Raw genomic sequence first — 115,343 nt, 5'->3', positions numbered from 1 at the left:
ATGCCTGTCATCGTGTTATTCAGGCTTCTGGGCTGGTGGGCATTCGAGGGGTTGTGGTTCACGCATTAACGGACAATGCTAAACGGTTCTATGAGCACATTGGTTTCGTCCCTTCACCACTTGACTCTATGATGTTGATGATAACGCTTGCCGATCTACAATTCGCATTGGGTATTCACCCGAACTGACCAAGCTTGGGATCCCGAGTTTTTATCAAAGCCCTCATATCATTGAATGTAAGAGGGCTTTGAACATGTTAATTATTAGTTTAGATTGGCTTGTGATAAATATTTTTGCATTTCATCTGCAGGAACCATACCACCACCCGTTGCCCATACCAGATGTGTTGCGTTAGCTAGTTTCGTTGGTGTGAGTGCTTTTGATTGCAAATAATCGGTGTTTTGCGTGACATGCACGCAGCCAGTCATACCCGCCAAGGCCGACGGTTCTAATTTAATAGACTCTGTCTGGTTGAGTAAGCCTAACAGGTTATACATTTCGCTATCTTCGATGGTGTAATAACCATCAATTAACCGCTCCATTGCGCGTCCTACAAAGCCTGATGCACGACCAACCGCAAGGCCGTCTGCGGCGGTGATATTATCGATACCAATTTCTTGAACAGAGACTCCATCATGCAGGCCAGTATGTACTCCTAGCAGCATACAAGGTGAGTGGGTTGGTTCAGCGAATAAGCAGTGGACGGCATCCCCAAAGGCGAGTTTTAACCCGAAAGCGACACCACCGGGGCCACCCCCGACACCGCAGGGTAAATAGACAAACAGCGGGTGGTCGTTATCTACGGTAACACCTTGGTCTGCAAATTGTTTTTTCAAGCGCAAGCCTGCCACGGCATAACCTAAAAATAAGGTGGTAGAGTTTTCATCATCAATAAAAAAGCAGTTCGGGTCTTTTTCGGCTTCTTTACGGCCTTGTTCGACGGCAATGCTGTAATCTTGCTCGTATTCCACCACATTCACGCCATGTGAACGCAATTTATCTTTTTTCCACTGTCTGGCATCAGCGGACATATGCACACTGACACTAAAACCGAGTTTAGCGCTCATAATGCCGATAGACATGCCCAGGTTGCCGGTTGAGCCTACCGCGATGCGGTATTGGCTAAAGAATTGACGAAATTGTTCAGAAAATAAAATTTCGTAATTATCGTCTGTTGATAAAATACCGGCTGCTAAGGCGAGTTTTTCCGCATGGGTGAGGACTTCATAGATGCCGCCCCGAGCTTTGATTGACCCTGAAATTGGCAGGTGGCTATCTTTTTTAAGTAATATTTTCCCAGTAATTGGCGTTTGGTAGCGAGCTGCAAGAGCGGCTTGCATCTGTGGAATAGTGACCACTTCGGATTCTATGATCCCTTGTGTGGCTTGGGTTTCAGGAAAGGCTTTCATCAAATAAGGCGCAAAGCGGTTTAATCGCGCTTCTGCGTCTTGCACATCTTCAATGGTTAGCCCGACATAAGGCAAACCCGCTTGTGTTGTCGTGACATTTGGGTTGAACCACGCAATTGGCTTTAAATCGATTAAGTCCTGAACTAAAGGGTAGTCAGCAATTAACTTATCAACATTTATCTGAGTCATAATTACTCTCTTTTAAATCACAAATGAAAGTGCAAAAGTCCCTGCCAGCGCGACGAAAGACGCAATCAACGTGGCGACACTATAAAAACGGAATGTTTCGGCTAAAGTGGCATTACAGTACTGTTTAACTAACCAGAACAACGAGTCAGTGACGATAGTGCAGCCAATTGCGCCGGAGCCAATGGCTAATGTCATGATTTCTGGGCTAATGTGTGGGTACATTGGCATTAATGGAGCCACAATCGCGGTTGCGCCCATCATCGCAACGGTGGCAGAACCGACAGCGGCATGAAGAATAATGGCGACTAGCCAGGCCAGCAAGATGGGGTGCATATCAATGCCCGATAACACCATCGCTAAGGAGTCGCTCAGTCCACTGCCTTTTAAGATGCCGTTAAATGCCCCTCCTGCCCCGATAATCAATAAGATATTAGCAATTGAGCTAAAACTCTCTTCGGTTTTGCTGAGTAATACGCTCATACCCATATTACGTCGAATACCTAACATGTAATAAGCGACAAAAGCAGCAATAAACATAGCGGTTATTGGGTTACCAATAAACTGTAATAAGGTAAATAACTGGCTGTCTTTGCTCATGTTCAAGTCAGCGGCTGTCTTGATTAACATGAGAGCAATTGGCAGTAACACCGTGAATAGTGTGGCACCTAAAGAAGGTAAGTCTTTTTCTTCACGTACTTCAAGGTCAGAGAAGGCTTCCGGCACAGTTTTAAATGGTAAGCGGTCACCTAAGAATTTGAGGAACAGTGGCCCACCGACTAATGAGGCGACTAAGCCTACCGCTAACCCTGCGACAATCACCGTACCAATGTCAGCCCCCAATTCATTTGTGACAAATAGGGCAGCAGGGTGTGGCGGTACGATGCAATGGACGGCCATCAGAGCGGTGCATAATGGGATAGCCAGTTTTAATAACGAGGTATTGGTTCTTTTGGCAATGGAAAATGCGAGTGGGATCAGTAACACCACACCAACCTCAACAAACAGCGTAATACCGCAGATTAACCCAATTAGCACCATGGTAACGTCAGGCGTCAACCAGCGGCTTTTTTGTAAAGTGACCCCGATGCGTTCAGCGGCACCTGAAATTTCCATCATTTTGCCGAGTATGGTACCCAACCCAATAATGGCTGCTAAAAAACCAAGCGTACCGCCAATGCCATTTTCGATGGCGCTGACCATCTCTAATGGGTTCATTTGCATGGAGATACCGACAAAGAAGCTGGCGAGTAAAAGTGCTAAAAAGGGATGAAACTTAAATTTAATAATTGAAACGATGATTAGTAAAATACTGATAACTAAAGTACCAATCATCCACATTGTAGAGTCCATATCCTACCCCTGATCATCTTGTTGTTGTTCTTCTATTGGATAATAAATATTCAAAGGTGACAAACGATGAAACATATGGTTTAGATGAGCTAAATTAACTCAAGGGTGTGATATTAGTCATATAAAATGGAGATTAGTGCATTTGAGTCACCCTAATTCATCTTAAAATGGGTATTGTAGAGATCATTGGGGGTCATTGTTTTTATCGGAGGCGTTGTGTCAGCACATTTCAATCAATTTGAGCAATCTGGATTTATTCAGTGGAATAAACGGTTATCAAGTTATCAGCTATCGCGTCTACATACCTTTGAAGCGGCGGCACGGCACTGCTCTTTTGCATTGGCGGCACAGGAACTGGCGTTAACGCCTAGTGCAGTTAGCCACCGAATTAACACGTTAGAAGGGGAATTGGGGTTTAAATTATTTGAACGTTTTCATCGGCGCATTGAATTGACGGTTGATGGTGAGCGGATTTACTGGGCTCTACGCAAAAATTTGGATGATATTAACCAAGAAATCATTGATATCAAGAACCAAGAAATCTCGGGTGAACTTACGGTATATTCGCGACCATCCATCGCTCAGTGCTGGTTAATTCCCAAAATTGCGGATTTTGCTCATCAATACCCCTCGATTCAATTGAATCTATTAACAGGGAACGATGACGTTAATTTTCGAGGTTATGGTATTGATGTTGCTATTTATTATGATGATATCACTCGGCCAAACTTATATTGTGAAGATTTAATGTCAGAATCAATTGTCCCAGTTTGTAGCCCACAATATGCAGAACAGCATGATTTACTTAATAATATGCACCAATTGAAAAATTGTACTTTATTGCATGATAGGCAAGCATGGAGTAGTAACTCTGACTATGATGAATGGAAGGCGTGGAGTGAGTATTACCAATTAACGTTGTTTCCTCATCGCCGAAACTTATGTTTTGATCGTTCTGATCTAGCGATTGTTGCCGCCATGAACCATGCAGGTGTAGCCATGGGGCGTAAACAATTGGTTGAAAAACGTCTTAAGCGGCAAGAGCTAGTAATGCCATTTGGCGATATTTCGCTGAAGTGTGAACAACGCCACTATTTTGCGATGCTTAATGATAAACGTAATCCGAAGGCAGATATTTTTATTCAATGGTTAAAACAGCAAGTTAACGCAATATCACAAGTAAAATGACGCTTACTCGAGTAAGATAACCACTTGGTGATGTTTTTAGAGAATGGAAAAACCGCAAGCTATGGCCCCGAAAACGCAAAAAGTTGCCACGATCAAAGATGTCGCTGCCAAAGCTCAGGCAGGGAAAACCAGTATCTCACGTTATTTGAATGGTGAATTCCATTTGCTTTCAGATAATTTGCGTCAACGTATTGAAAGTGCCATCCGTGAATTAAACTATCGCCCCAACCAAATGGCACGTAGCTTGAAACATGGGCGGACAGGCTTGATTGGCTTGATTATTGCCGATATCGGTAACCCATTCTCTGTTGAAGTCCTAAAAGGGGTGGAAGCCGAGTCAATCAAACAAGGTTTTATGACAGTGGTTTGCAATGCCAATAATAGCATTGAGCGTGAATGCCAATTTATTCAGCTACTAAAAGGTTACCGCGTGGATGGGCTTATTATAAATTCAGCGGGTGTTAATGAGCAATTCATTGATGTGTTGAAAGAAACCACGCTTCCTTTTGTCTTATTAGATAGAAAAATCGATAACTTTCCCAGTGATATGGTTGGGTTAGATAACCCTGCTTCTGCGCAAATGGCCTTTAATCATCTGATTGAACAAGGGTTCGAAGCGATTTGCTTCGTGACTGAGCCGATTGTGTATAACAGCGCACGTCAGGAGCGTTTACAGACATTCCAAGCGTTATCGCAGAGCCATCAACATATTCAAAGCGAATTTCATGAAGTGACCTTGCCTGACCCGGCAAAATTAGAAGCCATCGTTGCTGATTTTTGTACGGCACATCGTGGTATGCGCAAAGTGATTGTCGCCGCCAATGGCGTGCTGACCTTGCAGTTGGCATATGTCATGAATAAGCAAGGGCTACGTTGGGGGACAGATATTGGTTTTTTAAGTTTCGATAACCTCGAATGGGCTGCATTAGCTGGGCAAGGGGTGACTTCGGTGTCACAACCGACAGCGGAAATGGGGCACAAGGCGGTGGAGTGCTTGCTAGAAAAACTGGAAGACCCAGATAAACCCCCAGTGCAATACTTATTTAATGGGGAACTACTGATCCGTAAATCAACGACATTGTAGTTTTTAACGGCTCTTAAAATTTGGTTACCATTTACCAATTTAGCTTAAGGTTTATTACATGTATACTGGTGTGTAGACTAAATTATAACCATTTTGAGAGCATAGGGAACATATGAAAAAGATAGGGATATTATTGCTAGCTAGCCTTGTTTTAGCGGGTTGTAGCACCAGAAGTCAGGTCAAAGAGTATACCTGCCAAGTAGACCAAAGTTATAATCACATCACATTAGAACGTAACGGCAAATTTACCTTTCCAACAGGGGCAAGTAAGGTACAAGTCTTTTTCAATAATGGTCAGGTCAATATTGTTGATTTTGTTGGCTATGAGTATATGAGTTATCCGCTAGTGAAAAGTACAGAGCAGCGACGTGTTGAGAAAATAAAAGACTTTAACATCGTGATAAATAAAGGTGATTATTATTCTGATGTTAATGGCATGTTGGAAATTTACTCACCAACTCAAAAAACAGTGGGGTTATATTATTTAGCGCCATCGACCAGTAAACTGAATTCTATCCAATTTCTGACGGAGTGTGAACGAAGCAGTGTTGCTCGCCCGGGACGCGCTCATGAGCATTGATGGGTAAATAGGCAAAGAACCCTAACAAATTAGGGTTCTTTAGGTTCTGAGTTATTTTGCTATTTCAGGGTTAACACAGTTTTGGCTTAGGTCACCCTTTAAAGCCGCTATTAGGTTATCAACGGCACATTCGACCATAGCATAACGGGTTTCATGGGTGGCGGAACCGATATGCGGCAGAGCAACCACATTTGGCAGCGTGAGTAGCTTAGAGTTGCTTGGAAGCGGCTCCACCTCAAACACATCTAAACCCGCTCCACGAATTATGCCCATTTCTAATGCATCGGTCAGCGCGGCCTCATCAATAATTCGACCTCTTGAACCGTTGATCAAAAACGCACTGGGTTTCATTTTTTCCAACTCATTTTTGCCGATCAATTTTTCGGTTGAAGGTAATAATGGCAGCACGACACAGACAAAATCAGATTCCGCGAGTAATGAATCGAGGTCACAACGACGTGCCTTAAGTTGGGTTTCTGCATCGGAGTGGATATGGTTATTGTAATAGAGAACTGGCATTCCGAAGCCTAAGTGAGCACGTTTAGCGACAGCATAGCCAATACGCCCCATTCCGAGTATACCAATCGTTTTACCATGCACATTGCTGCCGTATGCATTTTCACCAATACTTTGGGTCCATTGGCCGTTTTTGACCATCTCAGCCATTTCGATAATGCGGCGCGCACTGCAAAGCACTAATGTAAAAATGGTATCCGCGGTGGTTTCGGTTAATACATTGGGGGTATGCATCAATGCAATCTTTCTGGCATTCATGGCGTCAATATCAAATTGGTCGACACCAACCGAAATGGTCGACGCGGCTTTCAAATTTGGTGCATTGGCAATGTCATCTGCTGTGATAGGGTAACTAGCACCAATAATGCCGTCAGCACTCGTCAAAGCTTGTTTAAAGCAAGCGAGATTCTCAGGGGTAATGCTATCAAATGCAGTGACATTAAAGTGCTGCTGTAGCCGCTCAAGTTGATCTGCGGGAATGGATTTATATAAAACAATATTCTTTTTCATGGTGTCCCTTTTAAGCATGCTCTGTGATGACGGCATCACTCTTTTGCTCTTGGTTTGGTTTAACAATCAGGGTAAAGAAAACCGAAGCTAACAATGCGATCCCCATAAACATATACGAGGCACTTGGGCTACCTGTCGCCCCATTTAAGTAACCCACAAACCATGAACCAAAGAATGAACCTAATGCGCCCATACTATTGATTAATGCCATTGCACCACCAGCAACGTTCTTTGGCAACATTTCAGGAATGATAGCGAAGAAGGGCCCGTATGGGGCGTACATTGCAGCACCTGCAATCACTAATAAGGTATAAGAGAACCAGAAATTCGTGCTACCGAGTAAGTATGAACCGAGGAAACACACCGCACCGAGCAAAAGCATTGGCCAGACAAATAATTTGCGGTTATGCATTCGGTCAGATGCCCATGAAACTAAGATCATAGCCATCGTTGCTGCAAGGTATGGGACTGCGGAAAGCCAACCTGTTTCTACCATCCCGAGGTTGGATGCGCCACGAATAATGGATGGCAACCACAGCACAAAGCCATACACCCCAATGCTCCAACAGAAATATTGAGCGCAGAGTAAAATCACATTACGAGACTTGAAGGCTTCACGGTAATTACGAACAGGTTTGATGTTTTTCTGTTCGTCACTCAGGATCTTATCTAATGTCTCTTTTTCTGATTGGCTTAACCAATTGACTTGGTTTGGCTTATCTCGTGCTGTTCTCCACCAGAAAAAGGCCCATAAAATCGCAGGCACTCCTTCAATGATAAACATTTCACGCCAACCGAAGGCTTGAATGAGATAACCAGATAGCACGGACATCCACAGTACCGTAACGGGGTTGCCTAGAATTAAAAAAGTATTGGCGCGAGAGCGCTCTGATTGGGTAAACCAGTTACTGATATAGATAAGCATCGCAGGCATGACCGCGGCTTCGACGACCCCTAGGCTAAAACGAATAATCACTAGCATTGGGATATTGCTCACCATGCCAGTTAAACTAGCGAATAAGCCCCATAGGAAGATACAAGCAAAAATGAGTTTACGGACACTGCGCTTTTCTGCATAAATAGCCCCCGGTATTTGGAAAAAGAAATAGCCAAGGAAAAATAATGAGCCGAGTAGGGACGACATCCCTTTGGTAATCCCTAAGTCCGCGTTGATCCCTGCGGCAGCGGCAAAACTGTAGTTGGCTCTGTCTAAGTAGGCAAGGCTATAGGTGATAAACACGATTGGCATGATGCGCCACCAACGTGACGCTGCTGGAGTATTCATTGTCATAATCGATTTCCTTTTAACATACCGCTTTAGTGGTGGCTGCAGACAGTAATGCCATTTCATACTGCAGTTGTGCCTGAGTTGGTAAACCTTCACTGTCGCCAATAACTTGAATGGCTCTTGCTCCAACAAAATTACCTCTTGCAACAGCTTGTGGTAATGTCAAACCTTCAAGTAAGGCGCTAATAACGCCAACGGCGAAACCATCACCAGCTCCGACGGTATCAATGACGTGTTTCACATGAACGGCAGGTGCTATGCCCTGTTGGTTATTTGCCGTTTTATAATATGCTCCGTGTTCCCCGGTTTTAATCACAACCACTTCGACACCTTGAGCGAGATAAAAATCAGCAATAGACTCGGGTTGGTCGAAGCCCGTCAGGATTTTGCCTTCTTTTAAGCCGGGTAAGACCCAATTAGCTTGGAACGCGAGTTGGTTGAGCTGTTCGACCATTTCCTGTTCACTTTTCCATAGGGATGGGCGCAAATTGGGGTCAAATGACAGTGTTTTACCTACATTTCGCATCCATTTTGCTGCATACAGTGAAAGTTGATAGCTGGTGGGCGAAAGTGCGGCTGCCACGCCACTTAAATGTAAATGACGGGCAGACAGAAAATACGCTTCATTAAAGTCAGTGAGATCTAAATGGCTGGCTGCTGATCCTTTACGGAAATACTCCACGATGGGATCGGTTCCATTTTCGGCTTTAGATTTAAGTTGGAAGCCCGTTGGGTAACGAGAGTCCACTGTAACGCATTGAGTATCCAGTTGTTCTTTATCCAAAGTGGCTTGAATGAAACGCCCAAAGGAGTCATCGCCAAGTCGGCTTATCCAGCCACTTCTTAACCCTAGGCGAGACAGGCCGATGGCGACATTCAGCTCAGCACCGGCTGCGCGACGGACGAAACTTTCAACTTCGTGCAACTCCCCTGTTTGTGTTGCCACAAACATCATCATGGCTTCACCAAGAGTGATGACATCTAATTGATTTCTCATGATGTTAAATCTCCTTCAACAGAGAAACATAGTATTCAGTGACTGCGCGTAAATCGTGGTCTTCGAGTGGAAACTCGATACCACAAGGAACGTCATTCGGTAGCGCGTTTAGCACTTCTTTCCATGTGCCATCGCTGTCATCAAGTGCTACTGCAACGCATTTATTGCCACGTAATTGGCAGGCTTTAACGTGAATGTAAGCGACTTGGGGGGCAAAAATATGTGCGGCTTTTAACGGATCTTCTTGATGCCAATACCAATTCGCCATATCAAATGCCATTTTTATAGGTAGATTTTGGTGTTTTACATCAGCAAAAAAACGTTCAAGAGGCGCAATGTGACCGCCAACCTCGGTTTGGTCATTCTCGATCACTAACTGTGTGGTGTATTGATTGAGAAGGTTAATGACTTCGGATAAATCATAATTTTCTGGTAATTCACCGAGTGATAGTTTTAAAAAGCGAGCATTAAGTTGTTTGGCATCTTCAAAATAGCCTTGCAGTTTAGTGATTGCGATAGAGGTATGCTGTTGGAATAGCGTGTCTGGCACGGAATAAACCGCAGTGAGCTGTCTTGATTGCAGTCCTTTGGCAATATCAAAAAAATTATCGCTTGGTAGCAATAGTTCTTGACGGATCTCAGCACCATCCGCGTGGCTGCTTTGAATAATATCGAATAAAGCTTGTTGGCCCCCTAATTGTTTTACGGTTTGTGCACCGTAGGCGGCAGTAACAATGATAATGTCTTTGCTCATGACTTTCCTCTGTCTGATTAAAGGGTATTTAGCCCATTTGTCATTGCGAATGACTTATTATGGAACCGGTTCCATTGTGCTTTCTAGTGATGAAAGAGCAAAATCAGAGCTATATCACTAACCAAATGGCGATAAATGTTTAATTAACGATCACTGTCACAACTTTTGATGTAATGGGTGTAATAAAAAGTTCAGATAGGTTTTTCACAGAGTATGTGATTTTGTCAAAGCATCATTTTTGATAGTTTTGCTCAGGGGACGTTTTGGGCTTTAACGGGCTAAAAGAAAGGGCGCTAATTCATTTCTTACTGCAATCAAGAACGATAATTTATTAGTCTAGAAAAAGTAAGGCAGAACTGAGTTATAAGTTCTGCCTTTATTATTTTTATTCAATAAGTTATTGGCTCAATGCATCGGCAACTGCTTTAAAACGAGCAAATTTGTCACGTAGCTGTTGATGGCTAATTGCATTCGGTTGATAAGTGGTGATTTTTGGGGTACTTGCCGCAATAGCGACATCAAAACCTGAATAATAACCTGTTCCGACTGCGGCACAAAGTGCAGCGGCTTGGCAACCTGATTGCTGCACGTTGACGACATCTAACGGCAAGTTACTGGCATCACAGAACATTTGCATCCACAGTGGTGATTGTGTTGGGCCACCCGTGAAACGAATAGATTCGGTTGTATTATCAAGGCCAACAATACGGTCTTGATGCAACAAATGTGAGAATACAATCCCTTGATAGATAGCATAAACAATATCAGCATCTGTATGGTGTGAGCTCAAACCGAGTAGGCCACCGTGCAAATTACTGTGGTAGTTAGAACCGTACAGCCAAGGGAAAAACAGAATATCATTTTGCCGTGTTGCCCCTTCAGCCACGCAGTGATTCAGTACGTCATAATCTTGCAAACGCTGATTGAAGAAGTGCCGAGTAAACCATGCGAGGTTACTGGCTGAGGTCGGGCTGCCTTCATGGACAAAATAGGTGCCTGGGATGCAGTATTTACTCCAAACGTATGGGTAATCAGAAGGCACAATTTCATCAAAGACACGCGTTGAAATAGTCCAAGTGCCTGCTACCGCACTGAGTTTATCTTTTTGGCTCACCCCAGATGCTAACGCTGCGCCGACTACATCAAAGAAGCCACCAAATACAGGGGTTCCTTCCACCAGTCCAGATTCTGCGGCAGCTTTGTGGGTTACGGTACCCGCTAATTGGGCCGAGTTAATCACGGGAGCTAGTTTGTCATTTGCCTCATCAATACCAAACAGTTGGCATAGTTTAGGGTCATAACTCGACTGGATTTGGTTAAATAATTGGCTGCCAGAAATATTGGTTTCTTCGCAGGCAATTTGGTCGGTTAAGCGATAGCGAATATAGTCATGAACCATCAAAACATGCTGAGTATCGCGATAATTATCAGGCTCGTGTTGTTTTAGCCAACGCAGTAGTGCCACGGGATGAGAAGCCCATAATTGCTGCAAACTCAATGGGTAAGCTTTATCCGCAGTACCGTTTTGGTGCCATTCATCAACAATGGATTGAGCGCGTGAATCAGATGACACAATCCCATTTCTAACTGGCTTTCCTTGGCTATTGAGCAAATAAAGCCCTTTACCGTGGGAAGAGAAACTGACACCGGAAATTTGGGCGGCACTGAGCTGGCTATTTTGAATCGCTTTGCGGATCACGCTGCAAGTCGCTTCCCATAACATTTCCATGTTGCGTTCACTAAAACCCGCCTGTGGACTTTCAGTGGGAAAAGAGTGCTCAGCAACCGTAATTTCTTGGCCTTCTGCGGTATAGATACCCGCTTTGATGACGGTACCACCAAGGTCAACACCCATAAAAAATGCATTCATTATCGGCTCCTTTAGGCGTTATACCAGCCAGCTTGTTGCATTTTGTCTTCCATCCAATGACGGGCTTTGATAATTTCAATCAGTGGCTCATCGGCTTTTTCTGTCCACATTTCAATCAGGAAGGAACCGCGGTAATTTAAACGTTTTAATAATTTGAATAAATTAACAAAATCTACGCAGCCTTCACCGAAAGGGACATCACGAAATTGGCCTTTACAGGTTTCAGTCACCGCATATGTATCTTTTAAGTGAATGGCTGCGACGTGTTCAATTCCTTGGGTGAATTCTTTTTCGACATCATTACCCCATGCCGTTAAGTTACCGACATCAGGATACACCTTGAACCAAGGTGAGCGAATTTTATCGGAAAGTGTTTGCCATTTGCTAATGGAATTCATAAATGGCGTATCCATGATTTCCACTGCGCACATCACTTGAGAAGCGGCCGCAATTTCGCTGACCCACTGCATGCCTTTTTCGAAATTGGCAATCGTCTCGGCATCTTGCTCTTCATAGTAAACGTCATATCCTGCGAGCTGAATAGTGCGAATGCCTAAGTCTTGAGCGAGCTTAATGGCTTTTTCCATTAAGGAGTAGGCCATCATACGAGTGGCTTCATCATGGCTACCAAAAGGAAAGCGGCGGTGACCAGATAAACACATACTTGGAATGCGAATACCTGTTTCTTGTATCGCTTTCACAACTTCCAGACGCTCTGCGGTGCTCCAGTCTAATCGAGCCAGACGTTCGTCAGTTTCATCTACTGACATTTCCACAAAATCATAACCCGCAGATTTTGCGATGACTAATTTTTCTAACCAACTGCTGTTTTTCGGTAATGCTTTTTCATAAATACCAATTGGATGCTTACGCATGGTTTTCCCCTTGAAAAATTAACTTTGTGTCGATGCTTTATTAAGGCGTTGGTTACGGTTCATCGCACGTTTAGCACTCCATTTTTCTTTGAAGAACTTGAATGCTAATGCCAAGATGAGCGTGATCCCCCAAACTGCGAGGTTAAAGTGCAGGCTTACACCTAGCAGACTTAAACCTGTCGCAATGACCTGTAAAACCAATAAGGCACAGAACACTCGGCTAACCTTACCAACTCCCCCAAATGGGTTAGTTCCACCTAATACGATGGCAAGAATGGTGAGCAGTAAATAGGAATCCCCGTAGCCCATACGTGCAGAGTTAAAGCGAGCCATCATGATGAGCCCAGCTAATACACATAACAGGCTAGAAATGGTGTATATCGCAATCATGACACGGTCGGTACGAATACCGCTGAACCACGTTGCATTGATATTACTGCCACTCATATAGATATTTTTACCTAAGCGCGTACAGCCTAGAAACAGCGCTAAGAGAATTGCGGTAACAATGAAGATAATCATCGCAATTGGCACCCCAAGCACAGTATCGGAACCAATGGCACGAACAATGGGTGGCATGCCACTCAGTGCGGCTCCTTTGGTGAGGTAAACACCAATGCCGCTGATAATCGTCATTGTACCGAGGGTCACTAAGATCGGGTGGGCCCCGATATGGGAAATCATCAGCCCTGTTAAGCTACCGATAATGACCGCAATCACGGTTGCGCCGATTAATGCGAAGACCAACCACATTAGCTGTGTGCCAGTACTGGCATCCACTGGGAGGTAATTGATAAACACCCAAGCCATAAAGAGCCCCGTTAAGTTAGCAGTGCTAATAATGGCAAGGTTTAACCCGCCACTTAACATAGGAACAAACATGGCAAAGGTGAGTAAGCCCAACTCAGGTAACTGAAACGTGATGCTTAAAAAGGTATTTTGGGTAAAAAAGTGCCCTGGCATGGCGATACTAAACGCAGCGATAGCCAAAACAAAGATTGAAAGCAGTCCGATAACAGAGCCATCAATTTTAAAAAAAAGATTTTTTTTCATGGTGATATTCCTGTTAAACAAAACCTACGTCCGTCTCTTTACGTTTTTTGTAGTGGGTAATACAAATCGCAATGAGAATAACCAGCCCGATGACGATATTGACGAAGTAGTTTGAAACACCAATCAGGTTAAGGCCGTTTTTCAAGATACCAATCAGGAAAACGCCCATGAGTGTGCCTATCACTGAGCCTCGCCCACCGGATAAACTGGCGCCACCCAGTACAGCCGCGGCAAGCACATCTAGCTCTCCGCCCACAAGGGCACTCGGTACCACTTCACTCATTCGGTAGGTTTGCAACATACCGCCAATCGCTGCCATCGCGCCAAGGTAGCCGTAAGCAAATAGGTAAATCACTGAAACACGGATACCAATACGAGACGCAGATTCTTGGCTGCCACCAACGGCATATAGCTGACGGCCGATGTGCGTTTTATTCATTAAAATCCACGTTAAGAAGGCAATGCCAAGCATCACAATTAACGGCAAGCCAACTTGGTAATATTCACCATCCACTTCAAAAGGCAGGATAGTCAGAGGGTCTACCCACCAATCAGGTAAGTCATAAATACTGTGTCCGTTGGTTAGCCACATCAGCATTCCGAACAGCAGTGATTGCATACTGATGGTGATGATAATTGACACAACATTCAGCGAATAAATTAAGATAGCGTTGATTAAGCCAAAAGCGATACCGATGATAATCGCCAATGTGATACTGACGGCAGGGCTTGCAATAAAACCTTGCAATAGCCAAGTGGCGATCACGTATTGCACTACGGAAGCCACTGCGGCAAACGAAATATCAATGCCCCCAGTGACGAGAACCACAAATAAACCTAAGGCGAAAATACCTGTAACGGCGTAGCTTTCACTGAGGTCGAGTAAATTTTGAATAGTTAGAAATTGCGGGCTCATCAATGTGAAGAACACCACCATGATAAGAATGACCCAAGTCAGCCAGCCTTCGACAGATTGTGGTCGTAATTTTTGCCAGTTAGCCATTGATGATTTCCTCCAATTGTTGCTCATTGATGGAATCTGTCTCAATTTCTTTGACGATAGAGCCTTGTTTCATATGTAAAATTCGGTCGCAATTGTAATACGCTTCGGAGGCTTCATCGGTAATTAATAGAATAGAGATACCGACACCTGACAAACGGTGAATGAGTTTGTAAATACTGTCTTTTGCGCCAATATCGACGCCAACGGTCGGTGAGTCTAAAATGAGTACTTTAGGACGTGTTAAAATCCATTTAGCAAGTACCACTTTTTGTTGGTTACCGCCTGAAAGTGTTGAAAGGGCATTATTGGGGTCAGTGACTTTAATATCTAAGTCGGCTATCCACTCTTGCACAATTTCTTGGCACTGTTTTTCATCAATTAAATGTAAAGGCGTTTTGAGGCGATCGAGAATCGAAATCACCATATTGTCTGCGATGGATTGCTGTAAAATTGCCCCTAAAGTCAGGCGGTCTTCGGAGACATAACCAATGCCGCGCTTAATGGCGTCGGTGTTGTTTTTTAACTTAACAGGTTTGCCTTCGATGAGTAATTCACCACTATCTGGGTGGGTAATGCCAAACAACGATAGCGCTAATTCAGTGCGGCCTGAGCCAAGTAAACCACATAAGCCTAATACTTCGCCGCGTTTTAGATTTAAGTTGATATCACGATATTGCCCAGCTCGGCTGAGGTTTTTTAGCTCTAGTACCGTGCGTCGGTCTTCCGCGTTATTAGGTGGCTTACGTTCATGGACAATATCTAAGCCAGTCATTAACTCAGTAATTTTGCGGGTAGTTAAGCCTTCAGCAGGCCATGTGCCAATTTTTTGACCATCGCGGATCACGGTGATGCGGTCAGAGATCTCTTTGACTTCTTCTAGTCGATGACTCACAAAAACAACGGTAATTCCCTTATCTTTTAGGTAATTAACCGTTGAGAGTAGTTGGTTGACTTCTGTACGGGTCAATGAAGCCGTTGGTTCATCCATAATCACCAGACGTGCATCGGCGACTAGGGCGCGGCAGATAGCAACCTGTTGACGTTGAGCAATGGGTAAAAATTGCACAGGTGTGTCTGGGTCAATGGTGAAAGCCAGTTCATTGAGGATTTCTAAGGCTTTCTCGCGCAGTTGTTTTTTGCGAAACCAGCCAAAATAGCCTTTGAGGTTTAGCTCAAAGGCGATATTTTCAGCAACGGTTAAATTTGGAAATAGTGACAAATCTTGGTAGATAACTTGTACGCCTAATTCACGCGCTTTATCGGGCGTCAATCGGTGATAACTTTTCCCATCAATTTCAATTTTACTACCGTCATCAGGGGCATAGACACCACTGATAGTTTTAATTAATGTGCTTTTCCCACACCCATTGGTGCCCGCTAAACAGTGCACTTCACCTTTGTTGAGCGTCAAATCGATATTGCGTAATGCACGGTGACCACCGAAGCTTTTGGAAAGGTCGCGCAAGGTAATGAGTGGATCGGATTTATCAGCTTTTGAGGTGTTTGTCATAAGTACAATTCCTACTGCAAATAAATTGGTGTTGGCTTGTTCGTGATGAGCGCGAGCCGCTACGCTAGTGCAGGCGGCTCGAACTCAAAGAACATAAAATTTAATATATTGATAAATATTGTATTTTTGTTTTAAACATTATTTTGATAATGTGAAATTACAGACCGACTTCAACCAATTTTTTCGTATTTTCAATATTCAAATTAACAGGGTTATCACTTAAAATCGTGTTACCACTGACTTTGATTTCACCCATATCACCAATAGACACGCCATCTTTAATTTCTTCACCATTCATCATGGCTGTTGCGACTTGTACAAATACTTGTCCTGCGACTTTTGGATTAGAAATATAGCCGCCATCAATTGCACCTTTTTCCAGTAACTTGATGCCTTGACCTGGTGTGAACGTCCCGAATACACAGGTTTCGTCATTTTTACGGCGTTTATCAATGGCTCGTCCTGCACCGATAGGGCCTTGTGAACCAAATGACATGATGCCTTTTAAGTCTTTATGCTTAGATAACAAGTCATTAGCTGTACGCATTGAGTCATCAACGGATTCGGCAACACCAAAGCGGTCATCGACCATTTGCATTTTCGGGTAGTTCGCTTTTTGGTAAGCAATTGCCGCGTCGGCCCATTCATTCACTAATGGTACTGTCAGGCTTCCCACAAACATGGCGTATTTGCCTTCTTCACCCATACAGGCCGCCATATCTCTCATATGGTTAGCACCCATGCTTTGGGTATCAAGTAATTCAAAGTCCCAATCTGCATTTTTTTGATTTGGTGATTCGTGGGTAATAACTTTAATTCCAGCGTCTTGGGCGCGTTTTAATACAGGCTCAAGCACTTTAGCGTCGTTAGGGACAACGCCAATGACATCCACTTTTTTCGCGATTAAATCTTCGATAGCACGAACTTGTTCCGCTGGGTCAGCCGTTGTTGGGCCAACTTGGAAGGCATTTACACCGAGTTTTTTGCCTTCTTCAGTAATACCTTGTTCCATAACATTAAACCAAGGAATACCACCGACTTTAACGACGACACCCATGGTAAAGGGCTTTTGTGCTTTTTGTGATTCTGCCATCGCGACATTTGAAAATAGTGCAACGCTCATTAAACAAGGTAAAACTAGCTTCTTCATGTTCATAGTTGTATTCCTTAGTGTAGATGGATACTAAATCAAGAAACTCTATTATTTAGAAATAATGAATTTCTCATATTTAGGTATGCCTATAATTAAGTGCAAAGGAATTATGAGTAAATAACATCCCTGCACTTATTTAATACAGAAAATAAAATAGAACTTATTTTTTTACTTACATCACAGTTACATGATTTTTATTTTTATAAACTATTTATCGCACTCGATAATTCTAAGGTTAGAGAATTGTTTTTGAAAATCATTATCATTTAGTTTGTTTGTGATTAATACGTCGATATCATCAAATGTACAAACCTGACTAAATGCATATTTTCCTAATTTACTATTATCCGCGAGCAAAACTTTATTTTCAGAAACCTGTAACATAATATTTTTTAATTTTGAGTTTATTTCACTGCCATCACGAATACCATTTTCGATATTAAATCCTTGGCATGAAAGAAATAAGGTTTTTATCTGAAAGCTACGAATAATACTTTCTGCAATTGGGCCATGAAAATCATCATGACGTTCTGAATATTCCCCACCAATACCAATGACGCGTACTCGGTCACGGCAGGCCAACGCTTGGATTATCTTGACCGAGTTTGTCACTACCGTAATGTCGATATCAGGTATTTGCCGCGCGAGAAACCAGCAAGTACTGCTGTTATCTAACATAATACAGTCACCAGGCTGAATTAATTTTAGTGCAGCCTTCGAAATCTTCATCTTGGCATCAGGGTGCTCTTCGGTTCTTTTGCGAAAAGACTCTGCACCATCAACCATTTGACTGAGTTTGACCGAAGAAGGCATCACATTCACCATCGGCATTTCTTCTTGGTCGATGGCAACTGCTCCCCCAAAACTACGGATGATCCTATTTTCACGTTCAAGAGCCGTTAAATCACGACGGATAGTTTCTTGAGAAACGAGACATAATTGAGCTAAATCACGCACTAGCGCCGAGCCATTCTGCGAAACATGAGAACAAATTAATTTATGGCGTTCGGCTTGTAACATATTTAACTCCTATTCTTTCCACGATATTTATTCTGCCCGTATTGCTTTTTTTTTGTCGTGATTGGATTCAAGTTATCTCTTTTTGAAAAAAACAAAGCCGATTAAAGTGATTGCGATCGGTATTTTGTGAATTTAAATCCACTTAGTTACACAATAACTAGACTTGCATCACTATATTTGCGGTATCTTTTTACTTTTATGGTATTAAACAAAAAGTATTGGGCTAATTCGGTCAATTAACCACATCCTATTTATGTGTTTTCTTGACTGTCTATGCCCGAATGCGTCCGAGTTGGTCTGTTTTGTTGCGAGTTTGTAAAGTGAGGTGCTTTTTAAATGGCCTAAATCTGTTTACCTTAATAGGTAGATATAGGTTATCAACACACAGAAAACATCATGATAATAAATTTTTGTTGTTGATATTAAAGCATATTTTATAAAGCTAGGGAGTTGTTATGTTAGAAAAATTGAAACAACAAGTCTTTGAAGCAAACCTTGCCTTACCCAAACATAACCTAGTGACCTTTACTTGGGGGAATGTGAGTGGTATTGACCGCGAAGCAGGGTTAATGGTGATAAAACCTTCTGGCGTTGACTATGAAACCATGAAAGCAGAAGACATGGTGGTGGTCTCGTTGGAAAGCGGAAAAGTGGTAGAAGGGAAATATCGGCCTTCTTCGGATACCGACACGCATTTGGCGCTGTACCAAGCATTCCCTGAAATTGGCGGTATTGTCCATACTCACTCTCGCCATGCGACTATTTGGGCTCAAGCAGGCCTGCCATTGAGTGCCTTAGGGACAACCCATGCCGATTATTTCTATGGTGAAATCCCTTGTACCCGTAAAATGACAGCAAGTGAAATTGAAGGCGATTATGAAAGAGAAACGGGTCATGTGATTATTGAAACCTTCAAGGAAAAAGGCCTGTCAGCAAAAGATATTCCAGCCGTATTAGTGAATAGCCATGGGCCATTTGCTTGGGGAACAAGCCCCGATAATGCAGTGCATAACGCCGTAGTGTTAGAAGAAATTGCCTATATGAATTTATTTACCCGTCAATTAAGTTCACAAATAGGTTCCATGCAACAAGTATTATTAGATAAACACTATTTACGTAAGCACGGTAAAAATGCGTATTACGGGCAAAAATAAAGCGGTTAAAAAATTAATTAAATAGAATTGGCAAACGAGAGCAACTATTGATTTTATGATCAATAACGGATTCCTTCGTTTATAAAATAGCCACAATGAATATGCTATGTGGCTATTTTACTGTTTTTTAAATACAGCCATCACTCAGGTTTATTTAGTTAAACCTGTGGTTGTTTTTTGATTAATTAAATGTTTTTAAACTAAGTATATTTCTCTAAGCTGATTAATATCATTATCTGTGAATTTAAGTTCATCTTTAATATACCTTTCAACAGAGCCAGATATTTCTTCCATTGTATTAAAGACTTCTAAAATAAATGATTCTTGAGTATCAATTAGAGAAAGTAAATAATCCAGTACATTTTGGTCTTGGGTTATTTTGCGATATCCCGCCATTTTAATTTCGTTACGTTCAAGGCGATTAAAATGAGTAAGCATATAGTCGTCAACGATGGCTTTTTTTGGAACACCTAGCATAGCAAGTACAAGTAGTGCACCATAACCCGTTCGGTCTTTTCCTCCTCGGCAATGCTGAATATTTGGGGCATTGTGGCTATCGAGTAAAACTTCGATCATTTGTTTGAAGGCAGCTTTTGACTTATCACTTACTACAAATTGGCGATATTGCTCCAATATTTGCAACCCATCGCCGTTAATCATCTCTTTAGGAATATGTTGGATAACACTTTCGATTAATGCTTTGTCTTCATTATCCGGTGATGCGGCAAATTGTGCTGCTAATTCAGCTGTTTGAGCCGTAGCATCGAGATGATACGTTTTCTTTTCACCAACATAGCAATTAGGAGATTTGTTAATTTCATTTTGAGTACGGTAATCGATGATACTGTTTATCCCTAAATGGGAGATGTAATTTACTGCTTGTTCACTAAGATTAAACAGATGGTTAGAACGATATAGCATTCCCCATTTCACCTGTTTTCCGTCTGTTGTGGTATAACCTCCAAAGTCACGGAAGTTATTTAACCCCTCAATAGGCAATGTTCTTTCAGCGAATAATTTACATCCATTGGCATTTTGTAAAATAAAATAGATACGCTGTTTCGCCTTTAATGGGTCTTGAACTGTAATTGTATTCTCTATTTTATCCGTAATGAAATTCTCAGGACAAACCTGAGTATCAGGTTTGTCCGTCCAATATAATGCCAGAGGGGAGGATGGAACTTCACTAAATTTTATTTCGAGTGTTGATTCACTCACTCTATTGATTTCGATTTCCATATATTTCCCTTTATCATCCTAAAATTCCGAATACAGAACAAACAACACCTAAAACCATAATGGCGACAATTAATGCAACGGTATGTTTCCCTTGAAATTTACGAACAAGGAAGAAAATACCAAGCGCAAAGAGAAGAGTGAGTAAGTTAGGTATTACCTTGTCAAACATCTCTTGTACTTTGATAGATTGCTCACCAACGGCAATGGTTAGCGGTGTGGAAAGTTTGACGGTCGTGGCAATTAAAGAGCCGAGGACCATGACCCCGACAACGTTCGCCATATTAGTAATTCGCTGAATAATATTTGATTTTTTCGATTGTTCGATTAAATCAACGCCTTTGTTATAGCCATAATGAATAAAGAAATATTTGGTACCGATATTGACGATATTAAACAAAATAAACATTAATATTGGGCCAATAATATTACCTTGCAGTGCAAATGCAGCTCCGATGCTGCCGCAAATAGGCAGCCACGTAAATTTTAATAAGCTATCACCGAGACCTGCAAATGGCCCCATCAAACCAGCTTTTACAGAAACAACAGCCTCTTTTTCTTCTTCTGTTGTTTTTTCTTCTAATGCTGCAGTCACACCAAGAATTAATGCGCCTGCGTTAATTTGTGTATTAAAGAATTCAAAATGGCGTTGCATGGCTTTAATACGCGTTTCTTGGTCAGCTTTTTCATAAAGCTTATCGAGAACGGGTACCATACAATGTGCAAAACCAATAGTTTGCAGTTTTTCGTAGTTGTATGAGAATGACATGGTTTGAATTCGCCAAAACATACCATTGAGTTCTTTTTTCGTGAGTTTCTTATTTTCAGAGGGGGTTATTTCACTCATAAGTCATATTCCTCTTCTTCATTTTTATGGGCGGCTGGTGTAGCTTTTTCATCTGGTGTTTGGCGCAAACTGCTGGCGAATGCCATGTCATAAAGCACAGCAAATGCCAGAGCGATAAATGTAATTGGGATAATTGGCAGTTTTAAATAGGTTGTAAGCATGAAGCCGAGCAGAAAGAAAAACCACATTCTGCCTTTCAGCAGCATTAATAACAGAATACAGATACCGACCGCAGGGATCAGCTTAGATGCAACCCCCATACCTGTTAAAATACTTTCAGGCACAGCATTTAATATGCTATTGACTAAGTCACTACCAAAATAAACGGCAATAAAGCAGGGAATGGCGCGAATAAAAAACCACAGTGGTGTCGAGAAATAATGGACTTTGGTTAGGCCGCTGTAGTTTCCATCAAGAATGGATTTACTTGCCCAAACATTTAAGAAACTGGCAAAAGAGCGCCAGATAATCAGTAATTGCTGACATAAAATAGAGACAGGTACGGCAAGGGCGATACCTGCTGCAATTCCACCATTGGAAGCAATACCGAGAGCAACTCCAATGATAGAACCGGCGATGATATCGGGTGCGGAATAAGCCCCAACGTTACCAATCCCCATCCACATCAATTCTAAGGTGGCGCTAATGGCGAGTCCTTGAACCATATCACCCATGATAATACCGGCCACAGTACCGGTGAGCAGTGGGCGTCTTAGCATTTGCGGACCGACATCATCCAATGAGCAAATACCGGCCCAAATCGCAATTAAAATGGCCTCTACCAACATAATAGGCTCCTCACTTATTAAGTGAAAATAAGCATGACTAAATGAATTAATTGAGTAATGTTTTCAATTCAACAATGGGGTCTTTAGGAACCATTTGAATTTCAACGGCAACGTTATTGTTGATCAGTGACCTAAAGGCGTGTTCTTCTTCTGGTGTGACGGCAACTGCACGGGATAAATTACGACGGCCTTCTTGCATACGCATTCCACCAACATTCAATTTTTCCAGTTTTAAGCCACTTTCGACGAGTTTGTTTACATCAATGCTGTTAGTAAACAGCAACATGGTGCGACGTTTAATTTCTGCTTTTTTTAAGACCTCAATGAATTTATCGACACCAAAAACGACGACTTTGAGATCTGGTGGAGCCGCCATAGTCAGAACTGATTGTTGAACGGTGTCATTGGCAACTTTGTCATTAACGATAATCACCTGCTCAATATCAAAGTTTTTAACCCAAGTGGTAATAACTTGGCCGTGAATAAGTCTGTCATCAATCCGAGCAACATTAATTGGCATGGGGTTCTCCTAAAGTTCGCTATCGTTTTGTGTTAATGGTTTAAGTTGTTCACCGACATTGATGCAACTGCCAGGGAATACATCATTAATGATTTGATGAAGTTCATGCAAAGGGAGGTCTCGGTTACTGAGTATTTCGAGAAAAGTAGGCACATTGATCCCGCAGTACAGCACAACATCATTTTGGGTAATAACGAGCTCGCTGGCTAGGTTGCAAGGAGATCCACCTAATAAATCCACTAAAATTAAAACGCCATCACCTTTATTAACATTTTGATATGTTTCAAATAAATGCTTTTTTACCTCATTAATATTGCTTTCTCTTTGAATCGAAATCACGCTGATATCTTCTTGATCGCCAATTAGCATTTCTGCACATTCCAATAACCCTTGTGCAAAAGGCCCATGGCTGGCCAGAATGATAGGTATCTGAGAGCTCATTTTTTCCCCTTATCTTTCTTCTTTTAGTAATAAAATTACTTTTATATATTTATTTTAAAGTAACAATATCACAAAAAAGAGGAATGAAAAGGGGCGCCTATTAGAAAGGATCATTTTTGTGAGCAAGATCGAAGTGGCTACTTAGAGCCACGTAGAAGATACTAAGAAGAAAAAAGGACTAGTTATTGCTATTTAAGCGAGAAAAGCGCTCTGCACGAGTGCTAATTTGTTTTTGAATTCTTTCATCATACTGTTTAATAAATAGATTAGTAATCAGCATATTAATTACAGTCAGTTGTGAAATTTTTGAACGAATAGGAATGAGCCTTGAAACATGTTCAGTGGAAATAGTGTGCAAGATAGTTTCTGCTAGCGATGACACCGAACTTTGTCCCATTTTAGTGATAGCAATGGTTGGAACATGTAATTCACGCGCAAGGGTAAGTAGCTTGATGCACTCGTGGTTTTCACCGGAATGAGAAATGACAATGACAAGATCGTTTTGATCTAACGTATTCACAATACTGAATTGGATGCTGTAATCAAGGTGGCAATTGACATCTTTTTTTATTTTAATTAGTTGATATTCAAATTCTTTTGCAACTAATCCGCTACTTCCTGCACCATAAATGACAATTTTTTTACTCTTACTAATTAATTCATTTGCTTGCGTAAAGGCATTTAAATTAACCAAAGCACACGTTTCTTCTATGGATGATTTTTCAATCAGTCCTACTTTGTGATTAACGGTTTCCATTGAGTCATTAAGATCAATATCTTCTTGCAGCAGGGTGCCGTAAGACTTGTGATTAATCGATGAAATTAAATCAATTTTTAGGTCGCTAAAACCTTGGTAGCCCAATTTATGACATAGGCGCAAAATAGTGGTGGTACTGACCTTATTTTCTTGGGCGAGGGATTGAATGCTAATACTTTGCATGTTTTTCTTATTAGCAATAATGTACTCAGCAACTTGTTTTTCTTTGGTGGAAAGGCTGTCTCTGGCCTCTCTAAGTTTTAGGTCTATCATTATTTACCCTGCTAATAAATTAAAATTCGCCATCACGAAACGGATCCTACCATATCTTAAAAATAGGGAAATGGTGACTTTTCTTTATTGGGGGTGTGTCACGATAAATGGGGTTATGGCTCAGGCGAGAAAGTAAGGTTAGTAAGAAAAGACTAACAAATATAAATAGTTAGCTATATCCCTATTGCTTAATAGTTACCTAAGCAATAGGGGACAGTTTGTTTTTAAAGTGTGACGCCCATTTTAAAAATCGCTAATTCACGGAAATCATTGATTTCATTTTTAGTGTGCTCACCATTAACGGTTTTGACAACAAGCTGAATGAAGTCATCTAATAATTGATCCATGGATTTTCCTGTTAATAAGGCGCCTGCATTAAAATCAATCCAATGGGGTTTTTTGGCAGCTAACTCATTATTGGTCGCAATTTTCATGGTGGGAACAAATCCGCCATAGGGCGTACCTCGACCTGTCGTAAATAATACCATGTGGCAGCCAGCTGCGCCTAAGGCACTGGTGGCAATGGCATCATTACCCGGTGCGCTTAACAAATTGAACCCTGGGGTTGTTAGGCGCTCTCCATATTTTAAAACATCCATTACTTGGCTAGTACCCGCCTTTTGTGTGCAGCCGAGGGATTTTTCTTCAAGTGTCGAAATTCCTCCTGCTTTATTGCCTGGAGATGGGTTTTCATAAATTGGCTGGTCATGAGCAATAAAATACTGTTTGAAGTCATTGATCATATTGACCGTTTTCTCAAACGTCAGCTCATCATGGCAGTGGTTCATTAGAATTTGTTCAGCACCAAACATTTCAGGCACTTCGGTTAACACCGTCGTTCCGTTATGGCTGACTAAAAAATCAGAAAAACAGCCTAACAATGGGTTAGCTGTGATCCCTGAAAGGCCATCAGAGCCACCACATTCAAGACCAAATTTTACTTCGCTTAGCTTACCCGCCTCGCGTTTGTCTTGCTGTACAAATTGATAAAGTGCATTAAGGTGCTCGACACCGGCTTCAATTTCATCATCTAATTGTTGGCAGACCATAAATTTGACGCGTTCATCATTATAGTCACCTAGTGTTTCTTTAAAAGCGGCGACTTGATTGTTTTCACAGCCTAAACCGATGACGAGTACGCCACCTGCGTTAGGGTGCTTAACCATATCTTGTAAAATAGTACGGGTTGTTAAATGGTCATCACCGAGCTGGGAACAGCCTAAAGTATGGTTATAAAGATAAACACCATCAATATCAGAAGCGCCATTATGTTGTTTATTAAAGCGTTCGATCATTTTTCTCGCCAGCGCATTAACACAGCCAACCGTTGGGATCACCCAAATTTCATTACGGATAGCCACATCACCGTTTGTTCGGCGATAGATTTGCACGTCTGGATCCGGCAGTGTAGCGGTAATTGTGTTGTGCTCAGGGTGGTACTCATATTCATTTAAAGCACTTAAATTGGTAGCGGTATTATGAGTATGAACATGTTCTCCAGCTGTTATGGTAGTCGTTGCATGACCGATGGGAGCGCCATATTTAACAATATTTTTGCCGGTTTCAATCGGGTTCAGGGCGATTTTATGCCCTCGGTCAACATCTTGTTTTAATGTCACTGATTGCTCTGCAACAGTAATGGTTTCCCCTGCTTGCCGGTTAACTAAAGTAATGGCGACATTGTCATTGGGATGTATTTTAATTATATCTTTTATCATATTGCGTTCCCTGAACTGGAAATCGGATTAAGCGTGATCAGCCACAAAAAGTATGAATGATCTTTTGTTGTCTAAATTTCATTCATTATACGATCTGGTTTATAACTTTAAAAGATGTTATACCAATTTATTGCGATTTATTTATTAGTGAAGTTCTATTTCACCCATCGTCGAAAAATTTCGTTATACTGTGAGGCATTAGTGGCCAACGAGTCGGGTGGTTATGTGAAAGGAGAAAATAATGAGCTCACAAGAGAGTGAACCGCGCCTATACCAACAAGTTGCGGCTCTGGTCAAAGAACGTATCGAAAATGACGAATACCCAGTTGGCACTAAATTACCTGCGGAACGGTTACTTGCTGACGAAATGAAGGTGAGCCGTACGGTGATCCGCGAAGCCATCATTATGTTAGAAGTGGAAGGCTATGTGGATGTACGCAAAGGATCTGGCATACATGTCATCAATAATCGGTCTAATAACTCAGTCAATACAGAAACCGGATTAGAATTTAGTCGCTGTGGGCCATTTGAACTCTTACAAGCAAGGCAACTGATTGAAAGCCATATCGCCGAGTTTGCCGCGACCCAAGCCACTAAAGAAGATATTTTAAAACTAGTTGATATTCAAAAGCATGCTCGCAAAGAGGATCGTTTTCGTGACTCAACATGGGATCTTGCCTTTCACATGCAAATTGCCGCGTCGACCCATAACAGTGCGATGGTGGTGATCGTTGAGCAAATGTGGAGCCAACGCTTACGTAACCCATACTGGCTCAAACTTCATGAGCACATTGATAACCGTTCGATTGAGAGCTGGTGTGATGAGCACGACCAAATTTTGCAGGCACTAGCGCGTCGAGACCCAAAAGGGGCGCGGCAAGCCATGTGGCAACATTTGGAAAATACCAAAAAAATGTTATTCAACGCGACTAGTGATGACTTCGAGTTCACCATGGACCGCTACTTCTTTGCCGATAGCCCAACGATGGATGATAACAGCTAGTTATTCCTCATCATCTTCAGATATCTGCTTCAGCGCGGGGAGGTTAACTAAAATAATTTTCCCGTATTTTGCATCAATCCAGCCTAGTTTTTCCCATGCGACTAAACGCTTATTGATAGTTTGCCGTGTGGTATTAATGATGGTCGCCAAGTCATCTTGTGTTAGGTATAGGCTCAATTGAATTCCCTTTTCATGGGGCTCCCCATAGCCTTCTGCTAAGCTCAACAAGCGTTTGGCGAGTCGGGCTGAAACGGACAATAAGGCACTGTCATTGATAATGGTAAAGGCATTACGGATCACTTTACAGAGCAAAATATTCAGAAATTGGTAAAAAACGGGGTGTTTTTCCAAGATCATGGTTAAGTCTTTCGGTGATATCGTCAGTAAAATGGTTGGGCTAATCGCTTTGGCATCATGGGTGCGCGCTGATTTATCTAGCATGGCAATTTCGCCAAACCAATTGCCTGGTGAAAGATAGCGAAATACACATTCACGGCCATCTGAGGAAATTGAACTTACTTTTACTGAACCTTGGAGCACCGCATATAGACCACGGGCAGGGTCACCTTGGTAGTGAACCATTTCACCATCTGGATAAAAACGCAATGTGGCGCATGTCATTAAGATGGAAATCAAATAATCAGGTAAGTTACTAAACCAACTATTTGTTTTTAATATTTCAAGAATATTTTCATGCGTTAGAACTAATTGGCTGTTTTGTACCGCAATGTTCATCTGAATGCTCCCTGCATGATTAACTAACTTTATCATGACATTTGGTAGGGTTATGTTCAATCATGAACCGCTGTAATATTCGAGTAAACCTCATAAATAAGAAATAGGGTAATAGAAAACTCGAGCCATTGATGCGGCTCGGGAGGGATTTAAAAGATAATTAATTAATCTTCAAATCGTTTTTCAATACCTAATCTTTTTAATGTCAAAATCAACAGACCCCCAATAAAGGCGACTAACGCGATAAAATAGAGCCCTGCACGGGCAGACTCAAAGGTAGCCTCAGCCCAAACTCGTAAGTTTGGTGCCACAAAACCACCTAAGTTACCCACTGAGTTAATCAACGCAATACCCGATGCAGCTGCGGTGCCGCCTAAGTATGCCGATGGGAAGCTCCAATACAGCGGTTGCATGGCTAAGTGGCCAGCCGCTGCCACACACAGGGCAATAATCGCAATGACTGGAATGCTATCGAATAAACCAGAAACCGCAATGCCCGCAGCCCCTAACATAAAGGTAATAGCGGCCACTTTACGACGTTCTTTGAGACGTTCTGAAATACGTGGAACATAGTAAACGGCAATTGCAGCGCACAGTGGTGGAATGGCGGTAACAAAGCCTACAAGTATGCCGACTTTACTGCCCAACAACGTACCGATTTGGGTTGGTAAGAAGAAATAAATCCCATAGCCACATACTTGAACGGTAAACCAAATCAGACACAGGTAGAGAACGCGCATATCTAATAGCGCACTCAGGGCGCCTTTCGGGCTATGGCCTGCTTTGGCATCTTCTTCCAAGGCTAATTTAGCGGAAAGTGCACTTTTTTCCTCAGCTGTCAGCCACTTGGCTTTTTCAGGGCGGTCATCAAGGTAAAAGAATACCCAAATCCCGACGATAGACGCTAATAAGCCTTCTACGACAAACATTAACTGCCAGCCGTATAAACCGAAGGCAAATGAAGTTCCTTCTAACGACAATAATGAGCCGGATAATGGGCCGCCAATGATAAACGCCAGTGGTGCACCAAATAAGAAGTAGCCTGTCACCCGTGCACGGATATTTTGTGGGAACCAGAAGGTTAAATACAGAATAACCCCCGGGAAGAAGCCGGCTTCACTGACACCAAGTAAGAAACGTAGCACAATAAAGGTGGTTTCATCATGGGCAAACATCATGGCGGCAGAGACTAGCCCCCACGTGACCATAATGCGCGATAGCCATACCCGAGCACCAATGCGGTACAACAGAATATTACTTGGCACTTCAAACAGTGCATAGCCGATAAAAAAGATCCCTGCACCAAATGCGTATGCAGCGTCACTTAATCCAGTTGTTAATTGAAACTCTTGTTTTGCAAAACCAATATTTGAACGGTCTAAATAAGCCAATATGAACATTAATACCACCATAGGTATTATTTTTCGTATTGCTTTGCTGGTAGCCGATGATAAATGATCCGTATTGGTGGACATGGTTCACCCCAGTTTTTTGTAAGATAGTAATGTTATCTATTCATTTTTATTATGTGTTTAGCCCGCCGCTGAATAACCAGCAGAGTAGAGTATAGAGCTAATATACTCGTCATACTTCAAGTTGCGGTGTTGTTGACTGCAGCATGAATTATTTAGAGTGTAAATAAGTAATTTAAAATGAATAATTCTTGTTATTAATTTCCCTTTTTCATGTTGTTAGAAATGAAATATTGAAAAAGGGAATGATCATTATTTCACGTTAAATTTAGCTAATGCTTCAGGTTTTAACGTTGTACCTGCCCCAGGCGCGGTTGGTGTGGTATAAACACCATCAATGACTTCGACTGGGTCAACAAAGCAATCCAGTGTCCATGGAATAAATTCCAGTAAAGAACAAGCTGGATGTGCCATTACCAGATGCAATTGTGCTTGCATCATATCGCCATGGTGTGGTGTCACGGGTAAATTAAAGGCCATACCTAAGTCAGCAATTTCCCATACCGCCGTTAAACCGCCACAGCGTGTTGTATCAGGCTGTAAATAATCAACGGCACCCGCCAAGACAAATTCTTTGAATGAATCATTGTGATAAAGTAATTCACCTAATGCGATAGGTGTGTCCATATAAGCGGCAAGCTGTTTATGGCTGGCGACATCATCATGCCATAATGGTTCTTCAAACCACTTAATATTAAAATCATTTAAACGGTGGCCATATTGCTTGGCAATACTGATATCCCATTTACCGTTTGCATCGACCATTAGGTCGATATCGTCGCCAATTGCGTTGCGAACTGCTTCAATACGCTGAAGATCTTCGCGTGGGTCGGGTTTGCCAATCTTCATTTTTATTGCTTTGAAACCTTCTTCGAAGATCATTTTTTTACAATCATCGACTAAGTCTTCTTGGCTACGCACCAACCAACCGCAGTCAGTGTTATAGGCGTTAACTTTATTGTGTTTTGAACCGCCAAACAGTTGCCATAGTGGCTGCTCTGCGGCTTTAGCTTTAAGGTCCCAAAGGGCGATATCGATGGCAGAAATCGCCATTTGCATCAAACCACCACGACCTACCCAGATATTGGTTGAGCTGCGAGTGAGTTTTCGATGTAAATAGCGCACTTCTGTTGGGTCTTCGCCGAGTAACATTGGGCCGAAAACATCTTCCATAATAGTGGTTATTAAACGGTCAGTGGTGATGTCGGCATGTGTCCCTGTATGGCCATAACCGACTAATCCACATTCTGTTTTGATCATGACACCCGGCATCCCCCAATGGGTAATGCTGTGAGTTGAGTCACCAATTAGGTCATTAGTGACAGGTACGTGCATGATAAAAGTACTAATTTCTTTTATTTTCATTGTTGTTCCCAGGTGTTGTAAGGTGGTTGAATGCCAATCTAGCAGCGGGAAATGGATTAAACTGTCAAATGATTTACAGATTGTGCCTGTATGGTGCTTTTTACTGATAAATATGAGCTAGATCTCTTTATTCTGTGTGATAGGTTAGGTCATATTTTTAAAATTGGTATAACAGCTTAGTGGGCGAAAATAATGGGTGGCGGGGAATAATAAAATTTCTATCAGGGTATGGGGTTCAATCTAGAGTCGGTTTAGAATAATTACGGAAACCCAGCGTTATAGTGGATAAAACATGTCTAGACGATTTCTTTTATTGCTTTGTATTTTATTTACGAATTATCTTCCCCAATCTATGGCTTCTGAGACCGTCAACAACACTGACGATTGGCAGTTGGCAGACATCCCACCAAAGCTAGTGCAAACGAAACAGCCTGAAATTATTTTTGCGATGATTGCTGGAGAAATGCGCGCTGTCGCAGAACTTAACGCAGAACACGGTTTTTACGCTTATTCTCCCTCAGGGGATTATTGCGCGATGCAGTTTGGCAATGACTACGCATTTGTAAAAACAATATCGTTTTCTAACCAAAAACCGCGTTATGTCCCTGAAGTGGATAGGCTAAATGACTTACAAAATCCTATTTATGATTATTTGGTCACACACCAAAAAACAGCGGTATATAACTCAACTCAGGGTAATCGTAAGCAAATTGCCTCTTTATGGGAAAACCTGCGCTACCCTGTGTTAGCTCGGATGATTAAAACGGATAAAGCAGGAGAAAAGAGTGCTTGGCTAACCATCCGTATAGGGGATAGGCTGGGTTATGTGCGTTTAGATGATGTCGCATTAGATAAAGGCATTCCAATTTTAACTTATCACCATATTCTCAAAGATAGTGAAAATAAGTATTTCCGTGAAACATCCACGACGACATCGGTAGAAGCATTTCGAGAACAAATGAATTGTTTAAAACAGGCGGGTTACCAAACACTTTCGCTTGCCGATGTGGAAGATTATCTGAATAAATCCGCTAACCTACCTGGTAAAGCCGTCGTGCTGACATTTGATGATGGTTTAAAATCAGTTTATCGCTACGCATTACCGATTTTAAGGCATAACCGCCAGCAGGCGACGTTGTTTATTATTTCTTCACGCATCAAAACACAGCCACAAAAATGGTCAGCGCATGACTTGCAATTTATGAATAAGCAAGAAATCAAAGATAGTCGAGACGTTTTTAATATCCAATCTCATACTCACTTTTTACATCGTTTAGATAACCATAATTCACCCATTTTATTTAGCCGGAAAGAACATACGATCATGTTGGATTTTAAACGGTCGATAAGAATTTTAAGTCGTTTCGAACCTGAGCAGCGTTACCTTGCATATCCATTTGGTGGTTATAACCAATCAGCGATGGGTGCGGCTAAAGATGCGGGGCTACACCTTGCCGTCACGACCATTCAAGGAAAAGTCAAATTGGGGGATAACCCTTTTGCGCTCAAACGTTTGTATGCTTTTCGGACTGACCCATTAGAGAAATTTGCTCAGATGGTGGGTAATAGTGAAAAAAGCGTGATAAATCAAAATATTATTATCGATAGATAATCAATGTAGTGAACTAAGCACTGGGTTGTTTGGCTCAGTGCTCATCCGCTTTCTTGCCCGTTCCCATCTCTTTTAAAAACTGCTGTTGGTAAACAAACAATTCTTTTGCGCTAATACAATGATAATCCATCGAAAACTGTTTGGCGGTTTGCTCAATAATCTTAGCAAGGGCAGGGTAATGGCGGTGGTTCCAATTGGGAAATAAATGGTGTGTAAGATGTAAGTTTAACCCGCCTAACCAATAGGTTAGCCAACGAGGTGTGGTTTGCCAATCATAAGTGGTTGAAAACGTGTGAGTATAAAAACCATGTGGCATATTGCCTTCTTTGGGAGGCGTATAAAAAGTTGCTTTCGCCCAATGGGTGCCAAGTATCAATACAACAAATATGAGAGAGGCAAACATTTGGCTAAATAAGTAAGTGAGTAGCAAGGTCCCTAAACTGATATCAGTAATAACAAACGCAGGTATGACTATTGCAACAATCAAATGCAGTAACTTAGCCAATAAAAATGCCCCAATACCACGACGGCCTTGATGGCGCATATGAGGGGCGACGCGCGTCAAATGAAATCTGTCCATCCAATCAAAGAACCAAATCAGCGCAGGGAAAGTCATTGCGGCAATTAATGGCCAATACAGATGCTGAGCTCGCATAAACGGGTACCAGCGCTGATAAGGGGTTTGGCGTAAGACGAAATTTTCTTCGATATCTAAATCATAATGACGAATATTGGTGTGCGCATGGTGAAAAATAATATGCCTGACACGCCAACATTCAGGGTCTAAACCCAACGGAATAGTGACCCAAAAATTGAGCCAATAATTGGCTTTGGCCTGTTTAAAAATTGCATTATGGGAAGCATCGTGAACTAAATTAATCGCCAATAACAATGCGAAGCAAATAAATAGAGGGTAAAAAATAAAAAACGCCCAAGACACATTAACACATAACGCTATGCCGTAGCTGCCTAAGCAGCACAAGATTAAAACCAGACTTTTTAAATAAAAACGTGTGTCAGCGAAACGGTGATCAGCCCGCTGTTGTAAATAGTGTTTGGCCGCCATGTTCAATGCTTTTTGGAACGCTTGGTCATGGCGATGTTGGTAGCCTAACGGCCTTAGCGGCTCAGAAGACATCACTCACCTGTATGGGTTTTCGGCCTATACCGATTAACATTAATAAACTATGCAACCACAGAGCACTGGTAAAAATAACCCAAAATGGGGTTGTCCATTGCCAAATAAATAAAATGCAAATTAATAGCAAGCAAGCGATGAAAAACCAGCTCAACAGGCCAATTTTACGGCCATCTGAAATACCGGATAGTGCCACGGTACCTAAGGCTAATAAGATAAATAAAATTACTTGTTGTTGAGTCGTCCCTTGGTAACCATAGCCATAAATATAGACATAACCAATCACTAGGCTAAATAGGAGGAGCGTTCCCATTACTAATGCGATTTGGTTTACACGAAATAATGGCGTGGGTTTTGCCTTGGGTTGACTGCGGCGTTTAATGATACGCCAAAAAGGTAAATTACTATCAATAAACGGGTTTTCAGATGCGGGAGCCCCTTTGATACCAAAATGGTGCTCAGTTTCAGGCAATTTTGAAAATGTACCAAACAGTTTGTCCCAAAAAATAAAACTGCCACCAAAATTACGGTTGGAATAATGCCCTTCCTTGACATGATGAACTCGGTGGTGTTGTGGCGTTACCATGAATTTCTCTAACCAACCCAAACGAGGGATCAGCGCACTGTGGTTAAAAAACTGAATGGTATAGTGCAATATTGAAACGGTGATAAACACCTCTAAGGGGATCCCCATTAGCGCCAGTAACATAAAGAATGGGATTGATGTCAGTGATGAGTACCAAGAATTACGCACACCTAATGATAGATTGTAGTGTTCCCCTTGGTGATGTACCACATGAACGGCCCATAAAACACGGTAGGTATGGTGCAAACGGTGTAGCCAGTAAAAACCAAAGTCCCAAGCCAAAATCGCAAACACCCACACCAGTGCGGTTGGCCAGTTTTCAACGAGGTTGAATGAGTAGTGGGTCACGACAAAGCCGTAACAGAAAATCTCTAACCCTCTGAATAACCATAACATGATATGGCCGGAATTGAGGTTGAATACCAATTCTTGCCAGCTAACGGTGCCTTTTTGTGTTTTAGCGATCACTAAACCTTCTGCGACTACGACCGCTAACATGAAAACAATCGGAAAGGTTAATTCATTCATTAGTGTTTCTCTTTAAGACAAACTTCGCAGTGTGAACAATCACTAATGCTCCACAAGCGGTGAGTGCGCCAGTGACAACATCAATAAATAAATGGCGTTTTAACACCAATACAGAGACACAAATAGCAATGGCCCAAATCACGGCGAGAACCGTGCGAAATTTTTGTTGTGTTGACCATAATGCATTCAGTACGACGAGAGTCAATGAGATATGTAGAGAAGGGAGTAAATTTTGTGGGCTATCAATATCAATCAATGCAGACAAAACCCGCCCAGATAAGGTTGAAAAGTCGTAATCGTGGTACAGCATGGTCGTGGGATACCACAGATAGACCGCCCCAGAAACCAGCGCACAGAGCTGCATGGCATACATGAGTGAGCGAGCCTTTCTTAGAGGGCTGAGAAAATACCCAAGTGGGATAAACAGGAAAAATGAGAGATAAAGCCAGATGGCGTCGGGTGAAAATGGCACGGCATTATCAATCTCACTGGGGGACAAAATATGAGCCTGCCCCGTTACTTGCCCGGTATACTGATAAACAATACCAACGGTTCCCCAGCCGAGCAGGCAATAAATAAGGCGAGTGAATAATTCTTTGCTACTCATTTCGCTTCCTTACGGGTTATGCGTCGCTTTTTAACCGAGAGTGTTTGCATAATAGCAGCTGATGATAATTGCCAATCTAATTGAGTAATATCAACGTGTTGGTTTGCAAAATAGCTTACCAGTTGTTGTTGGCAATGGGACAGCTCCGTAGGGGAACATTCAGCCTGTAAATATAATGAGTTTCCTTGCTGTGTTAAGCGGAAATCGGCAGTAACAGGTAAGTGATTCACAATAACCCTTGCACAGGGATCGGCGAAAATCGTCACAATTTTGCCGTTATAGCCCGGAAGTTGCAGCAAATCATCACTGCGGCCCTCAATGCGTTCAATCGCCATTTCAGGAGAGCCACAGGGGCAGGCATTTTTTTTCACCACTAACACATCATCCAGTTGATAGCGAACAATAGGCTGTGTTTTACGGGTGAAATCCGTGATAATCGGCGAAAAACGGTCATTATCAAGCCAATTAGGCTCAATATGCACAAACGCTTCATTTAAGTGCAAAGTACCATGGGAACAAGTACAGCCTAAAAACCCTTCCGTTGCTTGGTAGACTTCCCCGACATTGGGGAAATACTCCTGTAATTTTTGTTTGTCATGAGGCTCTAATACCTCAGCGACAGAAATCACTTTTTGTGTATTTAATTGAATTTTCTGTTGGCTGATGGCATCAGCAATCGCGCATAACACTTGGGCTGGCGCAACGATGATGGAAGGTTGATATTGTTCAAGCGCAGCGAGTTGTAGGTCAAAATCTGCAAAAAGGTCATAAAAACGTAGTGAAATCCAACGGTTATTGACACTTTCATACAGGTTATTATTGGCACGTAAAAACAGTGCAACGCGTTCACCACTAAACAAGCCTTTAGGTAACATTTTAGCTAACATACTGCCAGACCAGACATTTTGTTCTTCTGGGCTAACAACGAACAGACCTCGACGGCCTGAAGTTCCAGAGGATAACCCGACACTGTAGCGCCCCACTTTAGGGGCAAAATCCCGAGATTGCTCACTTTTTTGTGCACATTCTAGAAGTTTTTGACTAGAAAGCCCGGCGGTATTCATTTCATCAAAATTATCCATCATGATTTGCTTATTCATAATGGGGAAATCATGTAACTCTTGATGAATATAAGGCTGAAAATAGGGGCTTTTGGTTAATACATTGCGCTTGAATTGTGCCAAATGCCGTTGTTGATGGGCTTCTAGTTCATCCCGAGTTTTAAATTTTAAACGACGTGCGCGCCAGTAATGCCAGAGCATCGAGAGGATCACAATAAATCCCCTTCATGGCACAGTTGGATAACCACATTGCGTTTATCAATCTCATGCAATTTATTTAGTGTTTCATAATAAGCTTGCTTATCATCCATGATGATATTGGCAATTGCCATAGGGCCGCGTAATTCACGATAATTAGTCGGAGACCAAGCCGCATCGCCTGCGAGCAATATCCAGCCTGAGTTAGTTAGTACACACAAACCAATATGCCCTGCAGCATGCCCAGGGAGAGGGACAATGAGTAACGTTTTCTGCTGATTGACGGCATAGCCTTCGCCTAAAACATGCAATTCATTGGGTAACGCGACCTTGGGGAAACCTTCATAAAATACAGTACGTTGTTCGAAGTCGTCAGGTAATAGGCCACTGACAAAGGCATTTTTCAATGCAGCAAATCCAGTTAAAGGGCGAGTTTTAGCCCAACCATCCCCTGAACAAATAATGGGTATGATGGGGAAGTCACGTAGCCCTGCGATATGGTCACCATGAAAATGGGACAAAATCACGCCATTGATATCATTAGGTTTTAGGCCATCACTAGCCAATTGATTGACAAGGGCGTCTTTGCTTTCGAAATACACAGGGGTAACTGTTCGGTATAGCCGCATAATGCCATGGCGCGTATGATCATAAAAATGGGTGGCATAACCGGTATCAAACAGCCAACGTTGGTGCTCATCTTCAATCAGCCATGCTCTTGCTGGGAATTTACAGGATTTAAAACTAGCACCTTTCAAAGCTACACAGCCTGGATGTGTGCAATAACCCACCTCATATTGATGAATAGTTAGCATGGGTTCTCCTGTTGTTTCAGCCATTTTGCAGTTAAATGAACGCCTTGTTGCATGCTATATAAAGGATAGTAACCCAGCTCTTGTTGGGCTTTTTGGTTATCTAATGTCATGGTGAAATAGGCAGCGCCAAGGCTATAGCGTGTCAGTAATGGCTCTTTTCCCGTTAAATAGCCAATGGTCTCTAATAGACAGGCAATAGCATACAGTAAAGAGTAAGGGGCTGAACGAATTTCACAATCTAAGTTAAGTTCACTAAATAGCTGATTTAATGTTTGTTTAAGTGCTTGTGGCTGCTGGTTCGTAATATTATAAATGGCGCCATTGGGGAGTGTTTCTTTGAACGTCGCCAACTGCATGCTGTGAACCACATTTCCCACATAGGTGAGGTCAAAATGGTTATTTCCCCCATTAGGTAAGACCAACTTTCCTTTTCGTGATTTTATTTGCGCAAGCAAGCGCGGTAGCAAAACGCGATCATGAGGGCCAAATAAGCCTCGAGGGCGCAAAATAGTGTAACGCGTTGTTGGAAACTGCCTAACACACTGTTCTATCATAGTCTCGGCTAAATATTTTGTTCTAGCGTATTGGTTAGCGAAATGTTTATTAACCGTAGACTCAGGAATATTTTGCTGGTGGGTGAAATTAAAATAGATGGCAGGGGTGGAAATATGGATAAAGCGTGAAACTTTGGCTTCCCCCGCAGCGGTAGCCAATATTTGAGTTGCATGAACGTTTGTTTTCTCAAAATCTTGGCGTTTTCCCCAAGGCGAGGAAAGGGCAGCGCAATGCCAAATTGCATCACAGCCCACCATGAGTATTTTTGCTTCTTGAACGGTAAGTTCAGATAATTCACAGGCAATAAATGTTGCACCTAATTGGCTTAACTGTTCCCCTGCCTGGAGGTTTCGGCCACAAGCGACGACATCAATGCCTCTTTGAAGTAAGTACTCGCTAGCATTACGTCCCAGGCCACTTGTTGCGCCTGTTACCAAGATCTTCATGGCACCAACACCATGGCACATAACGCTAAACCGGCGGCAGTACCAATCAGCATCGCACTTTGTTTTTCATAGAAACGGCCTGTGATAATCGCTTCGTGCAGTGCTGAAGGAATCGATGCCGCGACTTGGTTCCCGCGGTGACGGTAAATATCAATCAGTTGGTCAGTCGTCACGCCTACACGTTGGCGCATATGTTCTAAAGAAAGGTGACTGGCTTGGTGTGGAATAACGGTACCAATTTGTTTGAGCTGTAAACCCGATTCACTGAAAACCTGTTGCATAAAATCTTCAATCAAAGAAGACGCGAGGCGAAACAGTTTTTTCCCTTGCATATGAAAAAGAAAATCATCGTCAGTCATACCTGAGCGCGGGTTGCATCTTGTGCCACCTGCGCGAATTTCGCAAAAATCGATCCCTGCAGTATAGGTGGTATGGGTGTAAGAAATAATTCCGCTATTTCCATCTCCTTTCTCCACAACAACACAAGCTGCGCCATCACCAAAAATCAGCGATGATTCTTTATCTTGCCAGTCAATACCGCGCGAGGCGATATCTGCAGAAACAATTGCGATGCGTTGGTAAGCACTGGTGGCTAATAACCCAGCCGCGACCTGAAGTGCAGTGATGAAGCTGATGCAACTGGAGTTGACATCAAAGCAGGCAATACCTTGGTTTAAATTCGATTGCTCAAGGATATGCGCAGCTGAACACGGTAGCGCTTGCACTGGGATAGCTGAAGCATTAATCAACATATCAATACTGGCTGGTGCGATATGGTTCGTATGTAAAGCATTTTGAATCGCTAGTGCGGCTAATACTGCTTGTGAATCGGTATGAGTTGCATGGAAGCGGTATTCGATACCTGAATGTTTTTCGACAAACCCTTTTGGTTTATTTAATTTTTCATCCAACATGGATGAGTAAATTTTATGCTCAGGAAGTGCAACTCCAGAAGCAATGATTTTTAGGGGGGTTATTGACTGGTTACCAGACATATCAATATGTGCCTATCTTGCGATGATAATGACAATAAATATCAGAGTTCAAATATTTAATATATAGGAATTACGGAGTTATTCTGATTCTCTTTCTCTTAAGAATATTTCATAAACTTCATCAATTAATTCATTGATGGTTTTTTGCCATGATTTAGGCAATGAAGCCTGCCATATCACATCAATACACCATTGGGCTTGTTCACAATGTTGAGCGAGTGTCATTTGAGCTTAAAGTTTCACTTAAGGCATGAAAAAGCCTCATCTGGTAACTTTGGCACATGCCAATAACCAGTAATACATATCTCAGGCAACACCACTATTTTCACGTCTTGTTGCTCGACTTGGGTAATAAAGTTATGAATGCGGCCTAGGTTATAGGTCTTATCATTAGGGCGATGTTGAAACTGAACTGTTGCAGCGTGGAGTAGGGGTTATATTGCATTCTTTTTATCTCCTTAGGTTAAGGAGATAAAAATATGTCGTTCGAACAAAAAATAATGAGTTATTTTTGTATTTTATTATTATAAGTTGTTGAATATAATGTTTAACTAACTCGTTACAGGTGTTTTTTTCGGGTAAGTTAACTTAAAAAGATGATTCATAGTTACATTATGCGAAAAAAATCTTTAATTTAGCTTTAATATTCTTATATTATCAACTTTGCTTAAAGGTACTTGGGTGATTTTATCTTAATAAGTGTCTTTATTTAGTGAATTAGCCATGTAAGTAACCTTTATTCTTAGCATTAAAGGCAAGAAACTAACTTAAGCTATGAGCGCAAAATGTAATAATGATAGGTGTCTTTCTTGTCATTTTGACTATTTATTGGGGAAATTGCGAAGTGAAATGCTTGTATTACTCATTTTGTAATGCCCCAGGCTAATATTATTATGTTTTATTTTTGTTATTTTCCATTTTAACTCTATAAAATTGCAATATACATTTGTGATTTGTTACAATTTGAAATAAATGTAACTTGTTGTTATTTAAAGGTTATTTATGTCATAAATTGTTTTATTTTACTCTAAATATGTGTTAATGAAGGCTATCGACATTTTTTTACTTTAATTATGAGTAACTTGCTCTATTCATGATTAAATAGTAGTAATTTAAAGGGTATTTCAGTTTTTTATATTCTAAACCCTTAATGTGAGTAAGTTAAAATTGCTATTAATCTAATCATAATAAATGATAAAAATAAAAAAACCATTATCAGTTGTTTTTTTGAAGTAAACATTAAAAATGTAAAAATTAAATTAATTTATAAAAATAAATACATAAAAATACTTATTAATCAATGAATACCATATTAAATCAACAGTAAATGCCTTTATTTTATTGGAAATTAAATTTACGGCATATTTCCCGATGTTACCATTGGTGATGGTTATTATTTTTTTTGATTTAAAATCAACATCTTGAGATGGTGTAATTCGTTTTATAAAAAATAGTAACTAATATGAACAATGTGATTTTTATCTTATAAGATAATCAAAGCTTAAATAATGAAATATTGATAGGTTTCAATGGCTTTAATTTATTATATTGATCGTTATAAACAGTTTTACTTTTATATATTGAAAACTATAATTAACTCAAATTTCGTGTTTTAATTGGTTCTTGCTATTTTGATTTGGATATATAAGCGGTGTATAATCAGTGCAGTTTATTATGTTAAAGATTTTGATCTGTAATATAATTTAGCCATTTAATATTTTAGGTTATTTTAGGTTATTTTGGGCTATTGTTAATGATAAATGTAAATCGGATAGTAGGCAGAGAGATTAGAAAAAGAAGAAAGCACTTAGGGCTTTCAGGTATTGAATTAGCGAATCTTGTTGGCGTTAGTCAGCAGAAAATTTCCCGCTATGAAAGAGGCGAGTGCAATATTAATATTGAGAATTTGCACGTGCTTGCTAATGCGTTAGAAACTGAAATGATTTGTTTTTTTATCGATGATGTTTTTATCAATAAAGAAAATAGTTAATTTAAAAAAATAAGAATAATCTGGTTACAAGATTAAATTAATAAAGTTATATGTTTTTAAATTAATTAATAATTTAAATTAATAAAGGTGTAGTGTTTTTACTTTTATCTAGTAAAAACCTAGATCTTGTATTTTATTTATCATTACACTCTCAGTAAATAAATATCAACTTAATAATTTATTGATTATTAGGTGATTGGTACATCTGTCGTCTTTTTATAGGAAAATATAAATGAAATTAACTAAAATTGCATTAGCTACAATTATCGCTTCTTCATTTGGTATTGCACACGCAGCACCTGTAGATCAAGGAAGTGGCATCATCAACTTTACTGGTAAAGTGATTAATGCACCTTGCTCAATCCCTGGTGATGGTACAATCAACGTTGACCTTGGCCAAGTTGCAAATAAAGTATTGGAAACTGGTAACAAATATAGCCAAAGCGTTCAATACAATATCCAGTTAGAAAACTGTGATTTAGGTGAAGTTAAAGATGCTAGTGATGTAGTTGTCTTCCCTGCGGTTAGCAAAGTTAAAGTAACGTTCACTGGTACTCCAGATACCACAGCAAAAGAATTACTGGCAAATACTGGTACTTCTAAAGGTGTTGGTGTTCGTTTAATCAACGCAGATGGCGCAACAATGAAAGTTGGTGATACCAGCGTTGAGTTGCCATTAGCGGATGGTCCAAATAAATTAGTATTCAGTGCTCGTGTTGAAGCAAATGGTAGCAAAGTTGAAACTGGTAGCATTATTTCTCAAGCAACTTACGCTTTAAACTACCTGTAATTTTTTATTTTAAATAACAGGCATATATTTGCCTGTTATTTTCCTTTTTTTATTTTTTGACAGGGAACATCATGTCTCTATTGCCTCAGTTTAAAATAAATAAAATATTATTTTCAATTGCTTTGGCGTTTTCCGTTTCGGGAATAGCGAATGCAGTGGAATTTAATATGAATATTATTGATGCTAAGGACAGAGATAATATTGATTTGAGTCAGTTTTCTAATCCCGATTTTATTCCTGCTGGTGAATATTTAACAGATATTACATTGAATGGTAGAAAGTTATCTGGGCAGTATTTAATTAAATTCATTGAAGAGAGTAAAGATACTTCAACACTCTGTATTACACCAGAGATGGTAAATATTTTTGCATTAAAAAAGAAGGTAAAGGAAGAACTTCTGCAAAATAATAATGGCCAGTGTGTTGAACTATCTAAAAATTTAGATATTACCTATCGCTTTGATAAAGCGAATCAGAATATCTTATTTTCTATTCCTCAAGCTTGGCTTGAATATGATGACCCGTATTGGGTTCCACCTTCCCAATGGGAAAATGGGATTGCGGGCGCATTTCTCGACTATAACCTGTTTGTCAATTACTCAGCGCCTAAAAATAACAGTGAAACATTCAGTGGTAGTAGTAACGGTACCGCTGGCGTTAACTTAGGAGCTTGGCGTTTTCGTGCTGACTATCAATATCAATATAATCGTTCTCAAGGTAAAACGAATGAGCGGTTTGATTGGACTCAGTTATACGCTTTTCGTGCTTTACCTCAAATGGGTGCAAAGGTTTTACTTGGTGAGTCTTATTTGAAGACTGACTTATTTGATAGTTTTCGCTTTATAGGGGCGTCTATTTTTAGTGATAACCGGATGCTTCCACCTTCATTACGCGGTTATGCACCTCAGGTTACCGGTATTGCGAAAACGAATGCGATGGTGATTATTTCACAGAATGGGCGTGTGATTAAGCAAGTTAAAGTCGCTCCAGGGCCATTTAATGTTCAAGATATCACTGAAGCGGTACAAGGTACTTTAGATGTAACCATTGAGGAAGAAGATGGTTCAAAAACCACTTATCAAGTGACAGCGGCATCGTTGCCATTTTTAACGCGTCAGGGGCAGCTACTTTATAAATTTACCATGGGGCAATCCGACCCATTTGGTCGCTCACAGAAAATTGATCCTAAGTTTATTGTAGGAGAAGTTTCCTATGGTTTATTTGGTGATACATCCATCTTTGGTGGGTTAATTGCAACGGTAGATAATAACAATTATCAAGCGATGAACTTGGGGATAGGGCAAAACATGAATATGTTTGGTGCTATCTCTGTTGATATCACTCGCACCCATGCAAATTTAGATAATTTTGGATCTTATTCAGGTAATAGCTATCGTTTAAATTATTCTAAACGTTTTGAATCTACCAATTCACAGATAACATTCGCAGGCTATAAATTTTCTGAAAAAGAATTCTTAACGATGCCTCAATACATTGATGCAGCTAACGGCGTGCTTGATTTTAGACGTGACAAAAACGTCTATACCGCGTCTTTTAATCAATACATTAGCCCACTGGATTTAACTGTCTATTTTAATGCTTCTCATCGCCAATTTTGGAATAGTGAATCAACAACAAACTTTGGGATGAGTTTTAGTAAGTTATTTAGTATTGGGCAAATTAAAAATATTTCCGGCACATTATCACTCAATAAAATTAAATATGAAGAGACGGATGATAATCAAATTTATCTATCTTTCTCCGTGCCACTCGAAAATGGCGCTTCAGTGAGTTATGACGCTCAGTATGCAGACAATGACCATAGCTTTGGTCAATCTGTGGGTTATTACAGTGCAAACGAGAATAACAACTATTGGAGTATGCGTGTTGGTGGTGATCAGCACAAACTTGGACGCGCAGAACCAAATATCAGTGGTAGTTATCAATATTCATCACCTTATGGCGTATTAAATGTTAATGCGACTGAAAATGTGAACTCATATCGTGCTGTCGGTGGTAGTTGGTATGGTTCCATGACAGCAACGAAATACGGTGCGGCCATGCACCGCAACGGGACTAACAACGAGCCTCGTGTGATGATTGATAGTGACAATGTTGCAGGGATTTCGATTGATAATGGCGAATCAGTCACAAACCGATTTGGGATTGGTGTAGCGACAAGCTTAAATAGTTTTTCTAATTCAGATGTTTACATTGATATGAATACACTACCTGATGATGTAGATGTCAATGACAACATTATTGGTAAAACCCTGACTGAGGGGTCAATTGGTTATCAGAGAATAAAAGCGAATCAAGGAAAACGTATTTTAGCAATTATCCGTTTGAATAATGGAAATTATCCACCGCTTGGTACCAGTGTGATTGAGTCAAGCACAGGAAGAGAAGTCGGAATTATTGCTGATAGCGGCGTTGCGTATTTAACGGGTGTGGATCCAGAAGAAAGCTACATAGTGAAATGGGCTGCGGGCGCAAACCAATGTAGTTTGAATTTACCTAATATTGCCGAAAAAAATCAGGGTAAAGTCCTGATCCCTTGCCAATAAAGGAATGATGTATGAGTAAAAAGTATGTAGTAGCTTTAGGATTTTCATTAGTTTTTGTCGGCATGCAAGTTGCGTCTGCTGCGATCAATATTGACCGTACACGAATTATTTTTCCAGGCAAAGATAAATCAATAAGTCTGGTTATTAATAATCAAAGTAAAACAATGCCTTATTTAGCTCAATCTTGGATGGAAGATGAAAAAGGGAATAAGGTTTCTGAACCTTTTACGGTTTTACCACCGATGCAACGTGTTGAGCCTAATGCTAAAAACCAAATAAAAATTATTAAAACGGAGGGAATTGACGCTCTTCCACAAGATAGAGAATCTCTGTTCTATTTAAATGTGCGCGAAATTCCCCCTGTTGCAGATAAAGAAAATGTTGTTCAGATTGCGATTCAAAGCCGTCTAAAAATGTTTTATCGGCCACCTCAAATCGAAAATAATAGCGACAAAGTATGGGCTAAAGAGCTGAAATATACGCATACAGGTGGACAATTATTAATTGAAAACCCAACTAAATATTACGTGACACTGGGTTACCTTAGTAACAACAACCAGAAAAATTTCCCTGGTTTTGAAAGTGTGATGATTGCTCCGCTTTCTAAGGAAAGTGTCTCCGTGCCGACAAGCGGTTTTAATCAGTTATATACCGGCTATATGGATGATTACGGTGGGATGAAAATGTTGACTTACCAATGCGCTGCGTCGACCTGCCAGCTGTCAAAAGAGAGCCAATAGGATTTTAGATATGAGAAATTGCTACTTTTCAATATGTCTTTTCATGCTATCTCTATGTGGAAGCCAAAGCTATGCAGATAGTAGCATGATGAGAGGTGATCTTAATTTTACAGGTAATGTAGTGGCATTGCCTTGTAAAATTTCATTTTACTCTATAGATCAAAATATTGAATTAGGCCCAATATCTCTGAATTATTTTAATGAAATTGGGGATAGAAGCCCTAAGCATGAAATCAAATTAAAATTTGATGACTGCATTTTCCCAAAACGCGATCGCGATGATAGGGATCCAGTTGTCAGGATCATGTTTATTTCAGAGCCAACTGCAAGTACAGACCGCAATTTATTTGGTGGTAAAACCATTCTAAATGGCTACGGCATTCGCTTAATGGATAAAGATAGCAATATTGTTCCTAATGGCGAATATCGTAGTTATCCAATCTATTTTGATGATAACCAGCAAATTACGATTTATTCCATGCTAGAGAGTTATCTACCCAGAAATGAATTAACAGTGGGTAATATTAAAACGCAAATTACCTTAAATATTACTTACCTATAAGGTGTATAAATCATGATACACAGGTTTATTCAAAAATATGGTTTTTATATTGTATTTCTATTCGTTTTTATTAGCCCAAAAACCTTTGCATTAGATTGTGTGGAAGCCGGAACCGGAGTGGTTATTAAACCTGCAGTACCTGTTGGCCAATTAGCTATTCCGGCAGATACACCAGACGGAACAATTATTTGGCAATCTGACCCACTGACAGTCACCGTTTTTTGCGACAACGTGCTTGGAAATATGGTTGACGTTGTTCATATGTATTTTAACCCAACATCTCAAAAGTTAGGTACTGGCTTACTACTCGGTGCGAACTATCAAGGCCAACAGCTTGAGAGAGATAAACAAAAAGTGAGTTTAGGTACAAAACCAATCAGTGGCAACGAAAACGTGACAGTGACGGTGACATTTACACTGTATATCAAAGTGACAGGGACTGTACCGCCATCAGGTAACTATGAGGGTGATAATCAATTTACAGTTTTCCAATTTGATGGGAGCGGTGGGATCAATACGACACCAGGGGCGAAAAACTTACGCTACTCGATATCTGGATTACGGGGGATCCGTTTCTTAAAGTGCGGCGCAGATATTAAAGTTTTCCCTGAGTCACAGCAAATTGATTTTGGCCAGCTAATGATTACAGACTTGAATCAAGGGAAAGAGTTTAAAAAGGATTTTCAAGTCCAAGCGGTGAAAAGAGGTTGTCTTGATAATTTCTCTATGAATATCAATTTTGAAACGACTGATCCACTGAATGGTGAATATGCGATTGATTTAAAAAATGGCACCAACTTAATAATTATGGACGATAAAAGTAATAATATAAAATTCAATTACTTCCAGTTTTTTGGTAGCCTACCGCAAGGAAGTACTTCAGTAACCCGTGATTACAGTGCAACAATTAAAAAGGCGGGGACGGTGAAAACGGGTGGATTTAACGCCTCAACCATTGTTCGAATTAACTATTATTGATATCAGTAATATATCGATGTGAGTGATAGTTAAAATGATAGTATAAAATGATAATAAAAGAGTGGGCTTTTGGCCCACTCTTTTATTATATAACTGTGTGATTATATAACTGTGCGATTATGTAACTGTATGATTGTGTAACAGCATGGCTATGCTACATCGTCATACCGGCTAACGAAAGTTAGCGCACTCCTTTGCGCTAGGGTGGCTAACTCTATTTAACACATTTGCCGCAAGTTTCATTTTGCACTTGCTCAAAGAAGTTATTTCCTTTGTCATCAACCAAAATGAACGCAGGTAACCCTTCAACTTCCATTTTCCAAATTGCTTCCATTCCAAGTTCTGGATATTCAAGGCAATTTAGGCTTTTCACATATTCTTGAGCAAGTATTGCTGCGGACCCACCAATACTGCCTAAATAGAACCCACCATGCTTTTTACAGGCATCCGTCACCAATTGAGTTCGGTTACCTTTCGCCAACATTAGCATGCTGCCACCGTGGGACTGGAATAGATCGACATAAGGATCCATCCGATTACCGGTTGTTGGGCCCAAAGAACCGGAAACCATATCTTCAGGTTTCTTCGCTGGGCCTGCGTAATACACCATGTGATCTTTAAAGTATTGAGGCAGTTCTTCGCCGCTATCTAAACGCTCTTTCAATTTCGTATGCGCAATATCCCGAGCAATAATAAGTGGCCCACTGAGGGAAACACGTGTTGATACAGGGTGTTTACTCAGCTCAGCCAAAATGTCTTTCATTGGGCGGTTGAGGTCAATATGTACTACTTTTCCTTCAGCTTGATTACGCATAGACTCAGGAATGTATTGGGCTGGGTTGTGCTCCATTTTTTCAAGCCATAAACCGCTTTTGGTTATTTTGGCTTTAATGTTTCTATCAGCAGAGCAAGAAATAGCTAAGCCGATTGGGCAAGAGGCACCGTGGCGAGGTAAACGAACAACACGAACATCGTGAGCAAAATATTTACCACCAAATTGTGCGCCAAAACCAAGATGACGTGAAGCTTCTAATAACTCATTTTCTAGCTCTATATCACGGAAGGCACGGCCATACTCATTACCTGTGGTTGGCAGATTATCGTAGTATTTTGCAGAGGCAAGTTTGGCGGTTTTCAGGGTTGTTTCTGCAGAAGTACCACCGATAACAAAGGCAATATGATAAGGCGGGCAAGCTGTTGTGCCTAGATTCCGCATTTTTTCAATTAAGAAATTTTTTAACTTAGCTGGAGTTAATGTTGCTTTTGTTTCTTGGTAAAGTACTGATTTATTTGCTGAACCGCCGCCTTTGTTAACAAACAGGAAATGATATTCATCGCCAGTGGTCGCAAAAATGTCAAACTGAGCAGGTAGGTTTGTGCCAGTATTGACTTCATTAAACATATCTAGCGGGGCATTTTGAGAAAAACGTAGGTTTTCGTGTTGGAAGACGTTATAAATCCCTCGAGAGAGGTACTCTTCGTCGTCGCAGTCTGTCCAAACTTGTTGACCTTTTTTCCCAACAACCGCGACAGTGCCCGTATCTTGGCAGTTTGGTAATATACCTTTTGCCGAAATTTCAGCATTGCGAAGTAACTGCAATGCAACATATCTGTCGTTTTCGCTGGCTTCTGGGTCATGTAAGATAGCAGCGACTTGTTTCTGGTGCGCGGCTCTTAAAAAAAACTGAGATTCATAAATTGCGTGTTCGGCAAGGAGGGTTAATGCTTCAGGTTCAACTTTTAAAATTTGCTTTCCCGCAAATTGTTCTACAGAAACATATTTATCAGAGACTTGGAAATACTCGGTTTTATCCTCAGATAATGGATAAGGTTCTTGGTAAAAAAACTCTTTATTAGCCATTTTGCTCACTCACATATTAATTTCAGTGGAATTTCCAAAAATAGTCACCCGCAGGCTTATGTTTATTCTTTAATTGGTTTAACGCGAAAGATACAAAGTAAAATTTATAGGTGCAATAATGAAACAAAAATCACAAAATAAATCACTAAAAGTTACAGTTTAGCTTGGGATTATACTAATTTGATTATTATATTCAAAGGGATGCAGGGGATAATATGATGTTGGTTAAATTTATTGAGATAAAAGATAAGGATTAATGAAAATTAGATTTAAATCACATAATAATATTATTAACTGCAACTTTAATTATTTGTTATAGATGTTACCGGTTATTTGATTTTTTCATGTGTAATCACGATATATACCTATTGAATATAATTACCATCATAACTTGATAATTTTGTTATACGGTTTTTATTGTATTTTTCTTGTGCATCTAATAGTAAGATTTATATCACTGAATACATTAATTAAAAAATTTAAAATAATAAAAACTATTAATTTTATAATTATTATTTTTATTGTGAATTGTATTAACCCTATGAATTTTAGTGTATTTGACTTAAGTTTCACCCTCTAATGTATCATGTAAATCTATAGATATAGGCGGATTAATTCTATATATCGCTATGTTGCTTATTTTTCTCAAAAATCTGTTTTATTTATTGAGAATTCATAATGAAAGGCAAACGAAGTTGTGAAAATGGCTTTCAATTTACAAAAACAGTGTTTATCATGCATGCCTTATGAAGTTTAAATGGCGCTACTGGTTTTGGGCTTTGCTGGGGAAAATAATTTGCTTATGTCACGTTAAGTCGACAGAGTAAACCTCCGACAAGCTTATACAGTCTTTAACGGTGGCGGTTCTATCTGCATTATTCCTAGGGATAGAGTGTATAAATAAATGACTGAGACAACCTCTCTGACACCACTCATTGAATTAAAATCTTTAAGTAAAGGTTTTGATGGCAAACAAATTATTTCTGAGCTTGACTTAACCATTCAGAACGGTGAGTTTTTGACCATTCTTGGGCCTTCTGGTTGCGGCAAAACGACGGTTTTACGTCTTATTGCTGGGTTAGAAGATGCCGATGACGGTCAAATTATTCTTGATGGTCAAGATATTACAGATATTCCTGCAGAACAGCGTTTTGTGAACACTGTGTTCCAGAGCTACGCTTTATTTCCTCATATGACGGTTTTCGATAACGTTGCTTTTGGCCTACGCATGCAAAAAACGCCTGCGGCTGAAATTCAAAAGCGTGTCGACCAAGCCTTACGTATGGTGCAGCTAGAAGATTTTGCTGAGCGTAGACCCAACCAACTGTCTGGTGGCCAACAACAGCGTGTGGCGATAGCCCGTGCGGTAGTGAATCGCCCGAAAGTCCTACTGCTGGATGAATCATTGTCTGCGCTCGATTATAAACTGCGCAAACAAATGCAAAATGAGCTAAAAGCCCTTCAACGAAAACTGGGGATCACGTTTATTTTTGTGACTCACGATCAAGAAGAAGCCTTAGCCATGTCTGATCGGATCATTGTGATGCGTGAAGGGCGAATTGAGCAAGACGGCACACCTCGTGAAATCTATGAGGAACCGAAAAACCTATTTGTTGCTCAATTCATTGGTGAAATTAATATTTTTGATGCGAAAGTATTGTATCGCATTGATGATAAACGTATTCGTGCCAATATTGAAGGTCATGAATGTGATATTTTCACTGAGCTCTCTGTCAACGAAGGGCAACACGTTAGTGTGTTATTACGTCCTGAAGACTTGCGCGTTGAAGAAGTAAATGATGCAGATAACCATCCAGGGCTGATTGGCTACGTTCGTGAACGTAACTATAAAGGCATGACGTTAGACTCAGTGGTTGAAATGGAAGATGGCAAAATTGTCATGGTGAGCGAATTCTTCAATGAAGATGACCCCGATGTCGACCACTCCCTTAACCAAAAAGTTGCTGTGACTTGGGTTGAAAGCTGGGAGGTAGTTCTGGATGATCATTCGTAAACATAAAATTTTGCAGAACGTTATTATCACCGGGGTAGTCGTCTGGCTGCTGCTGTTCGTCTTTTTGCCTAATATTATGATTATCGGCACCAGCTTTTTGACGCGTAGCGACACCAACTTAGTTGACTTAGTTTTTACGTGGGATAACTACATTCGCTTGTCTGACCCGATGTATGCAGAAGTGATGTTGCACTCGCTCAATATGGCGGTGATCGCAACTTTTTTCTGTTTAGTAATTGGCTATCCATTTGCCTTTATATTGGCAAGGTTACCTAAACGGGTACAACCTTTGATGCTGTTTCTGTTAATTGTGCCATTTTGGACCAATTCATTGATCCGTATCTACGGGTTAAAAGTTTTTCTCAGTACCAAAGGGTACTTAAATGACTTTTTACTGTGGGTTGGTGTTATCGATAAACCGTTGAAAATTATGTATACACCGGAGGCCGTCATATTAGGCCTTATCTATATATTGCTGCCATTTATGGTGATGCCGCTGTATTCAAGTATTGAAAAATTGGATAAGTCATATATAGAGGCTGCAAAAGACCTCGGTGCGAATAAATTTCAGCGGTTTGTGAAAATCATCATTCCGTTAACGATGCCAGGAATTATTGCAGGCTGTTTGCTGGTTTTATTACCCGCAATGGGGCTGTTTTATGTAGCGGATTTAATGGGCGGTGCGAAAAATCTACTGATCGGTAACGTGATTAAGAGCCAGTTCTTAAATATTCGTGATTGGCCATTCGGGGCCGCAACCAGCATTTTCCTCACAGCGATGATGGGGTTATTGCTGTATGTCTATTACCGAGCAGCTAAGCTTCTGAATAAAAAGGCATATGAAGAATGATCGGACGTACTCTCTGTGGTGGCTTTATGGCCATCATCTACGCTTATCTTTATATTCCAATCATTATTTTGATTGTTAATTCCTTTAATGAGTCACGTTTTGGTATTCAGTGGCAAGGGTTTTCAACTAAATGGTATGAATTACTGAGTAATAACGATAGCCTATTAGAAGCTGCGGGGCATTCATTAACTATGGCGGTTTTGTCAGCGACTTTCGCGACAGCCATTGGCACACTCACTGCCGTCGCATTATTTCGCTATCGTTTTAGAGGAAAACCTTTCGTCGGTGGCATGTTATTTGTGGTCATGATGTCCCCGGATATCGTTATGGCGATTTCGTTATTGGTTCTATTTATGATCCTTGGGGTTTCGCTCGGTTTTTGGTCGTTATTATTTTCGCACATTACCTTTTGCCTGCCGTTTGTCGTGGTGACGGTCTATGCAAGGCTGAAAGATTTTGATGTGAAGATGTTAGAAGCGGCGCGCGACCTTGGAGCGGGTGAATTTACCATTTTGCGTAAAATTATTTTGCCTTTGGCATTACCTGCGGTTGTTGCCGGCTGGCTACTCAGTTTTACCTTGTCGATGGATGATGTGGTGGTTTCCTCATTTGTCACGGGGCCAAGTTATGAAATTTTGCCATTGAAAATATATTCCATGGTAAAAGTTGGGGTTTCCCCAGAAGTTAACGCATTGGCAACGGTGCTGTTGATTATGTCCCTCTTACTGGTGTGTTTAAGCCAGTGGGTGATGCGGGATAAATACTCAAAAAAAACTAAGTAATACGTTAAACGACGGTGCTGCCCATTTTTATCGGGCAACATCTTTTTTCAGTGCCATTCGGCGAGAGGGTGGGCTCCAACTGAGCCTATTAGATATAACCCCGAAATCATTCAAGCGGCTGCTTGGTGCATTAAGGGATAAAAAACACTTTGTTGAGGGAATCTCAGTAATGAAAAAATGGTCCTATCTACTGGCAGCGGGTTTAATGGCTGCAAGTATTGGCACGGCGACTGCCGCTGACGATAACAAAGACGTACTGTATTTCTATAACTGGACAGAATATGTTCCCCCCGGTTTATTAGAGCAATTTACCAAAGAAACTGGCATCAAGGTGATTTACTCCACCTATGAATCAAACGAAAGCATGTATACCAAGCTAAAGACCTATAAAGACGGTGCTTATGATTTGGTGGTGCCTTCTACTTACTTTATTGCCAAAATGAGTAAAGAAGGGATGCTACAAAAGATTGATCAAAGTAAATTAACCAATTTTAAAAACCTTGACCCAAATTTAATTCATAAAGAATTTGACCCGAATAATGATTATTCAGTGCCTTATATTTGGGGGGCGACAGGGATTGGTATTAATGGTGAAGCGGTTGACCCACAATCTGTTACTTCATGGGCTGATTTCTGGAAACCTGAATATAAAAATAGCCTGCTGATGATGGATGACGCACGGGAAGTTTTCCAAGTGGCCCTCAATAAATTAGGTTATTCAGGCAATACCACTGACCCGAAACAAATTGAAGAGGCGTATAAAGAACTACAAAAATTACGCCCAAATATTTTGGCCTTTAACTCTGACAACCCAGCGACACCTTTTATTGAAGGGGAAGTGGATGTCGGTATGTTATGGAATGGCTCCGCATTCGTTGCAAGGCAAGCTGGCTTGCCGATTGAAGTGGTGTGGCCTAAAGAAGGCGGAATTTTCTGGATGGACAGCTTAGCCATTCCTGCTAATGCCAAAAATGTGGAAGGGGCCCATAAGTTAATTAATTTCTTATTGCGTCCAGAAATTGCGGCTCAAGTAGCTGAATCTATTGGCTACCCAACTCCAAACTTAGAAGCTAAAAAATTATTGCCGGCTGAAATTGCTAACGACCCATCACTTTACCCAAGTGAAGAAGTTCTCCAAAAAGGCGAATGGCAAAGCGATGTTGGGAACACGAATATTTTGTACGAAGAGTATTTTCAGAAGCTAAAAGCCGGGCGTTAATGACTTGAGCATTACGTTTACGTTTCCTAGAAAGGGCACTGATTGAGAATGAAGTGCCCTTTTTTATACGCGTCATTATTGCTCAGCGACTTATTTACTCACTGCATTATGGGCAACAAATTTGGCAAAGGTATCGGCCCACGGCTGTAAGAAATCTTTGCTTTTTGGGGAAATATTGCCTTGCTCATCCACCATACCGTCATACCATTTTAGGAAACATTCAGGCTGGTTCATGGTTGGCATGTTTAAAAATGTCAGGCTATTGCGTAAGTGCTGTTGGGCAATTGCCGTACTGATATTGCCAATAGAAACACCAAGAACACCTGCTGGAATGGCATTCCACGAGTTATCTCCCCATGGGCGAGAGCCTTGGTCTATCGCATTTTTCAATACACCAGGTACCGAGCGGTTATATTCTGGGGTGGCGAAAATAATGCCATCACAGGCTTTAATTTGAGATTTGAAATTAGCCACAACAGGAGGCACATTTTGGTCTGCATCTTGGTTATAGAGAGGGAGTTCACCAATATTGATAAATTTAAACGTGAAATTTGTGGGGAATAATTTAGTCATGGCCTTAGCGACAACTAAATTATATGAATCAGCGCGCAAACTACCCACAATGACACCAATATTGTATTGATTTGACATGATAAAACCTCTTTCACGGGGAGTTAATTAGGGATACTGCAAACCACTATTTATTGAATAGAGCATTGTTTCACTCTCACTATTAAACATCATAATCTGAGGATGTGCAAAACTAAGTGAAATTAATATAGATAACTAAACATCAAAAATATTTGATATTTTTAAATTAATTATGGAGTTGCAACTTATCATAATTCGATATTGTGAGTCCTCTTACACTATTTAGATTTACCCATGAACAAATCAGGGTTACTTGATTTTAGTCAAAATGAAACATACCGACTGGTCGGTATCATTCATCGCATGAATAAGTCTGCTCAGCATAGAAAAAAAGATCCTATTAAGCTTCAAGTGGAGCTATTGAAAGCTGCTCGCATTATTGCTGGCAGAGAAGGGATCTCTTCACTCTCACTTAATGCGGTGGCAAGGGAAGCGGGTGTTAGCAAAGGTGGGTTGATGCATCACTTCCCAACGAAGCAAGAGCTTATTCATGCGCTGTTTTTGCAATTGTTGGGGATTATGGATGAGCGAATACATACCATTATGGATAATGACCCAAATCCCTACGGGCGTTTTTCTCGTGCTTATTTGCACTATATTGGCGAATTAAAAGAATCTGATGAAAGTTTTCAGCTCGCGTTATTGTCCTTAGCCATGCCAACCGAGCCAGTGTTACGTCAGTGCTGGCGAGATTGGGTAATTAACCATTTGGAAAAGGGGGATGAGTTCGATAACAGTTATTTAGGCGCGTTAGTGCGTTATGCGGCTGATGGGTTGTGGCTTTCGTCATTGACTGAGGGAGAAACGTTATCACAGCAAGAGCGTGATGCGATTGTGAGTCGGTTAACGACAATATCATTTGAACAAATTCCATAAGTAAAAATAACGCATAAGTAAAAATAGCAATAATAACGGTAGTGCAATTTTATTCATAAAATAAGCACATGAGGCGATAGTGAAATATAAAATCAATGCTTTCATTCTATATGATGCGGTTGATGGCACTTTATCTTTAAAAGAAGATGAGGTGGATACACAGCTGTCGATAACTGCCAATGCATTATTGTTTTACTTTATTCAGCACAGAGGTGTTGTTTCTCGAGATGAGGTATTAAAAGCAGTTTGGGATGATAATGGGTTAGTCTCATCAAACAGTAATTTAAATCAATATCTCAGCCTATTACGAAAAGCATTTCGTCCATATGGTATTGAAAATATTATTGTGACAGTCGCTCGGGGTCGATTAGAGTTTAATTCCGATGTTTCCCTTGAATTAATTGATGATATCAAAATTTCTCCAACTGAATTAATAACTAGCTTAAGTGACGTAGAAGAAACAGCGGTTGTTTTATCTCCAGCTTCCAAACCTATCTCTGTCCCTACAGATCCCAAAAAAATAGATTCAGCACTGACGCCAGAAAAAAAAGAGATCTGTTGGTATCTTGCGAGTGGTGCTTTTTTATTATGTTCTATTTTATTAGCTATCATGGCTTATTTATCAAAACAACCGTCAGTGCCAATTGACATGACGGTGCTTGAGCACTCTGGTTGTGATGTATTATCGAATGAAAAAATGATCAATAACACTGTCGCACTAAACTATGTGCAAAACTTTGATAAAGTTAGAAATAACTTAAATCTAGAGTGTGTTGAGAAAGAACGGTTTGTTTTTTTCTATGGGGACAAACTGCAGACTAATGGATTGGGTCGAGTATTTCTTGCACATTGTGCAGTCAATGAAGATAACCCATTTAGCTATTGCGATAACTACTTTTACTATTCTTGGAAACCATCATGAAGATATCAGGAAAAGTATTATGCTTACTGAGTTTTTTGTTATTCATTATTGTTGCGATTTATACCCAGTCGGTCTTATTTTCCAATAAACAAGATGGTTTATTAGTGTGCTCGACAAAAGGCATTATGCGTTTTGAGAACATGCAAGATGAAAACGTTAATGGCAATATTCACTTCAATTTTGGCGCAAATGGAAAGGGCTCAATTGTGGTGGAAGGCTATACTGATTCTAAAGCGGGCTGGCTGTATTTGCAGCGTTATGTGAAATTTAGTTACACGACAAAACGAGTTTCCCCAATAGAACGTCATTATATTATTAGTCAGTGGGAAGCGAGCGCTTCTTCTATTGATGAATCGCCAGATGTGATATTTGACTATTTTATGCGGGAAATGTCAGATAGCCATGATGGGCTATTTCTTAATGCACAAAAGCTTAATGACAAAGCCTTACTACTCAGCTCAATTAATTCCCCACTTTATATTTGCACACTCAAACCCAATAGTAAGTTCGATTAGCTTTCTTGTAGGTGGTAACAAATACCATATTTAAATAGTCTGGATTTCACTTGGTGAAAGGAACAGCGTTAAAGGTGTAGTTCGGGGCTTATTGCGTTATATTTAAATAACCAGTCTGTATCCGTCTTCTTTTTTAGCCATGTATTTGTACTTGATAACTTTTGTACAAGCGCTACGCGTTCTATACGGTAACTCTGATATTGATTAAAAGCGCATGAATAATTATCAATGCCGTACTGTTGTAGACATTTAACTAATATAGCCGCATCTTCAATTGCCATCGAAGCACCCGACATCATATGAGGTCGCATCGGATGACATGCATCTCCGATAAGTACTATCCTACCTTTATTCCACGTTGAATCAGCTGTTCTTTCGTGTAATGGCCAAAGTGTCACGCTTTTAGTTAATGACAGCATTGATTTTGGTACATCGTGAAATTCATTAAATATTTTCAAAACATCATGTAAAGCTGCGGGTTGAACAGAAATACCTCGAGGCCAGTAGGGGAAGGAAAAACCAGCTACGTAATAAAATTGTGTTTTATTTCTGTCTAAAAAGTACCCAATGATAAATTTATTATCTTTACCAAACCATTTATTCACACTGTGTTTCATTTGAGGTGCCAGCCCTTGAAGCTCGACTAATCCCCTAAATACAGCTTGTCCAGTATAGCTGGAGCATTGAATATCTGTGCCAGTTATTGCATTTCTTACTTTTGAAAATATCCCGTCGGCACCAATGACAATATCGGCCTCGTAACGACTGTTATCGTTGAAAACGAGTTCAATTTTGTTTTTTATCTCATTAAGCGCAATTAACTTTTTTCCCATATGAAGATTGTTTAAGTTAATTTTTTCCGTCATTGCACGGTGTAAGTCTCCTCGATGGATAGTCAGGTAAGGCATGCCATATAGGTCGCGCATTTCCTGTCCTAATTTCAAGTAATTTAGCGTTTTGTTTGAATAGGCATCGCGACTGATAAATCCGTTAGGCTCCCAGCCAAGCTTTTCAATAGATTTTGAAACACCTATTTTTTCCATTATGTACATGAGGTTCGGGGATATATGGATCCCTGCCCCGATTTTTTCAAACGAAGAAGCTTGTTCAAAGACAGCAATATTAAACCCTATATTCTGCATTAGGAGGGCGAGTGCTGAACCGCCAAGGCCACAACCTACAATCGCAATAGTAAATTTATGTGTCATTCTTTTCACCTATGAGTTTTATCACTTTTAGATGGAAAGTAGCAAAATTGTTGTCGCCGTTATTTTTTATTATTTAGCAGAAGGGAATATTTTTAAGTACGCGATAGCCATTGATAGGGAAGTTATGGCGAATGGTTTTCAAAGAGTGCGGTGGTCTGAGTATATAAATTAAGGAATTAACAGAAAGTAAAAATATGCCGCAAAGCGATCACGAGCACAGTTATAAGAGAAGAAAAAACGTAGGCATAGCAGCTTAGTAATACCTCATTAACAATCCTTCATAAATAGCTCTAAATACATTTTCCCTTCAATTTTCACCTCAAATTTCAAACGTGAATTTTTGGTTTTTTTAGCATAAACACATAAATGACCTGAGTGTTCACTCTAATTATCAGCCTTAAAAACTAAATATCTGTGCTTTGTGGATTTATATTTTGTTTTTATTTTTCAGTTCTATAGTGGGTTTGAAGCCAAAGGCTGCGTTCAATAGATCACCGCGCAGACACCATTGGCGTAAATGATTACTTAGATATTTCAAGAGACATGTACTCGGACACATTAGCTTGGAATATCGAAGGTAAAGAAAAATAAAGAAGGCTTCTCGGAGGAAACAACAATGGGTGATGCATTAGGTCTTATTGAAACAAAAGGTCTGGTGGCTTGTATCGAAGCAGCTGATGCCATGTGCAAAGCGGCAAATGTTGAGCTAATTGGTTACGAAAATGTCGGTTCAGGCCTCGTTACCGCAATGGTTAAAGGCGATGTCGGTGCAGTCAAAGCAGCCGTCGATTCAGGTGTTGAATCAGCACAGCGTGTTGGTGAAGTCGTGACCTCACTGGTCATTGCGCGTCCACACAACGATATCAACAAAATCGTTATTAAGCATAAAGCATAACTTTTTCCGGAGGAAAAAACATGGGTGACGCATTAGGTCTTATTGAAACTCAAGGGTTAGTGGCTTGTATTGAAGCTGCAGACTCGATGTGTAAAGCCGCAAATGTTGTGCTGATTGGTTATGAAAATGTTGGGTCAGGTTTAGTTACCGCCATGGTCAAAGGCGATGTGGGTGCGGTGAAAGCTGCAGTGGATTCAGGTGTTGAATCTGCCTCTCGTATTGGCACCGTTGTGACATCACTGGTTATCGCTCGTCCTCATAGCGATATTCAGAAAATCGTCGCCCAGTATAAAGTCACGGAATAAAACAGGAAATTACTTATGAAAGAAGCACTTGGTCTGATTGAAACCAAAGGTTTAGTGGCTTGTATTGAAGCTGCTGATGCCATGTGTAAAGCCGCAAATGTCGAGCTAATCGGTTATGAGAATGTCGGTTCAGGGCTGGTAACAGCGATGGTTAAAGGCGATGTCGGTGCCGTTAATGCTGCGGTTGAGTCAGGTGTTGAGGCTGCAAAACGTATCGGAACAGTGGTGACTTCACGTGTGATTGCAAGACCACACAACGATATTGGCAAAATTGCACAACAACACAAAGCCTAAGTCATTGGCTAATAAGCCAATAACACGACAAGCGAATGAATTAATTTTGGCTCCGATACGGGGGAAGACATGGTTGCATTAGACAAAGATCTGCAATCCAGACAACTGGCAAGAGAGCTAGTTAGAAACGCGAAACAAGCGCAGAAAGAGTTTGCGACATTTTCGCAGGAAAAAATCGATAATATTGTTAAACACATCGCAATTGAGTCCGCACTTCATGCAGAAGAGCTGGCAAAAATGGCTAACGAAGAAACTGGGTTTGGTAAGTGGCAAGATAAAGTCCTGAAAAACACTTTTGCTTCAATGCGTGTTTATGAACACATTAAAGATCTCAAAACCGTTGGCATCATTAATGATGACAAAATCAACAAAGTCATGGATGTGGGTGTTCCTCTTGGTGTGATCACGGCGTTAGTTCCTTCTACTAATCCAACATCTACCATCATCTACAAAACGTTGATTGCCTTGAAGGCGGGTAATGCCATTGTCTTCTCCCCTCATCCAAATGCCAAAGCCTGCAGTTTCCGCACATTAGAAATTGTCAAAAAAGCCGCATTAGAAGCGGGTGCTCCAGCTGGAATTGTCGATGCTGTCACAATGCTGACTTTAGAAGCAACGAAAGAACTGATGCACAGCAAAGACGTCTCTTTAATCTTGGCAACGGGTGGCGAAGGCATGGTACGTGCAGCTTACGCATCCGGTACACCAACCATTAGTGGCGGTCCAGGTAATGGCCCTGCATTTATTGAACGTAGCGCCAATATCAAACAGGCGGTAAGTGACATCATCACCAGTAAAACGTTTGATAACGGTGTGATCTGTGCTTCTGAGCAATCCATCATTGTAGAACGCTGTATTTACAACGAAGTTCATCGTGAATTACTCGCTCAAGGCGCTTACTTCATGAATGAAGACGAAGCGAAACGCATAGCATCGATGTTGCTTAGAGCGAACGGCACCATCAACCCAGAAGTGGTGGGGAAAGATGCCATTACACTCAGCCAACGTGCAGGTTTCACTGTTCCGGCTAACACACGTGTGTTGATTGCGTTGCAAGACACCGTATCACCGAAAAACCCATACTCCCGCGAAAAATTATGCCCAATTTTAGGGATGTATATTGAGGAAGATTGGCAATCCGCTTGCCATCGCGTGGTTGATTTGCTGACCAACGAAGGTCTCGGCCATACCTTGGTGATCCACACGCAAAACGAAGATGTCATTCGCCAGTTCTCTTTAGAAAAACCCGTTAATCGTATTTTGATCAATACGCCAGCAGCATTGGGCGGAATTGGTGCGACGACGAATATCACGCCAGCGTTAACACTGGGCTGTGGTGCAGTTGGCGGCGGTTCTAGCTCTGATAACGTTGGCCCAATGAACTTACTGAATATTCGTAAAGTGGGTTATGGCGTGCGTTCCATTGATGATTTAAGGCAACCCACCCAGCCTTGTGCAGTGGCTCAGCCAACAGCACCGGCTACGGTAAGTCAACCTCAAGTCAGCATTTTTGATGATAACCGTTTCCGTAATCCAGCTGCAGTGTCAACAGCAGTGGTTAATCCAACGGGCGATGACCGATTCGGCAGTGCGGTAACAACAGCTGCGATTGCTGAAGCGGTGGTTTCTCAAGGCGACATCACTGAAGAAAATGTTGAGCAAATCATCAAGGCTGTTCTCGGACGCCTAAATAAGTAACTCATTGGAATAAGGCGGTATAAACCATGATCCTCGCAAAGGTAGTCGGACATGTTGTTGCAACGCAGAAATGCCAAGAACTTAGTGGCAGTAACTTATTAATGGTTACCAAGCTAGGGGATGACCTTGAACCGTTGAAAAACAAAACGTATGTGGCAGTCGACAGTGTTGGCGCAGGTATTAACGACATTGTGTTAGCTGAAGCTTACTTCGCTTTGAATAAAGACAATTACAAAGCCATGTCAGTGGTTGCCATTGTTGAGAAGGTTTATACCAAGGAGTAAAAACAGCATGAACCAGTTTTTGATTAAACCTAAAGTCCAATTCGGTGCTAACGCATTGGATTTTATCTCACAAATGAGTGCTCACCATGCCTTTATCGTCACTGACAAAGCGATGGTGAAGTTTGGCTTAGCTGATGAAGTCACTCGCAGGCTAACCCAAAGTGGCATCGCCTTTTCGATTTACGACGATGTTGAGCCAGATCCTGACATTTCAGCCATCGTTAAAGGTATGAAAATCATGGATAAGCAATATCCAGATGTGGTGATTGCACTCGGTGGTGGGTCGGTTATTGATGCTGCGAAAGCTGTTATTTACTCCCTCTGGCACACGAAAAAAGACGTCAATCGAGTTAAACCGCAGTTTATCGCGATCCCAACTACCAGTGGGACGGGCTCGGAGGTCACTTCATTTTCAGTGATCAAGTCCCAGTCTGAAAAACTGGTTTTAGTTGACGAATTTATGTTGCCAGATGTCGCCATTTTAGATCCCGCACTGGTGAAGTCAGTACCCGCTTCTATTACGGCTGACACAGGTATGGACGTGCTGTGCCACGCCCTTGAGGCCTATGTTTCTCGCACTGCATCTGATTTTTCTGATGCCCTAGCAGAAAAAGCGGTGCAATTAGTATTTGGTCATTTAATTGACTGCTATCGGGACGGTAGCAACTTAGTGGCACGCGAAAAAATGCACAACGCTTCATGCATTGCGGGAATGGCCTTTACTAACGCATCACTAGGGATAACACACAGTTTAGCCCATGCATTAGGCGGCGTATTCCACATTCCACATGGTCGTGCAAATGCCTTATTGATGGCACAAGTTGTGGCCTTCAATGCGGATTTAGAAGGGCGATGCGATAACGAAGCTGCAAAACGTTACGCTCATCTCGCGAAAAACTTAAATTTACCTGCCTCAACAATACGAGAAGGCGTTGAAAGCTTAATTATGGCAATCAACGTATTGAAAGATGAAATGAATATGCCAAAAGGCATTCAAGCAACCGGTACCAATGAATTCGATTTTAACGCCCGTTTAGGGGAAATGGTTGGGCAAGCACTGCGAGATAGTTGCACTCCGACCAATCCACGGGATGTGAGCAAGGTGCAACTGGAAATGCTGTATAGACAGTCTTTTTAACAGTTAACGCTTTTATGTGATGAACAACAAACTAGAAAGAACATCAGGATAGGCTAACATGAATAAATATGCTTTGACCCCACGCGTAAAAATGCTGGCTGAACGCTTAAGTGCCCGCAACAGCTCAATTATTACTGAACGTGCGAATATTTTAGAAGCGCTTGGCAACCAACTGTCTGGCGCACCACAGGCGATTAAACCTGCACAACGTTTTTATGAATTTATCCGCCATTTTCCTGCATTTATTGGCCAAGATGAGCTGATCATCGGTAGCCAATCATCAACCCCTCGTGGTGCCATTTTCCATACTGAAAATGAAATCAACAGCCACAGTATTTATACCTTTTTAGCTGGCGATAGCACAGTGGATGCGCCTGATTACTTAGCGGTTTTAAATATTGGTTTCTTGGCTATCAAAGCGCAGTTAGAAAACAAAGTTAGAAACATTGGCAGTGCAGTTAGCCGTAATAGCATTGATGAAGCGAATAACTGCCGCTCAGCAATTTACGCATGTGATGCGGCCATTCATTTTGCACAAGCTTTAGCGTCTAAAGCAGAGAGCATGGCGGCAGCAGAATCTAATCAATATCGTCGTGCAGAATTGCAAGAAAGCGCCGCCATTTTACGCAATGTGCCGGCAAAACCAGCGCAAACCTTCAAAGAGGCTTGCCAAGCTTTCTACTTGCTTCAGCTAATTTTACATCTAGAAAATGGCAGTTATGCGGTGAACCCAATGGGGTTCGATAAAGCCGTTTATCCATTCTATCAACGTGATATCGAACAAGGCCGCTTAACCCAAGCACAAGCTTATGAAATTGTAGAAAGTTTATGGTTGAAACTGGCTGAACTCTCTGAAGTTCGCTCAACCAAGCAAGTCGATGGCTACCCAATGTTCGATGCATTGAAAGATGGCATTTATCTGAATGACCCGCGTGTATGCATTAACGAATTATCTGCCATGATGTTATCCGCTCATGAAAATATCAGTGCTATCAATAATGGATTGAAAGTTCGCTTATATTGTGGAAAAAACAGCGCTCAGCCGCAATATTCTGCACCAAATGCGAATTATGTTGCTCCAACGGCACAAGTAGAAACCGAATTCAAAGTGATGGAAGGCTTAACGCCTCGCTTACAACGCTTACGTAACCGTTACTTAGAAGCGCGTCCAAGTGTGTCTATTTATCGCGCACTCGCCTTCACTGAAGTTGTTAAAAATAACCCGGGTTTACCGCCAATTCTATTGCGTGCGAAAGCATTCCGCCGCGCTTGTGAAACTGCGCCAATCTTAATTCAGCCGGAAGAACTGATTGTGGGGCATCCATGTGGTAAAGCCCGTGCGGGTGCCTTCTCACCGGATATCGCATGGCGTTGGGTAGTCGAAGAACTTGATACCATGAGCACGCGTCCACAAGACCCGTTTGTTATCTCTGAAGAAGACAAAAAAGTGATCCGTGAAGAAATCGCTCCGTTCTGGGAAGGTCGTTCACTGGATGAGATTTGTGAGGCTCAATACCGCGAAGCGGGGGTGTGGGAATTCAGCGGTGAAACCTTTGTCAGTGACTTGTCTTATCACCAAATTAACGGTGGTGGCGATACCTGCCCAGGTTATGACGTGCTGTTATTCACCAAAGGAATGAATGGTATCAAAGCAGATGCTCAGGCGAAACTGGCTGAATTAAGCATGGAAAACCCTGATGATATTGACCGCATTTATTTCTATAAAGCATCAATTGAAACCTGTGAAGGGGTTGTGGCGTATTCACACCGTATTGCTGCCCACGCTCGTGAATTAGCAGTGTTGGAGTCAGACCAAAAACGTCGTGAAGAATTGCTAACTATTGCACAAGTCAACGAAAATGTGCCAGCGAACCCACCGGCGACGTTACAAGAAGCATTACAGAGCATTTGGACGGTTGAGTCACTGTTTGAAATCGAAGAGAACCAAACCGGTCTTTCTCTAGGACGCCTCGACCAATATTGTTTGCCAATGTATGAAAACGACATCAAATCAGGCCGTTTGACCCAAGACCAAGCGCTAGAAATGATGCAGGCGTTTATCATCAAATGTGCTGAGTTAATGTGGATGTCGAGCGAATTAGGTGCAAAATATTTCGCCGGTTATCAGCCATTTATCAACTTAACAGTGGGTGGACAAAAACGTTCAGGCGGTGACGCTTGTAACGACCTGACCTACTTAATTATGGATGCGGTTCGTTTCGTTAAAGTGTATCAGCCCTCTCTGGCATGCCGTATTCATAACCAATCACCACAGAAATACATGGAAAAAATCGTTGATGTCGTGAAAGCCGGTATGGGCTTCCCTGCATGTCACTTCGACGATTCCCACATCAAAATGATGCTGCGTAAAGGCTTCGACTTTGAAGATGCGCGTGATTACTGCTTGATGGGCTGTGTTGAGCCACAAAAATCAGGTCGTATTTATCAGTGGACTTCAACGGGTTACACCCAATGGCCAATTGCGATTGAATTCGTATTAAATCGTGGTCGCATGGTGTTATTCGATAGCTATCAAGGTCTAGATACTGGTGACTTACGTGACCTGAAAACATTCGAAGACTTTGATAATGCAGTGAAAGCGCAGATTGCTCATATTGTTCGCTTATCCGCTATCGGTACCGTCATCAGCCAACGCGTTCACCGCGATGTGGCACCAAAACCATTAATGTCCTTGCTGGTGGAAGGCTGTATGGAAAAAGGGAAAGACGTTGCAGCGGGTGGGGCGATGATCAACCACGGCCCAGGGCTGATTTTCTCTGGTCTTGCAACCTATGTTGACTCCATTGTCGCTATTCGCAAATTAGTTTACGAAGATGGTCGCTACACCCTTGAGCAAATTCGTGATGGCCTGCTAGCCAACTTTGAAGGCTATGACGAACTGCGTCGTGATTGCTTAAATGCGCCTAAGTTTGGTAACGATGATGACTATGTTGACCAATATGCACTGGATATTACGGAGTGGACAGAGCGTGAGTGCCGTAAGTACGACATGCTGTATTCAACACTGAGCCACGGAACCTTATCTATCTCCAACAACACACCGATTGGTGAGTTAACCGCCGCGAGTGCCAATGGTCGCTTGGCGTGGATGCCGCTATCCGATGGTATCAGCCCAACACAAGGTGCGGATAAACAAGGCCCAACTGCCATTATTAAATCAATCAGCAAAATGAATGTTGAAACGATGAACATTGGTATGGTGCATAACTTTAAGTTCTTAAAAGGCTTATTGGACACGCCAGAAGGCCGTCATGGCTTAATCACCTTGCTGAGAACCGCGTCTATCTTAGGAAACGGGCAAATGCAGTTCAGCTATGTAGATAACGAAATGCTGAAAAAAGCCCAGCAAGAGCCTGAAAAATATCGTGATTTAATCGTTCGTGTCGCAGGATACAGTGCTTACTTCGTGGAACTCTGTAAAGAGGTTCAAGATGAAATTATTAGCCGTACTGTAATTGAGAAGTTCTAAACCCATGTAGGCAGGTATGAGTTTATACCTGCCATTTTATACCGGCTATTTCATAACAACAATAATAAATTTTGATTTATAAACATAGTTTTAGAGGTGCAATGATGAGCGCGGCAGAGATTAAAGGTCGGATATTTAATATCCAAAAATACTCGATTTATGATGGCGATGGCATCCGCACATTGATTTTCTTAAAAGGGTGCAATATTCGTTGTCCATGGTGCGCCAACCCAGAAGGGCTAAGCAGCCAGTTCCAAGTGATGTTTTCCCATGACAAATGCGTCAACTGCGGAAAATGTGTTGATGTCTGCCCAACAGGGATCCACTACAAAACCATTAATGAGCAAGGTGAACAAATTCACCGCGTGAATCGTAGTATTGACTGCATTGGTTGCCGTAAATGCGAAGAAGTGTGTATTGGTGGTGCGTTAGACATTATGGGGAAGGATGTCACAGTAGCCGAAATGATGGAAATCATCATGCAAGATTATGATTTTTATATTTCTTCCGGTGGTGGCGTGACAATCGGTGGCGGTGAAATGAGCCTACAAACCGATTTTGCCGTTGCGCTACTGCGTGAGTGTAAAAAAATGATGATCAACACCGCAATAGAAACCCAAGGCACTACATCGTTAGAAAACTATGAAAAGTTAGCTGAAGTTGTCGACCTATTCCTCTATGACATTAAACATATTGATACTGCACAGCATAAAAACCTGTTCGGTATTGGCAATGAAAATGTTCGCCGCAACCTTGAAAGGTTGGTTGAACTCGGTGCCAACGTTGTAGTGAGAATGCCATTGGTTCGCGGCTATAACGACTCTTTTGATGCCATCACGGGGGCGATTCACTATGCGATGGAATTATCCAAACGTGGCAATGTAAAACGTATTGATATTCTGCCTTATCACCAGTTGGGACGCGGCAAATACGACAAACTGGATATGATTTATCCCGTTAAACAAGACCCAACCTATAGTGCAGAAGAGTTAGATCAACTTGAAGCATTCTTCAAACAATTTGATTTCGATATTCGACTGGTTCGTCATTAAGTAGGAGAGACAGATGAAAAGTTTAGGCGTAATTGAAACTCGGGGGCTGACATCCGCCATACAGGCTGCAGACGCAGCCTGTAAAGCCGCCAGTGTAGAAATTGTAGGTTATCGAAAAATCGGCTCTGGACTGGTATCCGTTTGTTTTCAAGGCGAAATCAGTGCCGTTCGCACCGCAGTTGACCATGGCATTGAAGTGATCGCCAGTAGCCAACTATTAGTCGGTTCATTAGTGATTGCACGGCCTGAAGAAAGTGTGATCACCAAATTACTGACAGTGAAAAGTAAAAAGGGCGAATTAGAGAAAAGTATTCAACCAGAAGCAAAAACAGAAAAGTTAGTGGAAAAAGTAGTTATTGAAGCTAAAACTGAAGCGCCAGTGGCTGAAGTTAAAACCGATATCAATGTGAAAGACATCAAAAATGACCCGCGTAAAGGGAAAAAATCATGATGAATGAGCAATTGATGGGGAAAATACTGGCTCGGCTTTCAGCTTATACACCGGCACAAAATGGCGTTGCTAACATCGCTATCCCTGTTGGCATCTCTAACCGTCATGTTCACCTTTCACAGCAGGACGTTGAAGCGTTGTTTGGCCAAGGTTATCAGCTAACGCCATTCAAAGATTTAAAACAGCCGGGGCAATTTGCTGCGAAAGAGTGCGTGATGGTCGTGGGGCCAAAAGGCTCTATTAGCAAAGTCAGAGTGCTAGGGCCTGTTCGCCCAAAAACGCAGCTCGAAGTGTCTAAAGCCGATTGTTTTGCCCTTGGCATTAAAGCTCCTGTGAGAGAGTCTGGGGATATGACGAATTCGGGTAATGCTTTACTGATTGGCCCAGCAGGACATGTCAATCTTGAGTCACAGGTCATTTGTGCTCAGCGCCATATTCATATGAGTGTGATGGACTCAAGAGCACTAAATGTAGTGAATGGGCAAAAGGTGAATATCCGTACTGAAGGTGAACGCAGCTTAGTGTTTGATGAAGTTGTCGTGAGAGTCGATGAGCGGTTTTCTCTTGAATTTCATATTGATACCGATGAAGCGAACGCAGCGGGATTACGGAATAACGATAGCGTATTCATTGCAGGCTAAGGAGCGGTGGCAAAATGAACGAAAAACGGATCGAGCGAATTGTGCAACAAGTTTTACGTCAGTTGAAGCGACAAGTTCTGGTTGTGCTATCGCCTGTTGAGGGGTATCAGCAAGCGATTTACCAAAGACTGGCACAGCTAGATTCTGTTTCTTTTTCCTTTTATGCCACCGCATCCATGCTTCAGTCCGCTGATGTTGAAAAATGGGCTGAATTGGGAAGTGTTGTAAATAAAAGTACCTTATCAATAAGTAGGTTAAGTCATTATGACAGCCTGTTTTTACCGTTTATTGATGCAAAAGTGGTTGGTGAGATAGCCAATGGTTTGTTTGTGAGTGAGGAAAGTGAGCTAGCCCTACATGCCTTATCACAAAACATGTCGATATTGGCACTGAAATATCATTGTTGCCCTGAAAGTGAGTTAAGTCAGGTTTTAGGTTTAAATAAAAACGAAAATTATAATCGTCTGATTAAAGAAAATATCAGTAAGGCTATTAATTTAGGAATTCATTTTGGCTCGTTAAACGAAGTAGAAAAAAAATTTATAGTCAATGAAATTACTGAGGAATTAAAACCTGAAATAAATAATGAACATCCAAATCGCTATATTACTTTAAAGGAAGTAATGAATAACCCTAGGGGGTATTGTGCGAATGAAAATAAATTAACGGATTCAGCAATCGATTATTTAAAGTCACTTAAAAAATAAAGTTATTAAATTAAAAATTAATTTTAATCATTCTATTTATCGTAGGAGTATTATCTATGTCCCCTAAAGCAAAGTCATGGCTTTGGATGCTGGCGGTTATTATTTCTGAAACCTCAGCAACATCGACCTTAAAAATGTTTGATAATAGCGAAGGTATGACCAAATCATTATTATTGGCATTAATCGTTGTGTTATATGTTATTTGTTATTACTCACTTTCCCGCGCGGTAAAATACATTCCTGTTGGCTTAGCTTATGCAACATGGTCAGGTACTGGGATCCTAATGGTTTCAACCCTTGGTATGCTATTTTATGGGCAACATCCTGATACCGCAGCCATGATTGGCATGGCGGTGATCGCAAGTGGTATTGTGATCATGAATCTATTCTCCAAAATGGGCTCAGATGATCCAGAAGAAACTGAGCCACCTAAAGATGAAACAGAGTCTTCATTATTATCCGCAAAAAATAACACAGCTCATTAATTTAAAGCTAAGGGGAATATTATGTTTACTGGATTTCTATGGTTAGCACTTTCTATTGGCTCTGAAATAACGGGCACCTCAATGATTAAAAAGACCAATAGTTTTAGCAAGTTGGGTCCATCCGTATTAGTTATTATTGCTTATTGCCTGTGTTATTTCGCTTTAACTCGAGCAATGGGCTATATCCCAGTTGGTGTCGCTTATTCACTGTGGTGTGGGTTTGGTATTGTCGGTGTGACACTCGTTTCTATGGTTTTATATAAACAAAAACCCGATTTTCCAGCGGTATTCGCGATGGGGCTCATCATTAGTGGTGGGATTATTATGAATACATTCTCGACTATGTAATTAATTTTTAGACCATTGTTGCATCTTTCTTTCGTTCATTATTTGGCCCTCAATGTATTTTCGTGAGGGCTATTTTTTTATCATACGATAGTATGACTGTTTCACGATACAAAGTGATGGTTTGGCGATAAAAGAAAGGATCTATCCTATGTTAATTTACGTTCTATAAATAATCTAATTAGGAAAAATGAATGAACATAATTGAATGGGATGATTTTACCCGTGTTGAAATGCGTGTTGGGACTATTGTTAGTGCAGAAGTTAATATTAAAGCTAAAAAGCCCGCTTATATAATGGAGGTTGATCTCGGTGAATTGGGCATTAAGCGCTCAAGTGCACAGATCACCGTCAATTATACGTCTGAAGACTTGATTGGTAAGCGAGTGCTGTGTGTGTGTAATTTTGAAGTAAAGCGTATAGCAGGCATTAAATCTGAAGTGTTGATCACGGGGGCGCCTGACGAAACGGGGGCGATTGTCCTTGCTGAATTTAACCTGCCTTTGCCAAATGGTGCTTTATTAGCATAATGCTCGTTATACTTCTAATACTCGTCATACTTTGTGTTATTGCGTTGTTGGCTTCACTCACTCGCTCAGTCGCATACTTTTGTATGCCCCTAGGGCTTACTTTGCTTGCCGCCTAGCGATAACACGAATTATTTAGAGCATTTAACGTTTTTGTTGCACTCACTTTCCTCAATAGGTGGCGCATTGGCATCACTGCCATTTATTAGTAAAAAGGTTATACTGCTATTATCTGTATCAGTAGGAGTGTGACCCTTTGCGATTGCCTGAACTTCATTTTCGCCAATATTCAGACGAAGTCATTTCTCATCAACATGATGGGCAGTGGCAAGTTGTGTTGTCGTTATCTGGGCAGATGGAAATCAATATGTACCGGCAACATTATCTATTAAATGCAGGAAAGGGGGTTGTGATCCCGCCTTGTGTGAGCCATGCATTTAGCGGGCAGTTAGGAAATCAAAATTATGTATTAGAAATGCCCGCCACAGCACAATGGGCATTGAGTGAAAAAATGACGGAGTTTACTCTGACGCCTGCCGCAATTGGCCTTTTGAATTGGTTGCAAAACTTCCCACAAGCTCCCGAACATAATTTTACGGTTGCCCGTCTATTATTGGCCCAGTTAAAATCTGAAAATAAATGGATTGATGAGCTTTCTCAATGGGTAGAACTGCGCCTACACCATCCTATTAGTTGTGAAGACATGGCAATTGCTTTTTGTATGTCAGTGAGTACATTGCAACGACGAATAAAAGCAGAAACACAATTAACAGCGATGCAATTTCTATTACAAAAACGAATGGAAATTGCAGGAAGCTTATTACTAACCAATACCTCAATAGAACAAATTGCATTATCTGTCGGTTATGAATCTCATTCGGCATTTAGCCAAGCTTTTCGTCGATTTTATGGCAGAACACCAAATGAATATCGAATTCAGGGCATTAACTTAGTACCTTGTAAAAATTAGCAGCTTTGCTAGCCACCAATCTTTACAATATTTGCTATCTACAGCATGCGGATCCCTTCAAATGGGTTCCAGTTATCCAATCCTTTGGTTTCTTTAATATAGTAAGCATAGTTGGCAACCATGGCCCACAGCGCTGACATACCGACAGATACCCCAGTAAAGACGGCGTTAGGAATTGTTCCGCCAATCATAAAATCAATAATATTCAAAACGAGAGCAACCCCAAGAGTGATACCAAGCATCACTAACCCTTTCTTCCAAAGCCCTAAAATGAGGAAATAAATAATACCGAAGAAAAAGGCAAAAATGTTCATATTAATGAGAATACGCTCACCGAAAGAGGCGGCTTTTAACGCTGCTTTGAATTCAGGCGTATCAGGAGCACCATGCTTATCAAAGAAATCGAAACGTTTTTGCCATTTATTAGAATATTGCTTCTGTTCCATTTTCCATCCCTTGCTTATTAATAAGTATAAAATCGGGATTGATAATACTTGGATAACCGCATAAAAAAGAGGTAAATAGTCTTAATGTGACTATTGAGGGATGTTTTTAATAATGAGCCAATCAAAGATAAATAAAGGAAAAATGATTAAGATAAATAGCAAATAGATGATGGGTTAATTTATTGGAAGGCTTGCCTACATTATTTGGTATTTGACTTATTGGTTATTTGTTCAGAAATTGAATTTGCATAGTTGCCATGTAAAAAATCAGTATTTACATTGGCTTGCTTGAGTTTTAGTTCGAGTAAAGCTAATTGCTTACTCATCGACGTATAATTGGGGTCGTCCACAGAGAGACCTTGTAGCATATGGCTTAGCGTTAGAGCATCTTTCCTTTGTTGTAATTCTACAGGTAAATAACCTGAGTTTTTTAATATGCGATATCCAGCCCTTAGCGCTGGTGGAACTAAACTGTCGTCTTCAAGCTGTAAAGCTTTCCCTTCACCATTTAAATTTGAAAGCTCCCCTTTATTCAGCGCCTCTTGAATATGGCGTTCTGCCCAAAGATCAATAACTGACATGATAGCGACTCCATGAGTTGATTTTTTACTATTATAGCCCCCTATATCAATATAAAGGAACCTGGTAGATTATTCTTTATTGCGCTTGTTATTCCGAGTTATTGGCAAGGTTTTATCGAGTATTGATAAATAAGGGGTTGGCTATTTTTATAAAATAAAACTGCTAAAAAATGGTATTTAATTAGTGATAAATGGCGGAAAAAAGCTAAGGATAATATGAAAATTGTTATGTTGACCACACTTATAGAAATTAATTTATCTTGTTTATTTTAGTTTTAACTATCAACTTTATATAAATTATAAATATTAACGACTAATTGAAATAAATCATTCTTAATTATGTTGAACTTTATATCTGATTTGTATGAATTTTGTTTATTTAAAATTATCTATTTGTAAATAGCAAAAAGCAAAAACATTGTGTAATGTCCGTTTTTCTTGTTTATAAGGAGAAAATATGGAACAAAAGAAGCAAGAGGGAAGCCGTTTTTTGCGAACGGTTGAGTGGCTAGGTAATGCACTACCACATCCCGTCATCTTATTTATTATTTTAATTGCAATTTTATTAGTTTCTTCAGCAATAGGTCAGTATTTCGGTGTCAGCGTGCCAGACCCTCGCCCAGAAGGGGCAAAAGGGCGTGCAGAAGACGGTATTATTCATATCGTTAGCTTATTGGATGCCGAAGGGATCCGAAAAATTATTGCTAACGTCGTCACTAACTTCACCGGTTTCGCACCATTAGGGACGGTATTAGTTGCATTATTAGGGGTTGGAATTGCAGAACGAGCAGGTTTGCTTTCTGCTGCCATGCGTTTGGTTGTAACCAAAGCCCCACGTAAATTAACGACAATGGCGATCGTGTTTGCAGGCATCATGTCAAACACCGCGGCAGAATTGGGTTATGTGGTACTTATTCCGTTAGCCGCTATCATTTTCCATTCATTAGGACGTCATCCTTTAGCTGGCCTTGCCGCTGCATTTGCAGGGGTTTCAGGCGGTTATTCAGCAAACTTATTATTAGGTACGGTTGACCCATTACTGTCTGGTATCACCCAGCAGGCTGCGCAAATCATTGACCCGACTTATATCGTGGGAGCGGAAGCGAACTGGTATTTTATGTTTGCGAGTACGTTTTTGATCACTATTTTAGGTTACTTGATCACAGAAAAAATTGTTGAGCCACAGCTGGGCCCATACACAGGAGGGGCAGTCGACGAAGATGAAAATAGCCTCTACGCCTCAGCAAATGTCACCTCGCTAGAGAAAAAAGCGTTATTTTGGGCATCGGTAACGTTTTGGGGATTAGCCGCGATTTTGGCGTTAATGGTGGTACCCGAAAATGGAATATTACGTAACCAAGATACTGGGTTAGTCAGCAACTCGCCTTTCCTAAAAGGCATCGTAGTGTTCATTTTTGTGTTCTTTGCCGTCCCGGGTATTGTGTATGGCTATATTGCTAAAACTATGCGCTCTGATAAAGACATTGTTGACGCAATGGCAGGGGCAATGAGTACTCTTGGCTTATATCTGGTTATCATTTTCTTTGCCGCACAATTTGTTGCTTTCTTTGGTTGGACAAATATCGGGCAAGTTATTGCGGTTAAAGGCGCCAACTTTTTAAATAGTATTGATCTCCATGGTGGCGTGCTATTTATTGGCTTTATTCTTATTTGTGCATTTATTAATTTAATGATTGGCTCTGCATCAGCTCAGTGGGCTGTCACCGCGCCTATTTTCGTTCCAATGTTGATGTTGGCCGGTTATGCGCCTGAAACTATTCAAGCAGCTTATCGTATTGGGGATTCGGTAACCAATATTATCACTCCGATGATGAGCTATTTTGGGTTGATTATGGCGATAGTGGTTAAATATAAAAAAGATGCAGGAATAGGGACATTGGTTTCAATGATGCTGCCATATTCCATCATTTTCTTCATTGGCTGGTCGTTGTTCTTTATAGTGTGGGTATTTGTATTGGGTATCCCTGTGGGCCCAGGCTCTCCGATATATTTCACGCCAGGAAGCTAATCATTGTACGTGGTATAGCCCGTCTCAAAGAGGGCTATATCTTTGAGTTTATCTCAGTATTAATGAAGGTAATGCTAAATAATTGATAAGTATGACTTTTTGCTTTAATCAAGCCCTTCCCACAAATAGTCTTTTAGTTTTACCTTATCATTCACGCTAAAGATAATCCCTTCATCTACAAGTGCTTGTTTATGGCGTAGATAGCATTCCCCCGTGACGGATAACTTCCCCTGACCATTAATAACGCGGTGGCAGGGTAGGGAACTGCCTGCTGGGATAGTCCGTATCGCTTGGCAAACTTGGCGTATATGAGCAGGGTAACCGGCCATTTTGGCGAGTGTTCCATAAGTAGTGACTCTTCCGCTAGGGATGCTCCCTATGAGGCTATAAATGATATCTCGAAAAGATGGCGCACTGTTCATTGTCACAGCCCTAATTACGATGAGTGTGTGTCGGCCTTATTATAAGGCGTAGGTGATATAAAACATTATTTTGTTCTAAGCTTATTTAGAGCGCAAGTGATTATAGAACTTAATGAATATCAATGAGATATGATTTTATCGGGAGATACAAAGCAAAAACCCGCCTTTTGGGCGGGTTCTTTAAATAAGTGGTGCCCGGACTCGGAATCGAACCAAGGACACGGGGATTTTCAATCCCCTGCTCTACCGACTGAGCTATCCGGGCAACGGGGCGCATTAAACCGTATTCAGCCGTTTGCGTCAATGCATTTTTAATAAAAAAACACTTTTTTTTACTGAGTGTTTTCTTTTTCAGCAAAAGGTGTGTGTTTAGTATGCGTTAATTGCTTTTTTAACTTAACGCCCCTTTTTTACGGCACAGTGCGATTGTGAGAATATCCTCTGAAAGGTGTTGTGCAATCTCCACATCTTGAATATCCCTTTGTACTAATAAGCGGTTTAAACAACCCTCAAGCACTAATTCCATTTGGTTAGCAACCAACGCAGAGTCTTCAATATCTAGTTCATCTAATAGGTTCTTAGTGAAGTGAAATGAATTGTCTTTTTGTAAGCGGCTTAATTGGTGGATAGGGTGCTCGGCATCTGGGTAATAATTACAGGCAGAAATGAATAAACATCCAGGAAAACGCCCTTGGCTGACTTTTTCAGATAATTGTTGGTAGCGAGCCATTAATTTTTGCTGCGGGCTTAGAGACTCATCTAGCAAGGTTTGGCGCTGCCATACTTCAATTTGCTGGCTATGATAACGCAAGCAATCATAAACAAGTGCTTCATCGTCTGGCCAGAATTGCCGAATAGTTGAGAAATCAGATTCAATTTCACTGAGTAAATTTTCTGTAGATGCGGATAAGCCTTGGATTTCCAATTGATTTAAGGCGTGGCTCAAAATAGTTTCGCGTTGGATAGGCATTGTTAACTCCATCACAATATGTCTGATTTTTCTCCATCATAACAATGTTCAATTGTGAATTATAGCGATTTGCAGTGCTATTATGAGTCGTCGTTTTCGAAGGGGAACAAAATCAAATAGGAAATTGAGTGGGTATTTAAAAGTGGGGAGTTTAAAGCGAACAGGAGGGGGAAGAACCCCCCTGGAACGAACTTGTGGGTTTATATCAGACTTTAATTGATCAATTTAGCTTCCAACGCAGCATCGATATAATAAAACTGAAAGACTTTCTCCATAAAGTCATCGATGTCATGTTTTCGTAATTCGAGAGCTTGTAAAATATCCAAAAGACCTTGGATCGTAATGGCGTTTTTACCTCTTTCATAACGAGAAACTTGTTGTTGGCTGATTTTTAGCCGAGAAGCTAATTGTGCGCCAGTCAAGCCAACCACTTTTCTGCGGTGTTTTAAAAAGGTTCCAATATAAACGGTTACATTTGTATTTTCATTTCGTTGAGTATTTAGCATGCCTCCTCCAAGTATATAAATCTTGTTAGAATAAAGTATATTGCTACCAAAAATCCTTATTGTTTAATTGGTGTCAATCTGAGTGATTAAATGATTATAATCAGACTTTCCAGTTATTATTAAACAAGGCTGAGTTAATTATTACCAATATTTATGGCAGATTGATTTTAAATTTTTGATAGATAATTTCTATCCCTACTACCCTGAATTCGTGTTTCATAAAAGCGAATTTAAAATCATCACCTTTAATCTTGCGCTTTCATGGTTTTTTATTCTGAAAATTATTTATATTAACTTCTTTTTTGGAGTTATATTTGAGTTTATGATTTCTGAAAAATGAATGGGACTACCTATCATCACCTGCTTATAGTCATTGTTTGTTACACTTATATGTAGAGTATTAATATACATATATTATTGGAAAAATGTTTATTTTTGATTTTATCTTAATTATTCATAATCGAGTGAAATATATATTACTAAGGCATGGCTTAAAATTTTTTTAAATGGTTATTATTATTTTATAATTACGTGAGTGACTTTATATGGGGCGACCAAAGTAATATATTTTACGTAGATGCAGATATAGAAAACCCGTGCGATTTGCACGGGTCGGTATAAGATTACGTGGTACTCATATAAGCTATATGATCATACCGCCAAATAAGAAGCCGAATGAAACAGCTAATGCCACGGCAATGGTACCCGGAATAAAGAATGGGTGGTTAAAGACAAATTTACCAATGCGTGTAGTACCGGTGTCATCCATTTGTACTGCTGCAACCAGCGTTGGGTAAGTTGGCAGAATAAATAGGCCAGAAACCGCAGAGAATGATGCGATAGCTGTTAATGGGCTAACATTCAGCGCTAATGCCATTGGCATCAATGCTTTTGCTGTAGCGGCTTGTGAGTATAATAACGCAGAGCAGAAGAAGAAAATAACCGCTAGCATCCAAGAGTGTTCATGGATTAAATCACCGGCAGTTTCTTTGATCCAGTCAATGTTGTGCTGTACGAAAGTATCACCTAACCAAGCAACACCTAAAATACAAATACATGCGCTCATACCTGCTTTAAAGGTACTTGAGTTTAAGATAGCATCAGTATTAACACGGCAAAGAATAGTAATTAATGTCGCCACAGTTAGCATGATAATCAAAATTGCATTTGTGGTGTTCATTAATGGTGTTTCAACAATCCCTAAGCTTGGGCTATTAATGATGGCATAGCAAACAACGCCGATAACGCCGAGTAAGAATAACAATACAGAGGATTTAGCACCCGCTTTGATTTCTTTTACTTGGCTACCACGCAGTTCAACTAAGCCTTCAGCTAAACGTTTTTGGTAAATAGGGTCATCAGATAGCTTAGAGTTGAATGTCCAAGAGATAATGAATGACATCAAAATAATTGCAAGGAATGTCGCAGGCAATAGAACACTAAGAAGTGTGATATAGCTGACGGTATTACCTGCACCCACCATTGCTGGGTTTTCCATGACTGACGCCATATAAACCACTGCCGCTGAAATTGGTGATGCTGTGATACCTATTTGTGCAGCGACAACCGCAGTGGATAATGGACGGCACGGTTTTACACCTTGCTCTTTTGCAACTTCTGCAATAACAGGCAGCGTTGCTAAAGAAATATTACCTGTCCCTGCGAAAAGTGTCAGGAAGTAGGTAACAATAGGTGCAAGAATGGTAATGTACTTAGGATTACGACGCAGTAATTTCTCAGTTTGGGCAACTAAATAGTCCAGACCCCCTGCAATTTGCATTGCAGAGATTGCGGCAATAACAGCCATGATGATTGAGATAACGTCAAATGGAATGGTTCCTGGTTTTACGCCAATAGCAGCGAGTACCAGTACCCCAAGGCCACCGGCAAAGCCGATACCTATCCCACCTAAACGGGCCCCCAAAAAGATGGCCAGCAGAACAATAATAAATTCTACGGCTAACATAGTGTTTACTCCTCGACAAAATGAAAATTAAAATTATGAAACTGTTATGTTAATTATTTGTGTGTGTATCAATCAAAAAAGGCACGCTTTCTATTGAGAGGCGTGCCTTTATTTTTAAGTGTTATTTATGATAAACATAAAACTTTAGTCATCAAAGCGTTTTGCTTTATAAGCTGGGTGTTTTAAGTTCTCAACAGAGAAAATATCATCCAGTTCAGCTTCAGTCAGTAAACCGCGTTCAAGAACAACTTCGCGTACACTCTTACCGGTTTCAGCACAGATTTTACCCACGATATCACCATTGTGGTGACCAATGAATGGGTTCAGATAAGTGACGATACCGATGGAGTTAAATACAAACGCTTCACAGATTTCTTTGTTTACTGTAATGCCGCTAATGCATTTTTCTTGCAGATTACGACATGCGTTGCTCATTAAAGAGATAGACTCGAACATCGCTTGGCCAATCGCTGGTTCCATTACGTTTAATTGTAATTGGCCCGCTTCAGCTGCCATTGTTACGCAGATATCGTTACCAATAACTTTGAAACAAGCTTGGTTAACAACTTCAGGAATTACAGGGTTAACTTTTGCTGGCATGATAGAAGAACCAGCTTGTAACTCAGGTAAATTAATTTCTTTCAGACCTGCACGAGGACCGGAAGATAACAGACGTAAGTCGTTACAAATTTTAGACAGTTTCATTGCCAGACGTTTTAAGCCAGCATGAACAGTGATGTAAGCACCACAGTCAGAGGTTGCTTCGATTAAGTCTTCAGCAGGAATGCATGGTAAACCAGTCACTTCGGCTAATTTTTTAACTGCAAGCTCTGAGTAGCCAGGCGCAGTATTCAGGCCAGTACCGATAGCAGTTGCGCCTAAGTTAACTTCGAGCAGTAATTCGATGCTGCGTTTTAAGTTTTTCTCTTCTTCTTTTAAGAGAGTAGCGAAAGCATGGAATTCTTGGCCGACGGTCATTGGAACGGCATCCTGTAATTGGGTACGACCCATTTTCAGAATGTCTTTGTATTCTTCAGCTTTAGCTTCAAAGCCTTTTTTCAGGTATTCAACAGATTCAATTAACTTCAATATAGAATTATACACTGCGATACGGAACCCTGTAGGGTATGCATCGTTAGTGGATTGGCTTTTGTTTAGGTGGTCATTAGGGTTTAAGAATTCATATTCACCTTTTTTATGACCCATCAGTTCAAGACCGATGTTCGCAAGAACCTCGTTGGTATTCATATTCAGTGATGTGCCCGCACCACCTTGGAATACATCAACAGGGAACTGGTCCATGCATTTGCCTTCATTTAGAACAACGTCACACGCTTTGATGATGGTGTCCGCGATATTACGTGGAATAGTGTGTTGTTCTTTATTGGCTAAAGCCGCCGCTTTTTTAACCATAACCATGCCGCGAATAAATTCTGGGACATCGTTAATAGTGCGGTCGCTGATATAAAAGTTTTCAATCGCACGCAGAGTATGAACACCATAATAGGCATCAGCTGGAACTTCTTTTTTACCTAACAGGTCTTCTTCGATACGAGTATTGTTTGACATGAGAACCTTCTTAATTAGATTACAGTTACTGTCCGTTTATGCGCTTTTAAAAATCGATACTTCGTAAAACAAAATTTACAGGTGATTAATATTGCAAAGTAAAACTTTACAAGCAATTAACACCATCTACTACGTTATCAGCATTATGATCTACTGATTTATGGGTAGATGATATGCTTTTAATCATGTGTTGCCTTGAACCTAGATCACTATATAGTTTGATTTATGCAACAGATTTCACGTTGTGTGATATTCATCACAGATAAGTATCATTAATGAAAAAAATCTGTGAGTTGAAAAGCGTTATATCTGCCCCAATTATTATGGCTATACTAAAGAAAAAAGCGAATATTGATAGTTGTCTCTTAGATGCAGTTCACAAAGGTTTCCCTAGGGGCGTAAAATAGTCGATAGCTTATTGAAATAAAGGAGAACTTGTGCGCTGGTTACCACTCATTCTGATATGTATTCTCGTTTACATTGAATCCGTCATTTTTGTGCGGGTTGCATCCGAAGTGGGTGTTTTAATGACTTTGATTTTAGTTGTTTTAACATCGTGCTTAGGTGTGTCACTCGTTAAAAATCAAGGCATGAAAAATGTACTGCAAATCCAACAAAAGTTAGCGTCGGGTGAAAGCCCAGCAGCTGAAATGATCAAGAGCGTTGCATTGGTTTTAGCGGGTTTCTTGTTGATTGTGCCTGGCTTTTTTACGGATTTCATTGGCTTACTGTTATTGTTGCCACCCATTCAAAAGCTCATTGTAATGCGCTTAATTCCTCATATTCGTTTCTACCAGCCGGGTTCTGGTTTCAATCAAACGGGAAATAGCGGCCATCAACGTGGCGATATTTTTGAGGGGGAATTCCAACGTAAGCAAGATGATCCTTCTTTTACAATTGATAACTCAGATAAAACAGATTTATCAGATAAAGACGATCGCCCTAAGTCATAAACCATCCTATTTGTGGGGAGATAAAAATGAAAAATTTTTTATCTCCCCCCTTGAAGTCCCTCTTCTTCGCCCCAATCTGCTCAAACATGGTACTAGTTTATTTAAGACATGCTGGTATCGTCCTTTTACCTAGTATGGACTTTATTTATAGGAGAACTATTAATGAAAATTCGTCCATTGCATGACCGTGTTATCGTTAAACGTAAAGAAGTTGAATCAAAATCTGCAGGCGGGATCGTTCTAACGGGGACTGCTGCAAGCAAATCAACTCGTGGTGAAGTTCTTGCTGTCGGCAACGGCCGCATCCTCGAAAATGGTGAAATCAAAGCACTGGATGTGAAAGTTGGTGATATCGTAATCTTTAACGATGGTTATGGTGTGAAAGCTGAAAAAATCGACAATGAAGAAGTCCTGATTATGTCCGAAAGTGACATCCTGGCAATTGTTGAAGCGTAATTTTCACTTAAAACTTCTCAACGAACGAAAAGAATTTGAAGGAAAGAGATAATGGCAGCTAAAGACGTTAAATTTGGTAGTGATGCACGTACGAAAATGCTTCGTGGTGTGAATGTTCTGGCAGACGCAGTAAAAGTGACTTTAGGTCCTAAAGGCCGTAACGTAGTTTTAGATAAATCTTTTGGTTCACCAGTTATCACCAAAGATGGTGTTTCAGTTGCACGTGAAATCGAATTAGAAGACAAATTCGAAAACATGGGCGCTCAAATGGTGAAAGAAGTTGCTTCTAAAGCTAACGACGCTGCGGGTGACGGTACAACAACTGCGACTGTATTGGCTCAAGCTATCATTACTGAAGGCTTAAAAGCGGTTGCTGCGGGTATGAACCCAATGGACCTGAAACGTGGTATCGACAAAGCCGTCGTTGCTGCAGTTGAAGAGCTGAAAGCCCTGTCTGTTCCTTGTTCAGACACTAAATCAATCGCACAGGTTGGTACTATTTCTGCAAACTCCGATGAAACCGTGGGTAAATTAATTGCAGAAGCTATGGATAAAGTCGGTAAAGAAGGCGTTATCACGGTTGAAGAAGGTACTGGTCTGGAAGATGAGCTGGATGTGGTTGAAGGTATGCAATTTGACCGCGGTTACCTGTCTCCTTACTTCATCAACAAACCAGAAACAGGTGCTGTTGAGTTAGAAAACCCATTCATCCTGTTAGTTGACAAAAAAGTCTCTAACATCCGTGAATTACTGCCAGTATTAGAAGGCGTTGCTAAAGCAAGCAAACCACTGTTAATCATCGCTGAAGATGTTGAAGGTGAAGCACTGGCAACTCTGGTTGTTAACACCATGCGTGGTATTGTTAAAGTTGCCGCGGTTAAAGCACCGGGCTTCGGTGACCGCCGTAAAGCAATGCTGCAAGATATCGCAATTCTGACTAACGGTACTGTTATCTCTGAAGAGATCGGTATGGAGTTAGAAAAAGCGACATTAGAAGATTTAGGTCAAGCAAAACGTATCGTTATCAACAAAGACACTACCACTATCATTGATGGTGTGGGTGAAGAATCTGCGATCGCAGGCCGTGTTGCACAAATTCGTCAACAAATCGAAGAGTCTTCTTCAGACTACGACCGTGAAAAACTGCAAGAGCGCGTTGCTAAATTAGCTGGCGGTGTTGCGGTAATTAAAGTGGGCGCAGCAACTGAAGTTGAAATGAAAGAAAAACGTGCTCGTGTTGACGATGCTCTGCATGCAACTCGCGCAGCTGTTGAAGAAGGCGTTGTTGCTGGTGGTGGTACTGCACTGGTTCGCGTTGCAGCGAAACTGGAAGGCATGAAAGGTGATAACGAAGAGCAAACAGTTGGTATTCGTGTTGCTCTACGTGCGATGGAAGCGCCTATGCGCCAAATCGTTACCAACGCAGGTGAAGAAGCTTCAGTTGTTGTTAACAACGTGAAAGCAGCTAAAGGTAACGAAGGTTACAACGCAGCAACTGATGCTTATGGCGACATGATCGACATGGGTATCTTAGACCCAACTAAAGTAACGCGTTCTGCTCTGCAATTTGCAGCGTCTATCGCGGGTCTGATGATCACCACTGAAGCGATGATCACTGAAATGCCAAAATCAGATGCACCTGACTTAGGTGGCGCTGGTATGGGCGGCATGGGTGGAATGGGCGGTATGATGTAAGCCTTTGGCGACATCAAGCTCAAGTAGTTACTAACCCAGTTAGGACTACCCGCCATAAGACCGGTATCGTTAGTGTTCCTAGCGGTGCCGGTTTTTTATTATTTATGGGTGACTATATGTTGTGTTTTTTTTTATCAGTTCATCTATATGTTGTGGTTTATTTTTGGTGTGATAATATGTATTTCACGTTCACTGATAGGAATTAACTCATGGCTGGAAAAAATCAACATGTAGTAAAGCGTCCTGAGGGTTGGGCTGTCCGCGGAGAAAATAATTCTAGAGACACATCTGTTCATCGAACACAAGAAGATGCAAGGCTTGCAGCTCGTGAAATAGCAAAGAATCAAAAAAGTGAAGTAGTTATACATGGTAGGGATGGACGAATAAGAGACAAAGATTCTTATGGTAATGATCCATTCCCGCCTAAAGGTTAGGTCATATAACTTCTTGAATGAGTAATATAAGACCGGTATCGTTAGTGTTCCTAGCGGTGCCGGTTTTTTATTGGTTTTTAATAAATATATAACTATTAATTATTGATGAATGTATTTCCTCGAAACGATGTACAATTAATGCGTTATACGATTTATTTTTGCGTCAACGTTGCTTCGCGGGTTATATTTAACGTAAGGTAAATGGTTTGAATTCGCAAAGAATAGAGCAGGTTTTTGGTTAATTTGTGATAGACTCTATTCGGCTGGTGGTTTGCGGCAATGATGGTGCTGCATGTTAATCACCTCCTAGGTATTTCAATCAATAGGCTATTGGAACTAAAGCGATTTTCAAGCCAGCTGCAAAAACACAATGAAAAATGAGGGAAAACATGCGAATTAAAGTCTTGCTTGGTGCTGCTGCATTATTGCTTTTAGCTGGTTGTTCAACAACAACTAATTTGACTGCGGCAGGCTCACAAGTTCGTTTTGTTGAGAATCAACCAGGAAGTGATTGCCAACTTCTCGGTCAGGTTGCAGGGACTCAAAGCAACTGGTTGAGTGGAGTAAATAATGAATCTAGCTCAATGCGCAGCGCAGCAAATGATTTACGTAATAAAGCCGCGGCAATGGGCGGTAACGTGATTTTTGGTGCATCAAGCCCAAGTGAAACCGTGTTATCTAGCTTCATCCCATTAGATAGCAAAATGGTTGGCCAAGTTTATAAGTGCCCCTAAAATGAATTCATAGCGCCCAAATGGTTATTTGGGCGTTTTGCTTTCTAGTTCTGCCTTAAGTTCAGGTCAAGCAGCGTTTTACTTGGCTCTCCCCCAATTTCCCGAGCGAGCTTAGGCACAAGGTACCCTGAGACCTTACTTAATAATTGCTGTATTAATTGTCTAGCTTCAATATCACTCACTAAAAAGTGAGCAGCACCTTGGACTTTATCTAATACATGCAAGTAATAAGGTAAAATACCCGCGTCAAATAGAGCATTACTTAAATTCATCAGAGCTGTCACGTTGTCATTAACTTGGCGCAGTAATACGCTTTGGTTTAATAATGTCACACCTGATAACTTTAGTTTTTGCATTGCTGCGGTGAATGGTTCGTCGATTTCGTTAGCATGGTTAACGTGTGTCACCATAATGACTTGTAACCTTGAGCTAGCAAGGCGTTTACAGAGAGCTTCAGTGATACGTTCTGGTATCACTACAGGCAAACGAGTATGAATTCTAAGGCGCTTTATATGTGGGATTGCCTCTAATTGGCTGATAAGCCAATCGAGTTCATGGTCTTTTGCCATTAATGGATCACCTCCTGAGAAGATGATTTCATTGAGTTCGGTGTGGTTTTTTATATAATCCACAGCCATCAACCAGTTATTTTTATTTCCTTTGTTGTCTTCATAAGGAAAATGCCGGCGAAAACAGTAGCGACAGTTGACTGCACAGCCACCTTTTACCAGCAGTAATGCGCGGTTGTGGTATTTATGCAGTAAACTTGGAATTTCATTATCCTGCTCTTCTAGTGGGTCAGTAGAAAAACCTGGATGTATATCAAACTCTGCTTTTGCGGTTAATACCTGCAATAACAGAGGGTCTAGTGGATCGCCTTTCTTCATGCGGGAAATAAAGGGCATTGGAACGCGTAAAGGAAATAATTTGCGTGCCTCACTGCCTTCTTTCGATGAAAGGTGGTTTTCTAGGTTAAGTATTTGCAGCAATTCATCTGGATTAGTGATTGCTTCTGCAAGTTGTTGTATCCAGACTTCTCTGGATGAGGTATTTTGAGTTACAATATCGACCATTTTTTGGCTATGCCATTTTTAGTTTATAAATTAGAGGATCACCATGGCTACTTATAGTACCAATGAATTCCGCTCAGGTCTTAAAATCATGTTAGATGGCGAGCCTTGTGTCGTTTTAGAAAGTGAATTCGTCAAACCGGGTAAAGGTCAAGCGTTCGCACGTGTGCGTATTCGTAAACTGATTTCTAACAAACTGTTGGAAAAAACATTTAAGTCTACTGACTCTGTTGACGGTGCAGATGTCATGGATATGAACTTAACTTACCTGTACAACGACGGTGAGTTCTGGCATTTCATGAACAACGAAACTTTCGAACAGTTAGCAGCGGACGAAAAAACCGTTGGCGATAACGCGAAATGGTTAGTTGACCAAGCAGAATGTATTTTAACACTGTGGGACGGCCGTCCTATCGCAGTCACTCCACCTAACTTTGTTGAGTTAGAAATTACTGATACTGACCCTGGCCTGAAAGGTGATACCGCAGGTACAGGTGGTAAACCTGCAACACTGAGCACTGGCGCAGTGGTTAAGGTTCCTCTGTTTGTTCAGATCGGTGAAGTGATCCGTGTTGATACTCGTTCTGGTGAGTATGTTTCACGCGTAAAATAACGGTTGATCCTATACTGAATCGTTAGAAATAAAAAGCCGTGGTCGAGTGCCACGGCTTTTTTTGTCTATTTTTTTAAGGCTTAACAGCACTTAAACCCACCTTTACCACTGTAGCGTGCATCTTGGCGCTCTTTGAAAAACTCTTCATAGGTCATGGGAGTTTGGTCAGGGTGTGTTTTTTGCATATGAGCGACGTAGTTGTCGTAATCGGGGACGCCGACCATCATTTTTGCCGCTTGGCCTAGGTAGCGGGCTGCTTTTCCCAGTTCTCCAAACATTTCTTTCTCCTTACATACTTCGCGCTACAGCGTTGTTGACTGCTCTCGGCCACCCAAGTCACATACTGTTATGTATGCTCCTAGTTTCTCCTTCATACTTCACGCTGTTGCTGCGTTGGCTTCATTCGCTAACCCTAGTCACATACTGGAGTATGCTCCTAGGGACTATCTTCTTTGCCGCCTTGCTCCAACGTGAATTATTTTGGAGAAAGAGTATATGCCCTAAACAGTGACAAGCTTTTTCCGCGAAAATCAATGATGGCGCGTATTTGCCACGATTTCTTCATAGTTGGCTGGCATTGGCTCGTAGGGTACTTCATTCGCAGTTGGTTGGTCAGATTTTAATGCCTTCAACGCAGTGCGGATGGAGAATAGAGCCAGTAATACCACAACAATCATAAAGAAAATAGTTAATCCTGCATCTAAGCGGTTATTGAAAATTAACTGAGTTAATTGAGATTCCGTATATTGAACAGGAATATTACCGCTATCAATCATTGCTTGGAATTTATTTGCGACAGCTAAGAAACCAACACGGGCATCTTCACTGAAGGTTTTCTCCCAGCCAGCAGTCATGGTACAGATTAACAACCATGCAGTTGGGACTAAAGCGACCCATGCGTATCTTTGGCGCTTCATTTTGAACAGTACCACAGCACACAGCATTAATGCCATACCCGCCAACATTTGGTTCGCGATACCAAACAGTGGCCATAAGGTGTTAATACCACCAAGCGGGTCGACAACACCTTGGTGGAGGAAATAACCCCAAGCTAGCACACACAGGGCAGTTGCTATCAAGTTTGCGGGTAACGAATCGGTGCGTTTCAAGGAGGGAGAAACCACACCCAGTAAATCTTGCAGCATAAAGCGTGCTGCTCGAGTTCCTGCATCCACTGCGGTTAAAATAAATAATGCTTCAAATAAAATGGCGAAGTGGTACCAGAAGGCAACATTCATTAGGCCGCCAAGGGCACCGTGGAGAATATACGCCATCCCAACAGCCAGTGTTGGAGCACCGCCGGCACGTGAAATAATACTGGTTTCACCCACATCATTAGCAATACTGTTGAGCTGTTCAGGGGTGATCTGGAAGCCCCAACTACTGACGACTTGGGCAGCTGAAGCGACGACATCTTGCGTACCCGCAGGCGCTAACATCGCCATAGGGCTATTCATGGCGAAATAAACACCCGGGTCAATCACACAAGCGGCAACTAACGCCATAATCGCCACAAAGGACTCCATCAGCATGCCACCATAACCGATAAAACAAGCTTGGTTTTCATTCGCCAACATTTTTGGTGTGGTGCCTGATGAAATCAGTGCGTGGAAACCGGATACTGCACCACAAGCAATGGTGATAAATAGGAATGGGAACAGATCCCCTGCCCAGACAGGCCCTGTACCATCAATATATTTCGTCAGTGATGGCATTTGTAGATTTGGATTGAGGATTAAAATACCAATTGCTAAACCAATAATAGTCCCAATTTTTAAGAAGGTTGATAGGTAGTCACGTGGTGCAAGTAGCAACCAAACGGGTAAAACGGCAGCAACAAAGCCGTATCCCACTAACATCCAAGTGAGTTGAACACCGGTATAGTCAAAATAAGGTGCCCAAGTTTCGCTTTCAGCAACCCAACCCCCAGAGATAATGGCAAATACGAGGAAAACTAGCCCTATAATAGAAACTTCACCAATACGTCCTGGGCGTATATAGCGGGTATAAATACCCATAAAAATAGCCAATGGAATAGTAAAGGCAACGGTGTAAGTTCCCCATGGGCTGTGAGTGAGGGCTTTTACGACAATCATGGCCAGTACCGCTAAGATGATCACCATAATCATAAAACAAGCGATTAAAGCCAACACCCCTGCGGTATTGCCCATTTCTTCTTTAACTAATTCACCCAGTGAGCGGCCGTCTCGACGTGTTGAAACAAACAGCACCATAAAGTCTTGTACGGCACCAGCTAGGACAACCCCGGCAAGTAGCCAAAGCATACCAGGTAAATAGCCCATTTGCGCCGCAAGCACAGGGCCGACAAGAGGGCCTGCTCCTGCAATGGCGGCAAAGTGGTGGCCAAATAATACTTTTTTGTCTGTTGGTACGTAATCTAAGCCATCGTTATGACGAATTGCTGGTGTCATACGAGTTGCATCAACTTGGAGTACTTTTTTAGCAATAAAAAGCCCGTAATATCGGTATGCAATCAGATAAATACACACGGCGGAAACAACGATCCACAGGGCATTAATCTGTTCACCTCGATTTAAGGCGATGTAACCTAGTGAAAAAGCACCAAGTAATGCGAGCACAATCCATATTAATTGTTTACCCATAGCCATCCCCATCTGTTCAGTTGATTACTTTTTGTTATTTGTTTAAGTAAAACTGAGAAAGATATAGCCATACTTAAGTTAAAGAAAAAGTAGCTAAAACGAGACACCTAATTGAAATTTGAGATAAATTTAATAATTGTTGCCAATATCACTAATTTAGGATTATTTATTGGATTTTATCTGGTTTTGAACTAGCAGTTATCGGCTTAATTGGTTTTTTATCTTAAATTGTTATTTATTTTGGAATTAATAACTGTTGGGGTGTTTTTGCTGATAAGGGCGAGGGTAAAAGGTTCGGGGAATAATCGGGAGGTAAAAAACTTCCGATTATTCATTGGCTAACTAGGCTCGCCTTAATTTTTGAATCATTTTTTTGCCAAAAAGCGTCGTAATTAGGCCAAGCATGATTAAAACGAGGCCAGCAACTTGTACGCCATTTATGTGCTCTCCAAGGAATAAAGCACTACTGCTTAAACCAAAGACAGGAACCAACAATGAAAAAGGAGCAACTCGCCACGCTTCATAGCGACCAAGTAATACTCCCCAGATCCCATAGCCGACAAATGTTGATAAATAAGCTAAATAGATAATGACACCAAAGACTGACCAGTTAAAACCGGATAGCCCTTCCGTAATCGCTTCTTCACCTTCTAATATCCATGAACTAATTAAAAACGGGATAATTGGGATCAGTGCGCTCCAACTGACCAAAGATAGGGCACTGCATTTTTCAGCGCCTTCCTGTTTCATAATAATTCTATTGGTAATATTTCCACAAGCCCATGATAACCCAGCAATTAGTGTAAAAACCAACCCGAGTAATGGAATATCATCTAGTCCACCGGCGGTGGCACCATTGGCTAGCACCGTTAGCCCTGCAATCGCGATAAACATACCAATAAAGTGTGTCGGCTGTAATGATTCTTTTAAAATCATTGCGCCAAGTAATAGGGTAAAGAAAGCTTGGGATTGCAATATGACAGAGGTTATACCCGCAGGCATTCCAACTCGAATAGCACAAAATAAGAAGGCGAATTGGCCAAAGCTAATCGTTAGCCCATAGAGAAGCAATAATTTGAATGGAATTTTAGGGCGCTTAAAAATAAAAATAGCGGGAAAGGCCACAAACATGAAGCGTAAGGCACCTAATAATAACGGTGGAAGTGCGGTCACACCGAGTTTAATGATAACGAAGTTAACTCCCCAAATGATTACCACACAAAGGGCGAGTAAGATGTCTCTGAGACTCATGCTATTTTCTCGATGTACTTGTCAGATAAGAGACCTACTTTACCTGCGTATAATTTTGAGTGCGATGGTTATGATGCTTAATTATAAAAAACAGTATAAAAAGGTTAAATATTATTGTTAATTTGCACTTATTTGTTATTTTTCGTTGTTTGAGTCTGGGTCTGTGAATGTTTATAATATGTTCTCACATCACACGTATTCAGGACGACCTGAAATAACGTCATTTAAATATGGGGACGACCCCGATGAATTAACGGGAGCAACCAGCCATGGCTTGGGTAGTCCTTTTATTTGCAGGTTTATTAGAAGTGGTATGGGCTGTAGGGTTAAAATACAGCCATGGTTTTACCCGCTTAACGCCAAGTATCATCACTATTATCGCTATTATTGCGAGTATGGGGCTATTGGCTTATGCCATGCGTGATTTGCCTGTCGGCACCGCTTATGCAATTTGGACAGGTATTGGTGCAGTGGGTACGGCAATTGTTGGGATTATTTTCCTTGGGGAATCAGCGAATATGTTTCGCTTATTAAGCCTTGCCTTGATTATTACAGGGCTAATTGGCTTAAAAGTATCAAGTTAGCTTTCAAATTAAGTGTTTTTTAATTAAAAATAAATAATAAGCGGGTAGCAGAGAAAGTTACCCGCATTTTTTGATATTTTGGGCATAGAGAAAACTATTTTTATATTATTTTTCGTTATAACGCGATGGCCAAATTTCAGATGCCGGTATATCCAAAAATTCAGCAATAATTCTTTCTCCTTTAGGCCAACGTCTTGAAAGGGCATTATTTAATGTTGATGAGTTTAATCCTGCTTGCCGTGATATTTGAGAAAGAGAAGAGCCTTTTTTCTTTATCGCTGCAATAATATCAGCCGAGTGCCAATCTTTTTTCATTTTATCTCCAATTATTGTTTATTTAATAATTTAATTTGAATTTTTATTTCATATTAATATAAAGTTATCAGCCCTACATTTAATAGTCTCATTAAATAATACTTTGAATGTTTTTCATCCTATGATAAAGATACGTCTCTTGATGTTAATCATTTTTAAACTTAAAAGGATTTATTATGGATGTTAAGAATGTTTTTTTAGAAAAATCTTGTGCTGATTTGAAAGATATATTCTCTAATTATTTTGACTGGAATGATATTGATCTTTCTTTTTCTAGGGTTGATGTTAGTAATAAAAAGGTTAACATTATTTCGAATAATTATGAATGGCTGTTGGTTTATTGGGATGCTGATTTAGATAAACTAATGAGTGAGCGGTTATCATCAGGGATACAATATTGGAATAATTACTCTAAAGCTTATATGGAAACTTTATTGAGAACGAAAAAGAATGAGTTGAAGGTGGATTTTTGTACCAAATATGGAAGTGTATATGAAATAACCTCAATTAATTCAAAAAGAAAACTTTCAGTGAAGGAGATGCTCGCAATATATAAATGTCGTCCTACAATTGCTGATTACGCACATGGTATATGGAAATCAAATGATGATTATTTACCACTAAGAGAGAATATAGAGTTATTGGTAGAAAACAATCTGGATGATAATGAAAAAGAAACCGAGATTTTAGATATGCATCAATACATGCGGTTTGGGAATATTCGTTTCACCCGAAAAGAGGTTGTTACTATTAGGTTATTATTATCACATTGTAAAGTAAAAGAAATTAGCTACATACAAGGTTGTTCTGAAGTGTGTGAACATAAGAGAATTCAAAGAATTAAAGAAAAACTTGGTTGTCCACATGCTTCTTCTAGTGGTCTATTTATGGCATTAAAGGAAAATGGAATTACACTAGCCTGTTTAGAAACCTTAGTAAGCTATCCTTAAATTTAAATATATATTTAAATAATTAAAATACTTTATCATTTTTAAATGGATGTAAATATCAAAATGAAATGGAAATTTAGATTTGGGGCAGTCGCTGGTAATGCTTTGGAATACTATGATATTGCTGTTTTTGCAGCTATATCCACTTATTTAAGTATGGAATTAACTAAATTAGGTTATTCCCAAGCTACGGAAATGGTATGGGGGATTTTTGCATTACGTTTTTTAATTCGCCCATTAGGAGGGTATGTTATCGGCCGGTACGCTGATACGGTAGGAAAAAAATCTGCTTTGATATTAACAAGTATGATAACCGGCACGGCAACATTAATGATGGCACTGCTACCCATTGAATTATTAGGAGACTATACGCCACTAGCAATATTAATTTTACAATTGGCTCTTTCTTTTAGTTTCGCAGGTGAGTTTCCTTCTCTAATTACGTATTTATTTAAGGATTTAGATGGAAATATTCAATCTAGAGTTTCGTCAATTATTGTTGGTAGCTCTTTATGTGGGGTCATTGCATCATTAGTTATCGTTTTCATTCTAAAGAATACGTTATCTGAAGATACTATGCAGTCAATTGGGTGGAGGATCCCATTATTAATTGGTTTAATTAATATTTTAATTAGCTTTTGGTTTAGAGCTAAATTACCAGATTATAAAAATGATTTGAACAAAAAAATAATGTTCAGCTGGTACCATGTTTTTTGGGTGTTTTTATTTACCATCCCTGGGACTGTCACTTTTTACTCTCAAAATTTGTCAACTTCACTAATTATTCAACAATTAAAGATAGACGAGATAAAAAATTTTTATGAAATATTCTCATCCGGTTTATTGTTAGTTTTTATGATGATATGTGGTTGGTTAACAGATAAGTATAGTTCGGCTAAATCTGTTTTTAATATGGGAGTTATTGGGATGGTATTGTTTTCAGTACCCCTTTATTTTTTACTACAAATAGATAATTTACTTCTGGTTTTTTTAGCTCAAGTTGTTATGTCCACATATTCAGCAATGATATTGTGTAATTTATCAGCAGTGCTGATGGATAAATCTAATGGGCAGGCAACAATATTAGGAGTGGGTTATAACAGTGCAGCTGCATCTATCGGTGGGATCACCCCTCTGATTGTTAGTTATTTAAGTCACTTTAACTTAGGTTATGTTGGGTTATTTATTGCGGGTTGTGGGCTTTCTTACTTTATTTCGACTTGGTTGCCAAAACCAAATCCTGTTTAGTGTCAGTCATGATTTAATCCCCCCCTTAGGGGGATTAAATCTTCATAAATGATAGGTCTACAGTAGGTAGAATGGCAGTAATAAAATATAAGATGTCTGCTCTATTAGCTATACAAATGTTTTGCGGATAAAAAGTAGCAATAAGAAGTACTAACAATGAAAAGTGTTACTTGATCAACTGGCTAAAACGTTGGTATAGGATTTCGCCCAGAGTCTGTTGATTATACTCGGTGCTATTAGCTAAATTATCAACAGCAGCATGCATGGAGTGGTAAATCATTGTCGCTATCAATTCTTGGGGTAATTCTGGCCACGCTTTGTTTTGTTCACCGAAAGCTAGGATAGCTTTAATTTGTTCAACTGCACGGGTTTCATGGTCATTACTGCGCCCGTGGTATTCGTCGTGAAATAGCATGTCGTGAATGTTTTGTTTTTCAACATAGTATTTGACGCTATTTTCACACCATGATTTGAGTTTGGCAGATGCACTTTTTTGTGAGTCTACAGCGGATTGAATGTGGCCTAAATACCAGTCCATATAGCGAGAGCGTAAGGCTTCCATAATGTCATTTTTTGACTGGAAATAGTGATAAAAAGTCCCTTTTGCAACATCGGCAGATAAGACAATTTCGCTGACAGTTGTATTAACAAATCCTTTGGAAAGAAAGAGTTTTTCTGCTGCATTCATCAGGTCATCTAGCCTTTCTTCCGCAGGTTTCGTTCTTGGCTTTTTAGGTTGTATTGTCATTGAAATATCTCTTAACGTCATGTTCCAAAAGCAAATCTGATAAGGGTATCATAGCACTTAATATTGATATGCTAAAACTTAACTCCCCGGTAGTTTTGCTGTTTCAACTATCGAGCTGTCGCTTTTATGAAAAGATAAACTAAATGCGATCAAGAAAACATACATTGTTGCTCCAATTAGCCACACCCAGCCATCCCAGTTTGCCAGTGTAAGGCCAAAAATAAAGCTAAATAATAATGGACCAATTACCCCCGTAGTATTGGTTAGACTCACCAATATTCCTTGTAGTTTGCCTTGGTTAGCTTGATTAACTTGAGCGGACATTAACCCTTGTAACGCGGGTAACGCAATACTGCCACCGGCGAGCAAAATTAATGTAGGGAAAATCATCCAACCCTCTGTGAGTAATGATAAAATAATGAATGCGGTGCCATCTGCGATAAAACCGACAATAATTGTCACTTTTTCATTGAATTTTTTGGCTATCGCCCCGGCAATAAAGGCTTGAAATAGGGCATGCATGACGCCTAAACCCGCCAGAGATAACCCAACTTGCATACTGTCCCATTGAAAGCGACTTTCGGTAAATAACACCCAAGTTGTTGCAGGGATCTGGCCAATTAGCTGCGCCATAAAAAAGACAAAAAGGAGCATAATGACAGGTTTTATCAGCCGTATGAAGGAAACCGGCTGCTCTACAGTTTCATTTTGATCATTCTGTATAGCACGTCTGTTTTGATCTTTAAAAATAAGCAAGATCACGACAAAAGAGCACGCGTTCAAGGCGGCTGCAATAACAAAAGGTAAGTGTGGAGAGAATTGCCCTGCAAAGCCGCCAATCGCAGGGCCAGCGATTAGGCCAACACCAAATGCTGCACCTAGTCGCCCAAACCATTTTGTACGCTCTTGCGGGGCAGTGTTGTCAGCAATAATAGAAGCGGCAACAGCGCCTGTTGCCCCAGTGATCCCTGAAATTAAGCGGCCTAAATACAGTATCCAAAGTGAGCTGGATAAAGCCAGTAAAGTATAGTCGAGAGCGGCTCCCGCAAGGGAAAGCAGTAAGATAGCTCTGCGACCGAATTTATCGGACCATTTTCCCAGTATTGGAGCAAAAAACACCTGCATGACGGCATACAGGGCTAGTAAGATGCCGTAGTGGTTTGCCAGATTTTCTATTGTTACATACTCACGAAGTAAGGCTGGCAAAACAGGCATGATCAAGCCGATCCCCATGGCATCTAGGGCGGTGATCGTTAAAGCGGTGATCGCAAACTTATTCATAATTGATTTCTCTATCAGTGATAGAGTTGGAATATATCCCTATCAGTGATAGAGTGTCAATAAAAATAGGGGAGCAATATGGCAAGGCTGGATAGAGAAACCATTATTAGTGCTGCATTAGACTTGCTGAATGAAGTGGGAATGGAAGGGCTGACAACTCGAAAATTGGCCCAAAAACTGGGCGTTGAGCAGCCTACACTGTATTGGCATGTGAAGAATAAGCGCACACTGTTGGATGCATTATCGGTTGAAATGCTAAAACGGCACCATGACCACCCATTACCTGCCGAGGGGGAAACGTGGCAGGAATTTTTGCGTCATAATGCATTAAGTTTTCGCCGTGCCTTACTTAGCTATCGTGATGGGGCAAAGGTACATTTGGGGACTCGCCCAAGTTCAGAGCAATATGCAACTGTGGAAAAACAATTACAGTTTATGGTTGATAACGGTTTTTCATTACAAAACGGTTTATATGCAATTAGCGCGGTGGGGCATTTTACGTTAGGTTCGGTGCTAGAACAGCAAGAACATATTGCCGCAATTAGTGAGCGGGATGTAGGACAAGATAGCTCAATGCCGTTGTTATTAAAGCAGGCGATACACATCATGGATAATGATGATGGAACGGCCGCTTTTTTATTTGGTTTAGAATCACTTATTCGAGGCTTTAAGCAATAGTTTTTAAGCTCTAAAAAAGAAAAGGTATGGCCATTGCTGCCATACCTTGTATTAAAATAATGTGTGATTGAATTATTTACAGTGTGAATACACCGATAATTGCAATAACGCTGATGATTGCTGAGCCGCCATAGAAAACCCATTTTGTCGCTGGGACATGGATTTTAAAGTCGTGCAAAGTATGGTGGATACGGTGCATACCACACCATACTGGCAAAATAATCATCAGTAATAAGAATACGCGGCCGATAAAGCTTTGGCTAAATGCCATAATACGCTCATAGCTCAGCATTTCTGGTGCAACGCCGAGAGGAATTAAAATCCCTAACAGAATGATAATAGCAGGGCCAATCACGGCACTCCACATACCACCAGCACCAAATAACCCCCAGAAAATCGGCTCATCGGAACGTTTAGGCGTTAGATTCATCAGATTCTCCTTAGATTAAAATAACAATGCGATTGCTAAGATTGCCGCAGTAACAACAATCGTGAGAGCCCAGAAGCCTTTAACAATAGGCTCATCAGACATTTTCTTATCTTTTACAATAATACTGACGGCTTTTGGTGCAAGATTGAACCACGTAGTGGTGTGCAATAGTGTTGCCGCCAAAGTAATAATGTTAATGATAAGAATGATTGGGTTACTTAAGAACCCAACAAAACCCGCCCATGATTCAGGGCCACTTTTCAGCGCAAATACCCCATACAGGACTAAAATACTGAACCAAACTTGAAGGACTGAAGTACTTTCACGCATGATGTAAAAGCGGTAAAAACCCAACTTTTGCCACCAGTCGCCCTTCATTTCCCTAACATAGGGTTTACGTTTCGTTGTCATGACTTCAATTCTCCTTATCGTGGCTTCAGCATGGCGATAACAAAGTCTTGCGCACTGGCAACTTTACCTTGTTGGATCGCGCCCGCAGGGTCGACATGCTTAGGACAGACTTCAGAGCAGTAGCCTACAAACGTACAGCTCCAGACACCATTGTCACCATTTAACAAGGTCATGCGTTCTTTCGCACCATGGTCTCGGTTATCTAAATTGTAGCGCTCTGCCAATGTGATAGCGGCTGGACCGATGAATTCTGGATTCAGTCCAAATTGTGGGCAAGCTGCATAGCACAGACCACAGTTGATACAGCCTGAGAACTGATGGTATTTCGCCATCTGGGCAGGCGTTTGTTTATTCGGGCCTTCAGAAGGTTTACGGTCATTACCGATAATATACGGTTTGATCGCTTCTAAACGCTCGATAAAGTGAGTCATATCAACAACAAGGTCGCGCTCGATTGGGAAGTTACCTAATGGCTCAACTTTCATGCCTTGCGGGTATTCACGCAGGAATGTTTTACAAGCCAGTTTAGGTACTTTATCGACCATCATGCCACAAGAACCACAAATCGCCATACGACAAGACCAGCGGTAAGACAGGTCTGGAGCGAGGTTATCTTTGATATAGCCTAACGCATCTAACAAAGAAGTTTGCTCGTCGTAAGGGACATCATACGTCACCAAATGGGGCTCACTATCCGTTTCTGGATTGTAACGCATGATCTCCATTTTTAGGTGTTTCATATCATCCATTAGCTTGCTCCTTCTTCGCCTTATCTTGAGCTTCAGCTTCGGCACCGTAAACACGTTTAGCTGGCTGAGATTTCGTGATTTTCACGTCACTGTATTCTAAACGAGGGGAGCCCTCTGGGTTATAGAATGCCAAAGTATGTTTAAGGAAATTCACATCATCACGCTCAGTACAGCCTTCATCGAGACGTTGGTGTGCACCACGTGATTCTTTACGGTTGATTGCAGAGTGAGCCATACATTCAGCCACATCAAGGCCAAAGCCTAATTCAATGGTGTACAGTAGGTCAGTATTAAATACGCTGCTATGGTCGGTAATTTCGACGTGTTTGAAGCGTTCTTTCAGTTCAGCAATTTTATCAACGGTTTTTTGCATTAATTCAGGAGTACGGTAGATACCGCAGCCTTCTTCCATTGAAATACCCATCTCATCACGGATTTTCGACCAGCTCTCTTTCCCTTTTTGGTTCATGAGTTTACTAAGGTCAGCTTCGATATCACGGGTACGGGCTTCGATAGCATTTGCATTAGCTGGTGTTGCTTCAGCAGCATGGCGAGCGGCTTCTTCACCTGCTAGGCGACCAAATACCACTAATTCAGCTAATGAGTTAGAACCTAAACGGTTTGCACCGTGCAAGCCAACAGAAGAACATTCACCGACAGCAAATAGGCCTTTGATACGTGTTTCTGTGCGTTGATCTGTTTCGATACCACCCATGGTGTAGTGAGCTGTTGGGCGAACAGGAATTGGGTCTGTTACTGGGTCAACCCCCACGTAGGCTTTCGCCAATTCACAAATGAATGGTAAACGCTCATGCAGTTTTTCTGCACCAAGGTGGCGAAGATCTAAGTAAACAACATCACCGCGGTGGGTACTGATAGTGCGGCCTGCACGCCATTCGTGCCAGAACGCTTGGGAAACTTTGTCACGTGGACCCAGTTCCATATATTTATTTTCAGGTTTACCCAGTGGCGTTTCAGGTCCCATTCCGTAGTCTTGCAGATAGCGATAGCCGTCTTTATTGACAAGGATCCCGCCTTCACCACGACAACCTTCGGTCATTAAGATACCAGAGCCAGGAAGACCTGTTGGGTGATACTGAACGAATTCCATGTCACGTAAAGGAACACCATGACGGAATGCCATTCCCATCCCATCACCGGTTACAATACCGCCATTGGTATTATAGCGATAAACACGTCCAGCACCGCCCGTTGCCATGACGATAGAATTCGCACGGATCTGGACTTTTGTTCCTTCCATCATATTTAACGCGACAAGACCACGGACTTGGCCTTCATCAACAATGATATCGAGGACAAAGTGTTCGTCAAAACGTTGAATTTGTGGGTATTTTAATGAAGTTTGGAACAGGGTATGGAGCATGTGGAAGCCAGTTTTATCAGCAGCAAACCACGTACGCTCAATTTTCATCCCACCAAAGCGGCGAACGTTAACTGAACCATCTGGTTTACGGCTCCACGGGCAGCCCCATAGTTCTAGTTGGGTCATTTCTGTTGGGCAGTGTTCGACGAAATAATCGACGACATCTTGCTCACACAGCCAGTCCCCACCAGCTACAGTATCATTAAAATGATAGTCATAGGAGTCATGAGCCTGAGTAACTGCTGCTGATCCCCCCTCTGCGGCCACGGTGTGACTACGCATTGGGTATACTTTTGAGACCAGAGCAATCTTGATATTGGGATTTGCTTCAGCGGCAGCAATTGCTGCACGTAAGCCTGCGCCCCCGGCCCCGATAATCGCTAAATCGGCATTGAAGGTTTGCACTGCGCTTCTCCATTGTTCAAGTGTAAAATTGATAAATTCTTTTAAATACTTTTGATAATTAGCTATGTCATTTTCAGTTCAACTTAAAGCTAAACTCCGAAATATCTGTTTTTTAATAGTAAATAATATAATAGCTAATAATGACTTATCATGCTGTGAATTATAGCGAATAGTACTCAAGATAAATTTGATATAGAGGGGGGTTTTGGCCAAATTTAGCTATAAAGTGTGAGGTAGATCTTCTTTTTGTAAATTGTTTTTACATTACTCGATTTTCTAGGCTGTTAACATCGAATAAAAAGGAATTTCAAATAATTATCATTAAATTTACATAAAATCTTAGCGTATAAAACCAAGGGAATTAGTCAGGTTTTACCAATAATAAGTGAATAATACTATTATTATAGCTGAAGAGTTTCATTCATATTGAATGCTAATTTGCGAGGAGTCTCACTGTTTATTTTTAGAGGAAGTTCAATTTCGAAGAGAAAATTTTAAAATAGATTGAGAAAGCGAATCGTTTCGCTTTTTTAGTAACAGCTATGTCACATAATATAAGAAATAATCATGTTTTAGGCTGTTTTCTTTACGTCTTCCCATCAGCTTATGTAAAGCTAAAAGCAAAGGCTTTGCCTAATCGTATAAAGCAAGGGATAATCAGGCTATCCCTACTTACTCATTATGTCGACAGTTACAAGCGCTGACGCTCAGATAAATGCGCTTTATCAGTGTAAATGCATTGTGTGTTGCAAGTGAGGTGGGTACACTGCACGACTAAGTTTATTTTGGAGTCATCTTAATGAGTGATATAGCGAATTGGCAGCCAACCGCCCCCATCGCTAACCTGTTACAGCGCGCAAAAATAATTGCGGAAATCAGACGTTTTTTTACTGATCGCTGTGTACTTGAAGTCGAAACCCCCGCAATGAGTCAGGCTACAGTCACTGACGTTCATCTTGTTCCATTTGCAACGCGTTTTGTGGGCCCTGGTGCGGCACAAGGCATTAATTTATATTTAATGACTAGCCCTGAATACCACATGAAACGTTTATTAGCAGCAGGTAGTGGGCCTATCTATCAGCTAGGTCGTAGCTTTAGAAATGAAGAAGCAGGGCGGCATCATAATCCTGAATTTACCATGTTAGAGTGGTACCGTCCGCATTTTGATATGTATCGCTTGATTAATGAAGTGGATGACTTACTGCAACAAGTCTTAGAGTGCGAGAGTGCGGAGCTACTTTCTTATCAGCAAGCGTTTTTACGCTATTTGGATATTGACCCATTGTCTGCTGAGAAAAGTGAATTACGTGAGGTTGCTGCTCGTTTAGATTTAAGCAATATCGCGGATCACGAAGAAGATAAAGATACCTTGCTACAGCTGTTATTTACCATGGGTGTTGAGCCTCATATCGGTAAAGAAAAGCCTGTGGTGGTGTATCATTTCCCTGCGACCCAAGCTTCTCTTGCTGTAATTAGCTCGGAAGACCATCGTGTTGCTGAGCGTTTTGAGGTGTATTATAAAGGAATGGAACTGGCGAATGGTTTCCATGAACTCACCGATGCAAGCGAACAGCGCCAGCGATTTGAACAAGACAACCGTAAACGCGTGACAATGGGGTTACCTACTGCACCTATTGATGAGCACTTACTTGCGGCTCTAGAGCATGGTTTACCTGATTGTTCTGGCGTCGCTGTTGGGGTTGATAGGTTGATTATGATTGCTTTAAATGCAGATAAAATCAGTGATGTGATCGCATTCCCTGTCACTATCGCTTAACTAATACGCCTAACTTGAAAATAATGCAGCCATTTGGCTGCATTATTGTTTTTGGTGCAGAAAACTATTTTTGTTTCTGTTGTTCTAAGAACTTAACCCCTAAGTCAGGGAAGTCTGTAAAGGCGCCATCGACATCAGCTTGGTTATAAATGATGTCATAAAGCTGTTGCCCATCTTTGGCGTATTTTGGCAGCTTATCAACACGAATAGTGAACGGGTGAACCGCCATTTTATTTTCATGGGCTTCTTTGACCATGCCATTCACTTTGATGTTAGTTGGCGTAGATTCTTCACTAATTAGCATATGATAATCAGGGCCAATACCATCTGCATAGGTTGCAATTTCTTTCATGGCACCCGGTTTCATCATCCAATCGTAATTGTAGTTAACCCAAGTTCCATCAGGTTTTTGCTCTTGAGTTTCGTTCCAATCGGTGTAAGCAATCAACTGAATTAATTTAAGATCCATTCCCATTTCAGGCATCAAGGTATTTTTAATACGTTTTAGATCATTTGGGTCAAATGATTGTAGATAAACGTTGGAATCCTTGGTGGTGTAACCATATTCTTTAAGAACTTCGAGTGTTTTCTTGGTGATATCTTTGCCTTCTTGCTGGTGGAACCAAGGGGCTTTAATTTCTGGGTAGATACCAATATTTTTACCTGTTGATTTGTTTAATCCTTGAACAAATTCAATCTCTTCTTGGAAAGTATGAACGCGGAAATCTGATTTGCCCATCGGGAAGCGGTTCGGATAGCTTTGGACTTTTTTACCATCAACAATATCAAATCCTTCTGTAAAATTGAGTGATTTGATTTCATCAAGGGTAAAGTCAATCGCATAATAACGGCCATCTTTACGCGCGCGGTCAGGGAAACGTTCAGCAACATCCGTCACGCGATCGAGATAATGGTCATGTAAGACCACGAGCTCGTTATCTTTCGTCATAACTAAATCTTGCTCAAGAAAATCAGCACCTTGTGCGTAAGCCATTGCTTTTGCAGGTAGGGTATGTTCCGGTAAGTAACCACTTGCACCACGATGTGCAATGACAACTTTACTTGAAGCTTGAGCTACAGCAGACACTGACATCACTAAAACCATACTAGCCACCAATGTTTTTAATGGAAAGCTCATGATTATATCTCCTTGGCACTTTATTTGGGTAAAAAAATGGGCTACATCATTTTTTGATATAGCCCACGAGTCTAGCGATTAACAATGAACATTTAATGAATGTTTATTGTGAGTTTGCTAATTCACGTTTATGTTTGCTTTCGCTCAACATGACGATAAACAGTAGAACAACAGCTAATGCTGAACCACCGATCATGACTGCGAAGCCACCGTCCCAACCGAAGTAGTCTACGGTATAACCAACGATAGCACTTGCTGCGACAGAACCACCGAGGTAGCCGAACAAGCCTGTGAATCCTGCGGCGGTACCTGCTGCTTTTTTCGGTGCAAGTTCAAGAGCGTGTAAACCAATCAACATAACAGGACCATAGATTAAGAAACCGATGATCAACATACATGCCATATCAACATTTGGGTTACCGGCTGGGTTCATCCAGAACACGATAGTTGCGATGGTTACAAGGATCATGAAGAACACACCAGTGGCTCCACGGTTACCGCGGAAGACTTTATCCGACATCCAACCACACAGTAACGTACCTGGGATACCTGCGTATTCATATAAGAAGTAAGCCCATGAAGATTTGTCCATTGCGAAGTGTTTAACTTCACGCAGGTAAGTTGGAGACCAGTCCAAAACACCATAACGCAGTAAGTAAACGAACACGTTCGCAATCGCAATCATCCATAACAGTTTGTTAGGGAAAACATACTTCATGAAGATTTCTTTTGCAGTTAATTCTTCTTCATCGGATGCTTTATAGTCTGTTGGATAGTCGTTTTTGTACTCTTCAATTGGAGGAAGACCACAAGATTGCGGGGTATCGCGCATTAACGCAAATGCAATGATTGCAACTAGAATAGCAGCCAATGCAGGCATATACAGCGCAGCTTTCCAGTCGTTAAACCATGCCATACCTAACATGAACAGTAATGGAGGGATACCACCACCGACGTTGTGCGCACAGTTCCAAACCGAAACGATACCACCACGTTCTTTTTGTGACCACCAGTGAACCATGGTACGTCCACAAGGAGGCCAACCCATACCTTGGAACCAACCACAAAGGAACAGTAATACGAACATTACCATGATGCTTGATGTTGCCCATGGTACGAAGCCCATGACTAACATCACTACGGAGGCAAGAATCAAACCTGCGGGTAAGAAATAGCGCGGGTTTGCACGGTCGGAAAACGACCCCATGATAAATTTAGAAAATCCGTAAGCAATTGAGATCCCTGATAATGCGAAACCAAGGTCACCTTTAGAGAAACCTTGTTCAACAAGATATGGCATCGCTAACGCAAAGTTCTTTCGGACTAGATAATACGCTGCGTAACCAAAGAAAATACCCATGAAGATCTGCCAACGAAGCTTACGATAGACAGGATCTACCTTATCAGCTGGCAGCCTCTCTATATGAGGTGCTGGTTTAAAAATGCTTAACATATACGCCTCCGATGGCATGCTAATTTTTATTTACACTTCCATTCTCTGTTTCAGAGAGATTGAGTGTTTATTATTGGTGAAGTAACAAAAACGAAAGTATTCGAGTAATTTAAGAGTCTTTATTTTCTTAATTGCTCTAAATTGTAGTCGTTAAAAAACAATTTATCTGTAATCCAACGCACAATTATTGATTTTGTTTATGAAGTTGCATAGTAAATGACATTTGTGAATAGAATGGAACTGGAAATGTTAATTATTTTGTGATTTTCATCACGATTTTGTTCTTTGAGGTGCTAAAAATGTCGCAATTACTTTCGTTTTTGTTCCTTATCAAACATTGATCGCGTTTCTGGGCTATATTTAATAATAGATTATAAAAATAGAACCTATACTTATTTATTATAGAAACGTTTATTAATGTGAGGAATGCGACATGAATGGCTCATCTGTGACTGAAACGGATGTCATCATTATCGGTGGTGGCGCAACAGGTGCAGGAGTCGCTCGTGACTGCGCTCGCCGAGGCCTAAGAACCGTTTTACTCGAAAGACATGATATTGCGACTGGCGCGACAGGACGTAACCATGGATTACTGCATAGTGGCGCGCGTTATGCCGTCACAGATGGTGAATCTGCCAGAGAATGTATCGAAGAGAACAAAATTTTAAAGCGTATCGCACATCATTGTATTGAACGAACGGACGGTTTGTTTATTACTCTTCCTGAAGACAGCTTAGAATATCAGCAGCAATTCATTACGGCCTGCCAAGCGGCAGGTATTGATGCGACTGCGATTGACCCTAAAGAGGCTATTCGTCTTGAACCTTCTGTTAACCCGCATTTAATCGGTGCGGTTCGCGTTCCTGATGGTACGGTTGACCCATTCCGTTTAACTGCGGCAAATATGTTAGATGCCAGAGAGCATGGCGCAAAAGTGTTAACTTATCATGAAGTTATTGGCTTAATTCGTGATGGTGATACGGTACGCGGTGTGACGGTATATGATCATCATGCTAAGAAACAATATGATATTTACGCAGAAATTGTCGTCAATGCGGGCGGGATCTGGGGACAAAAAATTGCAGAATATGGCGAATTAAAAATTAAAATGTTCCCTGCGAAAGGGGCACTATTAATTTTAGGTCACCGTTTGAACAACATGGTGATAAACCGCTGCCGTAAACCTGCAGATGCCGATATTTTGGTTCCCGGCGATACGATTTCCCTGATTGGGACCACGTCGACTCATATTGAATATGACCAAATTGATAATATGTATGTCACCCCTGAAGAGGTGGATATTCTGATTCGCGAAGGTTCGATGTTGTCTCCTGCACTTGCGACAACGCGCATTTTACGTGCATATGCAGGCGTTCGACCATTAGTTGCTAGTGATGATGACCCATCAGGGCGTAACGTAAGCCGCGGTATTGTGTTGTTAGACCATGCTAAACGCGATGGCTTAGAAGGTTTTATCACCATTACAGGGGGTAAGTTGATGACTTATCGCCTGATGGCGGAATGGGCGACAGATAAAGTTTGCGAAAAACTTGGTCACAGCGCCAAATGTACAACAGCAGAAGCCCCATTACCGGGGTCGCAGCACAGCGCAGAAGAAGCCTTACGTAATGTTGTTTCTATCCCAGCCCCTATTCGTGGCTCTGCGGTTTATCGCCATGGTGACAGAGCTTCTGCAATTCTCAGTACGGATAGGCTCGATAAAAGTTTAGTTTGTGAGTGTGAAGCCGTTACTGCGGGTGAGGTGCGTTATGCCGTGAATTCATTGACGGTCAATAATCTGCTTGATTTAAGGCGCCGTACTCGTGTGGGTATGGGAACTTGCCAAGGTGAGCTATGTGCATGCCGCGCAGCTGGCTTACTCAATCGTTTTAATGTTACAACGCCCCATGAAACAGAGCAGCAATTAAGTCACTTCCTGAATGAGCGCTGGAAAGGTGTACGTCCAATAGCTTGGGGGGATGCGCTGCGTGAAAGTGAATTTACTAGCTGGGTATATCACGGGTTATGTGGCATGAATGAAGCGACACTAGGCAAGGATGCACAGAAGGAGGCAGATAATGAAATATGATGTAGTGGTAATGGGCGGCGGTTTGGCTGGATTAATGAGTGGTATACGTTTAACCCAGTCTGGCCTATCTTGTGCAATTGTTAGCGCAGGGCAAAATGCATTGCATTTTTCATCAGGCTCCTTAGATTTATTAACCCATTTGCCTAATGGGGAAGTGGCTGAAAAACCATTAGAAATGCTTGATGCGTTAAAGGAACAGTCGCCAGCTCACCCTTATAGTTTAATCGGAAAAACGCAGGTTACTGAATTAGCGCATATGGCGCAGTCGATATTGCAGCAAGCGGGAGTCCATTTAAAAGGCTCTTGTGAAGAAAACCATTATCGCATTACACCTCTAGGCCATAAGCGCATGACTTGGCTTAGTCCTAAATTTGTTCCAACGGTTGGCTTACACAATAAAATGGATGCTAACAATATTGCGGTGGTTGGTATCGAAGGTTTCTTGGATTTTCAACCCCAAATGGTTGCGGATGAGCTACAACGTGAAGGGCTACAAGCAACAGCGCACTATGTGCATTTACCATTATTAGACCGGTTAAGAGAAAACCCGAGCGAGTTTAGAGCCGTTAATGTTGCTCGCTGGTTAGACCGTCCAGAAAACATGGCTCAAATGGTAGCTGAAATTTCCCCGTTGGTCGCAGATGCAGAAGCGATTTTCATGCCAGCGTGTATCGGACTCGACAGTGATGAACCTTTACAGGAATTACAAAGGAACTTAGGTAAGCCTATATTTTTATTGCCGACTCTTCCACCTTCTTTATTGGGGATCCGTTTACACGAAATGTTATTGCGTCAGTTTCGGCGCCAAGGTGGCATAGTGATGCCAGGTGATAAAGTCACTGCGGTAAACTGTGTGGATGGCCGAATTGAATCTGTCCAGACTCGTAATCATGGTGACATCTCTTTAAAAGCTAAGCATTTTGTTTTGGCAACGGGGAGTTTTTTCAATAATGGATTGGTGGCAGAGTTTGACCGTGTGTATGAGCCATTGATGCAATTGGACCTGTGTGAAATTTCAGAACGTGCAAAATGGACTAACAAAGAGTTTTTTGCTTCCCAACCTTATATGGCTTTTGGCGTGAAAACTGATGAAAAGCTGCGCGCACAAAAAGAGGGGAACGCTATTTCAAACCTTTATGTCGCTGGCGCTGTATTAGGCGGTTTTGACCCTCTCACCCAAGGTTGTGGGGCGGGTGTATCAATAATTAGCGCATTATATGCCGCTAATGAAATCATTAATGAACTGATTAAGAGTAAAACCATGCAGGTGGAGGTGGCACAATGAGTATTCAAGATGCAAGCTTTGAAAGCTGTATTAAATGCACGGTGTGTACCACTTATTGCCCTGTAGCAAAGGTTAATCCATTGTATCCTGGCCCTAAGCAAGCCGGGCCCGATGGTGAGCGTTTGCGCTTAAAAGACCCAATGTTATATGACGAGGCACTTAAATATTGTACAAACTGCAAGCGCTGTGAAGTGGCTTGCCCATCGGATGTGAAAATTGGCGATATTATTGCCCGTGCGCGTAATACTTACAGCCAGCAAAAACCGAAAATTCGTGATGCAATTCTCAGTCATACCGATTTAATGGGGTCGCTATCTACGCCATTTGCACCAGTTGTAAATACGATTACAGGGTTAAAACCTGTACGTCAAATCCTTGATAAAGCACTGAAAATAGACCATCGCCGTGAATTACCAAAATATTCATTTGGGACTTTCCGTCGTTGGTATGCAAAACAAGCCGCTGAACAAGCTAAATTTGAAGAGCAAGTTGCGTTTTTCCATGGTTGCTATGTGAATTATAACCACCCTCAATTAGGTAAAGACTTAATTAAAGTCTTCAATGGGATGAACATTGGCGTTCAATTACTTAAACGTGAAAAATGTTGTGGTGTGGCGTTAATTGCGAATGGCTTTATGAAACAGGCAAAACGCCAAGCCAATGTGAATTTAGAGTCATTACAAGAAACTATCCTTGAAAAACATGTACCTGTTGTTGCAACTTCATCAACGTGTACGTTTACTATCCGTGATGAATATACACATGTCCTTGATGTTGATACTTCTGCAATGAGGGATAACATCGAGCTCGCAACACGTTATATTTATCGTTTACTGGAAGAAGGGCGTGAACTTAAACTGAAACATACGCCTTTAAAAGTGGCTTATCATACACCATGCCATATGGAAAAAATGGGTTGGACCTCCTACACATTAGAGTTAATTAAGCGTGTACCCGGTGTTGAGCTGATAGTGTTAGACTCACAGTGCTGTGGTATCGCAGGAACCTATGGTTTCAAAAAAGAAAACTATGAGGTTTCTCAAGGTATTGGTGCCGGGTTATTTCGCCAAATTGAAGAAAGTGGTGCTGATATGGTGATCACTGACTGTGAAACGTGTAAGTGGCAGATTGAGATGTCGACGAGTAAGAAGTGTGAGCATCCCATCTCACTTTTAGCAAAAGCTTTGTGATCTATTACTTATCGAATTGTAGGGTTGTTATTTGTTGTTTTAGCTCAGTTAATCTTATTTGGAGATAGCATTTAGCTATCTCCTTTTTTTGTTTTTAGTGTTGATTGACTAACTGCTTTTTATCTGAGTTTGCAAAGAAATATTTCAAGATAAAATTCAAAAGCACACCATAAGCAGGTAAGAAAAACAGCATACAAATAAGTAGCTTAAAGACATAGTCAACTAAAGCAATTTCTACCCAGTTTGCGGCCATAAATGGGTCGCTACTACGGAAAAATGCGATAAAGAAGAACGCGATAGTATCAATTAAGTTACCAAAGAACATGGCACAAGCAGGAGCCACATACCAACGTGCATTTTGACGTAATCGATTGAAAACACTGACATCTAATATTTGACCCAGGACATAAGCCATAAAGCTAGCGGCTGCGATACGTGCGACAAATAAGTTAAATTCAGACAATGCAGTAAAGCCTTGCCATTCACCTTGGAAAAATAACGCTGAAATAACATAGGATATCAGTAATGCCGGCAGCATAACCGCAGTGATAATTCTGCGTGCAAGTGGTGCGCCATAAATACGGACGGTTAAGTCAGTCGCTAAGAAAATAAATGGAAAAGTAAATGCGCCCCAAGTGGTATGGAAACCGAAAATATTAATCGGTAATTGCACTAGGTAGTTACTAGAAGTAATAATTAAAATATGAAATAACGAAAGCCAAATTAACGCAGTGGCTTTTTGCTGCGCAGTAAAATTAAACATATTGTACCTTTTTAGTGACAATGGGGTGAGGGAACCCATGAAATTCATCCCAACAGTTGGGAACTGCGCATCATACGCTCGTTGCGCAACGAAAGCAAAACAGTTCATTCATCAAGACACGTTTTATTATATAATTCGATTATTGATCTCTCTTTAGAAGTGTTTATTTATGTCTGATTCTTTTGATAATGCTACTAAGACCCTTGACACACTTGGGTTGCGTTGCCCTGAGCCTGTGATGTTAGTGCGTAAAACGGTTCGTAATATGGCAGATGGGGAAACGTTGTTAATTATTGCGGATGACCCAGCAACCACACGCGACATTCCGGGCTTTTGCCGTTTTATGGAGCATGATTTATTAGCCGTAGAGGTTGATAATACCCCGTATCGTTATTTGCTGCGTAAAAAGTCGAGCTAATAGTTATTAGCTAATTTCATTTTGTACGTTAATTCCTGCCAAGAAGTAGGGATTAACGTAGGTTTAATACTTCCTGATAGCTCAGCCCTGTAAGTTGACAGATAAGTTCAATACTTGTACCAAGTTGTAAACCTTTAAGAGCAATTTCATGTTGTTTTTTGTTTTCTCCGATATCAATGCCTCTATTTACACCGATATCAATGCCCCTACTTACACCGATATCAATTCCTTCTTGTAATCCTTGGTTTTTTAATCGTTGTGCGATGTTCATGATATCCTCTTGGTTATTTTCTAGTTGGTATATAAGTTGATTGACCACTGTTTCAAAATGCGGTGAATCCATAGTAATAAATAAGTAATTGAAAATAGTAATTATGTCATCACTATGATGATAGTTTCGATTCATCGCTTCAGCTAGTAATTGCGTAATTTTTTCTATGTTATCTCTTAGGTCTCTATGTTTCATAGCAAGTTCCATGACGGCAACTTTGCGATGGTTTACGAGCTCATTATCATCAATAACAGTAATATCGACGAGAGGAAATGGCTGACTGTATAAGTTTGACGCAATTTCAGGCCACTGAAAACAGTGTGTCCACGGCTTAGCATATGGGTAAGGGGTTATTTTCCCATGATAAAATAAAACTGGGACAACTAGTGGTAAATCACGATGACCTTGTTGTAAGTGCTGATTCATGGCAAGGAACGCATAATGCATCATCCTCCAACCCATTAGTTTATCGGGTGTTGATTGATGTTCAACTAACATATAAATATATCCTTCACCTTGCTGTGTCTCGACAGTGTAGAGAACATCTGAAAGACGAGTACGTAGCTGATTATCAATGAAAGATGAATTTGTTATCGCTAATGTTTTGAAATCACATAATTGCTTAATATGATTAGGTAAGTGAATATCAAAAAAATCACGTGCATTATCAATTTTAGACATAAACCCTTTAAATGCAGCATCATGCGGTGTTGAACTGTGATTTTTTACCATACTCAGTACCCACTAAACGTTATACCAAAATAATCTATTGATAAAACGTATTCTAGCGAAAACTGAGGTTTATGGAGAAAAAGTTAGTCCTAATTCTTTAATTGAATTTGCATTTAACATATTGTAATACAGGTATTTATTGGAAATGTTGTAAATGAAAAACGCCACTTAACGCGGCGTTTAAATTGGTTGATTGAAACTCTGTTAATTAAAGCTATTTTTTCACTTGGGGTAATTTAACGCGTAATAGACGCACTGCGTTCGCTGTGACGAGTGCTGTTGCGCCTGAATCAGCCAATACAGCGACCCAAAGGCCTGTAATACCTAATAAACTTGTGACAAGGAATACGGCTTTTAACCCCAAGGCAATCGCGATATTTTCACGAATGATTTTTCGCGTTGCACGAGAAAGCGCGATGATTTCAGCTAGCCCCGTTAAACGGTTATGAGTTAATGCGGCATCGGCGGTTTCTAACGCAACGTCCGTACCACTTCCCATGGCTACCCCGATACTGGAGGCTTTCATCGCAGGCGCATCATTAATACCATCTCCAACCATCATGGTGCTGTGGTTACGATTAAGTTCCATTACTGCGGTAACTTTATCTTCAGGTAACAAGCCAGCACGGAACTCCATGCCTAGTTGCCCTGCAATGGCACTCGCAGCACGAGGATTATCACCCGTTAGCATCACCGCATTAACGTTAAGCGCTTTAAGCAAACTCATTGCGTCATTTGCATCATTGCGCAGTGTATCTTGTAGCGCGGTTAAACCAATTACACGGTTATCTTCTAGTGTGACAACAACCGTTTTCCCTTCGGCCTCAAGTGCCTCAACTTTACCTTGCCATTCGCTATTTAGCGGGGTATCAAGGCGGTTTGGTGCACTAACCAGTATATGTTTATCGTTCAAAACACCTTCAACACCTTTCCCTGCCAGTGCTTTTCGGTCTTGAGCTTCGGTTACTACCAACGATAATGCTTCGGCTTTATTCACTACCGCCTTAGCCAGTGGGTGATGGGAGCCCACCTCAACGGAAGCGGTTATCCGTACTAATTCACTTTCTGTCATGCCTTCTTCAGGGACAAGGTCAGTGACATGCGGTTTACCTTCCGTTAGTGTGCCTGTTTTATCTAAAGCAATTGTTGTGATAGTACCCAGTTGTTCAAGTGCTGCGCCGCCTTTAATTAATGCCCCGCGCCGTGTCGCCGTTGCGAGTGCAGAGGTGATTGCGGCAGGGGTCGAAATTACTAAGGCACAAGGACAACCGATTAATAGCAGTGTTAAACCGCGGTAAATCCATGTTTCCCATGATGCATCAAAGAAAATTGGTGGAATAATAATCACCAATGCAGAAATAAGCATAATGATTGGTGTGTATATGCGACTAAAGCGGTCAATAAAGCGTTCTATTGGAGCGCGGCGTTCTTCAGCTTCTTCAATTAGCTGTAAAATACGGTCGATGGCATTTTGGCCTTGCTCTGACACCACTTTCATCTGCACGGCTCTATCAACGGATAAACAGCCAGCAGCAACTTTTTCGCCCGCATTGCGTTCGATGGGAACAGATTCACCTGTTAGCGCACTCTCATCAAAGCTGGCAAAACCTGAGACTAATACGGCATCGGTAGGTAAACGACCACCCGGTGCGATTTCAATAATGTCACCAGGGCGTAATTGTGCCACAGGTATGGTGGTTTTTTGTCCATCCTTGATCAAAACAGCATCTTCTGGAACCAGTGCCATTAAGGCGCTAACCCCTCGTCGGGCTCTTCCGGCAGAATAAGACTCCAACATTTCGCCTAACATAAACAGTAAGATAACCATTGCGGCTTCTTCTGTGGCTTGAATAAAGATTGCACCTACCGCGGCAACGGTCATCAAAGTTTCGATAGCAAAGGGTGAGCCAGTACGAATTAGGCGCAACGATTTACGAGCAATAGGGTATAAACCAAACAGGGTTGTCAAAATAAAGGCGATGTTACCAATTTTTGGGCTGAATGATTCAATACCCCAGCTAATTGCCATTAAAATCGCTAATATAATGACGGGCTTAGCTTCACTGAGTAAGCTTTGTGGTGGCGCAATAGCCGCCGCACTATTACCAGTCACTTCGAGCAATTCATAGCCAGCAGCTTCAACCGTGGAACGAACCGCCGCGCTAATATCCGTATTGGCATCAACCACTAATTTTTCAGTAGCGAACAATACCTTAGCTTGTTTAACTTCACTAATTTGGCCGACTGCGGTTTCAATTTTATTGGCACAACTAGGGCAATCCATACCGCGAATAACCCAACTGAATCGTTGCCCTGCGGCTTGGGTTGGCTCAACTTCATTGATGATATTCGCGCTTAACCCACAACTATCACCGTGTTGGTGGTCATGGCCTGCATGGCTATGGTTATGGTGCGTATCGTCGGTATCATGCTCATGGGATGAATGGCATCCTTGATGCTGGTGAGATTCTTCATCGTCATCAGAGTGTTGCTTTGTATAGCCATGTTCGTGAGTATGTGAGCCATTACTCACTTCTTTGCTGTTCTCTGTTATTACAGAAGAACAGGTACCGCTATTCGAGCAGCAAGAACTGGTATGTGTATGATTTTCTTTATGAGAGTGTGAGTGCATAAGCGCCCCCTTATCTAACAATAATTCGTTTCATTATTCATTGCAGATAAGTCTACACTCTGGAGTCTACTCCAGAGTCAAACTAAAAGAGGGGCTGCCAACTGATAAAATTCTCAAATAGCACTTTTTATCAATTGGCATGGTGTTTACTAAAAAGGGGTTATAAATAAATTGCTCGGACAATAAAGAACTGCCCAAGGAAATAGAGAGCAGCAACAACGGCTTTTGAAGCTTTAAATGGGATACGGAATCGAGCAATTAGCCAAACACAGTTAGAAAGAAAGAGCAGTGATGCACCAACCATGATTGAAAAATTGTATTCACGACCGAGACCAAAATATTGGTCACCAGCAACCCATGCCATAATCATACACATTATTAATGATGCAAAAACAATGGCTTGAAGATTTTCAAGTTTGCCCCAGATAAATACTAAAGTAATGGCAGCGACAATCAGAGGGGCGGCTAGCCAAGGTAGATAGAGCCCGAAATTGAGTTGCATTCCGAAGCTAATGGTATAAATCAAGTAACTCAAGAACATCAACGCAACGGAAGCTAGTAAGTGCTCACTTGAAAGCATACGAGACAGATCCGCGACGAGCGAGACTAGCAGGCCCGCAAGAATGAGGTAATTTTGCAGGTTAAGATCGTCGGAACTCCAGCCCCAAAGTAATAAAAGTAGCAGTGTGATCGGGCGAAATAACCACCGTTGCCACCCGGGTCCTCGATAGGCGGCATCGACATATAACCAACCAGAAAAGAGTACTGCGAGGAATGGCCAACTAATCATATACACATCCTTATATGTTCAATGAATGACACGACAGTGATCCGGCAACTTATACTCGTTTACTTCAAGCTATGTAGAGTATAGAAGCGTGTCCAACTTAGTTAAATAAGATAAACTATAGCGACTGACTTTTTAAGTGAAAAGCATACATTATGAATAAGCCCATATTATTGATCATTGTTTTAGCGATCATTGCTGTCCTAGCAACCAAGCGTTTTTTTGATCAACGCAAGCAAAATGAAATCAACGATAACGCCTTGCCTGTGAGTTACTTAGTCAAGGTTGATAGCAAAAAAGACTATCCATACCCAAATATGCGCTCTCGAGAGCGGGATGTTGTTTCCCCTGAAACTTTTCGCTATGAGATTCACTTTAAGACGCTATCAAGTGGCGAAATTATTAAAACTATTGTAACTGAAGAACAGTATCAAGGCGTTGAGCTTGGCCATGAAGGTAAGCTCATTATGCAAGGTACCCGCTTTATTCGTTTTGAGCCAGCGTAGAATAGGTTACTCGCCTAATTGTTTTTTCTTCGCTTTTTCTAAATCAGCTTTATTTTTTTTCTGCATCGCTAGCATTTCGAATACACCAAAAAAGAAAATGCGCAGTTGAACTAAACCCGATATTTTTTCCCCTTTTGGTAGCGTTGCTTTTAGGAAAATAGTTTGTAATGCGTGCATGAAAACCATAAAAACCATTGCAATATCCATAAAGTATTTCAATGGTTTAGGGAATGGATGGACGAGGTTAAAGACCATAAAACTCCAAACGCAAATCATGAGTAGGCGTCCAATATTGATAAACATGTTTTTGTCCCTAAAGTGAAGTTCGAATAAAAAGGCGATATGCGACTTGCCCCGCTATTTTTTCGCGATGAAGTTGCCAATTAGCTGGAATGTCAGTAAGTGGTGACTCCGCTTCTGACTCAACGTATATCCAGCTTTCTTCAGCTAACCATTGGTTTTTTTCTAACAATTGAATAGTTTCATTGAGCAGCCCTTTGCGAAATGGTGGGTCAATGAAAACGACATCAAAAGGTGTACCTGCTTGACTTAAAAAAGTTAGGCTATTGTGATTCACTACAGTTGCGTTATCTGCTTGTAAGCGAGCTTTGTTTTCAGTTAACAGTTGTGCGTTTTGTTTATCGAGCTCAATAAAGGTGACCGTTTCTGCAAAACGAGAAAGTGCTTCAAAGCCGAGTGAGCCACTTCCTGCGAAGCAATCTAAGCAACGAGCATCTCGAATAATTGGCATTAACCAGTTAAATAACGTTTCTTTTATTCTGTCTGTAGTTGGACGTAAGCCCTCACTATCACGAACTGGCAGCTTTCTTCCGCGCCATTTTCCACCGATAATACGAATTTGCCCTAAAGAGGGGGATTGTGGTTTTTTTGCCATAATGTTTATTGTTGCTTAACGGGTTTATGTACTTAAATTTGATTGTTACTATTGTATACCTGTCAGGCGATAAGTTGCAGTGTTGTTATCTCTGATTGGTCATTTTTCAATTATAGAACTTTATTTTCACCGTTTTAACACTGAAATTCAGATTAAATTGGCAGGATTTTTCTTTCAGATATGTGTTGCTGAGCGATGAAATGGTAGACTGCATATAATTTTATTGCGATTTGATTATCGAGTGCCATATTTTTACCGCGAGGAGTGTAGTGGCAAATGGCTAAAGACAAGAAAAAAGGTTTTTTCTCATGGTTGGGGTTTGGGCGTAAAAATGAAGAAGAAACCCAGCAACAAGAAGCTCAACAGCATGATAATGATGTAGTCAAGGACGTTGAAAACCAATCAACCCATGAAACTGCGGTAGATGCCGCAACAGCCGAAGCGGAACGTCAACATCAAGCAGAGCAGGCCGCTATTAAAGCCGCTGAAGATGAAGCTGAGCGCCAGTATGAAGCGCAGCAAGCTGCGATTGATGCGGCAACCGAACAAGCAGAACGTGAGCGAGAAGCTAAATTAGCAGAACTCCAAGCGGCCCAAGAGCAAGCGGAACAAGCGCATCAGGAAGCCCAAGAGAAAATATTAGCGGAAGAAAAAGCGGAGCGTGAACGCCAAGAAGCTGAAGCAATACGTATTGCTGAAGCAGAAATGGCACGTCAGCGTCAAGTTGAGTTAGCTGCGATCCAAGCAGCAGAAGAAGCTGAAGAACAACGTCGTCAAGCTGAGTTAGCTGCAATCCAAGCGGCAGAAGAACAAGCGGAACGTGAACGCCAAGCAGCAGAAGCCGCGCGTTTAGCGGAAGAACAAGCGGAACGTGAACGCCAAGCAGCAGAAGTTGCACG

The 115,343-nt window shown here is 41.0% G+C and carries 112 protein-coding genes, 1 tRNA gene and 2 pseudogenes (1 of these 115 running past the window's edge); 53 read left to right on the top strand and 62 right to left on the bottom strand.

What is annotated here, in order from left to right; all coding sequences use genetic code 11:
• Window positions 1–188 carry the 3' portion of a GNAT family N-acetyltransferase gene (locus PSF67_RS01995; protein WP_272676442.1) on the top strand. 325 nt of this gene lie to the left of the window's left edge, so the window shows 188 of its 513 coding nt (coding positions 326–513); its start codon lies beyond the left edge, outside the window; its stop codon occupies window positions 186–188.
• Between the two features lie 75 nt (window positions 189–263).
• On the opposite strand, the gene PSF67_RS01990 is transcribed toward PSF67_RS01995, so the two are convergent.
• Window positions 264–1,598, bottom strand: coding sequence for a D-serine ammonia-lyase (locus PSF67_RS01990; RefSeq protein ID WP_102138078.1), 1,335 nt, complete (start codon window positions 1,596–1,598; stop codon window positions 264–266).
• A 12-nt stretch (window positions 1,599–1,610) separates the two neighbouring features.
• Window positions 1,611–2,948, bottom strand: a complete 1,338-nt coding sequence (gene dsdX, locus PSF67_RS01985) for a D-serine transporter DsdX (protein WP_102138077.1) — start codon at window positions 2,946–2,948, stop codon at window positions 1,611–1,613.
• Window positions 2,949–3,164: 216 nt separating this feature from the next.
• On the opposite strand from dsdX, the gene dsdC reads away from it, so the two are divergent.
• The 3 genes from dsdC to PSF67_RS01970 all read left to right on the top strand — a co-directional run bounded on the left by dsdC (window position 3,165) and on the right by PSF67_RS01970 (window position 5,800).
• Window positions 3,165–4,136, top strand: a complete 972-nt coding sequence (gene dsdC, locus PSF67_RS01980; protein ID WP_102138076.1) for a DNA-binding transcriptional regulator DsdC — start codon at window positions 3,165–3,167, stop codon at window positions 4,134–4,136.
• Window positions 4,137–4,197: 61 nt separating this feature from the next.
• Complete coding sequence (locus PSF67_RS01975) at window positions 4,198–5,220, top strand: LacI family DNA-binding transcriptional regulator (protein ID WP_231068752.1); 1,023 nt, start codon at window positions 4,198–4,200, stop codon at window positions 5,218–5,220.
• Between the two features lie 112 nt (window positions 5,221–5,332).
• Window positions 5,333–5,800, top strand: a complete 468-nt coding sequence (locus PSF67_RS01970) for a hypothetical protein (RefSeq protein WP_102138074.1) — start codon at window positions 5,333–5,335, stop codon at window positions 5,798–5,800.
• Window positions 5,801–5,851: 51 nt separating this feature from the next.
• Here PSF67_RS01970 and PSF67_RS01965 read toward each other — a convergent pair whose 3' ends face one another.
• The 11 genes from PSF67_RS01965 to PSF67_RS01915 all read right to left on the bottom strand — a co-directional run bounded on the left by PSF67_RS01965 (window position 5,852) and on the right by PSF67_RS01915 (window position 18,349).
• Window positions 5,852–6,826: an NAD(P)-dependent oxidoreductase gene (locus PSF67_RS01965; RefSeq protein WP_166264196.1), complete on the bottom strand. Its 975-nt coding sequence runs from the start codon at window positions 6,824–6,826 to the stop codon at window positions 5,852–5,854.
• A gap of 10 nt (window positions 6,827–6,836) precedes the next feature.
• On the bottom strand, window positions 6,837–8,117 hold the full coding sequence (locus tag PSF67_RS01960) for an MFS transporter (RefSeq protein WP_102138072.1): 1,281 nt from the start codon (window positions 8,115–8,117) through the stop codon (window positions 6,837–6,839).
• Window positions 8,118–8,130: 13 nt separating this feature from the next.
• The gene (locus tag PSF67_RS01955; protein WP_272676441.1) at window positions 8,131–9,111 is read right to left on the bottom strand and encodes a sugar kinase; all 981 of its coding nucleotides are present in this window, start codon (window positions 9,109–9,111) and stop codon (window positions 8,131–8,133) included.
• A 4-nt stretch (window positions 9,112–9,115) separates the two neighbouring features.
• Window positions 9,116–9,865 (bottom strand): sugar phosphate isomerase/epimerase family protein, encoded by a 750-nt coding sequence (locus PSF67_RS01950; protein WP_102138070.1) that lies wholly within the window; start codon window positions 9,863–9,865, stop codon window positions 9,116–9,118.
• A 397-nt stretch (window positions 9,866–10,262) separates the two neighbouring features.
• Window positions 10,263–11,735, bottom strand: coding sequence for an FGGY-family carbohydrate kinase (locus PSF67_RS01945; RefSeq protein ID WP_102138069.1), 1,473 nt, complete (start codon window positions 11,733–11,735; stop codon window positions 10,263–10,265).
• A gap of 11 nt (window positions 11,736–11,746) precedes the next feature.
• Window positions 11,747–12,610 carry an L-ribulose-5-phosphate 3-epimerase gene (locus PSF67_RS01940; RefSeq protein WP_166264200.1) on the bottom strand — a complete coding sequence of 288 codons (864 nt, stop codon included), beginning with the start codon at window positions 12,608–12,610 and terminating at the stop codon, window positions 11,747–11,749.
• 18 nt (window positions 12,611–12,628) lie between these two features.
• Window positions 12,629–13,663 (bottom strand): ABC transporter permease, encoded by a 1,035-nt coding sequence (locus PSF67_RS01935; RefSeq protein WP_166264202.1) that lies wholly within the window; start codon window positions 13,661–13,663, stop codon window positions 12,629–12,631.
• A gap of 13 nt (window positions 13,664–13,676) precedes the next feature.
• Complete coding sequence (locus tag PSF67_RS01930) at window positions 13,677–14,666, bottom strand: ABC transporter permease (RefSeq protein WP_272676440.1); 990 nt, start codon at window positions 14,664–14,666, stop codon at window positions 13,677–13,679.
• Window positions 14,659–16,176, bottom strand: a complete 1,518-nt coding sequence (locus PSF67_RS01925; RefSeq protein WP_231068743.1) for a sugar ABC transporter ATP-binding protein — start codon at window positions 16,174–16,176, stop codon at window positions 14,659–14,661. Before PSF67_RS01925 ends, PSF67_RS01930 begins: the two co-directional genes overlap by 8 nt.
• Before the next feature lie 157 nt (window positions 16,177–16,333).
• Window positions 16,334–17,326, bottom strand: coding sequence for a substrate-binding domain-containing protein (locus tag PSF67_RS01920; protein WP_036958239.1), 993 nt, complete (start codon window positions 17,324–17,326; stop codon window positions 16,334–16,336).
• A gap of 210 nt (window positions 17,327–17,536) precedes the next feature.
• Window positions 17,537–18,349 (bottom strand): DeoR/GlpR family DNA-binding transcription regulator, encoded by an 813-nt coding sequence (locus PSF67_RS01915; RefSeq protein ID WP_272676439.1) that lies wholly within the window; start codon window positions 18,347–18,349, stop codon window positions 17,537–17,539.
• A 455-nt stretch (window positions 18,350–18,804) separates the two neighbouring features.
• Here PSF67_RS01915 and araD point away from each other — a divergent pair, with 455 nt between their 5' ends.
• Window positions 18,805–19,503: an L-ribulose-5-phosphate 4-epimerase gene (gene araD, locus PSF67_RS01910; RefSeq protein WP_102138064.1), complete on the top strand. Its 699-nt coding sequence runs from the start codon at window positions 18,805–18,807 to the stop codon at window positions 19,501–19,503.
• 195 nt (window positions 19,504–19,698) lie between these two features.
• On the opposite strand, the gene PSF67_RS01905 is transcribed toward araD, so the two are convergent.
• The 7 genes from PSF67_RS01905 to PSF67_RS01875 all read right to left on the bottom strand — a co-directional run bounded on the left by PSF67_RS01905 (window position 19,699) and on the right by PSF67_RS01875 (window position 26,083).
• Window positions 19,699–20,742, bottom strand: a complete 1,044-nt coding sequence (locus PSF67_RS01905) for a tyrosine-protein phosphatase (RefSeq protein WP_272676438.1) — start codon at window positions 20,740–20,742, stop codon at window positions 19,699–19,701.
• A 13-nt stretch (window positions 20,743–20,755) separates the two neighbouring features.
• A complete protein-coding gene (locus tag PSF67_RS01900; protein WP_102138062.1) occupies window positions 20,756–21,586 on the bottom strand; it encodes a PTS system mannose/fructose/sorbose family transporter subunit IID in 831 nt (276 codons plus the stop codon).
• Window positions 21,583–22,374 (bottom strand): PTS mannose/fructose/sorbose/N-acetylgalactosamine transporter subunit IIC, encoded by a 792-nt coding sequence (locus PSF67_RS01895; RefSeq protein ID WP_102138061.1) that lies wholly within the window; start codon window positions 22,372–22,374, stop codon window positions 21,583–21,585. Before PSF67_RS01895 ends, PSF67_RS01900 begins: the two co-directional genes overlap by 4 nt.
• 46 nt (window positions 22,375–22,420) lie before the next feature.
• Window positions 22,421–22,894: a PTS system mannose/fructose/N-acetylgalactosamine-transporter subunit IIB gene (locus PSF67_RS01890; protein WP_102138060.1), complete on the bottom strand. Its 474-nt coding sequence runs from the start codon at window positions 22,892–22,894 to the stop codon at window positions 22,421–22,423.
• Window positions 22,895–22,903: 9 nt separating this feature from the next.
• Window positions 22,904–23,335, bottom strand: a complete 432-nt coding sequence (locus PSF67_RS01885; RefSeq protein WP_102138059.1) for a PTS sugar transporter subunit IIA — start codon at window positions 23,333–23,335, stop codon at window positions 22,904–22,906.
• A gap of 178 nt (window positions 23,336–23,513) precedes the next feature.
• Complete coding sequence (locus PSF67_RS01880) at window positions 23,514–24,365, bottom strand: MurR/RpiR family transcriptional regulator (RefSeq protein ID WP_102138058.1); 852 nt, start codon at window positions 24,363–24,365, stop codon at window positions 23,514–23,516.
• Between the two features lie 224 nt (window positions 24,366–24,589).
• Entirely contained in the window at window positions 24,590–26,083 is a 1,494-nt protein-coding gene (locus tag PSF67_RS01875) for a UxaA family hydrolase (protein WP_272676437.1), read from the bottom strand.
• A 241-nt stretch (window positions 26,084–26,324) separates the two neighbouring features.
• Between PSF67_RS01875 and exuR the strand changes: the two genes are divergently transcribed.
• Window positions 26,325–27,086: a transcriptional regulator ExuR gene (gene exuR / locus PSF67_RS01870; protein ID WP_102138056.1), complete on the top strand. Its 762-nt coding sequence runs from the start codon at window positions 26,325–26,327 to the stop codon at window positions 27,084–27,086.
• Here exuR and PSF67_RS01865 read toward each other — a convergent pair whose 3' ends face one another.
• From PSF67_RS01865 to PSF67_RS01855, 3 genes are all read right to left on the bottom strand, one after another.
• Window positions 27,087–27,821: a Crp/Fnr family transcriptional regulator gene (locus PSF67_RS01865; RefSeq protein WP_229597485.1), complete on the bottom strand. Its 735-nt coding sequence runs from the start codon at window positions 27,819–27,821 to the stop codon at window positions 27,087–27,089.
• 164 nt (window positions 27,822–27,985) lie between these two features.
• Window positions 27,986–29,296, bottom strand: a complete 1,311-nt coding sequence (locus PSF67_RS01860; protein ID WP_102138054.1) for an MFS transporter — start codon at window positions 29,294–29,296, stop codon at window positions 27,986–27,988.
• Between the two features lie 249 nt (window positions 29,297–29,545).
• Entirely contained in the window at window positions 29,546–30,658 is a 1,113-nt protein-coding gene (locus PSF67_RS01855; RefSeq protein ID WP_272676436.1) for a mandelate racemase/muconate lactonizing enzyme family protein, read from the bottom strand.
• A 292-nt stretch (window positions 30,659–30,950) separates the two neighbouring features.
• Here PSF67_RS01855 and PSF67_RS01850 point away from each other — a divergent pair, with 292 nt between their 5' ends.
• Window positions 30,951–32,270: a polysaccharide deacetylase family protein gene (locus PSF67_RS01850; RefSeq protein ID WP_272676435.1), complete on the top strand. Its 1,320-nt coding sequence runs from the start codon at window positions 30,951–30,953 to the stop codon at window positions 32,268–32,270.
• Window positions 32,271–32,304: 34 nt separating this feature from the next.
• On the opposite strand, the gene PSF67_RS01845 is transcribed toward PSF67_RS01850, so the two are convergent.
• The 9 genes and pseudogenes from PSF67_RS01845 to PSF67_RS22035 form a co-directional block, all read right to left on the bottom strand.
• On the bottom strand, window positions 32,305–33,408 hold the full coding sequence (locus tag PSF67_RS01845; protein ID WP_102138051.1) for a fatty acid desaturase family protein: 1,104 nt from the start codon (window positions 33,406–33,408) through the stop codon (window positions 32,305–32,307).
• Entirely contained in the window at window positions 33,398–34,522 is a 1,125-nt protein-coding gene (locus PSF67_RS01840) for a sterol desaturase family protein (protein WP_272676434.1), read from the bottom strand. Before PSF67_RS01840 ends, PSF67_RS01845 begins: the two co-directional genes overlap by 11 nt.
• The gene (locus PSF67_RS01835; protein WP_272676433.1) at window positions 34,515–35,129 is read right to left on the bottom strand and encodes a phosphatase PAP2 family protein; all 615 of its coding nucleotides are present in this window, start codon (window positions 35,127–35,129) and stop codon (window positions 34,515–34,517) included. The genes PSF67_RS01840 and PSF67_RS01835 overlap by 8 nt, the downstream gene beginning before the upstream one ends.
• Window positions 35,126–36,406, bottom strand: coding sequence for a F390 synthetase-related protein (locus tag PSF67_RS01830; RefSeq protein WP_272676467.1), 1,281 nt, complete (start codon window positions 36,404–36,406; stop codon window positions 35,126–35,128). The genes PSF67_RS01835 and PSF67_RS01830 overlap by 4 nt, the downstream gene beginning before the upstream one ends.
• Window positions 36,400–37,203 (bottom strand): MBL fold metallo-hydrolase, encoded by an 804-nt coding sequence (locus PSF67_RS01825; protein WP_231068748.1) that lies wholly within the window; start codon window positions 37,201–37,203, stop codon window positions 36,400–36,402. The genes PSF67_RS01830 and PSF67_RS01825 overlap by 7 nt, the downstream gene beginning before the upstream one ends.
• Entirely contained in the window at window positions 37,197–38,204 is a 1,008-nt protein-coding gene (locus PSF67_RS01820; RefSeq protein WP_272676432.1) for an NAD-dependent epimerase/dehydratase family protein, read from the bottom strand. Before PSF67_RS01820 ends, PSF67_RS01825 begins: the two co-directional genes overlap by 7 nt.
• Window positions 38,201–39,199: a 3-oxoacyl-[acyl-carrier-protein] synthase III C-terminal domain-containing protein gene (locus tag PSF67_RS01815; protein ID WP_206276805.1), complete on the bottom strand. Its 999-nt coding sequence runs from the start codon at window positions 39,197–39,199 to the stop codon at window positions 38,201–38,203. Before PSF67_RS01815 ends, PSF67_RS01820 begins: the two co-directional genes overlap by 4 nt.
• A 78-nt stretch (window positions 39,200–39,277) precedes the next feature.
• A complete protein-coding gene (locus PSF67_RS01810; RefSeq protein WP_206276806.1) occupies window positions 39,278–39,424 on the bottom strand; it encodes a hypothetical protein in 147 nt (48 codons plus the stop codon).
• Window positions 39,425–39,468: 44 nt separating this feature from the next.
• Window positions 39,469–39,633: pseudogene (locus tag PSF67_RS22035) on the bottom strand (nitrilase-related carbon-nitrogen hydrolase); the annotation flags it as partial.
• 1,319 nt (window positions 39,634–40,952) lie between these two features.
• Between PSF67_RS22035 and PSF67_RS01800 the strand changes: the two are divergent.
• From PSF67_RS01800 to PSF67_RS01775, 6 genes are all read left to right on the top strand, one after another.
• A complete protein-coding gene (locus PSF67_RS01800) occupies window positions 40,953–41,189 on the top strand; it encodes a helix-turn-helix domain-containing protein (RefSeq protein WP_272676431.1) in 237 nt (78 codons plus the stop codon).
• Between the two features lie 232 nt (window positions 41,190–41,421).
• A complete protein-coding gene (locus PSF67_RS01795) occupies window positions 41,422–41,979 on the top strand; it encodes a fimbrial protein (RefSeq protein WP_195697789.1) in 558 nt (185 codons plus the stop codon).
• Window positions 41,980–42,050: 71 nt separating this feature from the next.
• Window positions 42,051–44,546, top strand: a complete 2,496-nt coding sequence (locus PSF67_RS01790) for a fimbria/pilus outer membrane usher protein (RefSeq protein ID WP_272676430.1) — start codon at window positions 42,051–42,053, stop codon at window positions 44,544–44,546.
• A gap of 11 nt (window positions 44,547–44,557) precedes the next feature.
• Window positions 44,558–45,286 carry a fimbrial biogenesis chaperone gene (locus PSF67_RS01785; protein ID WP_102138041.1) on the top strand — a complete coding sequence of 243 codons (729 nt, stop codon included), beginning with the start codon at window positions 44,558–44,560 and terminating at the stop codon, window positions 45,284–45,286.
• An 85-nt stretch (window positions 45,287–45,371) separates the two neighbouring features.
• On the top strand, window positions 45,372–45,848 hold the full coding sequence (locus tag PSF67_RS01780; protein WP_229597484.1) for a fimbrial protein: 477 nt from the start codon (window positions 45,372–45,374) through the stop codon (window positions 45,846–45,848).
• 12 nt (window positions 45,849–45,860) lie between these two features.
• Entirely contained in the window at window positions 45,861–46,826 is a 966-nt protein-coding gene (locus PSF67_RS01775) for a fimbrial protein (protein ID WP_102138039.1), read from the top strand.
• Between the two features lie 214 nt (window positions 46,827–47,040).
• On the opposite strand, the gene PSF67_RS01770 is transcribed toward PSF67_RS01775, so the two are convergent.
• Window positions 47,041–48,687 carry a fumarate hydratase gene (locus tag PSF67_RS01770; protein WP_272676429.1) on the bottom strand — a complete coding sequence of 549 codons (1,647 nt, stop codon included), beginning with the start codon at window positions 48,685–48,687 and terminating at the stop codon, window positions 47,041–47,043.
• A 904-nt stretch (window positions 48,688–49,591) separates the two neighbouring features.
• Here PSF67_RS01770 and potA point away from each other — a divergent pair.
• The 4 genes from potA to potD all read left to right on the top strand — a co-directional run bounded on the left by potA (window position 49,592) and on the right by potD (window position 53,552).
• A complete protein-coding gene (gene potA, locus PSF67_RS01765; RefSeq protein WP_272676428.1) occupies window positions 49,592–50,701 on the top strand; it encodes a spermidine/putrescine ABC transporter ATP-binding protein PotA in 1,110 nt (369 codons plus the stop codon).
• Window positions 50,688–51,551 carry a spermidine/putrescine ABC transporter permease PotB gene (potB, locus tag PSF67_RS01760; protein WP_272676427.1) on the top strand — a complete coding sequence of 288 codons (864 nt, stop codon included), beginning with the start codon at window positions 50,688–50,690 and terminating at the stop codon, window positions 51,549–51,551. The genes potA and potB overlap by 14 nt, the downstream gene beginning before the upstream one ends.
• Window positions 51,548–52,333 (top strand): spermidine/putrescine ABC transporter permease PotC, encoded by a 786-nt coding sequence (gene potC / locus PSF67_RS01755; RefSeq protein WP_272676426.1) that lies wholly within the window; start codon window positions 51,548–51,550, stop codon window positions 52,331–52,333. The genes potB and potC overlap by 4 nt, the downstream gene beginning before the upstream one ends.
• A 169-nt stretch (window positions 52,334–52,502) precedes the next feature.
• Complete coding sequence (gene potD / locus PSF67_RS01750; RefSeq protein WP_166264220.1) at window positions 52,503–53,552, top strand: spermidine/putrescine ABC transporter substrate-binding protein PotD; 1,050 nt, start codon at window positions 52,503–52,505, stop codon at window positions 53,550–53,552.
• Window positions 53,553–53,642: 90 nt separating this feature from the next.
• On the opposite strand, the gene PSF67_RS01745 is transcribed toward potD, so the two are convergent.
• On the bottom strand, window positions 53,643–54,203 hold the full coding sequence (locus PSF67_RS01745; RefSeq protein WP_102138033.1) for an NADPH-dependent FMN reductase: 561 nt from the start codon (window positions 54,201–54,203) through the stop codon (window positions 53,643–53,645).
• Window positions 54,204–54,506: 303 nt separating this feature from the next.
• Between PSF67_RS01745 and PSF67_RS01740 the strand changes: the two genes are divergently transcribed.
• The 3 genes from PSF67_RS01740 (at window position 54,507) to PSF67_RS01730 (ending at window position 56,516) form a co-directional block, all read left to right on the top strand.
• Window positions 54,507–55,079, top strand: coding sequence for a TetR/AcrR family transcriptional regulator (locus PSF67_RS01740; protein WP_102138256.1), 573 nt, complete (start codon window positions 54,507–54,509; stop codon window positions 55,077–55,079).
• Between the two features lie 79 nt (window positions 55,080–55,158).
• Window positions 55,159–56,001: a transcriptional regulator gene (locus PSF67_RS01735; protein ID WP_102138032.1), complete on the top strand. Its 843-nt coding sequence runs from the start codon at window positions 55,159–55,161 to the stop codon at window positions 55,999–56,001.
• Entirely contained in the window at window positions 55,998–56,516 is a 519-nt protein-coding gene (locus PSF67_RS01730) for a FidL-like protein (protein WP_272676425.1), read from the top strand. The genes PSF67_RS01735 and PSF67_RS01730 overlap by 4 nt, the downstream gene beginning before the upstream one ends.
• A 68-nt stretch (window positions 56,517–56,584) precedes the next feature.
• Here the strand turns inward: PSF67_RS01730 and PSF67_RS01725 are convergent, their stop codons facing one another.
• Window positions 56,585–57,724: an FAD-dependent monooxygenase gene (locus PSF67_RS01725; protein ID WP_195697786.1), complete on the bottom strand. Its 1,140-nt coding sequence runs from the start codon at window positions 57,722–57,724 to the stop codon at window positions 56,585–56,587.
• Window positions 57,725–58,340: 616 nt separating this feature from the next.
• On the opposite strand from PSF67_RS01725, the gene PSF67_RS01720 reads away from it, so the two are divergent.
• From PSF67_RS01720 to PSF67_RS01650, 15 genes are all read left to right on the top strand, one after another.
• A complete protein-coding gene (locus PSF67_RS01720; protein WP_004249182.1) occupies window positions 58,341–58,619 on the top strand; it encodes a BMC domain-containing protein in 279 nt (92 codons plus the stop codon).
• A gap of 20 nt (window positions 58,620–58,639) precedes the next feature.
• Window positions 58,640–58,924, top strand: a complete 285-nt coding sequence (locus PSF67_RS01715) for a BMC domain-containing protein (RefSeq protein WP_004259066.1) — start codon at window positions 58,640–58,642, stop codon at window positions 58,922–58,924.
• Between the two features lie 15 nt (window positions 58,925–58,939).
• On the top strand, window positions 58,940–59,218 hold the full coding sequence (locus PSF67_RS01710) for a BMC domain-containing protein (protein WP_004259063.1): 279 nt from the start codon (window positions 58,940–58,942) through the stop codon (window positions 59,216–59,218).
• 69 nt (window positions 59,219–59,287) lie between these two features.
• On the top strand, window positions 59,288–60,916 hold the full coding sequence (locus tag PSF67_RS01705) for an acetaldehyde dehydrogenase (acetylating) (protein ID WP_272676424.1): 1,629 nt from the start codon (window positions 59,288–59,290) through the stop codon (window positions 60,914–60,916).
• Window positions 60,917–60,942: 26 nt separating this feature from the next.
• Complete coding sequence (locus PSF67_RS01700; protein WP_004259057.1) at window positions 60,943–61,200, top strand: EutN/CcmL family microcompartment protein; 258 nt, start codon at window positions 60,943–60,945, stop codon at window positions 61,198–61,200.
• A 7-nt stretch (window positions 61,201–61,207) separates the two neighbouring features.
• Window positions 61,208–62,338: a 1-propanol dehydrogenase PduQ gene (locus PSF67_RS01695; protein WP_195697784.1), complete on the top strand. Its 1,131-nt coding sequence runs from the start codon at window positions 61,208–61,210 to the stop codon at window positions 62,336–62,338.
• 58 nt (window positions 62,339–62,396) lie between these two features.
• Entirely contained in the window at window positions 62,397–65,828 is a 3,432-nt protein-coding gene (cutC, locus tag PSF67_RS01690; RefSeq protein ID WP_102138027.1) for a choline trimethylamine-lyase, read from the top strand.
• Window positions 65,829–65,929: 101 nt separating this feature from the next.
• Window positions 65,930–66,880 (top strand): choline TMA-lyase-activating enzyme, encoded by a 951-nt coding sequence (gene cutD, locus PSF67_RS01685; protein WP_195697783.1) that lies wholly within the window; start codon window positions 65,930–65,932, stop codon window positions 66,878–66,880.
• A 13-nt stretch (window positions 66,881–66,893) separates the two neighbouring features.
• A complete protein-coding gene (locus PSF67_RS01680) occupies window positions 66,894–67,331 on the top strand; it encodes a BMC domain-containing protein (protein ID WP_102138025.1) in 438 nt (145 codons plus the stop codon).
• Entirely contained in the window at window positions 67,328–67,972 is a 645-nt protein-coding gene (locus PSF67_RS01675) for a phosphate propanoyltransferase (protein WP_102138024.1), read from the top strand. The genes PSF67_RS01680 and PSF67_RS01675 overlap by 4 nt, the downstream gene beginning before the upstream one ends.
• Window positions 67,973–67,986: 14 nt before the next feature.
• A complete protein-coding gene (locus tag PSF67_RS01670; protein ID WP_102138023.1) occupies window positions 67,987–68,679 on the top strand; it encodes a hypothetical protein in 693 nt (230 codons plus the stop codon).
• Window positions 68,680–68,735: 56 nt separating this feature from the next.
• Entirely contained in the window at window positions 68,736–69,164 is a 429-nt protein-coding gene (locus PSF67_RS01665) for a DMT family transporter (RefSeq protein ID WP_166264232.1), read from the top strand.
• A 21-nt stretch (window positions 69,165–69,185) separates the two neighbouring features.
• Complete coding sequence (locus PSF67_RS01660; protein WP_042845455.1) at window positions 69,186–69,512, top strand: DMT family transporter; 327 nt, start codon at window positions 69,186–69,188, stop codon at window positions 69,510–69,512.
• 191 nt (window positions 69,513–69,703) lie between these two features.
• Window positions 69,704–70,039, top strand: coding sequence for a tRNA-binding protein (locus PSF67_RS01655; protein ID WP_231068960.1), 336 nt, complete (start codon window positions 69,704–69,706; stop codon window positions 70,037–70,039).
• A gap of 253 nt (window positions 70,040–70,292) precedes the next feature.
• A complete protein-coding gene (locus PSF67_RS01650; RefSeq protein ID WP_231068959.1) occupies window positions 70,293–71,006 on the top strand; it encodes a helix-turn-helix domain-containing protein in 714 nt (237 codons plus the stop codon).
• 38 nt (window positions 71,007–71,044) lie between these two features.
• Here the strand turns inward: PSF67_RS01650 and PSF67_RS01645 are convergent, their stop codons facing one another.
• Both PSF67_RS01645 and PSF67_RS01640 read right to left on the bottom strand, forming a co-directional pair.
• Window positions 71,045–71,452, bottom strand: coding sequence for a DUF2628 domain-containing protein (locus tag PSF67_RS01645; protein ID WP_102138019.1), 408 nt, complete (start codon window positions 71,450–71,452; stop codon window positions 71,045–71,047).
• Between the two features lie 200 nt (window positions 71,453–71,652).
• Window positions 71,653–72,033 carry a DUF1992 domain-containing protein gene (locus tag PSF67_RS01640; RefSeq protein ID WP_102138018.1) on the bottom strand — a complete coding sequence of 127 codons (381 nt, stop codon included), beginning with the start codon at window positions 72,031–72,033 and terminating at the stop codon, window positions 71,653–71,655.
• A 457-nt stretch (window positions 72,034–72,490) separates the two neighbouring features.
• On the opposite strand from PSF67_RS01640, the gene PSF67_RS01635 reads away from it, so the two are divergent.
• A complete protein-coding gene (locus PSF67_RS01635; protein ID WP_210844531.1) occupies window positions 72,491–74,062 on the top strand; it encodes an AbgT family transporter in 1,572 nt (523 codons plus the stop codon).
• A 104-nt stretch (window positions 74,063–74,166) separates the two neighbouring features.
• Here the strand turns inward: PSF67_RS01635 and PSF67_RS01630 are convergent, their stop codons facing one another.
• The 6 genes from PSF67_RS01630 to aspA form a co-directional block, all read right to left on the bottom strand.
• Entirely contained in the window at window positions 74,167–74,484 is a 318-nt protein-coding gene (locus PSF67_RS01630; RefSeq protein ID WP_195697779.1) for an MGMT family protein, read from the bottom strand.
• Window positions 74,485–74,673: 189 nt separating this feature from the next.
• Window positions 74,674–74,749 (bottom strand) — tRNA-Phe (locus PSF67_RS01625).
• A 126-nt stretch (window positions 74,750–74,875) separates the two neighbouring features.
• On the bottom strand, window positions 74,876–75,448 hold the full coding sequence (gene dicD, locus PSF67_RS01620) for a division control transcriptional repressor DicD (protein ID WP_413399158.1): 573 nt from the start codon (window positions 75,446–75,448) through the stop codon (window positions 74,876–74,878).
• A 218-nt stretch (window positions 75,449–75,666) separates the two neighbouring features.
• Window positions 75,667–75,960 (bottom strand): helix-turn-helix domain-containing protein, encoded by a 294-nt coding sequence (locus tag PSF67_RS01615; protein ID WP_102138014.1) that lies wholly within the window; start codon window positions 75,958–75,960, stop codon window positions 75,667–75,669.
• Window positions 75,961–76,603: 643 nt separating this feature from the next.
• Window positions 76,604–77,926 (bottom strand): anaerobic C4-dicarboxylate transporter, encoded by a 1,323-nt coding sequence (locus tag PSF67_RS01610; RefSeq protein ID WP_102138013.1) that lies wholly within the window; start codon window positions 77,924–77,926, stop codon window positions 76,604–76,606.
• Between the two features lie 144 nt (window positions 77,927–78,070).
• A complete protein-coding gene (gene aspA, locus PSF67_RS01605) occupies window positions 78,071–79,495 on the bottom strand; it encodes an aspartate ammonia-lyase (protein WP_102138012.1) in 1,425 nt (474 codons plus the stop codon).
• Between the two features lie 437 nt (window positions 79,496–79,932).
• On the opposite strand from aspA, the gene PSF67_RS01600 reads away from it, so the two are divergent.
• The 5 genes from PSF67_RS01600 to PSF67_RS01580 all read left to right on the top strand — a co-directional run bounded on the left by PSF67_RS01600 (window position 79,933) and on the right by PSF67_RS01580 (window position 83,767).
• Window positions 79,933–80,448: an FxsA family protein gene (locus PSF67_RS01600; RefSeq protein WP_102138011.1), complete on the top strand. Its 516-nt coding sequence runs from the start codon at window positions 79,933–79,935 to the stop codon at window positions 80,446–80,448.
• Window positions 80,449–80,610: 162 nt separating this feature from the next.
• On the top strand, window positions 80,611–80,904 hold the full coding sequence (locus PSF67_RS01595; RefSeq protein ID WP_004908085.1) for a co-chaperone GroES: 294 nt from the start codon (window positions 80,611–80,613) through the stop codon (window positions 80,902–80,904).
• Window positions 80,905–80,955: 51 nt separating this feature from the next.
• The gene (gene groL, locus PSF67_RS01590; RefSeq protein WP_102138010.1) at window positions 80,956–82,599 is read left to right on the top strand and encodes a chaperonin GroEL; all 1,644 of its coding nucleotides are present in this window, start codon (window positions 80,956–80,958) and stop codon (window positions 82,597–82,599) included.
• Window positions 82,600–82,808: 209 nt separating this feature from the next.
• Window positions 82,809–83,033, top strand: a complete 225-nt coding sequence (locus PSF67_RS01585) for a DUF2188 domain-containing protein (RefSeq protein WP_102138009.1) — start codon at window positions 82,809–82,811, stop codon at window positions 83,031–83,033.
• Window positions 83,034–83,422: 389 nt separating this feature from the next.
• Window positions 83,423–83,767: a DUF4156 domain-containing protein gene (locus PSF67_RS01580; protein ID WP_004908089.1), complete on the top strand. Its 345-nt coding sequence runs from the start codon at window positions 83,423–83,425 to the stop codon at window positions 83,765–83,767.
• 44 nt (window positions 83,768–83,811) lie between these two features.
• Here PSF67_RS01580 and epmB read toward each other — a convergent pair whose 3' ends face one another.
• Window positions 83,812–84,840: an EF-P beta-lysylation protein EpmB gene (gene epmB / locus PSF67_RS01575; protein ID WP_166264238.1), complete on the bottom strand. Its 1,029-nt coding sequence runs from the start codon at window positions 84,838–84,840 to the stop codon at window positions 83,812–83,814.
• A 43-nt stretch (window positions 84,841–84,883) separates the two neighbouring features.
• On the opposite strand from epmB, the gene efp reads away from it, so the two are divergent.
• Window positions 84,884–85,450 carry an elongation factor P gene (gene efp / locus PSF67_RS01570; RefSeq protein ID WP_102138007.1) on the top strand — a complete coding sequence of 189 codons (567 nt, stop codon included), beginning with the start codon at window positions 84,884–84,886 and terminating at the stop codon, window positions 85,448–85,450.
• Between the two features lie 80 nt (window positions 85,451–85,530).
• On the opposite strand, the gene PSF67_RS01565 is transcribed toward efp, so the two are convergent.
• The 3 genes from PSF67_RS01565 to PSF67_RS01555 form a co-directional block, all read right to left on the bottom strand.
• Window positions 85,531–85,728 carry a YbdD/YjiX family protein gene (locus PSF67_RS01565; RefSeq protein ID WP_272676423.1) on the bottom strand — a complete coding sequence of 66 codons (198 nt, stop codon included), beginning with the start codon at window positions 85,726–85,728 and terminating at the stop codon, window positions 85,531–85,533.
• 252 nt (window positions 85,729–85,980) lie between these two features.
• Window positions 85,981–88,074, bottom strand: a complete 2,094-nt coding sequence (cstA, locus tag PSF67_RS01560; RefSeq protein WP_166264240.1) for a pyruvate/proton symporter CstA — start codon at window positions 88,072–88,074, stop codon at window positions 85,981–85,983.
• A 342-nt stretch (window positions 88,075–88,416) separates the two neighbouring features.
• Complete coding sequence (locus PSF67_RS01555; RefSeq protein ID WP_102138005.1) at window positions 88,417–89,325, bottom strand: EamA family transporter; 909 nt, start codon at window positions 89,323–89,325, stop codon at window positions 88,417–88,419.
• Between the two features lie 269 nt (window positions 89,326–89,594).
• On the opposite strand from PSF67_RS01555, the gene sugE reads away from it, so the two are divergent.
• Window positions 89,595–89,909 (top strand): quaternary ammonium compound efflux SMR transporter SugE, encoded by a 315-nt coding sequence (gene sugE / locus PSF67_RS01550; RefSeq protein ID WP_102138004.1) that lies wholly within the window; start codon window positions 89,595–89,597, stop codon window positions 89,907–89,909.
• Between the two features lie 105 nt (window positions 89,910–90,014).
• On the opposite strand, the gene PSF67_RS01545 is transcribed toward sugE, so the two are convergent.
• On the bottom strand, window positions 90,015–90,224 hold the full coding sequence (locus PSF67_RS01545; RefSeq protein ID WP_102138003.1) for a helix-turn-helix domain-containing protein: 210 nt from the start codon (window positions 90,222–90,224) through the stop codon (window positions 90,015–90,017).
• Between the two features lie 176 nt (window positions 90,225–90,400).
• Here PSF67_RS01545 and PSF67_RS01540 point away from each other — a divergent pair, with 176 nt between their 5' ends.
• A complete protein-coding gene (locus PSF67_RS01540; protein WP_166264244.1) occupies window positions 90,401–91,174 on the top strand; it encodes a hypothetical protein in 774 nt (257 codons plus the stop codon).
• 63 nt (window positions 91,175–91,237) lie between these two features.
• Window positions 91,238–92,422 carry an MFS transporter gene (locus PSF67_RS01535; protein WP_166264246.1) on the top strand — a complete coding sequence of 395 codons (1,185 nt, stop codon included), beginning with the start codon at window positions 91,238–91,240 and terminating at the stop codon, window positions 92,420–92,422.
• A 166-nt stretch (window positions 92,423–92,588) separates the two neighbouring features.
• On the opposite strand, the gene PSF67_RS01530 is transcribed toward PSF67_RS01535, so the two are convergent.
• Together PSF67_RS01530 and tet are read right to left on the bottom strand one after the other, a co-directional pair.
• On the bottom strand, window positions 92,589–93,170 hold the full coding sequence (locus PSF67_RS01530; protein WP_102138000.1) for a TetR/AcrR family transcriptional regulator: 582 nt from the start codon (window positions 93,168–93,170) through the stop codon (window positions 92,589–92,591).
• A gap of 78 nt (window positions 93,171–93,248) precedes the next feature.
• On the bottom strand, window positions 93,249–94,451 hold the full coding sequence (gene tet / locus PSF67_RS01525) for a Tet(A)/Tet(B)/Tet(C) family tetracycline efflux MFS transporter (protein WP_272676422.1): 1,203 nt from the start codon (window positions 94,449–94,451) through the stop codon (window positions 93,249–93,251).
• A 78-nt stretch (window positions 94,452–94,529) separates the two neighbouring features.
• On the opposite strand from tet, the gene tetR reads away from it, so the two are divergent.
• The gene (tetR, locus tag PSF67_RS01520; RefSeq protein ID WP_166264252.1) at window positions 94,530–95,129 is read left to right on the top strand and encodes a tetracycline resistance transcriptional repressor TetR; all 600 of its coding nucleotides are present in this window, start codon (window positions 94,530–94,532) and stop codon (window positions 95,127–95,129) included.
• Window positions 95,130–95,205: 76 nt separating this feature from the next.
• Here tetR and frdD read toward each other — a convergent pair whose 3' ends face one another.
• Genes frdD through frdA form a run of 4 tightly spaced genes read right to left on the bottom strand, consistent with a single transcriptional unit; the run spans window position 95,206 to window position 98,508 of the window.
• On the bottom strand, window positions 95,206–95,559 hold the full coding sequence (gene frdD, locus PSF67_RS01515) for a fumarate reductase subunit FrdD (RefSeq protein WP_004258620.1): 354 nt from the start codon (window positions 95,557–95,559) through the stop codon (window positions 95,206–95,208).
• A gap of 15 nt (window positions 95,560–95,574) precedes the next feature.
• Window positions 95,575–95,970, bottom strand: a complete 396-nt coding sequence (gene frdC / locus PSF67_RS01510) for a fumarate reductase subunit FrdC (protein WP_004258617.1) — start codon at window positions 95,968–95,970, stop codon at window positions 95,575–95,577.
• A 14-nt stretch (window positions 95,971–95,984) separates the two neighbouring features.
• Window positions 95,985–96,719: a succinate dehydrogenase/fumarate reductase iron-sulfur subunit gene (locus PSF67_RS01505; RefSeq protein WP_004258616.1), complete on the bottom strand. Its 735-nt coding sequence runs from the start codon at window positions 96,717–96,719 to the stop codon at window positions 95,985–95,987.
• Window positions 96,712–98,508: a fumarate reductase (quinol) flavoprotein subunit gene (frdA, locus tag PSF67_RS01500; protein WP_102137997.1), complete on the bottom strand. Its 1,797-nt coding sequence runs from the start codon at window positions 98,506–98,508 to the stop codon at window positions 96,712–96,714. The genes PSF67_RS01505 and frdA overlap by 8 nt, the downstream gene beginning before the upstream one ends.
• Window positions 98,509–99,307: 799 nt before the next feature.
• Here frdA and epmA point away from each other — a divergent pair.
• Complete coding sequence (epmA, locus tag PSF67_RS01495) at window positions 99,308–100,285, top strand: elongation factor P--(R)-beta-lysine ligase (RefSeq protein WP_102137996.1); 978 nt, start codon at window positions 99,308–99,310, stop codon at window positions 100,283–100,285.
• A 64-nt stretch (window positions 100,286–100,349) separates the two neighbouring features.
• On the opposite strand, the gene glpQ is transcribed toward epmA, so the two are convergent.
• Complete coding sequence (glpQ, locus tag PSF67_RS01490; protein WP_195697740.1) at window positions 100,350–101,423, bottom strand: glycerophosphodiester phosphodiesterase; 1,074 nt, start codon at window positions 101,421–101,423, stop codon at window positions 100,350–100,352.
• A 103-nt stretch (window positions 101,424–101,526) separates the two neighbouring features.
• Window positions 101,527–102,876: a glycerol-3-phosphate transporter gene (glpT, locus tag PSF67_RS01485; protein WP_195697739.1), complete on the bottom strand. Its 1,350-nt coding sequence runs from the start codon at window positions 102,874–102,876 to the stop codon at window positions 101,527–101,529.
• A gap of 433 nt (window positions 102,877–103,309) precedes the next feature.
• On the opposite strand from glpT, the gene glpA reads away from it, so the two are divergent.
• Genes glpA through glpC form a run of 3 tightly spaced genes read left to right on the top strand, consistent with a single transcriptional unit; the run spans window position 103,310 to window position 107,440 of the window.
• Window positions 103,310–104,965 carry an anaerobic glycerol-3-phosphate dehydrogenase subunit A gene (gene glpA / locus PSF67_RS01480; RefSeq protein ID WP_004258606.1) on the top strand — a complete coding sequence of 552 codons (1,656 nt, stop codon included), beginning with the start codon at window positions 103,310–103,312 and terminating at the stop codon, window positions 104,963–104,965.
• On the top strand, window positions 104,955–106,250 hold the full coding sequence (glpB, locus tag PSF67_RS01475; protein WP_272530324.1) for a glycerol-3-phosphate dehydrogenase subunit GlpB: 1,296 nt from the start codon (window positions 104,955–104,957) through the stop codon (window positions 106,248–106,250). The genes glpA and glpB overlap by 11 nt, the downstream gene beginning before the upstream one ends.
• The gene (gene glpC / locus PSF67_RS01470) at window positions 106,247–107,440 is read left to right on the top strand and encodes an anaerobic glycerol-3-phosphate dehydrogenase subunit GlpC (protein ID WP_004258601.1); all 1,194 of its coding nucleotides are present in this window, start codon (window positions 106,247–106,249) and stop codon (window positions 107,438–107,440) included. Before glpB ends, glpC begins: the two co-directional genes overlap by 4 nt.
• Before the next feature lie 94 nt (window positions 107,441–107,534).
• Here the strand turns inward: glpC and PSF67_RS01465 are convergent, their stop codons facing one another.
• Complete coding sequence (locus PSF67_RS01465; RefSeq protein ID WP_272676421.1) at window positions 107,535–108,203, bottom strand: 7-cyano-7-deazaguanine/7-aminomethyl-7-deazaguanine transporter; 669 nt, start codon at window positions 108,201–108,203, stop codon at window positions 107,535–107,537.
• A gap of 169 nt (window positions 108,204–108,372) precedes the next feature.
• Between PSF67_RS01465 and tusA the strand changes: the two genes are divergently transcribed.
• Window positions 108,373–108,621, top strand: coding sequence for a sulfurtransferase TusA (tusA, locus tag PSF67_RS01460; protein WP_102137990.1), 249 nt, complete (start codon window positions 108,373–108,375; stop codon window positions 108,619–108,621).
• Window positions 108,622–108,673: 52 nt separating this feature from the next.
• Here the strand turns inward: tusA and PSF67_RS01455 are convergent, their stop codons facing one another.
• The 3 genes from PSF67_RS01455 to PSF67_RS01445 form a co-directional block, all read right to left on the bottom strand.
• Entirely contained in the window at window positions 108,674–109,624 is a 951-nt protein-coding gene (locus PSF67_RS01455; RefSeq protein WP_195697737.1) for an Rpn family recombination-promoting nuclease/putative transposase, read from the bottom strand.
• Window positions 109,625–109,838: 214 nt separating this feature from the next.
• Complete coding sequence (locus tag PSF67_RS01450; RefSeq protein ID WP_102137988.1) at window positions 109,839–112,256, bottom strand: zinc/cadmium/mercury/lead-transporting ATPase; 2,418 nt, start codon at window positions 112,254–112,256, stop codon at window positions 109,839–109,841.
• 160 nt (window positions 112,257–112,416) lie between these two features.
• A complete protein-coding gene (locus PSF67_RS01445; protein WP_102137987.1) occupies window positions 112,417–113,046 on the bottom strand; it encodes a lysoplasmalogenase in 630 nt (209 codons plus the stop codon).
• A gap of 152 nt (window positions 113,047–113,198) precedes the next feature.
• Here PSF67_RS01445 and PSF67_RS01440 point away from each other — a divergent pair, with 152 nt between their 5' ends.
• Window positions 113,199–113,549 carry a DUF2500 family protein gene (locus tag PSF67_RS01440; RefSeq protein WP_102137986.1) on the top strand — a complete coding sequence of 117 codons (351 nt, stop codon included), beginning with the start codon at window positions 113,199–113,201 and terminating at the stop codon, window positions 113,547–113,549.
• Window positions 113,550–113,555: 6 nt separating this feature from the next.
• On the opposite strand, the gene PSF67_RS01435 is transcribed toward PSF67_RS01440, so the two are convergent.
• Together PSF67_RS01435 and rsmD are read right to left on the bottom strand one after the other, a co-directional pair.
• On the bottom strand, window positions 113,556–113,852 hold the full coding sequence (locus PSF67_RS01435; RefSeq protein WP_195697735.1) for a DUF1145 family protein: 297 nt from the start codon (window positions 113,850–113,852) through the stop codon (window positions 113,556–113,558).
• A 10-nt stretch (window positions 113,853–113,862) separates the two neighbouring features.
• Window positions 113,863–114,444, bottom strand: a complete 582-nt coding sequence (gene rsmD, locus PSF67_RS01430; RefSeq protein ID WP_166264266.1) for a 16S rRNA (guanine(966)-N(2))-methyltransferase — start codon at window positions 114,442–114,444, stop codon at window positions 113,863–113,865.
• 276 nt (window positions 114,445–114,720) lie between these two features.
• Here rsmD and PSF67_RS01425 point away from each other — a divergent pair.
• Window positions 114,721–115,343 (top strand): annotated as a pseudogene (locus PSF67_RS01425) (signal recognition particle-docking protein FtsY); the annotation flags it as partial.

This window comes from Providencia sp. PROV076 (assembly GCF_028483405.1).
Lineage (GTDB): Bacteria > Pseudomonadota > Gammaproteobacteria > Enterobacterales > Enterobacteriaceae > Providencia > Providencia huaxiensis.
This window is presented reverse-complemented; position numbering and strand designations above follow the sequence as displayed.

Coding starts and splice junctions, on each gene's coding strand:
- PSF67_RS01990 (WP_102138078.1), bottom strand. CDS start 1,598: ATGACTCAGATAAATGTTGATAAGTTAATTGCTGACTACCCTTTAGTT.
- dsdX (WP_102138077.1), bottom strand. CDS start 2,948: ATGGACTCTACAATGTGGATGATTGGTACTTTAGTTATCAGTATTTTA.
- PSF67_RS01975 (WP_231068752.1), top strand. CDS start 4,198: ATGGCCCCGAAAACGCAAAAAGTTGCCACGATCAAAGATGTCGCTGCC.
- PSF67_RS01970 (WP_102138074.1), top strand. CDS start 5,333: ATGAAAAAGATAGGGATATTATTGCTAGCTAGCCTTGTTTTAGCGGGT.
- PSF67_RS01965 (WP_166264196.1), bottom strand. CDS start 6,826: ATGAAAAAGAATATTGTTTTATATAAATCCATTCCCGCAGATCAACTT.
- PSF67_RS01960 (WP_102138072.1), bottom strand. CDS start 8,117: ATGACAATGAATACTCCAGCAGCGTCACGTTGGTGGCGCATCATGCCA.
- PSF67_RS01955 (WP_272676441.1), bottom strand. CDS start 9,111: ATGAGAAATCAATTAGATGTCATCACTCTTGGTGAAGCCATGATGATG.
- PSF67_RS01950 (WP_102138070.1), bottom strand. CDS start 9,865: ATGAGCAAAGACATTATCATTGTTACTGCCGCCTACGGTGCACAAACC.
- PSF67_RS01945 (WP_102138069.1), bottom strand. CDS start 11,735: ATGAATGCATTTTTTATGGGTGTTGACCTTGGTGGTACCGTCATCAAA.
- PSF67_RS01940 (WP_166264200.1), bottom strand. CDS start 12,610: ATGCGTAAGCATCCAATTGGTATTTATGAAAAAGCATTACCGAAAAAC.
- PSF67_RS01935 (WP_166264202.1), bottom strand. CDS start 13,663: ATGAAAAAAAATCTTTTTTTTAAAATTGATGGCTCTGTTATCGGACTG.
- PSF67_RS01930 (WP_272676440.1), bottom strand. CDS start 14,666: ATGGCTAACTGGCAAAAATTACGACCACAATCTGTCGAAGGCTGGCTG.
- PSF67_RS01925 (WP_231068743.1), bottom strand. CDS start 16,176: ATGACAAACACCTCAAAAGCTGATAAATCCGATCCACTCATTACCTTG.
- PSF67_RS01920 (WP_036958239.1), bottom strand. CDS start 17,326: ATGAAGAAGCTAGTTTTACCTTGTTTAATGAGCGTTGCACTATTTTCA.
- PSF67_RS01915 (WP_272676439.1), bottom strand. CDS start 18,349: ATGTTACAAGCCGAACGCCATAAATTAATTTGTTCTCATGTTTCGCAG.
- araD (WP_102138064.1), top strand. CDS start 18,805: ATGTTAGAAAAATTGAAACAACAAGTCTTTGAAGCAAACCTTGCCTTA.
- PSF67_RS01905 (WP_272676438.1), bottom strand. CDS start 20,742: ATGGAAATCGAAATCAATAGAGTGAGTGAATCAACACTCGAAATAAAA.
- PSF67_RS01900 (WP_102138062.1), bottom strand. CDS start 21,586: ATGAGTGAAATAACCCCCTCTGAAAATAAGAAACTCACGAAAAAAGAA.
- PSF67_RS01895 (WP_102138061.1), bottom strand. CDS start 22,374: ATGTTGGTAGAGGCCATTTTAATTGCGATTTGGGCCGGTATTTGCTCA.
- PSF67_RS01890 (WP_102138060.1), bottom strand. CDS start 22,894: ATGCCAATTAATGTTGCTCGGATTGATGACAGACTTATTCACGGCCAA.
- PSF67_RS01885 (WP_102138059.1), bottom strand. CDS start 23,335: ATGAGCTCTCAGATACCTATCATTCTGGCCAGCCATGGGCCTTTTGCA.
- PSF67_RS01880 (WP_102138058.1), bottom strand. CDS start 24,365: ATGATAGACCTAAAACTTAGAGAGGCCAGAGACAGCCTTTCCACCAAA.
- PSF67_RS01875 (WP_272676437.1), bottom strand. CDS start 26,083: ATGATAAAAGATATAATTAAAATACATCCCAATGACAATGTCGCCATT.
- exuR (WP_102138056.1), top strand. CDS start 26,325: ATGAGCTCACAAGAGAGTGAACCGCGCCTATACCAACAAGTTGCGGCT.
- PSF67_RS01865 (WP_229597485.1), bottom strand. CDS start 27,821: ATGAACATTGCGGTACAAAACAGCCAATTAGTTCTAACGCATGAAAAT.
- PSF67_RS01860 (WP_102138054.1), bottom strand. CDS start 29,296: ATGTCCACCAATACGGATCATTTATCATCGGCTACCAGCAAAGCAATA.
- PSF67_RS01855 (WP_272676436.1), bottom strand. CDS start 30,658: ATGAAAATAAAAGAAATTAGTACTTTTATCATGCACGTACCTGTCACT.
- PSF67_RS01850 (WP_272676435.1), top strand. CDS start 30,951: ATGTCTAGACGATTTCTTTTATTGCTTTGTATTTTATTTACGAATTAT.
- PSF67_RS01845 (WP_102138051.1), bottom strand. CDS start 33,408: ATGTCTTCTGAGCCGCTAAGGCCGTTAGGCTACCAACATCGCCATGAC.
- PSF67_RS01840 (WP_272676434.1), bottom strand. CDS start 34,522: ATGAATGAATTAACCTTTCCGATTGTTTTCATGTTAGCGGTCGTAGTC.
- PSF67_RS01835 (WP_272676433.1), bottom strand. CDS start 35,129: ATGAGTAGCAAAGAATTATTCACTCGCCTTATTTATTGCCTGCTCGGC.
- PSF67_RS01825 (WP_231068748.1), bottom strand. CDS start 37,203: ATGCTAACTATTCATCAATATGAGGTGGGTTATTGCACACATCCAGGC.
- PSF67_RS01820 (WP_272676432.1), bottom strand. CDS start 38,204: ATGAAGATCTTGGTAACAGGCGCAACAAGTGGCCTGGGACGTAATGCT.
- PSF67_RS01815 (WP_206276805.1), bottom strand. CDS start 39,199: ATGTCTGGTAACCAGTCAATAACCCCCCTAAAAATCATTGCTTCTGGA.
- PSF67_RS01810 (WP_206276806.1), bottom strand. CDS start 39,424: ATGACACTCGCTCAACATTGTGAACAAGCCCAATGGTGTATTGATGTG.
- PSF67_RS01800 (WP_272676431.1), top strand. CDS start 40,953: ATGATAAATGTAAATCGGATAGTAGGCAGAGAGATTAGAAAAAGAAGA.
- PSF67_RS01795 (WP_195697789.1), top strand. CDS start 41,422: ATGAAATTAACTAAAATTGCATTAGCTACAATTATCGCTTCTTCATTT.
- PSF67_RS01790 (WP_272676430.1), top strand. CDS start 42,051: ATGTCTCTATTGCCTCAGTTTAAAATAAATAAAATATTATTTTCAATT.
- PSF67_RS01785 (WP_102138041.1), top strand. CDS start 44,558: ATGAGTAAAAAGTATGTAGTAGCTTTAGGATTTTCATTAGTTTTTGTC.
- PSF67_RS01780 (WP_229597484.1), top strand. CDS start 45,372: ATGATGAGAGGTGATCTTAATTTTACAGGTAATGTAGTGGCATTGCCT.
- PSF67_RS01775 (WP_102138039.1), top strand. CDS start 45,861: ATGATACACAGGTTTATTCAAAAATATGGTTTTTATATTGTATTTCTA.
- PSF67_RS01770 (WP_272676429.1), bottom strand. CDS start 48,687: ATGGCTAATAAAGAGTTTTTTTACCAAGAACCTTATCCATTATCTGAG.
- potA (WP_272676428.1), top strand. CDS start 49,592: ATGACTGAGACAACCTCTCTGACACCACTCATTGAATTAAAATCTTTA.
- potB (WP_272676427.1), top strand. CDS start 50,688: ATGATCATTCGTAAACATAAAATTTTGCAGAACGTTATTATCACCGGG.
- potC (WP_272676426.1), top strand. CDS start 51,548: ATGATCGGACGTACTCTCTGTGGTGGCTTTATGGCCATCATCTACGCT.
- potD (WP_166264220.1), top strand. CDS start 52,503: ATGAAAAAATGGTCCTATCTACTGGCAGCGGGTTTAATGGCTGCAAGT.
- PSF67_RS01745 (WP_102138033.1), bottom strand. CDS start 54,203: ATGTCAAATCAATACAATATTGGTGTCATTGTGGGTAGTTTGCGCGCT.
- PSF67_RS01740 (WP_102138256.1), top strand. CDS start 54,507: ATGAATAAGTCTGCTCAGCATAGAAAAAAAGATCCTATTAAGCTTCAA.
- PSF67_RS01730 (WP_272676425.1), top strand. CDS start 55,998: ATGAAGATATCAGGAAAAGTATTATGCTTACTGAGTTTTTTGTTATTC.
- PSF67_RS01725 (WP_195697786.1), bottom strand. CDS start 57,724: ATGACACATAAATTTACTATTGCGATTGTAGGTTGTGGCCTTGGCGGT.
- PSF67_RS01720 (WP_004249182.1), top strand. CDS start 58,341: ATGGGTGATGCATTAGGTCTTATTGAAACAAAAGGTCTGGTGGCTTGT.
- PSF67_RS01715 (WP_004259066.1), top strand. CDS start 58,640: ATGGGTGACGCATTAGGTCTTATTGAAACTCAAGGGTTAGTGGCTTGT.
- PSF67_RS01710 (WP_004259063.1), top strand. CDS start 58,940: ATGAAAGAAGCACTTGGTCTGATTGAAACCAAAGGTTTAGTGGCTTGT.
- PSF67_RS01705 (WP_272676424.1), top strand. CDS start 59,288: ATGGTTGCATTAGACAAAGATCTGCAATCCAGACAACTGGCAAGAGAG.
- PSF67_RS01700 (WP_004259057.1), top strand. CDS start 60,943: ATGATCCTCGCAAAGGTAGTCGGACATGTTGTTGCAACGCAGAAATGC.
- PSF67_RS01695 (WP_195697784.1), top strand. CDS start 61,208: ATGAACCAGTTTTTGATTAAACCTAAAGTCCAATTCGGTGCTAACGCA.
- cutC (WP_102138027.1), top strand. CDS start 62,397: ATGAATAAATATGCTTTGACCCCACGCGTAAAAATGCTGGCTGAACGC.
- cutD (WP_195697783.1), top strand. CDS start 65,930: ATGATGAGCGCGGCAGAGATTAAAGGTCGGATATTTAATATCCAAAAA.
- PSF67_RS01680 (WP_102138025.1), top strand. CDS start 66,894: ATGAAAAGTTTAGGCGTAATTGAAACTCGGGGGCTGACATCCGCCATA.
- PSF67_RS01675 (WP_102138024.1), top strand. CDS start 67,328: ATGATGAATGAGCAATTGATGGGGAAAATACTGGCTCGGCTTTCAGCT.
- PSF67_RS01670 (WP_102138023.1), top strand. CDS start 67,987: ATGAACGAAAAACGGATCGAGCGAATTGTGCAACAAGTTTTACGTCAG.
- PSF67_RS01665 (WP_166264232.1), top strand. CDS start 68,736: ATGTCCCCTAAAGCAAAGTCATGGCTTTGGATGCTGGCGGTTATTATT.
- PSF67_RS01660 (WP_042845455.1), top strand. CDS start 69,186: ATGTTTACTGGATTTCTATGGTTAGCACTTTCTATTGGCTCTGAAATA.
- PSF67_RS01655 (WP_231068960.1), top strand. CDS start 69,704: ATGAACATAATTGAATGGGATGATTTTACCCGTGTTGAAATGCGTGTT.
- PSF67_RS01645 (WP_102138019.1), bottom strand. CDS start 71,452: ATGGAACAGAAGCAATATTCTAATAAATGGCAAAAACGTTTCGATTTC.
- PSF67_RS01640 (WP_102138018.1), bottom strand. CDS start 72,033: ATGTCAGTTATTGATCTTTGGGCAGAACGCCATATTCAAGAGGCGCTG.
- PSF67_RS01635 (WP_210844531.1), top strand. CDS start 72,491: ATGGAACAAAAGAAGCAAGAGGGAAGCCGTTTTTTGCGAACGGTTGAG.
- PSF67_RS01630 (WP_195697779.1), bottom strand. CDS start 74,484: ATGAACAGTGCGCCATCTTTTCGAGATATCATTTATAGCCTCATAGGG.
- PSF67_RS01615 (WP_102138014.1), bottom strand. CDS start 75,960: ATGCTAAATACTCAACGAAATGAAAATACAAATGTAACCGTTTATATT.
- PSF67_RS01610 (WP_102138013.1), bottom strand. CDS start 77,926: ATGTTAGCCGTAGAATTTATTATTGTTCTGCTGGCCATCTTTTTGGGG.
- aspA (WP_102138012.1), bottom strand. CDS start 79,495: ATGTCAAACAATACTCGTATCGAAGAAGACCTGTTAGGTAAAAAAGAA.
- PSF67_RS01595 (WP_004908085.1), top strand. CDS start 80,611: ATGAAAATTCGTCCATTGCATGACCGTGTTATCGTTAAACGTAAAGAA.
- groL (WP_102138010.1), top strand. CDS start 80,956: ATGGCAGCTAAAGACGTTAAATTTGGTAGTGATGCACGTACGAAAATG.
- PSF67_RS01585 (WP_102138009.1), top strand. CDS start 82,809: ATGGCTGGAAAAAATCAACATGTAGTAAAGCGTCCTGAGGGTTGGGCT.
- PSF67_RS01580 (WP_004908089.1), top strand. CDS start 83,423: ATGCGAATTAAAGTCTTGCTTGGTGCTGCTGCATTATTGCTTTTAGCT.
- epmB (WP_166264238.1), bottom strand. CDS start 84,840: ATGGTCGATATTGTAACTCAAAATACCTCATCCAGAGAAGTCTGGATA.
- efp (WP_102138007.1), top strand. CDS start 84,884: ATGGCTACTTATAGTACCAATGAATTCCGCTCAGGTCTTAAAATCATG.
- PSF67_RS01565 (WP_272676423.1), bottom strand. CDS start 85,728: ATGTTTGGAGAACTGGGAAAAGCAGCCCGCTACCTAGGCCAAGCGGCA.
- cstA (WP_166264240.1), bottom strand. CDS start 88,074: ATGGGTAAACAATTAATATGGATTGTGCTCGCATTACTTGGTGCTTTT.
- PSF67_RS01555 (WP_102138005.1), bottom strand. CDS start 89,325: ATGAGTCTCAGAGACATCTTACTCGCCCTTTGTGTGGTAATCATTTGG.
- sugE (WP_102138004.1), top strand. CDS start 89,595: ATGGCTTGGGTAGTCCTTTTATTTGCAGGTTTATTAGAAGTGGTATGG.
- PSF67_RS01545 (WP_102138003.1), bottom strand. CDS start 90,224: ATGAAAAAAGATTGGCACTCGGCTGATATTATTGCAGCGATAAAGAAA.
- PSF67_RS01540 (WP_166264244.1), top strand. CDS start 90,401: ATGGATGTTAAGAATGTTTTTTTAGAAAAATCTTGTGCTGATTTGAAA.
- PSF67_RS01535 (WP_166264246.1), top strand. CDS start 91,238: ATGAAATGGAAATTTAGATTTGGGGCAGTCGCTGGTAATGCTTTGGAA.
- PSF67_RS01530 (WP_102138000.1), bottom strand. CDS start 93,170: ATGACAATACAACCTAAAAAGCCAAGAACGAAACCTGCGGAAGAAAGG.
- tet (WP_272676422.1), bottom strand. CDS start 94,451: ATGAATAAGTTTGCGATCACCGCTTTAACGATCACCGCCCTAGATGCC.
- tetR (WP_166264252.1), top strand. CDS start 94,530: ATGGCAAGGCTGGATAGAGAAACCATTATTAGTGCTGCATTAGACTTG.
- frdD (WP_004258620.1), bottom strand. CDS start 95,559: ATGAATCTAACGCCTAAACGTTCCGATGAGCCGATTTTCTGGGGGTTA.
- frdC (WP_004258617.1), bottom strand. CDS start 95,970: ATGACAACGAAACGTAAACCCTATGTTAGGGAAATGAAGGGCGACTGG.
- PSF67_RS01505 (WP_004258616.1), bottom strand. CDS start 96,719: ATGGATGATATGAAACACCTAAAAATGGAGATCATGCGTTACAATCCA.
- epmA (WP_102137996.1), top strand. CDS start 99,308: ATGAGTGATATAGCGAATTGGCAGCCAACCGCCCCCATCGCTAACCTG.
- glpQ (WP_195697740.1), bottom strand. CDS start 101,423: ATGAGCTTTCCATTAAAAACATTGGTGGCTAGTATGGTTTTAGTGATG.
- glpT (WP_195697739.1), bottom strand. CDS start 102,876: ATGTTAAGCATTTTTAAACCAGCACCTCATATAGAGAGGCTGCCAGCT.
- glpA (WP_004258606.1), top strand. CDS start 103,310: ATGAATGGCTCATCTGTGACTGAAACGGATGTCATCATTATCGGTGGT.
- glpB (WP_272530324.1), top strand. CDS start 104,955: ATGAAATATGATGTAGTGGTAATGGGCGGCGGTTTGGCTGGATTAATG.
- glpC (WP_004258601.1), top strand. CDS start 106,247: ATGAGTATTCAAGATGCAAGCTTTGAAAGCTGTATTAAATGCACGGTG.
- PSF67_RS01465 (WP_272676421.1), bottom strand. CDS start 108,203: ATGTTTAATTTTACTGCGCAGCAAAAAGCCACTGCGTTAATTTGGCTT.
- tusA (WP_102137990.1), top strand. CDS start 108,373: ATGTCTGATTCTTTTGATAATGCTACTAAGACCCTTGACACACTTGGG.
- PSF67_RS01455 (WP_195697737.1), bottom strand. CDS start 109,624: ATGGTAAAAAATCACAGTTCAACACCGCATGATGCTGCATTTAAAGGG.
- PSF67_RS01450 (WP_102137988.1), bottom strand. CDS start 112,256: ATGCACTCACACTCTCATAAAGAAAATCATACACATACCAGTTCTTGC.
- PSF67_RS01445 (WP_102137987.1), bottom strand. CDS start 113,046: ATGATTAGTTGGCCATTCCTCGCAGTACTCTTTTCTGGTTGGTTATAT.
- PSF67_RS01440 (WP_102137986.1), top strand. CDS start 113,199: ATGAATAAGCCCATATTATTGATCATTGTTTTAGCGATCATTGCTGTC.
- PSF67_RS01435 (WP_195697735.1), bottom strand. CDS start 113,852: ATGTTTATCAATATTGGACGCCTACTCATGATTTGCGTTTGGAGTTTT.
- rsmD (WP_166264266.1), bottom strand. CDS start 114,444: ATGGCAAAAAAACCACAATCCCCCTCTTTAGGGCAAATTCGTATTATC.